Genomic DNA, 115,343 nt, shown 5'->3' with positions numbered 1-115,343 from the left:
GGAGCGTGTGCGTGACCTCGGCGAGCAAGGGCTGGAACCTCGCCGGTGTGAAGTGCTCGGTCATCGTCGCCGGCGATCCCCGGACCGCCGCGCTCCTCGACACCCTGTGGGAGGAGGTCGCCTGCCGCACGAGCATCCTCGGGCTGCACGCGAACCTGGCGGCGTTCACCCTGGCGACGGACTGGCTCGACGACGTCGTGGCGCGCATCGTGGCGAACGACCGACTGCTCGCCAAGCTGCTCGCCGAGCACCTGCCCGGGGTCGTCTACACGCGGCCGCGCGCCGGGTACCTGGCGTGGCTCGACTTTCGGGGCATCGGCCTCGGCGACGACCCGGCGGTGCCGCTGCGCGAGAACGCGTTCGTCGCGCTCAACTCCGGGCTGGGGTTCGGGTCTGAGGGGCGCGGGTTCGTCCGGCTCAACCTGGCGTGCTCACCGGAGACCCTGCGCGAGGCCGTGTTCCGGATCGCTTCGGCGTACCCGTCGAGCGCGCAGGAGGGGCTGGTCTGGCACGTCGCCTGACCTGCTCCTGACCGGCGCGTGCCGGGAGGCTCGTCCTCCACAACTCGCCGTTGCTGAAATCTGTCCACAGATCAGGTTGGGTGTCCTGGATCGTGCTCCGCGGAGCGCCACGGTCGGTGCATGCAGAGATCCGATCCGACAGTGTCCAATCGAGATAGGCAAGATTGCCTCGTCACGGTTGGCCAGCTACGGTGAAGCGCACGGAGTTGCTCCGCCGGCTCGCTCGGAAGGCTGACGAGAACGCCGTCGAGTTCGTGTTCCACCGCCACGGCGGGAGCCACGACCTGTTCCGCTTCGGTCGGAACACGGTCGTCGTTCCGAGACACCGAGAGGTGGAGGAGATGACGGCTCGCGGCATCCTCCGTGACTGCGACCGACGAGGAGATGGGCGACGATGAGCCGACACACGGTGCGCGCGGAGCGCGGCAAGAAGTACTGGGTGATCTGGATCGACGGCGTCATCCGGACGCAGGCGAAGCGCGAACGAGAGATCGAGCTGATGGCCCGCGACTGGCTCTCGCTGATGAACGACGACCGCGATCCGGAGTCCTTCGAATTCGTCGTCGAGGTGGCGATGCCCGAAGCGGCGCAGGCGCACCTGGACCGCGCGGTGGCGCTCCGCGAGGAGTCCGAGCGCGCACGCATCGAGGCAGCGAAGGAGACGGCCGCCGCGGCGTTGGTCCTGCACGAGTCCGGGCTCACGGTGCGTGAGATCGGACCACTGCTCCACGTCTCGCACCAGCGAGCACAACAGCTGGTCGCCGCGGCTCGCTGACCGACCTGGTCATCGCGCTCCGCTGCGGTCAGGCCACGTACTGGTTGCGGCCGACGACGCGGATGCGCAGGTCGTCGTCACGGTCCATCGCGAGGAGCTCGCGGGCCACGAACCCGACGGACGGCCACCGGGACACCTCGGTCACCATGAAGCCGTCGATGAAGACCTGCCACGCGCCGGCCTCGCGGACCGCCTGCACCTCGTACGTCGCCATGCCGCGAGCGTACCGGGACCGGGGCGCCGTCAGTGCAGGTCGAACGCGGTGCAGGTGGAACGTCAGTGCAGGTCGAGGGTCATGTGCACGTCGGCCCGGACGTACGGGCTCGGGGCGATCTCGTCCGCGCGCAGGTGCCGGAACCCGAACGCCTCGTACAGGTGCACGGCGCTGGCCAGTTGTGCGTTGCTCTCCAGGTCGATGCGGCGGGCGCCGAGTTCGCGCGCCCGGTCGAGCGCCGCGGTGATGAGCTTCCGCCCGGTGCCGTGCCCCTGGTGGTCGGGGGAGACGGCCATCTTCACGAGCTCGAACACGCCGGGGGTGGTGGGCACGACCCCGATGCACCCGATGACCTGGTCGTCGAGCCGGGCGACCAGGACGGCCCCGCCCCGCTCCACGACGCGGCCGACGGGATCGGAGAGGAACACACGGTCCTCGTCCTCGAGGGTGAAGTACCGGGTGATCCAGGCCTCGTTGAGCGTGCGGAACGCCTCGGCGTCCACGGGGGTGGCGAGGTCGGCGATGGTGACGGTGGAGGTTGCTTCGGGCATGCATCCATCCTCGATCGACGATGCAGTCACGTCCAATACTCGTTCGCGCTGATCGATAGCCTGTGTGCATGGATCGAGAACCGGACGTCGACCTCCGGCAGCTGCGGGCGTTCCTGGCCGTCGCCGACGAGCTGCACTTCGGCCGCGCGGCCGAGCAGCTGCGGATCGCGCAACCCGCACTGTCCCAGCAGATCCGGCGGACCGAACGCGCGCTCGGCGTCGACCTGTTCGTCCGGACCAGCCGCAGTGTGGCCCTGACCGCCGCCGGCCGGGTGCTGCAGGGCCGTGCGCGGTCGCTGCTCGGGCAGGTGCGACGGGACATCGACGAGACGGTGCGGGTCGGGCGCGGCGAAGTCGGTCGGCTCGACGTCGGGTTCGTCGTCTCCGCGCTGCCTCTCGGCCCGATCGAACGCGTGCAGGCGTTCCGGGAGCGCTACCCCCTGGTCCGGGTCGAACTGACCGAGGGGTACTCGTCGACCCTGCTCGCCCGGATCGTCCGCGGCGAGCTCGACCTCGCCGTCGTCCGCGATGCCGACCCGGACCCCGCCGTGCGGCTGCTGCCGTTCCGGTCCGAGGCCTTCGTCGCCGCCGTCCCGCGCGGGCACCGGTTGGCGGATCGGGATCGCATCCGCGGCACCGAACTGGTCGACGAGCCGTTCGTGTTCTTCCCGGCGGTCGCGGGGGCTCTGGCGACCGAGCGCAACCTCGCACCGGTCACCGCCGGTGGCCGCCGCCCGGTCATCGTGCAGGAGGCCACGACCTGGGCGACCGTGCTGCACCTGGTCGGGGTGGGCCTCGGTGTCACGGTGGTGCCGGAGAGCGCCGCGCTCGCCGCACCCGACACGGTGGCGCTCCTGCCGCTCGAGTCCAGCGACCACCGCAGCGAGCTCGCCTGGGCGATGCGCGCCGACGACGACCGCGAGATCCTGCGCAACTTCGTCGCCGCGGACTGACTGAGCGGACCGCGCGCGCCAAAGGAAGCCGTCCGGGCGTCCTCGTTCAGCCGAGCGACAGGACGGGCGCCCGGTGGTCACCGAGTTCGTCGATGCGCCACGGCCGAGCCCCGCGCAGCGTCAAGCCGAGCTGCACGAGCACGAACCCGACGTGCGGCTCGACGTCGGGGTCCCACGGCCCCTCGACGCCCAGACCGAACGCGCCGAGTTCGTCGTCGGCCTCGTCCCGCAGCGTCAGCCGCCACCGTCCGTCGCCGAGCTCCTCGACCACAGCCCAGCGGGCGGTGCCGAACCGGCTCACGCCGTCTTGGTGATGTCCGCGGTGAAGTTCTGCACGCGCTGCAGCAGGGAGGCTCCACGCATCGCGATGGTCGCCGGCGGATTCAGGTGCGGGGGTGCGGTGCGGATGAGCATCGGGCACCCGAGGTCTTCGCAGATGTACGTGCCGATCGTGTTGCCGTTGCGCCCGGACTCGCCGGCACGCGCTGCGGAGAACAGCCGGACCTGGGTCGCGGGCTGCGGCGAGTGGCAGAACGAGCACATCGCGGCGATGCCGGGGCGCAGCGAGCCACCGGCGGACCGGACGACGATGCCCACGGGGCGCTCGTCGATCCAGGACACGATGTACCCGCGGCGGGCGGCCTGCGGGTCGCGCCAGCCCAGGAACTCGCGTTCGTCCCAGAGTGTCTCGTGCAGGCCCGGGATGGGCAGCTGTGCGAGTTCGTCGGGGGTGGCGTTCACGAACGACGATCGGATGTCGGCTTCGGTCAGTGGCTTCACGGTGCTGACACCCTATGCCTCGCCTCCGACAGGGGCGCTACGACAGTCTGGAGGCGCGGATTGCCCCGAGCGCGCTGCTCCCGTCCGCCACCAGCACCGCACGGCGCAGGGCGTCGCGTCCGACGCGACGGGCCGCCGCGTCGTCCGCGGCGAACTCCACGAGCACACGCGTCGACCGCGCCATGGCGCGCGCACCGGGCACCCACGGGACCGCACGCTCGATCGATTCCGCGACCGCGACCGCAGCCGCGTGGTGCTGGGTCAGGTGGGCGCGTTCGTGGGCGACCACGGCCTCCAGTTCGTCGGTGCGCAACCGGTCTGCCAAGCCGGTGCTGACGAGGACACCACCGCTCCGACCCGGCACGGCGCACGCCAGTGCGTGGTCGGCCTCGACGACGGCGACGGGGGTGCCGTCGATCTCGCGGTGCGGGGCGACGCCGGAACGCATCGCCTGCCGGACGGCCTCGTGTTCCGGGCCGGGCCGCACCCGGACCGCGACGACGAACGCGACGACCGCGAGGAGCGCGACGCCGACGTTGAAGCCGTGCGTGGGGGAGCCGTCCCCGCCGAACAGCTCGGTGACCGGACGGTCGGCGAGCACCACGAGGGTGATGCCGGCCACGAAGCCGACGACGCCGAGCAGGACCGCGACCGACCAGCAGACCAGCGCGGTGCGGGGCAGGTCGATCGTCCAGGCGGAGCGGGTCAGGACCCGGGGCGCGAACACCACCACCGCGAGTGCGAGGACGATGAGCGCGATGCCGGCGACGACCACGGTGCGCAGCCGGTCAGGAGCGGGCGCGGGCGTCGAGGGCGCGGCGCAGGGCCTCGAGGTCGTCCGAGGCGAGCGAGCCGGTGAACTGCAGCAGTGCGGCCTCGCGGTCGGACGACGCGGCCAGTGCGCTCGACATCAGCGACGCGGTCTGCTCGTCACGACTGTGCACGGCGCGGAACGTCAGGGGAGCGTCGTCGTGCTGCTCCCGTTCCACCTGGCCCTTGCGGCCGAGGCGGTCGAGCACGGTGAGGACGGTCGTCAGCGCGGGGCGGGGCTCCGGGAACGCGTCGAGCACCTGGCGTGCGGTGCGCCCGGAGTCGGCGGAGCGGAGGGCATCGAGCACCGCCTGCTCCAGCTGCCCGCGGGGGCGCGATCGTTGTCCGGCCATCCCCGCATTCTACGAGATGTCGAAGGCCCGCTCGCGACACACGCTCGAAACGCGGCCTCGGTATGCTCGTCGCGGACAACTGAACACACCGGCCGTTCATCCGTCGCGGGAGACGCCGTGCAGTGCCTCTGGGTACATCGTGCCTCTGGGTACGTCGTGCCCTCGGGCGCACGCACGGCACCGAAGGAGCAATCCCCCCGTCAATCTCTCAGGTCCCACACCGCAGCGGACAGGCCACTCTGAAAAGCAGACGCTCGGTCGTCTCGCCCACGGTGAAAGCCGCCGGACCTCACGGGCCGCGGTGAAACTCTCAGGCCCATGACAGAGGGGGAGTTCCACCCGGCGATCGTCGCCGGGCCCTGCCGATGCCAGGAGAACTCCGCCATGAGTCCGTCCCCACTGCCCACGCCGGGTCAGCGTTCGTCGCCGCTCGAAGCCGTGCACGAGGCCGCCGGTGCGACCTTCACCGACTTCGCCGGGTACCGCATGCCCGTGCGCTACTCGTCGGACCTCGCCGAGCACCACGCCGTGCGCCAGGCCGCCGGCGTCTTCGACCTGTCGCACATGGCCGAGATCGGGGTGACCGGCAGCGATGCCGTCGCCTTCCTCGACCACGCGCTCGCCGGTTCCTTCGGCACGATGCCCATCGGCCGCGCCAAGTACTCGCTGCTGCTCGCCGAGGACGGCGGGATCCTCGACGACCTCGTCGTGTACCGGACCGACGACGACGTCTTCCTCGTCGTCGCGAACGCGTCCAACCGCGACGTGGCCGTCACCGCGCTCACCGCCCGGGCCGACGGCTTCGACGTCGAGGTCTCCGACGACTCCGACACGACGGCCCTCGTCGCGATCCAGGGCCCCACGGCTGCCGGCACGCTCGACGCGCTCGTCGTCGCCGACCGCCTGCAGCCCGAGACACCGCTCGACGAACTCGGCTACTACCGCGTGCTGCACGCGCTGTTCGACGGTGCCGACGTGCTCGTCGCCCGGACCGGGTACACCGGCGAGGACGGCTTCGAGGTCTACACCGACCCGGACACCGCCCCGGCGCTCTGGGACGCCCTGCTCGAGGCCGGTGCCGACCGCGGCGTCGTCCCCGCCGGGCTCGCCGCGCGCGACACCCTGCGACTCGAGGCCGGCATGCCCCTCTACGGGCACGAGCTCGGCACCGACGTCCGTCCGGCCCAGGCCGGCCTGGGCCGCGTCGTCGCGAAGGACGGCGACTTCGTCGGTGCGGCCGGCGTCACCCCGTCGGCGGACGCCCGCGTGCTCGTCGGTCTGGTGACGGAGGGCCGCCGTGCTCCCCGAGCCGGCTACGACGTCGTGCTCGACGGCACGGTCGTCGGCACCGTGACCTCGGGCGCGCTCTCGCCGACGCTCGGACACCCCGTCGCGATGGCCTTCGTCGACCCGGCTGCGCTCGCCGCCGTGTCGGACGGGGCACAGGTCCTCCACATCGACGTCCGCGGGACTGCCGTCCCCAGCACGGTCTCCGCGTTCCCCTTCTACCGCCGCGCTTCGAAAGGCTGACCCCATGACCGACCAGACCGCACTCCAGTACACGGCCGACCACGAGTGGCTGCTCGTCGAGGGCGACACCGTCACCGTCGGCATCACCGACCACGCCGCCGAGCAGCTCGGTGACGTCGTCTACGTCGAGCTCCCCGCCGTCGGCACCGCGACCACCGCCGGCGACCAGATCGGCGAGATCGAGTCGACCAAGAGCGTCGGCGAGCTCTTCGCCCCGATCGAGGGCGAAGTCGTCGAGGTCAACGACGCCGTCGTCGACACCCCCGACACCGTCAACCAGGACCCGTTCGGTGCCGGCTGGCTCGTGAAGATCAAGGTCGACGGCACCTCGTTCCCCGAGGACCTGATGGACCACGACGCGTACCGGGCCTGCATCGCATGACCGCGTTCGAGAACCTCCAGACGTCCTTCGCCGACCGCCACATCGGCACCACCCCGGCCGACCAGCAGGCCATGCTCGACGTCGTCGGGCAGCCGTCGCTCGACGCCCTGGTCCGTGCGGCGATCCCGGAGTCCATCCACGTCGGCCCAGCCGCCGACTCGGTGATCCCGGCCGCCGTCGGCGAGACCGAGGCGCTCGCCGAGCTCCGCGCGAAGGCCGGCCGCAACACCGTCCGCCGCGCCATGATCGGTCTCGGCTACCACGGCACCCACACGCCCGCGGTGATCCAGCGGAACGTGCTCGAGAACCCGAGCTGGTACACGGCGTACACGCCCTACCAGCCGGAGATCTCGCAGGGCCGCCTCGAAGCACTCATCAACTTCCAGACGATGGTGTCCGACCTGACCGGCATGGCCACCGCCGGCGCCTCGATGCTCGACGAGGGCACCGCCGTGGTCGAGGGCATGCTCCTCGCCCGCCGCGCGTCCAAGGTCAAGGGTGACGCGTTCCTCGTCGACGCCGACCTGCTGCCGCAGACCCGTGCACTGCTCGACCACCGTGCCGACGCCGTGGGCATCACGCTGCGCGCGTTCGACGCTGCCGACGGCCCGAGCGACGACCAGCTCGACGGCGCGTTCGGCGTCATCGTGCAGTACCCGGGCGCCTCGGGCCGCATCGTCGACCCGTCGTCCGTCATCGAGCGGGTCCACGCCGGTGGCGGCATCGCCGTCGTCGCAGCCGACCTGCTCGCGATGACCCTGCTCGCCAGCCCTGGCGACCTGGGTGCCGACGTGGCCGTCGGGACGAGCCAGCGCTTCGGCGTCCCGCTCGGCTTCGGCGGCCCGCACGCCGGCTACCTCGCGGTGCGCGCCGGCCTCGAGCGCCAGCTCCCCGGTCGCCTGGTCGGGGTGTCCTTCGATGCCGACGGTCAGATGGCCTACCGCCTCAGCCTGCAGACCCGCGAGCAGCACATCCGCCGCGAGAAGGCGACGAGCAACATCTGCACCGCGCAGGTCCTGCTCGCCGTGATGGCCTCGATGTACGCGGTCTACCACGGGCCCGAGGGCCTGCGGTTCATCGCCGCCCGGGTCGCGCGGACCACCGGTGCACTCGCCGCCGTGGCGCGTGACGCCGGGGTCGAGGTCGTGCACGACGCCTTCTTCGACACGCTCACCCTGCGGGCCGTCGGTCGCGCCGAGGCGATCGTCGCGGCAGCGCAGGACGCCGGCTACCTGCTGCACGTCGTGGACGCCGACACGTTCCAGCTGTCCGTCGACGAGACGACCACGCCCGACGACGTCGCGGCGCTGGCGGGCGTGCTCGGGGCGGTGGACGTGACCGTCCCCGCGACCGAGAGTGCCGTGCGCGACGCGGCCACGGGCCTCCCGGCCGCCCTGCAGCGCGAGAGCGACTACCTGACGCACCCCGTGTTCAGCGCACACCGCAGCGAGACCCGCATGATGCGGTACCTCAAGCACCTGTCCGACAAGGACTACGCGCTCGACCGCGGCATGATCCCGCTCGGCAGCTGCACGATGAAGCTCAACGCGGCGACCGAGATGGCCGCCGTGACCTGGCCGGAGTTCGCGAACATCCACCCGTTCGCACCGCGCGAGGACGTCGAGGGGTACCTCGACATGATCGGCGACCTCGAGTCGTGGCTCGCCGAGGTCACCGGCTACGACACCGTGTCCCTGCAGCCGAACGCCGGCAGCCAGGGTGAGCTCGCCGGCCTGCTGGCCATCCGTGGGTACCACCAGGCTCGTGGCGACGAGGACCGGACGGTCTGCCTCATCCCGTCGAGCGCGCACGGCACGAACGCGGCGTCCGCGGTGCTCGCCGGCATGAAGGTCGTCGTGGTGGCCTGCGACGAGAACGGCAACGTCGACCTCGAGGACCTCCGGGCCCGTGTCGCCGCCAACGCCGACACCCTCGCTGCCCTGATGATCACGTACCCGTCCACCCACGGCGTCTACGAGCACGACATCCGCGAGATCTGCGACGCCGTGCACGACGCCGGCGGCCAGGTCTACGTCGACGGCGCGAACCTCAACGCGCTGCTCGGCCACGCCCGCTTCGGCGACTTCGGGGGCGACGTGTCGCACCTCAACCTGCACAAGACCTTCTGCATCCCGCACGGCGGTGGCGGCCCCGGCGTGGGACCCGTCGCCGCGAAGGCGCATCTGGCACCGTTCCTGCCCGGTCACCCGTTCGCGCAGCAGGCCGACCGGCGCTCCGGTGCGACCGCTGCCGAGGCAGACGACCGTCTGGCCCACGCCGGCGGCCCGGTCAGTGCGGCGCCGTACGGCAGCCCGAGCATCCTGCCGATCACGTGGACCTACGTCCGGATGATGGGGCTCGAGGGCCTCACCCGTGCGACCGAGGCCGCGGTCCTCGGCGCGAACTACATCGCGGCCCGACTGCGCGACGCGTTCCCGGTGCTGTACACGGGCGACGACGGACTCGTCGCGCACGAGTGCATCCTCGACCTCCGCCCGCTGCGTGACACCACCGGCATCACGGTCGACGACGTCGCGAAGCGCCTGGTCGACTACGGGTTCCACGCGCCGACGATGTCGTTCCCGGTGGCGGGCACGCTCATGGTCGAACCGACCGAGAGCGAGGACCTCGCCGAGCTCGACCGCTTCGTCGACGCCATGCTCGCGATCCGGGCCGAGGCTGCAGCGGTGGAGCGCGGGGAGTGGCCGGCGGACGACAACCCGCTCGTGCACGCGCCGCACACCGCCTCGTCGGTGATCTCGGGGGAGTGGGCGCACGCCTACACCCGCGAGCAGGCCGTCTACCCGTTGCCCGGCATCAGCGGCCGGAAGTACTGGCCGCCGGTGCGTCGCATCGACCAGGCGTACGGGGACCGCAACCTGGTGTGCGCGTGCCCGCCGATCGAGGCGTTCGCCTGATCCCGACCGGCGCCGACACCCCGTCGTCGTCGTGCGCCCCGTGCCCCGTCCGGTCCTCCGGGCGGGGCACGGTCGTGTCCGGTCCTCCGGGCGGGGCACGGTCGTGTCCGGCCGGCGGCACGGTCCCGTCCCGGCTGGTCACGACACCCCGCTCAGTTCCCCGAGCGGTCACGAACCGTCGTCCGGACCCGCTCCCACCGACAGTTCGTGACCACTCGGCGCGCCACCCACGGCATGTCCTGACCGCTCGACGCAGCCCCCGAGCCGTACCCCTGAGCGATGCTCGGCCGTCCCCCGACTTGCACAGAAGTGTGACGGAGTGCAATGGATTTCATGCGGATGCAACAAAAACGCACCCTTCACCGGCACGCGCGCGAATGTTGCATCTTGTCGCAAGGATCGTGCAAGTTGGTTACCGGCGTGTAACCGTTCGCCCCTGGGTTTGGACGCCGCTGTTCACCTTGCCTACGCTGCAAAGGTCAAACGCGCCCGGGCGACACCGCTGTGCCCTGCGCGTCCCATGCACCAGGAGGAACCTTGATCAAGAAGCGCGCCGGGCTCTCAGCCCTCGCCGTGCTCGGGGCCACAGCACTCGCCCTGACCGCCTGCTCCAGCAACAGCTCCGACGGGGGTGGCTCGGGCTCGGCGAACGCGTCCGGGATCGTCACCACGAACGGGAGTGAGCCGCAGAAGCCCCTCATCCCGTCGAACACCACCGAGACCGGTGGCGGCAAGGTCATCGACTCGCTGTTCGAGGGCCTCGTCTCGTACGACGCCGACGGCAAGCCCGTCAACGAGGTCGCGAAGAGCATCGACACCGATGACTCGAAGACCTTCGACATCAAACTGAACACGGGTTACACCTTCACGAACGGCGAGAAGGTCACCGCCGAGTCCTTCACGAAGGCGTGGAACTGGGCGGCCCAGTTCTCGAACAAGCAGAGCGCCTCGTACTTCTTCGAGAACATCGAGGGGTACAACGCCGAGAAGGACTCCGAGCTCACCGGCCTCAAGGTCGTGAACGACGACGAGTTCACCGTGAAGCTGAAGTCGGCACAGTCCGACTTCCCGCTCTCGCTCGGCTACTCGGCCTTCGTGCCGCTGCCGTCGGCGTTCTACGACGACACCAAGGCGTTCGGTGAGAACCCGATCGGCAACGGTCCGTACAAGCTCGACGGCAAGAAGGCCTGGACCCACAACCAGTCCATCAAGCTCGTCGCCAACAAGGACTACGAGGGCAAGCGCAAGCCGAAGAACGGTGGTCTGACGATCACGTTCTACACCTCGCAGGACACCGCCTACGCGGATGCTCAGGGTGGCAACCTCGATGTCCTCGACGCCGTGCCGGACGCCAACTTCCAGACGTACAAGTCCGACTTCCCGGACTCGAACGTCAACCAGCCCGCCGCGATCTTCCAGGGCATCTACCTGCCCTACTACCTGGACCACTGGAAGGGTGAAGAGGGCAAGCTCCGTCGCGAGGCCGTCTCGATGGCGATCAACCGCAAGGAGATCACCGACAAGATCTTCGACGGCACCCGCACCCCGGCCAAGGACTTCACCTCGCCGGTGATCGCCGGTTGGAACGACGACCTCGAGGGCTCTGACGTCCTGGAGTACGACAAGTCCGAGGCCAAGAAGCTCTGGGCCGAGGCCGACAAGATCTCGAAGTACGACGACACCCTCACCATCACGTACAACGCCGATGGTGGCCACCAGGCATGGGTGACCGCGGTCACGAACTCGATCTCGAGCACGCTCGGCATCAAGGCCGAGGGCAACGCGATCCCGACGTTCCAGGAGGCCCTCGACCTCCAGACGAACGACAAGCTCACGGGCGGCAGCCGCACCGGTTGGCAGGCCGACTACCCCTCGCTGTACAACTTCCTCGGCCCGACCATGGGCAAGGGCTCGTCGAGCAACTACGCGCGCTACGACTCGGCCGAGTACAACGAGCTGCTCGCGAAGGGCCGTTCGGCAGCCACTGTCGAAGAGGGCAACAAGATCTTCGACCAGGCTCAGGAACTCCTGTTCGAGGACCTGCCCGAGATCCCGCTCTGGTACTCCAACGTGACCGGTGTCTGGAACGCGGACAAGGTGTCGAACGTCAAGTTCGGCTGGAACTCGGTGCCGCTGTACTACGACGTCGAGGTCAAGAACTGACCCTGGTCTCGTAGAGACCACCACGCGAGCAGGTATCCTGCCTCGCGACCACCGGACGGGGGTTCGGGGGCCACATGGCCCCCGAACCCCCGTACCGCGGCGGTAAGACCTTCCCCCACACCGCGGGCGCCCTCCCGCACCGGACTTCCGTGCCGACCCTCGGACCGTCCACCCCTCACCACAATGAACCTGATCGACATCGCTCCGGACCGGGCAGTGATCTGATGCTCTGGTACCTCGGCAAGCGCCTCCTGCAACTCATCCCCGTGTTCTTCGGGGCCACGTTCCTCATCTACTTCATGGTCTTCTCGCTGCCCGGCGACCCGATCGCCGCGCTGTTCGGTGACCGCCAGCCGACACCGCAGGTGATCGAGCAGCTGCGACAGCAGTACAACCTCGACAAGCCGTTCATCGTGCAGTACCTGCTCTGGATCGGCGGCGTGTTCCGCGGCGACCTCGGCGTGACGTACTCGGGTCTGCCGGTCAGCTCGCAGCTCGCCTCGGCGTTCCCGATCACCGCCCGTCTGGCGATCCTGGCGCTGCTGTTCGAATCGGTCGCCGGCATCGTCGTCGGTGTCATCGCTGGTCTGCGCAAGGGCAAGCTGTTCGACGCCACCGCACTCGTCGTGTCGCTGCTGCTCATCTCGGTCCCGACCTTCGTCGTCGGGTTCCTGCTGCAGTACGTCTTCGGCATCAACCTCGGACTGTTCCGGGTGACGGTGTCCGGCGAAGCGCCGTGGGACGAACTCGTGTTGCCCGCGATCGTGCTCGCCTCGGTGTCGTTTGCGTACATCGTGCGTCTGACGCGCGCGAGCGTCGCCGAGAACATGAGTGCTGACTTCGTCCGCACCGCGACGGCCAAGGGCCTGCCCCGTCGTCGTGTCGTCGGCGTGCACATCTTCCGCAACTCACTCATCCCCGTGGTGACGTACCTGGGTGTCGACATCGGCAACCTGATGGTCGGCGCCGTGGTGACCGAGGGCATCTTCAACATCCACGGTGTGGGAGGAACGGTGTTCCAGGCCGTCAAGCTCGGCGAAGGACCGACCGTCGTGTCGTTCGTCGCCGTGATGGTCATCATCTTCATGCTCGCCAACCTCCTGGTCGACCTGCTCTACGCCGTCCTGGACCCGAGGATCCGCTATGCCAAGTAACGCCGCATCCCGCTCGGCGACGCACTACGTCGCTCCGATCGAGGAGACCCCGCTCCAAGCGGTCGACCAGGTCGACGAGAACGAGAAGACCCGGTCCACCTGGACCGATGCCTGGGACTCCATGCGTGTCCGCCCGATGTTCTGGGTGTCCGCCGTGCTCATCCTGCTCATCATCGTCGTGGCGTTGTTCCCTGGCCTCTTCACGCACATCGACCCGAGGAAGGCGATCCTCGCCAAGAGCAACGAAGGCTCGGAAGCAGGCCACATCTTTGGGTACAACCGCCAGGGCTACGACGTGTACTCACGTGTCATCTGGGGTGCACGGAACTCGCTGATCGTCGGCATCGTCGCCACGGTGCTGGTCACGATCGTCGGTGTCATCATCGGCGCTCTCGCCGGCTTCTACGGCGGATGGCTCGACACGATCGTGTCCCGCATCGCGGACATCTTCTTCTCCATCCCCACCGTGCTCGGCGCAATCGTGATCATGTCGGTCATCCCGGCGCGGAACGCGATCACAGTGGCGTTGGTCCTCGCCGCGTTCGCCTGGCCGCAGATCGCTCGCATCATGCGTGGTGCCGTGCTCAGCGCGAAGCAGTCCGACTACGTGATGGCCTCGGCCGCGCTCGGCGTGAGCCGCTTCAAGACGCTGGTCCGTCACGTGATCCCGAACTCCGTGGCCCCGGTCATCGTCGTGTCGACGGTGTCGCTCGGCACGTTCATCGTGGCTGAGGCGACCCTGTCGTTCCTCGGCATCGGGCTCCCGGACTCAGCGCTCAGCTGGGGCCTCGACATCGGAACCGCACAGGTCTCGATCCGAACGGCACCGTCGACGATCTTCTGGCCGTCGGCAGCCCTGTCCATCACCGTGCTCGCGTTCCTGCTCCTCGGTGACGTGGTGCGCGACGCGCTCGACCCGAAGGCGAGGGCCCGCCGATGAGCGAGACACTGACCCAGACGAACAGCAGCCGCACCGGCGGTTCCGGCGCCCCGCTGCTCGAGATCACCGACCTGCAGGTCGGCTTCAAGACCCAGAGCGGCCTCGTGCAGGCCGTCCGCGGCGTCAACCTCACCCTCGAGCAGGGCGAGCGCCTGGCCATCGTCGGCGAGTCCGGTTCGGGCAAGTCGACGAGCGCCCAGGCGATCATCAAGCTGCTCCCCGGCACCGGTGAGGTCACCGGCGGCTCGATCAAGTTCAACGGGCGCGAGCTCGTCGGGCTGAGCGACAAGGAGATGTCGGAGATCCGCGGGAAGGAGATCGGCTACGTCCCCCAGGACCCGATGTCGAACCTCAACCCGCTGTGGTCGATCGGCTTCCAGGTCGAAGAAGCGATCCGTGCGAACGGCATGGCGACCGGCAAGAAGGCAGTCCGTGACCGTGCTGTCGAGGTCCTGCAGGAGGCCGGCCTCGGCGACGCCTCGACCCGCCTGAAGCAGTACCCGCACGAGTTCTCCGGCGGCATGCGCCAGCGCGTGCTCATCGGCATCGGTCTGTCGAGCCGCCCGCAGCTGCTCATCGCCGACGAGCCGACGAGCGCGCTCGACGTGACCGTCCAGCGCGTCATCCTCGACCACCTCGAGAGCCTGACCCGCGACTTCGGCACCTCAGTGCTGTTCATCACGCACGACCTCGGCCTCGCCGCCGAGCGCGCCGAGAAGCTCGTCGTGATGTACAAGGGCCAGGTCGTCGAGGCCGGTCCCTCGAAGGAGATCCTCGCCAACCCGCAGCACCCGTACACGCAGCGGCTCGTCGCGGCGGCCCCGTCGCTGGCCAGCCGTCGCATCCAGTCGAAGGTGCAGCACGCACGCGTCGACATCGCCGACGCCGGCAACGACGACGCCGAGCTGATCGCCCGGGCCCAGGAGCGCGAACACCGTCCGGCCGAGGACCTCATCGTGGTGAAGAACCTCGAGAAGGTCTACAAGCTGCGCGGCAAGAGCCTCGCCACCCGCGAGCTCAAGGCCGTCGACGACGTGTCGTTCTCGATCCAGAAGGGCACCACCACGGCGCTCGTCGGCGAGTCCGGTTCGGGCAAGTCGACCGTCGCGAAGCTCGTCCTGCAGCTCGAGAGCATCACGAGCGGCACCGTGCAGTTCGACGGCATCGACATCGGCGCGCTGAAGGGCAAGGACCTCTTCGACTTCCGCCGCCGCGTGCAGCCGGTGTTCCAGGACCCGTACGGCTCCCTGGACCCGATGTACAACGTCGGGAACACGATCGCCGAGCCGCTCGCCACGCACAAGGTGGGCGACAAGGCATCGCGTCGCGCCCGGGTGCTCGAGCTGCTCGACCAGGTCGCGCTGCCGAAGTCGATGGTGAACCGCTACCCGAACGAGCTGTCCGGTGGCCAGCGACAGCGCATCGCCGTCGCTCGCGCGCTGGCGCTCAAGCCGGAGGTCATCGTCCTCGACGAGGCCGTCTCCGCGCTCGACGTGCTCGTGCAGGGGCAGATCCTCGACCTGCTCACCGAGCTGCAGACCGAGCTCGGCCTGACGTACCTGTTCATCACGCACGACCTCGCGGTCGTCCGCCTCGTCGCGGACAACGTGTGCGTCATGCGCCGTGGGCAGATCGTCGAGAAGGCGACGACCGACGAGGTCTTCGCCGCCCCGAAGGAGCAGTACACGAAGGACCTCCTGGCCGCCATCCCCGGCGCCGGGTTCGAGTTCGGACGCTGATCCACCTGGACACGAACGAGGCCGGACGCCCCGTCGTCCTCCGCGCTGGTCGCGGGGGCGCGGTGGCGTCCGGCCTCGTCGCCGTCCTGGGCCTGTTCCTGCTCGGCGATGCGGCGTTCCGGGGGAGCTGGGACGTCGTCCTCCGCGCCGCCGGCCCGATCGCCGTGCTCGTCTGGGCGCTCTGGGTCCTGACCTACCGCCCGTGCATCGTCATCGACGAGCGCGCGGTCACCGTGGTCAACCCGCTCCGCCGCACCGTGGTGCCGTGGCAGGCCGTCGCGGACGTCCGGCTCCGCTGGCAGATCGTGATCGAGACCGTCGCCGGTCGGAAGGTCCAGTGCTGGGGCGGCCCGTCGCTGCCGCGGCCGAAACCGGCCCGGCGGGGTGAGCGGGCGGTCCTGCGACAGCCCGACGAGATGACCGTGCTGCTCGACCGCTGGTCCGAGCACCGCGAGCGCGCCGGTGCCGGCGACGCCGTGCGCGGCTGGGACGTGCCGGCCCTGACGGTCGGCGCAGCCGCGCTGGCGCTCCTCGCCGCTTCGCTGCTCAGCCTGTGGCTGGGAGCCTGACGCGGCTCGCGATCGCGACCACAGGACGGACGGGAGGCCCGGCGCACGACGTGCTCCGGGCCTCCCGTCCGTCTGCTGGTCACGTCCACGACGTGACCAGCGTCGTCAGACGGCCGCGCCGACCCGCTCGGTGAGCAGGTGCTCCTGGTCGGTCTGGATGCAGGCGACACCGCGGCCGTGCACGGGCTCGAGACCCGGGTCGATCGTGCGGCACTGCTCCTGCCGGCCCTCGTCGAGGAGCTGGTAGAGCGGGCAGCGCGTGCGGAACCGGCAGCCGTCGATGCGCTCCGTGGGGGAGGGCAGGTCGCCGTCGAGCAGGATGCGCCCGCGGGCGGCCTCGGCCATGGGGTCCGGCACCGGCACGGCCGACAGCAGGGCCCGGGTGTACGGGTGCTGCGGGTCCGAGAAGACCGCGTCGCCGTCGCCGTACTCGACGATGCGGCCGAGGTACATGACCGCGACGTCGTCGGCGATGTGCCGGACGACGGACAGGTCGTGCGCCACGAACAGGTAGGACAGCCCGAGGCGGTGCTTGAGGTCCTCGAGCAGGTTGATCACACCGGCCTGCACCGAGACGTCGAGCGCGGAGACCGGCTCGTCGAGCACCAGGATCTTCGGCTCCACGATGAGCGCACGGGCGATGCCGATGCGCTGCCGCTGGCCGCCGGAGAACTCGTGCGGGTACCGGTCGATGTAGCTCGGCTCGAGCCCGACCAGCTCGAGGACCTCGCGCACCCGCCGGCGGATCTCGTCCTTCGCGACGCCGTGCACGGTGAGGGGCTCGCCGATCACCGAGCCGATGTCGAGGCGCGGGTCGATCGACGCCATCGGGTCCTGGAACACGACCTGGATGTCGCGTCGCAGTGCCAGACGGTCCTTCTTGGACAGCGAGGCGGTGTCGACGCCGTTCACCCGGATGGTGCCGTGCTGGGCCCCGGCGAGCTCGAGGATCTCCATGATGGTGGTCGTCTTGCCGCAGCCGGACTCGCCGACCAGACCGAGCACCTGGCCGCGCTTGAGCGTCAGGGAGATGCCGTCCACCGCGTGCACCTCGCCGATCTGCCGGCGGAACAGCGCGCCCTTGGTGAGCGGGAACGTCTTGACGACGTCCTGCAGCTCGAGCACGACCTCGTCGCCGTGGTCGACCGCTGCCTCGGGGACGTCCTCGGGGCGGGGGAAGATCTCCGAGCGCTCGAGGGTGCCCGCGGCGATCTCGTCGCGACGGATGCACGCGGCGGTGTGGTCGTCGAGCAGGGTGCCGTTGCCGATCGTCTGGACGGCACCGGTCAGGACCGGGTTGTCGGCGCTCTGCGGCACCGACGGTGCGACGAGGGCGGGTTCGCCGTCGCGGCAGGCGTCGATGACGGCGGGGCAGCGGTCGGCGAACGGGCACCCGGTCGGCTTCTGCGTGAGCAGGGGCGGGCGGCCGTCGAGCGGGACGAGCCGCTCGGTGCGGGCGGACGTCATGTTCGGCATCGAGCGGAGCAGCCCGATCGTGTACGGCATCACCGGTTCACGGAACAGGGGGAGCACCGGCGCCGTCTCGACGATCCGGCCGGCGTACATCACGGCGACGCGGTCGGCGTTGCCGGCGACGACGCCGAGGTCGTGCGTGATGAGCACGACGGCCGCACCGGTCATGTCCTTGGCGGTCTGCAGCACGTCGAGGATCTGCGCCTGGATCGTCACGTCGAGTGCGGTGGTCGGCTCGTCCGCGATGATCAGCTTCGGGTCGTTCGCGATGGCGATGGCGATCATCGCGCGCTGGCGCATGCCGCCGGAGAACTCGTGCGGGAACGCGTCGAGTCGTCGCGCCGGGTTCGGGATGCCGACGATGCGCAGGAGTTCCTCGGCGCGGGTGCGTGCGGCGTGCTGGGTGAGGGAGCGGTCGTGCAGGCGCAGGCCCTCGATGATCTGCTGGCCGATCGTGTACACCGGCGTCAATGCGGACAGCGGGTCCTGGAACACCATCGCGATGTCCCGGCCGCGCAGAGCCGACATCTCGCGGTCGTTCCTGCCGACGAGCTCCTGCCCGTCGAACCGGATGCTGCCCTGCACCTGGGCGGACGACGGCAGCAGGCCCATCACGGCCATCGAGGACACCGACTTGCCGGAACCCGACTCGCCCACGATGCCGAGGAACTCACCGGGGGCCACCGAGTAGTCGACACCCCGGACCGCGTAGACGGGCTTGGTCTTCGGGTTGAACGTGACCGACAGGTCGGACACGGTGAGCAGCGGCTCAGTCACGGTTGGCTCCGGAGGTGGGGTCGATGGCGTCGCGCAGGGCGTCGCCGAGCAGGCTGGTCGAGAGCACGGTCGCGACGAGCGTCGCGGCGGGCAGGACGAAGAGCCACGGGCGGGTGACGGCGGACTGGCTGCCGGCGGCGAGCAGGGTGCCGAGCGAGACGTCGGGGATCTGGATACCGAAGCCGAAGAAGCTCAGCGAGCTCTCCGCCAGGATCGCGGCTCCGACGCCGAGCGTGGCGTCGATGATGAGCAGCGACGCGACGTTCGGCAGGATGTGCCGCCGGATGATCGTGAACGCCGGGACGCCCATGAACCGGGCGGCCTTGACGTAGTCGCGCTCGCGCAGGGACATCGTCTGCCCGCGGATCACCCGGGCCATCACCATCCAGCTGAACACCGCGAGGCCGACGATGAGGGCAACCCACGTCAGGTTCTTGAACACCGGGCTGAGCAGCACGAGCGCGTAGAACGACGGGATCACGAGCAGCAGGTCGATGACCCACACGAGCAGCCGGTCGGTGAGGCCGCCGAAGTACCCGGCGATCGCGCCGACGATGCCGGCGATCAGGGTCGCTGCCGGTCCGGCGATCAGGCCGATGAGCAGCGACTTCTGCAGGCCGACCAGGGTCTGCGCGTAGATGTCCTGGCCGATGTCGTTCGTGCCGAACCAGTGCGCAGCGCTCGGCGGCATGCCGAACGCCAGCCCGTCGGAGTCGACGGCGTTCCAGTGGTACAGGTACGGGCCGAGGAACGCCCAGAGGATGATGAGGAGCAGGGCGCTGCCACCGATGCGTGCGCGCCAGGTGCCGAACACCTTGCGCCAGAGCGGGGTGCGGCCGCCCTTCACCTCGATGACGTGCGCCGGCGTCCCGGCGTTGCCGTCGCCGGGGTCACCGGCGGTGGTCGTGGTCGTGGGGTCGAGAACAGACACGGGTCACACCCTCACTCGCGGGTCGAGCGCGGCGTACAGCAGGTCCGCGAGGGTCCCTGCGATGAGCACGAGGATCGCCGTGAAGAGGATCGTGCCCGACGCCGCGTTGATGTCGTTGTTGCTGATGCTCTGGACGAAGTACTCGCCCATGCCGTGCCAGCTGAAGACCAGCTCGGTGATGCTCGCGCCGGTCAGGATGAGTCCGAACGAGTACGCGAAGAAGGTCGACATCGGGATGAGGGCGACCCGCACACCGTGGCGCATGATCGCCGAGCCGCGGGTGCGGCCCTTCGACCGTGCGGTCCGGATGAAGTCGTTCGACAGCACGTCGAGCATCGCCGAGCGCTGGTAGCGCGAGTAGGTGGCGACCGCGCCGATGGTCAGCGAGATCGTCGGTAACAACAGGTGCACGAGCCGGTCGCCGAGCACCGGGAAGAACCCGGTCACCCCCGGCGTGTACTCGCCGGTGAACCGGATCACCTGCGTCCCCACGCCCTGGTTGAGCGTGGTCGCGAGGATCATCAGCACGACCGCGATGACGAAGGTCGGGGTGGCGAGCACCGCGAAGGACAGGTACGTCGACACCTGGTCGGAGGTGCGGTACTGCCGGACCGCGTTCCAGACGCCGAGGAGCACCCCGAGGATCGCGCCGAGCAGTGTGCCGATCACGAGCAGCCGGAGGCTCGTGCCGGAGCGGGCGATGATGTCGGCCGTCACCTCGGTGCCGCGGGTGCTCATGCCGAGCGAGCCGTGCGTCACCAGCCCGACCCACCAGTCCCAGGTGCGGACGAGGAGCGGGGTGTCCGGATCGGCGCCGAGCTTGCGGAGCGACGCCTGGATGGTGCCCGGCGGCACGGCCGGGTTGCGCCCCAGGAACCGGGCTGCCGGGTTGAGCGTCGTGCTGGCGAGGATGTACCCGAGCGTGGTCGCCACGATCGTCAGGACGATGTAGTTGACGATCCGCTTTGCGATGAAGGCGAGCATGTGGTTCGTGACCTCTGGGTGCGGCCGTCCGACCGGACGGCGTTGTCGGTGGCGACAGGCTAGCCGTTCGAGCGACTGGGTGGGACAACGGAAGTGACGCTATGCAACATTCGTTACGAGCGTGTTTCGATTCATCGCACAGACCCTTGTGCCGCCTTCGGATGTGGCTAGGGTTCTCAACCAACAGGCGCGACGGCGGGGGCCGCCGCGGTCCAGCGCGATCTGCGCGAACCACAACGAAAGGGAATCCTCGCCATGCGAAAGAGGATCAAGGGCATCGCCGTCCTGGCCACCGCTGCGGCAGCTGCCGTCGTGCTGGCAGGCTGCTCCGGCGGCGGAGAAGCGGGCGGCGACAACTCCGCGGTCGCCGAGTCGTCGCTGAAGTCGACCGGCTGGGCCGTCGCGGACCGCGCCGACGTCAAGGACGGCGGGTCGATCACCCTGCCGATCGACACCGCTCCAGCGAACTGGCAGCTGCTCAACCTGGACTCGGGGACCGTCGACGACACGACGATCTCGCAGACCTACCTGCCGAGCTTCATCCAGTTCAAGGAGAACGGCGAGTGGGAGGCGAACAAGGACTACGCGACGTCCGTCGAGCTGACCAAGGACTCGCCCCAGACCGTCGAGATCAAGATCAACCCGAAGGCCGTGTGGTCGGACGGCACCCCGATCAGCGCGAAGGACGTCATCGCGAACTGGAAGGCGCTGAACGGCACGAACAAGGCGTTCGCGCCGCTGTCCACCAACGTGTGGGAGGACGTGGACTCGGTCAAGCAGGGCTCCGACGAGCGTGACGTCATCATGACGTTCTCGAAGACCAACGCCGACTGGGCGAGCGTCTTGACCGCCATCTACCCGTACTGGGCCGTCGACACCCCGGACCACTTCAACAAGGCCTGGGCCAAGGCGCCGTACGCCGCCGACGGCAAGACCTACGTCTCCGGTGGTCCGTACATCCTGAAGTCCTTCGACACCAACGGTGGCGTCGTGACCTTCGAGAAGAACTCGAAGTGGTGGGGTGACGAGGGCAAGCTCGACACGATCGTCTTCAAGACGGTCTCGCGTGACGGCGTCGCCCAGGCGTACGGCAACAAGGAGCTCGACGCGTTCAACCTGAACGGCAGCGCCGACAACCTCAAGACGGCGAACTCGCGGTCCGACTCGAAGATCGAGCGCTCGCTCGGCACCACGCAGCGTCAGATCACGCTGAACGGCACCTCGGACGTCTTCAAGGACCAGGACGTGCGCCAGGCGTTCGCACAGGCCATCAACCGCAAGGTCGTGGCCCAGGCGATCCTGTCGCCGGTGAAGAGCCCGGGCGACGTGCTCAACAACCTCGTCTACCTGCCCGGACAGCAGGGCTACGAGGACGACGCGTCGAGCGTCTACGGCTACAGCACCGACAAGGCGAAGTCGAAGCTCGAGGACGCCGGTTGGAAGATCGGCTCGGACGGCTACGCGACCAAGGGCGGCAAGGAACTCGACGTCCGCTTCGTGATCCCGTCGGACAACCCGAACTCGGCGAACGTCGCGCAGCTCGTGCAGCAGCAGACCAAGCTCGCCGGCTTCAAGGTGACCATCGACACCGTGCCCACCGATGACTTCTTCACGAAGTACATCACCACGACGACCCGTGACTTCGACGCCACGTACTTCGCGTGGCAGGGCACCCCGTTCCCGATCTCGTCGCTGAAGTCGATCTACTACCCCGCCGACGCAGGCCAGAACTACACCGGCGTGACGGACGACTCGCTCGGTGCCGCGTGGGACAAGGCGAACGGCGAGCTCGACCCGGATGCCCGCATCAAGGACGCGCAGGCCATCGACAAGAAGATCGTCGCGGTCGCCGGCACCATCCCGCTGTTCGCCGAGCCGTACGCCTGGGGTGTGCGCAAGGACCTGGTGAACTACGGTCCGGCGCAGTTCCAGCAGTCCTCGGTCAAGTGGCAGGACGTCGGCTACAAGAAGTAGTCGCCGCCCCGTTCACGAACGACACCCCCGACGTCGCACGACGTCGGGGGTGTCGTTCTGCGTCGTGACCGTCAGAACCGTGCCGCCGCCAGCGACGCCGCGACCCCGAGGACGACCATCGCCAGGATCGTCCAGCCGTGGGTGCGGTGCGTGATCGGCGCAGCCGTCACGGTCGACGGAGGTGGGCCGTCCTGCTCGGCCGGGGCGGGCACGTGGGCCAGCATCCGCGCGGCCGCAGCGTCGACGTCCAGGCGATCCGGGCCTCCCGGCTGGTCACCGCTGTGCGCGGCGAGACGCGCCGTCGGGCGGGTCGCGATCCAGACGCGGCGGACGCCCTCGCTGGTGACCACCTCGATGCCGTACTTCGTGCGCACCTCGCTGATGCGGGACCAGGTGTAGGTGCTGGTCCGCCGGACGTCCACGATGCGCAGGTGCTCCGGCGTCAGCTCGATCCGCGGACGCCAGAGCGCTGCCCAGGCGACGAACGCGACGGCGATGCTCGGGATCGGCACGAGCCAGGGGGCGCCGCCGCCGAGCAGGGCCAGTGGGACGAGCACGACGGCCACGACCCAGAGGACGACGGCGAGGGCGCGCAGGCCGGGGGCGACGATGGTGGTGGGCACCGGACGAGGGTACGAGATGCCTCCCCGGAGACGCCCGGGGAGCGGGTGTGACACACCGGCGCGTATCTCCGGACGACCCGATTCCCCGGGGAGGCAGATCCTGGACGGACCCTCGTGCCGTCAATGGTCGTCGCCCCCAGTTGGGGTGTCAATACCCCATCGCGACGCATTCAGGGGAATCCCACGCCGAGGACTACGAAACGAGCAGTTCGATCTGTTCGCGGATGGTCTCGGCCTTCGGGAACCGCAGACCGACCAGGCCGACGTGTCGCCACCGGACCACGCCGTCGGGGCCGATCACGAAGACCGACCGACGCAGGCCGATGCCCGGTGCCTGCACCCCGTAGGCGCGGATCACCGAGCCGGCGGTGTCACTGAGCAGCGGGAACGCGAGCGAGGACCCGCGGGCGAACCCCTCGTGCGAGTCGAGTGCCTGCGGGCTGATGCCCCACACGGTCGCGCCGAGGTCGGTGAACTCGTCGAGTTCGGCCTGGTAGCTGCAGAGCTGGGCCGTGCAGACCGCCGTCGCGTCGCCCGGGTAGAAGGCCAGCACCACGGTGCGGCCGATCTCGGCGGACAGGTCGTACTCGTCGTCGGTGCGGACGCCGCCGCGCACGACCATCCCCGGCAGGGTGAACGACGGGGCGGACTCGCCGATCGCGGGGATGCTCATGCGTCTCACGGTAGGGCGGACCGGCGGTGGTTGCCCCTCGGCGCGCTGAGCGGGGGCTGTGGATGCGCCCGCGACGCGCTGAACGGCCAGCGGCGCGTGCGCGAGCTGCCAGCGGCGCGCAGCTGCCTACGAGAACAACTGCGGGAACGCGTGCGCCACCCAGGGGTACCCGACGAAGACCACCGCGTCGAGCAGGGCGTGCGTGATGACGAGCGGCAGGAGTCGGCCCCACCTCGTGTAGATCCAGCCGAACACGATGCCCATCACCGCGTTGCCGATGAACGCCCCGAACCCCTGGTACAGGTGGTAGCTGCCGCGCAGCAGGGCGGTCGACAAGATCATCTGCCAGCGGCCCCACCCGAGGTCGCCGAGACGGGCGTAGAGGTACCCGATCACGATCACCTCCTCCTGCAGGCCCGAGCGGATCGCGGACAGCAGCAGGACCGGGACCGTCCACCAGTACGAGTTCAGCGCGGCGGGGTCGACCGCGACCGTGATGCCGAGCGCCCGCCCCGCGAAGTACAGCGCGAGCCCCGGGATCCCGATGCACAGGGCGATGAGCGCCGGGCCGCCCAGGTCCGGCTTCGCCCGGAACCGGTCGATCCCGAGCCGGCCCAGGTGGGGTCGCGACGTGCTCCACAGCAGGTAGCAGACGAGCGCCACCGGGGCCAGGTCCACCGCGATGCCGAGGAGCTGCCGGGCGAGGTCGACGTACTGCACCGTCGTCGACGAGGTGTTCAGCGCCGTCGACTGCTCGCCGAGCGGGGTCGTCTGGGACAGGTCGTCGATGATCTGCAGGATCGAGTAGAGGGCGCTGGCACCGAGCGAGAGCAGCAGGACGATGGTGATCTCGACCCACGTTCGCCGACGGCTCATGCGCTGTACTCCTGTCGCTTGCGAACTACCGGTAGACTGGCGTGTCGGGCGTTCTGCCCACGGGTGCGGTGCTGTGAAAACACTGGCCCGACACTCTCCCAGAAATTGAAGGATGTCCTGTATGGCGCTCGCCACCCGGTCCGACCTGCGCAACGTCGCCATCGTGGCACACGTCGACCACGGCAAGACCACCCTCGTCGACGCGATGCTCACGCAGACCAACTCGTTCGACGCCCACTTCGAGGGCGAAGACCGCATGATGGACTCGAACGACCTCGAGCGCGAGAAGGGCATCACGATCCTCGCGAAGAACACGTCGGTGCTCTACAACGGCAAGCACGCGACCGAGTTCGGCGCGGACGGCCCCATCACCATCAACGTGATCGACACGCCCGGTCACGCCGACTTCGGTGGTGAGGTCGAGCGCGGCCTCTCCATGGTCGACGGTGTCGTGCTGCTCGTCGACGCCTCCGAAGGTCCCCTGCCCCAGACCCGCTTCGTGCTGCGCAAGGCGCTCGCCGCGAAGCTCCCGGTGATCCTGCTCGTCAACAAGACGGACCGGCCCGACTCCCGCATCGACGAGGTCGTCTCCGAGTCCCAGGACCTGCTCCTCGGCCTCGCCTCCGACCTGTCGGACGAGGTCGACGACCTCGACCTCGACGCGATCCTCGACGTCCCGGTGGTCTACGCCTCGGGTCGCAACGGCGCCGCGTCGCGCAACAAGCCGAACGACGGCGAGCTGCCCGACAACGACGACCTCGAGCCGCTGTTCGAAGCGATCCTCCAGCACGTCCCGGCCCCGAAGTACGACGACGAGCACCCGCTGCAGGCGCACGTCACGAACCTCGACGCCTCCCCGTTCCTCGGTCGCCTGGCGCTCCTGCGCATCTTCCACGGCACCATGAAGAAGGGCCAGACGGTCGCGTGGGTCAAGCACGACGGCACCGTCGTCAACGCCCGCATCACCGAGCTCCTCATCACGAAGGCGCTCGACCGCTACCCGGCCGAGTCGGCGGGCCCCGGTGACATCGTCGCCGTCGCCGGCTTCGACACGATCACCATCGGCGAGACCCTGACCGACCCCGAGGACGTCCGCCCGCTGCCGACCATCACGGTCGACGACCCGGCGATCTCGATGACGATCGGCACGAACACCAGCCCGCTCGTCGGCAAGGTCAAGGGCCACAAGCTGACCGCCCGCATGGTCAAGGAGCGCCTCGACCGCGAGCTCGTCGGCAACGTCTCGCTCAAGGTCCTCGACATCGGCCGCCCCGACGCGTGGGAGGTCCAGGGCCGTGGTGAACTCGCACTCGCCATCCTGGTCGAGCAGATGCGTCGCGAGGGCTTCGAGCTCACCGTCGGCAAGCCGCAGGTGGTCACGAAGCGTGACGAGAACGGCAAGCTGCAGGAGCCGTACGAGCACATGACGATCGACACGCCGGAGGAGTACCTCGGCGCGATCACGCAGCTCATGGCCGCTCGCAAGGGCCGCATGGAGAACATGACGAACCACGGCACCGGCTGGGTGCGCATGGAGTTCATCGTCCCGTCGCGCGGCCTGATCGGCTTCCGCACGTCGTTCCTGACCGAGACCCGCGGCACCGGCATCGCCAACGCGATCTTCCACGGCTACGACGAGTGGGCCGGCGCGATCCAGACCCGCATCAACGGCTCGATCGTCTCCGACCGCTCCGGTGTGGTGACGCCGTTCGCCATCACGAACCTGCAGGAGCGGATGTCGTTCTTCGTCAACCCGACCGAAGAGGTCTACGAGGGCATGGTCATCGGCGAGAACTCGCGCGCCGACGACATGGACGTGAACATCACCAAGGAGAAGAAGCTCACCAACATGCGGTCGGCCAACGCCGACACGTTCGAGTCGATGACGCCGTCGCGTCAGCTCTCGTTGGAGGAGTGCCTCGAGTTCGCCCGTGAGGACGAGTGCGTCGAGGTCACCCCCGCCGCCGTGCGCATCCGCAAGGTCGAGCTGGACGCGTCGGCTCGCCAGCGCTCCTACGCGCGTCTCAAGCGCCAGGACGCGTAAGCACCAGCACGAGCAACACGCGCGGAGGCCCGTCCTCCGTCCGACGGCCCGGTCACCTGCAACAGGTGGCCGGGCCGTTCGCGGTTGTACCGTGGTCAGCGTGACTCTCGACCTGCTCTCGATCTACCAGGACCTGCACGCCCACCCGGAGCTCGGCTTCCAGGAGCACCGCACCGCCGGTGTCATCACTGCGAAGCTCGCCGAGATCGGTGGGATCGAGGTGACGACGGGCGTCGGCGGCACCGGCATCGTCGGTGTCGTGTCGAACGGCGAGGGCCCCGTGGTCTGGCTCCGCGCCGACATGGACGGCCTGCCCGTGCAGGAACGCACCGGCCTGTCCTACGCCAGCGAGCACGTCGGCACCGACGACGAGGGCCGCGAGGTCCCGACCATGCACGCCTGCGGCCACGACATCCACGTCACGTGGCTGCTCGGCACGCTGGAGCGCCTGGTGGCGAGCACGGGGGACTGGCGCGGCACGGTCGTCGCCGTCTTCCAGCCTGCTGAAGAGGTCATCTCCGGCGCCCGCGCGATGGTCGAGGACGGCCTGGTCGAGCGGTTCCCGAAGCCGGACGTCGTGCTCGGGCAGCACTCCGCACCCGCACCGGTCGGCATCGTCGCGGTGGGCACCGGCCCCGTGATGGCGTCGAGCGACCGGCTGACGGTGACCTTCAACGGTCGTGGGGCGCACGGTTCGGCACCGCAGGCCTCGCTCGACCCGGTCGTCACCGCGGCCTCGGCCGTCGTGCGGCTGCAGACCGTCGTCGCCCGCGAGGTCTCGCCGAGCGACGCGGGGGTCGTCACCGTCGGCAGCTTCCACGCCGGCACGCGGGCGAACATCATCCCCGACGAGGCCGTCATCGAGATCTCGACCCGGGCCCGCAACGAGGAGACCCGCCAGCGCATCATCGCCTCGATCGAGCGCATCGTCCGGGCCGAGAGCACGGCCGGTGGCCTGTCCGAGCCGACGATCGTGCGCGCACCGGGCGCCGAGGTCACCGTGAACGACGCCGAGGCCGCCGCCACCGTGCTCGACGCGATCCGCGCCGAGGTGCCGGGAGCCCGCGACCTGGAGATCGGGCTCGCCATGGCGTCGGAGGACGTCGGCCAGCTCGCCACCGCCGCCGGAGCGCCGCTCGTGTACTGGTTCACGGGCATCACCGACCCGGAGCGCTTCCGCCGCGGCGAGGAGATCCCGAGCAACCACTCGCCGTTCTACGCGCCGCAGGCCGAGACCGCGATCCCGGTCGGCGTCGACGCCCTGGTCGCGGCGACGCGCGCCTACGTCGCCTGACACGTTCTCCGGGAAGGAGGCCCGGGGCGGCCCCGCCGCGCACGTGACCGCCCCGGGGACGGCACGTTCACAGCCAACTCGCGCCGGGCCTCCCGGCTCGTCCGTTACGGTCGCGCCATGCGTTCCCTCCGTACCCCGCTGATCGCCGCCGTCGCTGCCGGCATCGCCCTGGCCGGACTCACCGGCTGCTCGACCCAGGCCGTGCAGCAGGCCACCGACCTCGGGTCCTCCGTCGCGTCGAACGTGGCCGACGGGGTCGCCGGCGTCGACGGCAAGGCGATCCAGGACGGCATGTCCTCGGTCGCCGGTGGCATCGACGGCGCGCTCGACACGGCGCTCAAGGGTGCGGACGTGACCTCCGACGGCAAGGTGCCGGACGGGTTCCCGTCGGAGGACGTCCCGCTCGTCGACGGCACCGTGCTCGGCGGGGGAGCCGGCCCGAACGGCTCGGGGTGGGTCGCGCAGGTCCGGGCGGCCTCCGTCGACGACTTCCAGGCCGCCGTGCAACAGCTCACCGACGCCGGGTACACCGAGTCGGCGAAGCGTGCGGACTCGTCAAGCGCGTTCGGCATGTTCCGGAGCGACGCCTACCGCGTCGTCCTGACCTTCTCGGAGACCAAGGACAGCGGCGGCGTCACGGCGACCTACATCGTCACGCCCCGCTAGTCCCGTACCCTTGGGGACGATGTCGAAGGCCCCCGCCACGCGCCCCGAGCGCGTCCTGATCGTGCACGCCCACCCCGACGACGAGACGCTCTCGTCGGGCGGGACCATCGCGACCCTGCTCGAGCGCGGCGCCGAGGTGACCGTGCTCACCGCGACCCGGGGCGAGCGCGGCGAGATGCTCACGGAGCAGTTGGCCCCGCTGGCCGGCGACCCCGCGCGGGTGGCACGGCACCGGGAGACCGAGATCGCCGCTGCCCTCGCCGCCCTCGGCGGTCCGCAGCACCTGTGGCTCGGCGGGCGCGGTGCCCGGCCGACCGACCTGCCGGAGCGTCGCTACGTCGACTCCGGCATGCAGTGGGGCCCGGACGGGCGGGCCACCGCCGCGGACGACGCCCCGGCCGACTCGCTGACCGCGGCGGACCTGGGCGAGGTCGTCGACGACGTCCGCGCCGCGATCCGCTCCACCGGTGCCGACGCCGTGATCAGCTACGCCGACGACGGCGGCTACGGGCATCCCGACCACGTGCGGATGCACCACGCGGCGCAGTACGCGGCCCGTGCCGAAGAGGTCCCGTTCTCGATGATCGTCGACCCCGCCAACGGCCAGGCCGACGTCACGGTCGACGTCCTGCCGGTCCGGGCCAAGGTGCGTGCGGCGGTCGAGCAGTACCGCTCCCAGGTCGACGTCGACCCCGTGGACCCCGCCGACCCAGCGGCCCTGTCGTGGGTGATGCCGCACGGCGTCCGGCAGCACGCCCCGGCGGTCGAGGCGTTCCGGCACGACGCGGCCCCGCAGCCGGCGGCCCCGCAGACCTACGCCGAGATGTCCGGCCAGGGCAAGGCCGCGGCGGTCGTCGTCTCGCTGCTGCTCGGGCTGCTCGCCGGCGGGCTCGGGACGGTCACGCACCAGCAGACGCTCGGCGCGTTCCCGGTCGGACTCGTCGTCACCACCCTCATCGTGCTCGGCCTGACCGTGGGCGTGCGGCTCGTCTACCGCTCGCGGACGATGGTCGCCGCGATCGGCATCGGGATCCTCGTCGCGACGCAGGTGCTCGTGTCGGTCGGCGGGGAGAGCTCGCCGCTCGTCCTCGCCAACGCGGCCGGGTACGTCTGGACCTTCGCCCCCGCGGTCATCGCCGCCCTGGTCCTCGCGTGGCCGGACCTGTCGGGGCTGCGGTCCCGGACGGCCCCGGGCCGCGAGTAGACTCGAACCCGCTCGTCGAAGGGAGCACCCGAACCGTGACCTACGTGATCGCCCAGCCCTGTGTCGACGTCAAGGACCGTGCCTGCATCGACGAATGCCCGGTCGACTGCATCTACGAGGGTGACCGCTCGCTCTACATCCACCCCGACGAGTGCGTCGACTGCGGTGCGTGTGAGCCGGTCTGCCCCGTCGAGGCCATCTACTACGAGGACGACCTGCCCGACCAGTGGGCCGACTACTACAAGGCCAACGTCGAGTTCTTCGACGAGGTCGGGTCGCCCGGCGGCGCTGCGAAGGTCGGCGTGATCCACAAGGACCACCCCGTCGTCGCGGCCGAGCCCGTCCGCGGCTGACCGGACCCCCTCGTGGCGCTCGACCTCCCCGACTTCCCCTGGGACCAGCTCGTCCCGTTCAAGCAGCGCGCCGCGGCGTACGAGGGCGGCATCGTCGACCTCAGCGTCGGATCGCCCGTCGACCCCACGCCCGAAGTCGTCCGCACCGCCCTGGCCACCGCGACCGATGCGCACGCCTACCCGCAGGTCGCCGGCACCCCGGCGCTGCGACAGGCCATCGCCGACTGGTACGGCCGTCGGCACGGCGTCGCCCTGACCGAGGCGAACGCGCTGCCGACGATCGGCTCGAAGGAGTTCATCGCGGGCCTCGCGCTCTGGCTCGGCATCGGCCCCGGTGACACCGTGGTGTTCCCGGCCGCCGCGTACCCGACGTACGAGCTCGGCGCCGCACTGGTCCGCGCCGAGGCCCTCGCCTCGGACGACCCGGCGGCGTGGCCGTCCAGCACGAAGCTCGTGTGGCTGAACTCCCCGGGCAACCCGGACGGCCGCGTGCTGACCATCGACGAGCTCCGTGCCGCCGTGGTGCGCGCCCGCGAGCTCGGGGCCGTCATCGTCGGCGACGAGTGCTACGCCGAGCTCGGGTGGGACCCGGAGTACGCCACCACCCCGACGCCCACGATCCTGGACCCCCGGGTGGTCGGTGACTCGCTCGACGGCGTGCTGAGCGTGTACTCGCTGTCGAAGCAGTCGAACCTCGCCGGCTACCGTGCGGCCTTCGTCGCCGGTGACGCCGCGATCCTGGCCGACGTCCTGGCCGTCCGGAAGCACGCGGGGCTCATGCCGCCGCTGCCCGTGCAGCAGGCCATGGTCATCGCGCTCCAGGACGAGACCCACGTGCAGCAGCAGAAGGCCCGCTACCGAGCGCGCCGGAACATGCTCCGGAGAGCACTCGAGGACGCCGGGTTCCGGATCGACCACAGCGAGGCCGGGCTCTACCTCTGGGCCACCCGCGGCGAACCCGCACTCGACACCGTGGCCTGGCTCGCCGACCGCGGGATCCTCGTCGCACCGGGCACGTTCTACGGCGCAGCGGGGGGAGAGCACGTCCGCGTGGCCCTGACGGCGACCGACGAACGCATCGCCGCAGCGTCGCAGCGACTGGCGAGCAGCCGTCGCCTCGGCACCGCGTAGCACGGACACGAGTCGTTCCGGTGGTGCCCGCAATCCGTGGGAACCACCAAATCGTCACCTGGGATGTGTGCACGACCGACAGGTGCCGCGATTAGGCTGTCCTCGTGACTGACACTGCCAATGACGCTCAGAAGACGGCCACACCGCCCACCACGCCCGTCCCCGTGAGTCCCGCCGCCGAACAGCAGGGCGCGACCGCGACGCTGACGTTCCCGGGTGGCACGGCGGAGTTCCCGATCCTGCAGAGCGTCGACGGCGCGTCCGCGATCGACATCTCGACCTTCAAGAAGCAGACCGGGATGAACACGCTCGACTACGGGTTCGTGAACACCGGTGCGACGAAGAGCGCGATCACCTACATCGACGGCGACCAGGGGATCCTGCGCTACCGCGGGTACCCGATCGACCAGATCGCCGGCAACTGCACCTTCCTCGAGGTCGCGTGGCTCCTGATCTACGGCGAGCTGCCGACCCCCACCGAGCTCGAGCAGTTCGACGCCCGCATCCGTCGGCACACCCTGCTGCACGAAGACCTCCGCCGCCTGTTCGACGCCCTGCCGCACTCGGCGCACCCGATGTCCGTGCTCTCGAGCGCCGTGAGCGCCCTGTCCACGTACTACGAGGACGACATGGACGTCGACGACCCCGAGAAGGTCGAGCTGCAGACCGTCCGGCTCCTCGCCAAGCTCCCGGTCATCGCGGCGTACGCCCACAAGAAGGCCATCGGGCAGGCGTTCCTGTACCCGGACAACTCGCTGTCGTTCGTCGACAACTTCCTGCGGCTGAACTTCGGCACCATGGCCGAGACCTACAAGCCCAACCCGGTGCTCTCGAAAGCGCTCGAGCGGCTCCTGATCCTGCACGAGGACCACGAGCAGAACGCCTCGACCTCGACGGTGCGCATGGTCGGCTCGACGAAGGCGAACATGTTCGCCTCGATCTCGGCCGGCATCAACGCCCTGTACGGCCCGCTGCACGGCGGTGCGAACGAGGCCGTGCTCGAGATGCTCCAGCAGATCAAGGACTCGGGCGAGCCCGTGACGCGCTTCGTCGAGCGGGTGAAGAACAAGGAGCAGGGCGTCAAGCTCATGGGCTTCGGGCACCGCGTCTACAAGAACTACGACCCGCGCGCGAAGCTCGTCAAGGAGTCCGCGCACGAGGTCCTCGAGTCCCTCGGCGTGCAGGACGACCTGCTCGACATCGCGATGGAACTCGAGCAGATCGCACTCGAGGACGAGTACTTCGTCAGCCGCAAGCTCTACCCGAACGTCGACTTCTACACCGGCATCATCTACAAGGCGATGGGCTTCCCGCCGCGGATGTTCACCGTCCTGTTCGCCATCGGTCGTCTGCCGGGCTGGATCGCCCAGTGGCGCGAGCTGAACAACGACCCGCTCAACAAGATCGGTCGCCCCCAGCAGCTCTACGTGGGTGCACCCGAGCGCGACGTCCCCGCGCGCTGATCGACCCCGAGCGCCCCGCCCCACGGTTCCGTGGCGCGGGGCGCTCGTGCGTGTGCGCCGCGTGGCGCCGTCCGGCGGGACACGCCGCTCACCTCCGTCGAGTGGTCGCGAACGGTCGTCCGGCGGGTGTCGAAACGACGGTTCGTGCGCCCTCGGCGCCCGCGGACGGTGTGTTGTGACCACTCGCGGGGCGGGTTGCGGCACTGGACGCGACGGCCTGGAGGCCCGGTGCCGGTCTCGTGGACCGGCACCGGGCCTCCGTGCGGGCGTGTCGGGCGCGGGGCGAGGCTCTGGACGCGCCGCTCACCTCTGCCGAGTGGTCGCGAACTGTCGTCCGGAGGGTGTCGAAACGACGGTTCGTGCGCCCTCGGCGCCCGCGGACGGTGTGTTGTGACCACTCGCGGGGCGGGGTGGGGCACTGGACGCGACGGCCTGGAGGCCCGGTGCCGGTCTCGTGGGCCGGTACCGGGCCTCCCGTGGGTGCGTGTCGGGGCGGGGCGGCGGGGCGCGCCGCTCACCTCCCGTCGAGTGGTCGCGAACTGTCGTTCGGAGGGCGCCGTACCGACGGTTCGTGCGCCCTCGGCGCACGCGGACGGCGTGTTGTGACCACTCGCGGGGCGGGTTGCGGCTCTGGACGCGATGGCCTGGAGGCCCGGTGGCGGTCTCGTGGACCGGCACCGGGCCTCCGTGCGGGCGTGTCGGGCGCGGGGCGGCGGGGCGCGCCGCTCACCTCCGCCGAGTGGTCGCGAACTGTCGTCCGGCGGGTGCCGGAGCGACAGTTCGTGCGCCCTCGGCGCGCGCAGGCGGCGCGTCGTGACCGCTGGCCGAGCGCTACGCGTGCAGCGCGGTGTTCAGCTGGATGCCCTCGCCCTTGCGCTGCAGGGCCTCGACGGCGCCGCTGACGCTGTTGCGGCGGAACAGGATGTTCGGGGTGCCGGAGAGCTCCGCGGCCTTGACGGTCTTCGGGGTGCCGTCGGGGTTCGGTGCCGCGCCGACCAGCACCACCTTCGTGCCGGCCGTGACGTAGAGACCGGCCTCGATGACGGAGTCGTCACCGAGCGAGATGCCGAGGCCCGCGTTCGCGCCGAGCAGCGCGCGCTCGCCGAGCGAGACACGGTGCGTGCCGCCGCCGGACAGGGTGCCCATGATCGAGGCGCCGCCGCCGATGTCGGTGCCGTTGCCGACGACGACGCCCTGCGAGACGCGGCCCTCGATCATGGCGTCACCGAGGGTGCCGGCGTTGAAGTTCACGAAGCCCTCGTGCATGACGGTCGTGCCCGGCGCCAGGTGTGCGCCGAGGCGGACGCGGTTGGCGTCGCCGATGCGGACGCGGTCCGGCACGACGTAGTCGAGCAGGCGCGGGAACTTGTCGATGGCGTGCACGGCGATGCCGGCGCGCTGCAGGGACGGGCGCAGGCGCGTCAGGGACTCGGGGTGCACCGGGCCGGCGTTCGTCCACGCGACGATCGGCAGGTGGCCGAAGACACCGTCGAGGGAGACCTCGTTCGGGCGGACGTGCAGGTGGCTCAGCAGGTGCAGGCGGAGGTACGCGTCCGGGGTGCTCGTCGGGCCGGCGTCGATCGTGATCTCGGTGGTGACGGCCTCGATCCGGACCTCGCGGCGGGGGTCGTCACCGACGTGCGCCTGCAGCTCGGCGGGGAACACGGCGTCGGCGGGCAGCGGGCCGAGGTGCGTCTCCGGGTACCAGGTGTCGAGCGTCGTGCCGTCGGCGGCGATCGTCGCGAGGCCGTGGCCCCAGGCGTGGGTCGGGCGGTCGGAGGCAGTCGTGTCGGTCACGGCTCCAGGGTACCGAGCGGCCGTCGGCGGGCACCGTCCGGCCGGACGGCCGGGGCGGTGCGAGGGGCGGCCGGTAGGCTGCCCGCATGCCGGAGCACCTCGACCTCACCGCCTCGTCCATCGACATCACCCGTGCCATCTGCGACATCGAGTCGGTGTCCGGCAACGAGCAGGCCCTCGCCGACGCGATCGAGGCCGTGCTCGCACCGCTGCCGCACCTCGAGGTGATCCGCGACGGCGACGCGATCGTGGCGCGGACGAACCTGGGCCGCGACCGCCGCGTCGTCATCGCCGGTCACATCGACACCGTCCCGCTCAACGACAACCTGCCGACCGAGTTCCGGACCACCGAGGACGGCACCGAGATCCTCTGGGGCCGCGGCACCGTCGACATGAAGGCTGGCTGCGCGGTGCAGCTCAAGCTGGCGTACGACCTGGTCGACCCCTCGGTCGACGTCACGTGGGTCTGGTACGACCACGAGGAGGTCAGCGACGCCCTGAACGGCCTCGGCCGTCTGGCCCGGACGCGACCCGAACTCCTCACCGCCGACTTCGCGATCCTGGGCGAGCCGTCCGGGGCTCAGATCGAGGGTGGCTGCAACGGCAACCTCCGCGCCGAGATCCGCACGTTCGGCAAGCGTTCGCACAGCGCCCGGAGCTGGATCGGCGACAACGCGATCCACAAGACCGCCCCGATCCTGGCCACCCTGGCCGCCTACGAGCCCCGCACCGTCACGGTCGACGGGCTCGAGTACCGCGAAGGCCTGAACGCGGTCGGCATCAGCGGCGGCATCGCGGGCAACATCATCCCCGACGAGGCGATGGTGCACGTGAACTACCGGTTCGCACCCTCGCGCTCGGCCGACGAAGCCGTCGCCCACATCCGCGAGCTGTTCGACGGGTACGAGGTCACGATCGTCGACCTCGCCGCCGGTGCCCGCCCCGGACTCGATGCCCCACTCGCGCAGGACTTCGTCGCGGCCGTCGGCGGACCGGAGCCCCGTCCGAAGTACGGCTGGACCGACGTCGCACGCTTCTCGGCGCTCGGGGTCCCCGCGGTCAACTACGGCCCCGGCGAGCCGGTCTTCGCCCACCACGACGACGAGCAGGTCCCGGTCGCGCAGATCACCGCGGTCGAGGCCGGGCTGCGTCGGTGGCTGACGGCCTGACGACGGCGGGGGCCACCCGGAGGACCCCTGCTCGGAACCGCTGGCGGGCCCGGTACCGGGTCGTCCCGTGGTGGGTGCGCATCACGGTCGTGTACGTGCTGGCGCGGCTCGTCACGGGCGCCATGATGCTCGCGTTCGCCCGCTTGCAGGCGGCGAACTCGTTCACCGTGCAGAGCCCGGGCTACCTGTCGTTCGCGTCGATCTGGGACGGTGCCTGGTACCGCGTGATCGCCACGGGCGGGTACCCGTCGACGCTGCCCGTCGACGCCGCCGGGCACGTGACCGAGAACGCGTGGGCGTTCATGCCCGCGTACCCGTTCCTGGTGCGCGCGCTCACGCTGCTCACCGGAGCATCGTTCGAGTTCGTCGCGGTCTCGGTGTCGTTGCTCGCCGGACTCGGGGCCGCGCTGGTGTTCCGCCGCCTCATGGGACGGTTCCTCGACCCCGCACGGGCGACGTTCGCCACGGTGCTGTTCTGCGTCGCACCGGTGTCGGCGATGTTCCAGGTGGCCTACGCGGAGTCGATGGGCCTGTTCCTGCTGCTCGTCGCGCTGCTGCTCATGGTGGATCGACGGTGGTGGGCGATGCTGCCCGTCGTGCTCCTGCTCGGCATGACCCGACCGACGGGGCTCGCCTTCGCGTTCCTGGTGGTGCTCTTCGTGGCCGCGTGGGCGATCCGCCCGGCGTGGGTGCGCTCGTCGGAACCGCTGACCCTCCGCCGGCTCGTCCCACCCGCGGTGGTCGCCACGGTGTCGGGTCTGGTCGGTCTGGCGTGGCCGGCCATCGCGTGGGCGGTCACCGGCGTGCCGAAGGCCTACACGGACACCGAGCTCGCCTGGCGGTCGTCGTACATCGGGTGGAAGGAACTCGTGCCGTTCGCGCCGTGGGTGCAGGGGTTCGGGTGGTGGTTCGGGCAGCCGGCCGGCGCGGTGCTGCTCGTCGTCGTGCTCATCGGGTTCGCCGCGTTCGTGTGCATGCCCGCTGCGCGCCGGATCGGCATCGAGCTCCGACTCTGGGGCGTGGCGTACCTGGTGTACCTGCTGGCGGTGTTCTTCCCGCAGTCGAGCACCTGGCGCATCCTCGTGCCGATCGCGCCGTTGCTCGGGATCGTGGCGCTGCCGCGGTCGCGGGTGTACCGCGTGGCCGTCGTCGTCGCGTTCGTCGGGCTGCAGTGGGTTTGGCTGTACTACACGTGGTGGATCGACGGCTACGACTGGACCCCACCGTGATCGATGCGGGGCGCCGGAGGCCCGTGGATCCGCGTTCTGCGGAGCATCAGAACGACACATCCGACACCCCCAACCTGGGCGGTTTCGCAGTTGCCCCCTCCATACGGGATAATGGGGCTGCATTTACTGCACGAAAGGGGACATCTGATGGCAGCCATGAAGCCGAGGACCGGTGACGGGCCGATGGAGGCTGTTAAGGAGGGTCGACTCATCATCGTGCGGGTTCCGCTCGAAGGTGGAGGCCGCCTGGTCGTCTCGGTCAACGATGCCGAGGCCAAGGAACTCCACGACGCACTCGCTGAGGTCGTCTCGGCCTAGTACGTCGAAGCACCAGAACGGAAGGCCCGGAGCGTGTACGCTCCGGGCCTTCCGTCTGCCCGCCGGTAGCGGGCGTCCCCACGCGGTGTCGGTCGGCTCCGGCAGGATGGGGCCGTGCCGAGGACCCACCTGCCCATCCGACGCGTCGAGGAGTACCGCGACCCGGACCCGATGCCGCGCGACGAGTGGCCGGCCACGCTCCCGCCGATCCGGCAGCTGCTCGACGAGGGCCTCGACCTGGACCCGGTGACGGTGTTCGTCGGGGACAACGGTGTCGGCAAGTCGACCCTGATCGAGGCCATCGCGCTCGCGTTCGGGATGTCCCCGGAAGGCGGCTCGACCGGGGCACACCACTCGACCCGTCCGTCCGAGTCGGACCTGTGGCAGCACATCGCCCTGCGACGTGACTTCGGTGCGCCCCGCGGTGGTTTCTTCCTGCGTGCTGAGACGATGCACGGCTTCTTCACCTACCTCGAGGAGCACCCGAACCGCAGTCGCCCCGAGCCGGTGTTCCACGAGCGCAGCCACGGCGAGGCATTCCTGGACTTCGTCATCGACCGGGCGCGTTGGCCCGGCCTCTGGATCCTCGACGAGCCGGAGTCCGCCCTGTCGTTCTCGGGCTGCCTCACCCTGATCGCACTGTTGCGCTCGATCGTCGAGAGCGGCGTCGGCCAGGTCGTGCTCTCGACCCACTCACCCGTGCTCGCCGCGTTCCCGGGCGCGACGATCCACGAGGTCGGCGAGTGGGGCCTGCGGCGCACCGAGTGGCGCGACCTCGACCTGGTGCGGAACCAGCGGGCGTTCCTCGAGTCCCCGGAGCGGTACCTGCGGCACCTCGACTGACCTGCGCGAGCGCCGGCGGGTCGAGCGCTAGTTGGTGACCTTCGTCAACTGCAGCAGCCCGTCACCGGCGGGCGACAGCGCGCTGCGCACCGCACCCGAGGTCGACACCTCGGTCAGGAGCAGCCGGAAGTCCGTGGTGGCGCGGTCGCGCTTCACCGGGTCGGCCACGCGTCCGCGCCACAGGGCGTGCGGCACCAGGACGGTGCCACCCAGGCGGGCGAGCCGGAGACCGTGCTCGACGTACTCGATGACGTGCTCGGGGTCGGCGTCGACGAGGACGACGTCGTACGAGGCCTCGTTCATGCGGGGGAGGACCTGGTTCGCCCGACCGGGGATGAGCCGGATCCGTGCGGGAGCGGTGCCGGCGCTGATGTAGGCGTCGCGGGCGAACTGCTGGTGGTCGACCTCGACGTCGATCGTCGTCAGGGTCGCGTTCGGGGCGCCGGCGAGCAGGTACAGGCCGGAGACCCCGAGGCCGGTGCCGATCTCGATGATGCTCGTGGCTCGCGAGGCTGCCGCGATGACCCCGATCTGCGCACCGATCGCGGGCGAGATCGCTTCGACTCCGAGTTCCAGGGAGTGCTCACGAGCACGGGCGATCGCCTCGGTCTCCGAGACGATGTCCTCGGCGAACTTCCAGTTCGACTCTTTCTCTGACACGCACACTCCGTTCGGGAGACAACTCTAGAGGTGCAACGCAGCAGCACGCGTTAGGCTCGCTCGCGTGGACATCCCGCTCGACAAGATCCTGATCATCGGGGTCATCGGCGTCCTCTTGCTCGGGCCGCAGCGCCTGCCGATGTACGCCCAGAAGCTGGCCGAGTTCGTCAAGGCCGTCCGTCGCTTCGCCGACACCGCGAAGGAGCGGATGCGCGACGAGATGGGCCCCGAGTTCGACGACATCGAGTGGCAGAAGCTCGACCCGCGCCAGTACGACCCGCGCCGCATCATCCGAGACGCCCTGCTCGACTCCGGTTCCAGTGCGGCCGCCGTGCAGACCGCGCAGGTCACGGCCTCGAAGGTGCGCGCGACGGCTCCCGTCGTGCCCCTGGCCGCCGGTGAACCGGCACCCTTCGACGCCGAGGCGACCTGACGCCCGTCACGTCCCCACGTGACGGACTGGAGGCCCGGTGCCAGCTGGCACCGGGCCTCCAGTCCGTCTGGGGGTCGCGTCGTCAGTCGCGGGTGGCGACGATCGTGTAGGTCGTCGGCATCCGGTCGCGGTCGTGTTCCGGCCAGGCCCATGAGCCGGTGTCGGTCTTGACCATGCGGGAGCTGAACCGCCACGGCAGGGTCCGGCAGGCCTGCACCCGTCAGATAGCTTCGAAAGACCCCGCTTCTCCGCGAGCGATTTCGAGGCTGGCAGCAGCGGCGATGGCGGCAACGTTCTCGTCGAGACCGAACGTGATCATGGCAGCGTTGGCGATCGCTTCTTCCTGCGTCGTGAATTCACTGCGACGTAGGCCCTCCAGCCACAAGCGCAGTACCGATGGCTCGAAAACGCTTGCATGGGGGCCGTCGGCGACGAGTCGTCCAAGCAACGCTTCAAGTTCGCCTGACCCCGGCGAGGCTTGAATCAAACGCGCCGCATCCATTGCCGCAGACAGAGTTGCGGGGAGACCTTCTGTGCCTGTCCAGTCTTCCATTGCCGGTGAGAAAATGAGTCGAGGATCAAATAGGACGCAAAGTCGAAGAATACCTGCAGTGGAATTCTCGAGAGCGGCCCCGTAGAGTGCAAGCGCAAGACTCTCGTTTGGCTCTGGCCGAGAAATACGAGACGCGGCAAGTTTCGCAAGGTAATCAGACTCGATTAATTCAGGTGAAGCGATCGATCCTAGCCAGTCGATCCACAATGCGCCGCTGAGGGGAGTCGCTAGGGGAATTGGAGAGGCCAGGAGGTTCATGGTAAATCGGTCGAGGGCTCGCTGGCTTTCGTGAAGAACAACAGCGTCGAGATCGCCATCCGCGTTGTCGATGATCGCTCGCGAAGATAGTGATGCCATGAAATGCAACAGATCAAGGTAAGTGGCTCGCAGTGAGATATGAGACGTTGAGGCTGATACCTCGGAGAGTATCTCGCAGTCGCGGATTGCGGCAGCCAAGCTCTCTGCGTCGTATGGGGAACTTGCCTCAAAAGATCCACCGTGGAGTAGAATGGCGTCTAGGCGGTCCTCCAGCGAGTATTTGTCGTCGAGAGGATGTGTACCACTGTGCTCGAGTTGAACCCCGTTAGCTACAGCACGGTCCTCTGCGGCAGTCCACTCCTCGATGGAACCCAGTACTCCATTTCGGACCGCTGAAGTGATGCCGTCCAGGTAGTCCATGTTCGCACCGTCATCGCCTACGCACCACTTCAGCAACCCCTCGACGAGCCAGCTGTGCCGGATCTGCAGGCTCGCAAGCGACGGATTCTTCGCGAGCGAGGCGAGTACAACGGCGACTCCGTCCGCTGTGTCGGCACGCGCAGCAGCTCGAACGTAACTCCACTCCGAGCCGGGCAAATTTTCAAGCGCAGGGTGCTTAAGTGGCCTCGCGCAATCCAGAACGCGTCGCAGAACTATCGACAGTTGAAGAGAGTGTTCTCCGTGCAGCACCTCTATCCGGTCGGAATCGACTGCCGGGCTACAGGAAATCTTGAGTCGTGACAGGAGGTTACTCGGCAGATTTTCGGGATCAGCGTAACCGACGATCGAATTCTGTTCACCGAGGAAATTTGACGGCTGTAAATCCTCGAGCAAGCTACTCGCGGCTTCGTCCATTGTGAGAGAATGTTGTCCCCAGGCGAATTTGACGAGATGGGCTTGTGCAGAAGGCATCGCGTTCTCGAAGTGGGAATTCACCGCAGCTGCCGATTCCTCATCGCCAGCCGCTGCCTCGCGCGCGAAATAGCTCAAAGCGCCGAATGAGGCAGGCTCGCCGAGTCGCATGAGGCGGCTCGCTTCAGCTCGAACGACCTTCCTAGCGTGCCCTTCTGGAAGCCGCTCAAGACCAGCGAGAAGACGAAGGTCGACAGCGGATAGCAGCGAGCCGGCCCGAGCTGCAAGAGTGCGTGCGTACTTAGGCTGGTTCGCGCAGGACCCATCTAGGAGAATGTCCAGAGCGAGCCTCCCACCGCTTCTGTTAACGGAGTGAGCAGGGCTGGCCGAGTCTAGATCTGCGCAAAGGTGGTCGACGCCTGGCTTCAAGAGTTCCTTCTCGAAGAAGATCCGACCAACCGCAAAGAGAATGACATTCCGCCAATGCGGTACTAGTGAGCGCAACCGCAAGTGATCGAGAACCGAGCTCTCGGGACAGTCTAGGACAACGTGCTCGGCTGCCATGAACTCTTGGATAGAGCGAATCTCGAACCCTATTGACTCTGCGGAAAGGCGCGCGAGGAATACAAGGCGCTCGGTGGCTAGGGAGAGAATGCGGTCCGTGAGGTGTTTTGCCTCGCCTGGCGAGTGCTCCATCTCGAGGAGGCGCTCTTCGACAATCGACGCAAAGTCTCGTGTAGTGAGACTGGCGCTGGCGCGTCCGGATTGCGCGCTGCTTTCCTGAAGCAGGATTCCCACTTTTCGATGCAGATAATTGATGTCCGACGTGTATTGTCTGAGCAGTTGTGCAAGTTCACCGGGCTTCTCCTGCTCGCGTTGCATGATCACCTGGTAGTAGTTCCAGAAGAGCTGCCAGCGGTCACCGGGAGTGTGGCCTAGCCGCTCCAGCAAAATTGCGAGAATGGTTACCTGTAAGGGTGATTCAAAGAGTCGTCGGGTGGCATCGACTCTCACGGCCTTTCTGAGTTCGCGGTTCGTGCGGTCGTTGGCCGCTGTGTTCGCGCCATTGCGTGCGGTGAGGAACTCTTCGGCGTACCCCAGTGCTTCGGACGGAGAAAGCGGTGCGAGGTGAATATTGCGGGATCTGCTAAATTCGTTGGAGTACCCCTGAGGGCGCGTCGTTGCGACGAAATGTACGTCTGCTCCGACGGTATTCGCGTGCGATACCAAATCGGCGACGGACTGCAGTACAGCTTGTCGGTCGCTCGTTGCTGGAACTTCGTCGAATCCGTCGAGGATCACGAGCCAGGGGTGATCCTCCATCCACTTTGAAAGGTCCCCTGAGGTGACGGGCTGCCCGGCCTGACTTATCTCTGCGGCGAGAAAGTCCAGTACCGTTTTGGTTTCTCCCGCTGCTAGGCTGTCCGCGAACTCGCTCAGGACTATTCGGGCAGGCCAGCGTCGGCTAGCGATATGAAGGGAGTTGTGTTCCTGTCGACGCTCGATATCGGCTGCAATTTTTGAGGTCTCTGCGTCATTTATTACCGTGGAACCTCCAAGAAAAGCCGCACGGTATGACAGTGCAATGAATTGACTGACCGTGCTTTTGCCCTGGCCGGGGCCCCCGATCAGGACATGGAAGTTAGAGCCGGTGGGGCGTTGGTTCGAATGACTGTCAAACGTGTCAAAGAGGTGAGCGGTAACGCGCGGCTCTCTTTGTAGTGTATCAATCCCGATGTATGGAAGGTCCATGTAGACAGCCGAGATTGCTAGGGGGGTGTCCTTTGCTTCGCCGGCTTGCCCCAATTTGAGGCGGTGCTCTCGCCTCATTTGATTTGCGGCATGTAGCTGCAATGCGAGGTCGAAACGTTCGGAGAATCGCGAAGGTTCCAACAGGTTGAAGAGGACGTCGCCTGGCGTCACCAGCGCGCGATATGCCCGACGCACTTCGCCATGCTTGTCGAGCAAAAGGCGAAGGTCGTCGTAATCCCAAATCCTCCAGCCGGTCAACCTGAGACCCTGTCGGCTGAATTCTGCTCCAAGCCATTTGGCAATCTCGTCCTTGCCCCCGCCGTCGGCTGCACTTAAGCGAACATTGGTGGAGACGAGATAAAATTCTGGTAGCTTCCTCGATTTTGAAGCTCTATGAGCGCTCCACCGTGCTATTTCTTCTCGCAGCTGTCGCTTCAGCCAAGTCAGATTACTCGCTGGTGCTTCTGGAAATTCACGGTGTTTGGCTTGGAGTACGGAGTACCCCCGCCAGTCTCCGTGCGTGGACAGTGCAATATCCCCTCCGGTCCATGTCGCTTCGCGACCTCCGTCGGCGCCAGCCCCGAATGTACTGACTCGCGCACCCACTTCAGCAGCAGTCAGACTCTGCGAGAGATGTTCGAACTGCTTGTTCCCTAGACGGTCAAGGTCATAGTCCATCTCGATATATTGTCGGGTTCTCTGGAGAGCGCGCGTGTTGGTTGAGGTATCCGCGTTTTCGGGAGCCTAGGACAGCGACAACCCGAGCTTCCGGCCGGCGAGCCCGCGTCCCATCGTGGTGATCCGGTCGGCGATCGCCGTCAGGGCCACGGCGGACGGGTCCTCCGGGGCACCGAGCACCACCGGGACGCCTGCGTCACCGCCCTCGCGCAGCGGCACGGACAGCGGCACGCTGCCGAGCACCGGGACGGGGGCGTCCTGCCCGCGGGAGAGCCGTGCGGCGGTCTCGGCGCCACCACCCTCGCCGAACAGGTGCAGCACCGAGCCGTCGGGCTGCACGAGCCCCGCCATGTTCTCGACCACGCCGATGACCCGCTGCCCGGTCTGCCGGGCGACGATCCCGCTGCGCTCGGCGACGTCGGCCGCGGCGGCCTGCGGGGTCGTGACGACCAGGACCTCGGCGTGCGGCAGCAACTGCCCCACCGAGATCGCGACGTCGCCGGTGCCCGGGGGCAGGTCGAGCAGCAGGACGTCGAGGTCGCCGAAGAACACGTCGGTCAGGAACTGGTTCACGGTGCGGTGCAGCATCGGTCCGCGCCACGACACCGCGGTCGAGACGTCGTCGACGAACATGCCGATCGAGACGACCTTCACGTCGTGCGCCACCGGCGGCAGGATCATGCTGTCCACGCGGGTCGGGCGGGGTGCGACCCCGTGCTCGTCGGTCAGACCCATCAGGCCGGGGACGCTGAAGCCGTGCACATCGACGTCGACGACCCCGACCCGCAGGCCCCGGCGGGCGAGCGCGACGGCGAGGTTCACGGTGACGGTGGACTTGCCGACGCCACCCTTGCCGCTCGTGACGGCGATGACGCGCGTGAGCGAGTCCGGGGTGAACTGGACGCCCTTGGGACGGCCGGCTCGCAGCCGCTCGGTCAGCGCGGCACGAGTGGCCGGGTCCATCACGGACACGTCGACGTCGACTGCGACGACCCCCGGGACGGACCCGGCGGCGGCGCGGACGTCGCGCTCGATGGTGTCGGCGGCGGGGCATCCCACGATCGTGAGCTGCAGGTCGACGCGCACCGCGCCTCCTGGCTGCACGTCGACACCACGGATCATGTCGAGCTCCGTGACGGGGCGGCGGATCTCGGGGTCGATGACGCGGTCGAGCGCGGCGAGGACCGCCGTGCCGAGCTGTTCGTCGGTGGGGACGGCGTCAGCCACGGGTGGAGCTGTCGTGTTCGTCCGCGTACCCGGCCTCGTCGGCGTCGCGGCGGTCGAGCTCCTCGAGCAGGGAGCGGAGCTCAGCGCGGATGAAGTCCTTCGACGCCATGTCCCGCATCGCCAGGCGCAGGGCAACGACCTCGCGGGCCAGGTACTCGGTGTCGGCCAGGTTGCGTTCGGCACGCTGGCGGTCCTGCTCGAACTGCACGCGGTCGCGGTCGTCCTGCCGGTTCTGCGCGAGCAGGATCAGCGGGGCGGCGTACGAGGCCTGCAGCGAGAGCACGAGCGTCAGAGCCGTGAAGCCGATGGCCGCCGAGTCGAACTGCCACGGCTTCGGCGCCAGGGTGTTGTAGCCCATCCAGACCACGCAGAACAGCGTGAGACCGATGAGGAACCACGGCGTGCCCATCCCGCGAGCGATGCCCTCGGTCGCACGACCGAAGGTGTCCCCGCGACCACGGCGGCGGCTGGGGAGCACACGCGTGCGCATGCCCTTGGGGGAGTCGAGCCGGACCTCTTGGCGGTCACGGTCGCGACGGTTGTCATCCGTTCGGGCCACGGGTGGTCCTCCTTCCCGTCGTCACGGGTGTCCTGCGCGGGCGTTGGCGTGGAAGCGGTGAGGGTTCCCCCTCGCCCTGACTTCGCCAGTCGTCCGGCAGGACGTGGTCGAGGACATCGTCGATCGTCACCACCCCGACGAGACGGTGGGCGTCGTCGACCACGGGGACGGACAGCAGGTTGTAGGTCGCCATGATGCGGGTGACCTCGGCGGCGCTCGCGTCGACCCGGACCGGTTCGGTCTGCTGGTCGATGAGCGTGCCGAGCCGCTCGTTCGGCGGGTAGCGGAGCATCCGCTGGAAGTGCACGAGTCCGAGGAACCGACCGGTCGGTGGCTCGTACGGCGGCAGGGTGACGCAGACGGCGGCGCCGAGCACCGGTGCGAGCTCGTGGCGGCGGACCAGCGCGAGGCCCTCGGCCACGGTGGCGTCGGCCGAGACGATCACCGGTTCGGTGGTCATCAGACCACCGGCGGTGTCCGGCTCGTACTCCAGGAGCATGCGGACGTCCTGCGCCTCCTCCGGCTCCATGAGCTGCAGGAGGGCTTCACTCCGCTCGTCGGAGAACTGGGCGAGGACGTCGGCCGCGTCGTCCGGCTGCATCTGGTCGAGGACGTCGGCGGCACGGGCGTCGACCAGCCGGGTGAGGATCTCGATGCGCTCCTGGTCGGGCATCTCCTCGAGCACGTCGGCGAGGCGGTCGTCGGGGAGTTCCTCGGCGACCTCGAACCGGCGCTCGGCGGGCAGGTCGAGCAGCGTCGACGCGAGGTCGGCGGGCAGCAGGTCGGAGTAAGCGGCGATGACGTGCTCGGCGGACTGGGCCTCGCCGGGGAGCTCGTCCTCGGTGACCTCGTTCCAGGTCGCGAACGTCGTGGGGCCCTTGCCGAACGGCGACGGGGTGGTCTTCGGCTTGCGGAGGAAGAGCTGCGCGACCTCCCAGTCGCCCTGCCCGCGGTCCTCGATCGCGACGTCCTCGATGGTGGCGCGGATCCGCTGGTTCTTGATGAGCACCTTGCGGCCGAGCATCTCGGCGATGACGCGGACCTCGCCGCCACGCTGCTCGAAGCGGCGCATGTTCACGAGGCCGGTCGTGATGACCTGCCCGGCACCGATGGAGGTGATGCGGCCGATGCTCACGAAGATGCGGCGCTTGCCGGGCACCTCGACGATGAGCCCGACCACGTGCGGGGGATCGGCCCGGCGGTAGACGACCAGGACGTCCCGGACCCTGCCGACGCGGTCGCCCGCGGGGTCGAAGACGGAGCACCCGGCGAGGCGGGCGACGAAGACCTTCGTGGCGCTCACCCGACCCAGCGTAGTCGCTCGGGTGTGCGCGTTCGCTCGCGCCGCCGACGGCACCGGTCGGTGGCTTCCGATCGGCTGCTTCCCTGAGAGTGCACGTGCGATTGCAAGGTGTGCGGTGAATGATGGCTGTGTGAGCAATCAGAGCCCCTTCGCCGGCAGGACCGCCCAGGCGTTCCCGACGCTGCCCAAGGGCGACGTCCTGGGAACGTACGACAGCTACCCCGACGCACAGCGCGTGGTGGCGAAGCTGGCCGAGGCCGACTTCCCCGTCAACCAGCTCTCGATCGTCGGCAACGACCTGAAGACGGTCGAGCGGGTCACCGGCAAGATGACCTACGGCCGTGCCGCCATCGCCGGTGCGCTGTCCGGCCTGTGGCTCGGCATCTTCTTCGGCATCGTGCTCACGCTCTTCTCGCCGAGCGCCGGAGGTCTGATCCTGGCGGCCGCGATCATCGGTGCCGCGTTCGGCATGCTCTACGGCATCGTCTCGTTCGCGATCACGAAGCGGCAGCGCGACTTCACGAGCGTGCACCAGGTGCTCGCCACGAACTACCAGATCGTCGTCAACCCGCAGCTGACCGGGCAGGCGCAGCGCATCCTCGGTGAGCACGGGGCGACCCCGTCCACGCACTGGAACGACGCTCCCCAGCAGCAGCAGCAGCAGCAGCAGCAGCAGCAGTGGCGTCCGGGCCCCGGTGGGGTCCCGCCGCAGCAGCAGTCGCCGTACGGCGGGCACGCCACACCGCACCAGCAGCCGGGAGGCCCGCAACACCCCGGCACGTCGGCCCCCGGCGCGCAGACGGGTGCGCCTTCGGGCCCGCCGCGCTACGGCACGAACGACGGACCCCGGTACGGGGAGACCCCCGAGACGGCTGCCGCCCCCGCGGCCCCGCCGGTGCCGGAGCGTCGACCCGAGGAGCCGCCGCGCTACGGCGAGCGGGTCGCCGGTGCCACGCCGCCGGAGCCCTCGTCGTCGTCCTCGCCGGATGCGCCGCGCGAGGGCGACAGGGACAGCGACCGCCGCTAGCCGCGCTCCGGCTGGCGCGACCGGCCTTCGTCTTCGGGTTGTGCGCGATCGGATCGTGGTCGGGTCGCGCGAGATCGCTCGACACGCCGTTCATGTCCGCCGAGGTCGCAGGAACTGTCGCCGCCGAGCTCCGCGGGCGGCACTTCGCGCGACCTCGGCGGCGCCGGGTGGTCGTCCGGACGGTCGGGCGGTCGCAACACCCCGCGCGCACGGCCTCGAGCGGTCGGAGATCGTCGTTCGGCGCCGGCCCAGACGACGGTTCGTGACCGCTCGACCTCGGGCCGACGGCACGTCGTGACCGAGAGCCGAGCGGGCTCGGGCGCGGGCGGGCTTGCTCGCGGCGCGGCGCGCTCCGGGCAGGCTCGCGCCGGCTAGAGGACCTTCGAGAAGCAGACCGACAGGGGCGCCCCGACGTACGGCCCGAAGTTCGCGATCCGCCGGAACCCCTCGCGCTGGTAGAACCCGACGGCGCGCTGCTGCTCCGTGCCCGTCTCGAGGACGAGCGCCGGGGACCCGAGGTCGAGCGCCGCTTCTTCCAGCCGGCGCAGCAACGCAGCCGCGGCGCCGGACCCGCGGGACTCCGGCCGGACGTACATCCGCTTGATCTCGGCGATGCCGTCGTCGACGATGCGCAGGCCCCCGCACCCCAGGGGAGTCCCGGACTCGTCCCGTGCGACGAAGAACACCGCGATCGACTCGGCGGTCGGCTTCTCACCCGGTTCGGTGTCGCCGCCGTGCGCCCGGTCGATCTCCAGGCGCTGGGCGGCACGGAGTCGCTGGGCGTCGGGGGAGTCGAAGTGCTCGACCTCGATCGAGATGGTGTTCGGGGAGGCCTCGGGCATGGTCACCCGATCAGGCTAGCGGCCCGAGCGGGCGATCCACCCCTCCACTTCCGAGGGGGTCCGGGGGATGCCGACGGACAGGTTCTCGGCGCCGTCCTCGGTCACCAGGATGTCGTCCTCGATGCGGACACCGATGCCGCGGAACTCCTCCGGCACGGTCAGGTCGTCCTGCTGGAAGTACAGCCCGGGCTCGATCGTGAAGACCATGCCGGCCTGCACGGTGCCGTCGAGGTACATCTCGCGGCGGGCCTTCGCGCAGTCGTGCACGTCGAGCCCGAGGTGGTGGCTCGTGCCGTGCACCATGTAGCGACGGTGGAACTGGTTGTCCGGCTCGAGCGACTCGGCGGCAGAGACCGGCAGGAAGCCCCACTCGGCGGTCTTGCGCGCGATGACCTCCATCGCGGTGGCGTGCACCTGGCGGAACGTGATGCCCGGCTTGACGATCGCGAACGCGGCGTCGGCTGCCTCGAGCACGGCTTCGTAGACCATCCGCTGCACGGGGGAGAACGTGCCGCTCACCGGGAGCGTGCGGGTGATGTCGGCGGTGTAGAACGAGTCGACCTCGACCCCGGCGTCGATGAGGATGAGATCGCCCGGCTGTACGGCGCCGTCGTTGCGGGTCCAGTGCAGGATGCAGGCGTGGTGGCCCGAGGCGGCGATGGTGTCGTAGCCCACGGTGTTGCCGTCGGCGCGCGCCCGGCGGTTGAACGTGCCCTCGACGATGCGCTCACCGCGCGGGTGCGCGAGCACGGCGTCGAAGTCGCCGATGACGTCGTCGAACCCGTGCTTCGTGGCGTCGACGGCCTTGCGGAGCTCACGGACCTCGTACGCGTCCTTGACCAGTCGCAGCTCGGACAGGTCGCGGGCGAGCAGGTCGTCGGTGGCCGGCGACCCCTCGGTCTCGTCCGCGCCACCGATGGCCGCGCCGATGCGGGCGTCGAGGGAACGGGTCAGGTCGTCGTCGGCTTCACGCACGAGCAGCGCCGATGCGTCGAGTGCATCGGCGACGGCCGTGAACGCCCCGAGGTCGGCCGTGGCCAGCCCGAGGTCGGCGGCGACGGCGTCGAGCGAGGGGCGCGGCCCGACCCAGAACTCCCCGATCTCGGGGTTGGCGTAGAACTCTTCCGAGTCGCGGCCCGCGGTGGCACGGAAGTACAGCGTGGCGTCGTGGCCGGAGCCGTTCGGCGTCATCACGAGCACGGAGCCGACGACGGTGTCGGTGCCCCAGCCGGTCAGGTGCGCGAAGGTGGAGTGCGGGCGGAACGGGTAGTCGCAGTCGTTCGAGCGGACCTTGGCCTGCCCGGCCGGCACCACGATCGTGCGGCCCGGGTGCAGCTCGGAGATGCGCGCGCGACGCTCGGCGGCGAACACGGCCTGCTCGCGGGGCTCGGGCTGCGCTTCCGAGCGCTCGGCCCACTGCGACCCGATGAAATCCTTGAAGGTCGAGGACCCGGGGGTCGTGGATCGGTTGCTCGTCGCGCGGGGAGTCGTGTCGGCCATGCGTCCATCATCGCACCGCCGGGCGACACCCGGCCTGTGCGGCCGCTCACCTGTGGATAGCATTGGCCACGTGCCAGACCCGTTCATCGACCTGCACGCGCACTCCAGTGTCTCCGACGGCACCGAGCGTCCCGCGGAGCTCGTCCGAGCGGCCGCGGCCGCCGGACTCGACGCCGTCGCGCTGACCGACCACGACACGACCGCGGGGTGGGCGGACGCCACGGCCGCGGCGCACGAGCTGCCCCTGACCCTGCTGCCCGGCCTCGAGTTGAGCACCCGGATCGGCTACCGCAGCGTGCACGTGCTCGGCTACCTTGTGGACCCCGAACACCCCGGACTGGTCGAGGAGACGACCCGGATCCGCGACGGCCGGCTGTCCCGCGCGCACCGCATGGTCGACCGCATCGCCGAGGACCACCCGATCACCTGGGCGGACGTCCTGGCCCAGTCCAGCCCCGGTGCCACGATCGGCCGTCCGCACATCGCCGACGCCCTGGTCGCCCGCGGGCTCGAGTCCGACCGGTCCGCGGCGTTCCGCGGCATCCTGCACCCGGCGTCCGGCTACTACGAACCCCACGAGGCACCGTCGCCCCTGCGCGGCGTCGAACTCATCCGGCAGGCCGGCGGCGTGCCCGTCATCGCGCACCCGGCGGCGTCCTCGCGCGGGATCGTCATCGACGAGCCGATGCTCCGCGACCTGGTCGACGCCGGGCTCGGCGGGCTCGAGGTCGACCACCGCGAGAACCTGGCACACGGCAAGCGCACCCTGCTCGACTGGGCGACGCGCTACGGCCTGTTCGTCACCGGTTCGAGCGACTACCACGGCACCGGCAAGCCGAACCGGCTGGGGGAGCACCGCACCGCACGCGTCTCGTTCGACGCGATCGTGTCCGAGGCGACGGGCAGCGCTCCCGTGGTCGGACCCGGCTCGCGCCTGGCCTGACGCGTCGCGTCGTCCCACCGAAGCGACAGATCTCGGTCGGCGCGGCTTGACCCATCCGTGAGGGCGACAGATACCCGCTGACAGTTCGCGGCGATCTGTCGCCCTCGCGGGGCAGTCGGCGGGCGGGGACGACGAAGGGCCCGTCGCGTCAGCGACGGGCCCTTCGGTCTGGAGGCGCTACTCGCCGTCCGACGTGCCCTGCGGTGCCGAGGCGGTCGCCGAGGCATCGCCGGTGCCGGCTCCGCGACGGCGGCGACGGCGGCGACGCTTCGCGGCGCCGTCGGTGGAACCACCTTCGACGGCCGAGCCGTCCTCGGTGCCCGCCGCGGTGGTGGAGGCGACCGACTCGGTGGCCGGAGCCTGCGGGGCGGACTGCTCCGAGCCTCCTGACCGGGTGCGGCTGCGCGACCGCGAACGCGACGCGTCACGCGAACCCGAACCCGAACCCGATGCCGGGCGGTCGCTGCTGCGCTTCTCGACGGGGGCGCCAGCCGAGGCGGCGTGCGACGACGAGCCGGGCAGACGGCCCTTGGTGCCCTTGGGGATGTCGAGTTCCTCGAACAGGTGGGGCGACGACGAGTAGGTCTCGACGGGCTCGGGGATGCCGAACTCGAGCGCCTTGTCGATCAGCGTCCACTTGTGCAGGTCGTCCCAGTCGACGAACGTGACCGCGATGCCGGTCTTGCCGGCGCGGCCCGTGCGGCCGGCGCGGTGCAGGTACGTGTCCGGGTCGTCCGGGATCGTGTGGTTGATCACGTGCGTGACGTCGTCGACGTCGATGCCGCGGGCGGCGACGTCGGTGGCGATGAGCACGTCACGCTTGCCGGCCTTGAACGCCGCCATCGCGCGCTCGCGCTGCTCCTGGTTGAGGTCGCCGTGCACCGCTGCGGCGTTGAACCCGCGGTCCTTCAGCTCCTCGACGAGCTTCGCCGCGGCACGCTTGGTGCGGGTGAAGATCACGGTCTTGCCGCGGCCCTCGGCCTGGAGGATGCGGGCGATGACCTCGTCCTTGTCCAGGGAGTGCGCACGGTAGATGAGGTGCTTGATGTTGGCCTGCATGAGGCCCTCGTCCGGGTCGGTCGCCCGGATGTGCACCGGACGGCTCATGAACCGGCGGGCGAGGGCGACGATCGGCGCGGGCATCGTCGCCGAGAACAGCATCGTGTGCCGCACCTCGGGGACGGCCTGGAAGATGCGCTCGATGTCCGACAGGAACCCGAGGTCGAGCATCCGGTCGGCCTCGTCGAGCACCACCTCTTGCACGTGGGAGAGGTCGAGCAGACGCTGCCGCTGCAGGTCGATGAGCCGCCCGGGCGTGCCGACGACGATCTGGGCACCGGCCTTGAGCTGCTCCACCTGGCCCTCGTAGGCCTTGCCGCCGTAGATCGAGACGACCGTGGTCGGACGGTTCGAGGCCGCGAGTTCGAGGTCCTCGGTGACCTGGACCGCGAGTTCACGGGTCGGGACGACGACGAGCGCCTTCACGCCGTGCGCCGGGTCGGCACCGAGTCGCTGGATCAGCGGCAGGCCGAAGCCGAGCGTCTTGCCGGTACCCGTCTTGGCCTGGCCGATGATGTCCTGGCCGGTCAGGCCGAGCGGGATGGTCTGTTCCTGGATCGGGAAGGGCTCGATGATGCCCTTGCCGGCCAGTGCATCGACGATGTCCTGGTCGATGTTGAGGTCTGAGAAAGTCAAAGAATCACCTTAGTTCTGGTGGAAGTCCGGGCCAGTCTACCGACGGGGCCGTCCTCCGGGGCGCGGCGGGGTGCTTCGGGGAGTCGGGCGGTCCGGTCCGGGCGCCGAGCGGGGCGACCGGCGGGTCCCACGGGGCGCGCCCTCTATGCTGGTCGGGTGGTGTCGTGGTGGAACCGGAAGCGCGCGGCGCAGCTCGCTGCAGCATGGCTCGCGTCGCGGAACCCGCGCGGAGCTGCGCAGGTCAAGCGGCTCGCGCTCGACGACGTCACCCCCGAGCTCGACGTCTACCTGGGGCAGGCCGCGTACCTGCAGCTCTCGGTCTACGAGACGATGGGACGAGCCGGTGCTTCGGCACCGACGCTCTCCGGGCGTCTGGTCACCGGGGTCCTCGCGACCACGGCGCTCGAGCGGCACCGCACGATCGTGGCCGAGATCGAGCGCACCGGCGGGGACCCGGCGGCGCTGATGGCCCCGCACCGCGAAGCGATCGACCTGTTCCTCGAACGGACGAGCGGCGCCGACTGGTACGAGTCGATGCTGACCGGCTACGTGACCGCCGGCATCCTGAACGACCTGTTCGGCAACCTGCTCCGCTCGCTGCCGCTCGACGTGCGGCAGCGGCTGCGGTCGGTGTTCGACGCGCGCGAGGAAGCGGCGGTCGTCGAGGAGCTGACGGCTCACATCGAGGACGACCCGCAGATCGGTTCGCGTCTGGCGATGTGGGGACGCCGTCTGGTGGGCGACACCCTGCTCGTCGCCCGGTCGGCGCTGGCGTCGCACGCCCGCGAGGACCAGGAGCGGCTCGAGCCGGTCTGGACCGAACTCATCGCCGCGCACACCCGACGGATGGACGCGCTCGGGCTGACGGCCTGAGCGGTCGAGCGTCAGGCGCCGCGCGTCTGAGTTGCTCGAGCGTCAGGCGCCGCGCGTCTTGAGCTGCTCGTAGTACTCGGCGTCGCGCTTGTCGCGCTGCGTGCCGAGGAGCCACTCGACGACGAGGACGACCACGCCGGACCCCACGAGGGCCACGACCCAGATCCAGGTGCCGTCGTACCGCCACCCGGCCCAGGTCAGCGCTTCCCAGAGCACTGCTGCGGCAATGCCGCCGACCGCTGGGCCGACGAGCACGCCACGGTTCGACCGCCACGGCAGGATCACGTGCGCGACCGCACCGATGATGATGCCGCCGAGGACGGCGAAGAGCAGTTCCACGTCGTCAGGCGACGAAGCCGATGCGCCGTGCCTCTTCCGCGCCGACCTCGACGTACGCCAGGGCCGAGACAGGGACGATGAAGCGACGGCCCTTGTCGTCCTGCAGCGACAGGTGCGTCGACTTGGCGGTGAGCGCCTCGGACACGGCCTTCTCGACCTCGTCCGCGGTCTGGGCGGTCTCGAAGGCGATCTCGCGGGGGCTGTTGATGATGCCGATCTTGATGTCCACCAGCACAGCGTATCCGAGCGGTCCCGTGCGGCATCGGGCGTTCGCCGCGGGCGCACTCGACGGCGTGACGACCGGTGCCCCGCGCGTCCGCAGCGGTGCTGTCGGCGGTCCTGGGTACCGTACGAGCGTGCCGCAGACCACGCTGATGCCCGCTCCCGAGGAAACCGGGTTCGCGCGCGCACTGGTCGACGACCCCTCGCAGGCCGCGGTGCTCGCGTTGCCGGACGGGCGTCACGCCGCGGTGATCGGTGCGCCGGGCAGCGGCAAGACGACCACGCTCGCACGGCTCGTCGCAGACCGGCTGACCCGACCCGACGCGATCACCCCCGACGGCCACGCGACGGTGCTCGCCCTGACCTCGGCGCGGACGGCCGCGACGGCGCTGCGCGACCGGCTCGCTCGGGCGGTCGACCGGGTCGTGCCGGGTGCACTCGCCCGCACCGTGAACTCGCTGGCGTTCCAGATCGTCACCCACGCGGCGTCGGTGCAGGGGCAGGAACCCCCGACGCTGCTGACCGGCGGGGAGCAGGACCGGATCATCGCCGACCTGCTCGCCGGGCACGAACTCGACGGAGCTGGTCCGACCTGGCCCGACCCCATCACCGCCGTCGTCCGGGAGCGAGCGGGGTTCCGAACCGCCCTGCGCGACGTCATGATGCGTGCGGTGGCCGCCGGCGTCGAGCCCGACGACATGCGGGAACTCGGCGACGAGCTCGGACGGCCCGAGTGGCGGGCCGTCGGGGACTTCGTGGACGACTACCGGGCATCGGTCACCGCGTTCCGGCCGACCGGGCTCGACTCCGGCGAACTCGTGGCGTACGCCACCGCGGCGGTGCTGCGGCACGAGCTCCCCGCGAGCATCGCCGCCCTGCGCCTGGTCGTGGTCGACGACACGCAGGAACTGGTGGAGGGTGAGATCGCGCTGCTCGGGGCACTCGCGCGCTCCGGCGTGCAGGTCGTGGCCTTCGGCGACCCGGACATCGCCGCCTCGGCGTTCCGCGGCGCCGAACCGGACGTGCTCGGTCGGCTGGCCGTGCGCCTCGGGGTGGACCGCGTCGACGAGCTGTTCCTCGGCGCGGTGCACCGGCACCCCGCGCCGATCCGTGCCCTGGTCACCGGCGTCACGGGTCGCATCGGCACCGCGGCGGCCGGTCGGCAGCGCAGCGCGTCAGCGGGCGACCAGGATGCGCGGCCCGACGCCGTCGTGCACCTCGAGGCCGCCAGCCGTTCCGCGCTCGTCGTGGCGATCGCCCGTCGACTGCGCGAACACCGCCTGCTCGACGGCGTGCCGTGGCACCGGATGGCCGTGGTCACCCGCAGCGGTGCTGCCATCCCCGAACTCGTCCGGGCACTCTCCGTGGCCGAGGTCCCGGCGACCGCCGGTGCCGCGCCCGTCCGTCCGCGCGACGACTCCGCGGCGCGGGCGTTGCTCGACGCGGCCGCGGTGGCGCTCGACGTCCTGCCGCTGGACGCCGCCCTGGCCACCGCGTTCGCCACCGGGCCCCTCGGAGGCCTCGACACCCTGGCGATGCGTCGGCTCCGGCTCGCCCTGCGGCGTGAGGAGCTCGCGGGCGACGGCAGCCGCACCGCCGACGAACTGCTCGTCGATGCCCTGGGCGCACCGGAGCGCCTGGCGACGGTGGACGCCGGGTTCGCGCGCCGGGCGACCCGGCTGGCCCGGAGCCTGGTGCAGGCGCGTGCCGACGCCCAGGCGGGATCGAGCATCGAGGAGATCCTCTGGGGCCTCTGGGAACGCAGCGGTCTCGCGAAGTCATGGGGCGCCCAGTCCGCCGCCGGTGGGGTCGGCGCCGGGGAAGCCGACCGGCACCTGGACGCCGTCGTCGGCCTGTTCACCGCCGCCAAGCGCTTCGTCGAGCGCACGCCGGACGCCCCCGCGCGGGTCTTCGTCGACGACCTGCTCGGCGCCGACCTGCCAGAGGACTCGATCGGCCCCGACCGGACCGCCGGCCGGGTGCGGGTCCTGACGCCGTCGGCGACGATCGGGCTCGAGTGCGACGTGGTCGTGGTGCTCGGTCTGCAGGACGGCGTCTGGCCGAACACCCGGGTGCGCGGCAGTCTGCTCGACCCGGACGGCCTGGTCCGCGCCGCTGCCGGGGTCGAGCGATCACCCATCGACGACCGAGCCGCCGTGGTCGCCGACGAACTGCGGCTGTTCGCCCGGGCCGTTTCTCGGGCCACCACCCAGGTCGTCATCGGCACGGTCGCGAACGACGACGAGTCGCCGTCACCCTTCGTCCGACTTGTCCCGGTGCCGCCGGACCGTCAACCGACCGTCCACCCGCTGTCCCTGCGTGGGCTCGCCGGGTCGCTGCGCCGCCGCGTGGTGGGCTCCGGCGACCACGAGGCCGCGTCCGCGCTGGCCCGCCTGGCCGAGGCCGAGGTCCCCGGGGCGGACCCGGACGAGTGGTACGGGCTCGCCGAGCCGACCACGGACGGCCCCCTGGTCGACCTCGACGCCGAGCCCGCGCCCGAGATCGAGGGCGGCGAACCCGTCGCCCCGGCCGTGTCGGTGTCGCCGTCGCGGATCGGCACCTTCGAGGAGTGCCCGGTGCACTGGTTCGCGCAGACCTTCGGCGGCGGTGCCCCGAGCCCGGCGATGGGCATCGGCACGATCGTGCACGAAGCGATGGAGCACGCCACCGAGATCGACGTCGAGTCGCTGTGGGAGCGGGTCGAGGCGCGGTGGGACGAGCTCACGTTCGAGTCGCCCTGGGTCGCCGACCGCGAACGTGCCCGGACCCGGCGGATGATCGAGGGGCTGAGCGACTACCTCCGCACCTTCGCCAGCGCCGGCCGTCGACTGCTCGGCGCCGAGACCTCGTTCGCGCTCGTGACCGGGCCCGCCCGGATCCGGGGGAGCATCGACCGCATCGAGGTCGACCTCGAGGGGCGGGTGAGCGTCGTCGACCTGAAGACCGGCCGTTCGATGCCCAGCGAGAAGAACGACATGCCGGAACACCCGCAGCTCGGGGCCTACCAACTCGCGGTCGAGGACGGCGCGGTCGAGGGCGTGCCGGCGGGGTCGCCGATGACCGACGCCCGGCTGGTCTTCGTCCAGAACCCCCGCGGCGGACAGGCGTACTCCGAGCGGACCCAGCACGCGTTCGACGCCGAGGCGCGCGAGGCCTACCGCGAGCGGTTGCACGGGGTGGCGCGGGGCATGGCCGGACGCACGTTCGTGGCGAACGTGGACGACCACTGCGAGAAGGCCCGGACCGGGGTCGAGTGCCGGATCCACGTGGTGGCGGAGGTGACCTGGTGAGCGACACGGCGGACACGACCGACACGGCGGGCACGACCGACACAGCGGGCACGACCGACACGGCTGCCGCTGCACCGCCCGTCATCCGGCACGGCGCCGACGCCATCGCCGACGCTCTCGGCCGCCCCCGTCCCACCGCCCAGCAGCGCGCCGTCATCGAGTCACCGCTCGTGCCGGCGCTGGTCGTCGCCGGTGCCGGCAGCGGGAAGACCGAGACGATGGCCTCGCGCGTCGTCTGGCTGCTGGCCAACGGACTCGTCCGCCCCGACGAGGTCCTCGGCCTGACCTTCACCCGCAAGGCCGCCGGCGAGCTCTCCGTCCGCATCAACGACCGCATCCGTGCGCTCGAGGACGTGGGCTTGATCACCCCCGGGGACGCCTTCGAGGCACCCACGGTCTCGACGTACAACGCCTTCGCCAACGCGGTCTTCCGCGAGAACGCCCTGCTCGTCGGGCGTGACGGCGAGTCCCAGGTGCTGACCGAACCGTCGGCCTGGCAGCTCGCCCGTCGGGTGGTGGTGGCCGCCCGCGACGACCGGCTCGCCGGCCTCGACCGCGACGTCGACACCCTGACCGCAGCCGTGGTCGCGCTCGCCGGTGCCACCTCGGAGCACCTCGTCGAACCGGAGGACCTGCGCCGGTTCGCGATCGAGTTCTCGGAGCTGCTCGAACTCCCCGGCAACCGCGGCAAGCCGTACAAGGCGATCACCGACGCGGTCGCCGCGATCAGCGCCCTCGAACCCCTGGCCGACCTGGTCGCCGAGTTCCGACGACAGAAGGTCGACCGCGGGTTCGTGGAGTTCTCCGACCAGATCGCCCTCGCGCTCGCCGCGGCCGAGTCGGCCCCACGCGTCGTCACGGACCTGCGGAGCCGGTACGGGGTGGTGCTCCTCGACGAGTACCAGGACACCTCGGTCGTGCAGACCCGGTTCCTCGCCCGGCTGTTCCGCGGGCACTCGGTGATGGCGGTCGGCGACCCGCACCAGTCGATCTACGGGTTCCGTGGTGCGAGTGCCGCGAACCTCGCCCGGTTCCCGCACGACTTCGGCGGCGACGAACCCGGCGTGGCCGAACCCGTCACCTTCGCGCTGTCGACCAGCTGGCGGAACCCGGTGGACGTGCTCGCGGGGGCGAACGCGATCGTGTCACCGCTGTCCGAGGCGTCCGAGGTCGACGTCGAACGGCTCTCGCCCCGGCCGGGTGCGGACGCCGGCACCGTGCGGGTGGTGTTCCCCGAGACTCTGCCGGAAGAGGCCGACGAGGTCGCGGCGTGGTTCCAGGACCACCGCAGGCAGAACCCGGCGGGCTCGATGGCGCTGCTGCTGCGGGCTCGGAAGGACCTCGCGGCGTTCACGGCGGCGCTCGGTGCCCGTGGGGTGCCGTACCACGTGCTCGGCACCGGCGGACTGCTCCAGCGTCCGGAGATCGTCGACCTGGTGGCGTGCCTGCGCGTCCTGCACGACCCGGCGGCCGGCAACGACCTGATCCGGCTGCTCGCGGGTGCACGGTGGCGGGTCGGGGCGGCGGACATCGTCGCCCTGCACCAGCTCGCCCGGTGGCTGTTCCAGCGCGACCACACCCAGCAGCGCCTCGACGACGACCTGACCGCGGCCTTCCGTGCATCGGTTGCTGCCGGGGAGCACGGGTCGATCGTCGACGCGCTCGACTTCGTCGCGACCGCACCCGACGAGCACGGCGCGCTCGAGGGCATCACCCCCGCGGGTCGCAGCCGGATGCGTGCGCTCGGCGGGCAGCTCGCGATGCTCCGCTCACGCGCGGGGAGCGACCTGGTCGACTTCGTGACGCTCGTCGTGCAGGAGATGCGACTCGACATCGAGGTCGCCGCGCACGAACAGGGCAGCGGCGCGTACCTCGACGCCTTCATCGACGAGCTCGCCGGTTTCGTGTCGACCGACGACCGCGCCGACCTCGGTTCGTTCCTCGGGTGGATCGACGCCGCAGCCCGACGGGACGACATGGGCCCGCGGTCCGAGGAGCCCGAGGCCGGCACCGTGCAGATCCTGACGATCCACGGGTCCAAGGGGCTCGAGTGGGACGCCGTCGCGGTGCCCCGGATGGTCGAGGGCGGCCTGCCGGCGCGTCCGCAGGAGGGCTCGTCCGGTTGGCTCGGGTTCGGCCGACTGCCGTACGAGTTCCGTGGGGACGCCGCTGAGCTGCCGCGACTCGCATGGCGCGGGCAGGAGACCCAGAAGGACGTCACCGCGGCGATCGACGCCTTCAAGGAACAGGTGAAGGCCCGCAACGAGGACGAGGAGCGCCGGCTGACCTACGTCGCCCTGACCCGTGCCAAGCACGACCTGCTGGTGTCCGGCTCGTTCTGGGCCGGCGGGGTCCGACCCACCGAGCCGAGCCGCTACCTGCGCGACCTGGTGGACGCCGGCGTCATCGACGGTGCGGCGATCCCGGAGACGACGGTGCACGACGAGAACCCGATGGGGGAGAGCGGCGCGACCCAGACCTGGCCGCACGTGCCGTTCGGGCAGCGCGCGCCGCGGGTCCTGGCTGCCGCCGAGCGGGTGCGGAACGCGAACCCCGGTGCTGCGGGGCGCTTCGCAGCCGACATCGACCTGCTGCTCGCCGAACGGCACGCCACCCGGAACGCGAAGCACGCGGTCGCCGTCCCGCACCGGGTCCCGGCGTCGGGCTTCAAGGACTACCTGACCGAACCCGACTCCGTGGCCGAGCGGCTCCGCCGGCCGATGCCGGAGCGCCCGTACCGCGCCACCCGGCTCGGCACGCTGTTCCACCAGTGGGTGGAACAGCGGGCACGGAGCGGCGGCGCGCTCGAGACGCTCGACGTGTGGGACGGCGAGCTCGACCTCGATGCCGACGACCTCGTCGACGCATCGCCGGACGCCGTGGTCACCGACGACGACGCCCGTCGACTCGCGGACTTCCAGGCGACGTTCGACGGCTCACGGTGGGCCGGGCTGACGCCGATCGAGGTCGAGCGCGAGATCCACATCCCGTTCCTCGGCCACAGCGTGGTCTGCAAGCTCGACGCCGTGTACGAGATCGACGGGCGCGCCGAGGTGGTCGACTGGAAGACGGGCAAGGCGCCGTCGGGGGCGGACGACCTGGCCCGCCGAACCCTGCAGCTCGCGTTGTACCGCGTCGCCTACGCCGAGTTCACCGGGCGACCGCTCGACCAGGTCGACGCGGTGTTCTACTTCGTCGCCGACGACTTGGAGGTCCGTCCGACCGAGCTGCTCGACCGCGCCGGACTCGAGCGTGCGTGGTCCGAGGCCATCGGCTGACGTCCTACGGGCGCGCTGCGCCCGTCGCGCGCGCTGCGCCCGTGTCGCGCTGCGCCCGTGTCGCGCTCCGCCCGTGTCGCGCTCCGCCCTGGAGGCCCGGTGCCGGTCCGCCGGACCCGCGCCGGGCCTCCAGGCGGTCGCGTCCACGACTCCTGCCGCACTTCGTGAGCAGGAATGGTCGGGTGCGCCGCAGCGACCCGACCATTCCTGCTCACGAAGCGTCAGCCGTGGCGGCGTTCGGTGGAGGACAACAGCTGCTCCACCTCGCCGATCTCCATCGTCTCGGGTGACACGGACTGCAGTGGTTCCGCACTCGGGGCGTGCACCGCGTCGACCAGGCGGTGCATCATCGCGACGGCGTCGTCGACGACCTCGGTGCTCTTCGCCTGGACGCCGTGCAGCAGCCAGTGCGCCGTCTCGAGTTCGTGGTGCACGCGTGCACGCTGTGCGAGCTGGCGGTCGCGTCCGCCGCCGTTCGCCTCGTAGGCGCTGAGGACGGTGTCGAAGGCGTCGCGGCGGCCGGCGAGCACCCAGGCGAGGTCCTTCGCCGGGTCGCCGAGCCGCAGCTCGCCCCAGTCGAGGACCCCGGTCACCGCGTCGCCGTCGACGAGCAGGGCGCCGGTGCCGAGCGAACCGTGCACGACGGTCGGCGTGAACTGCCAGAGCTGCTGGTCGCGGGCGGCACCCTCCCAGCGTTCGACGAGCGCGGCGGGGACGAGCTTGGTCGCCACGGCGCGGTCCATCACCGAGACGGCGGACCGGAGCACCTCGAACGGCGTGAGCGACGGCAGGCCGGCGTCGGAGACGAAGCTCGTCGGCAGCTGGTGGATCGCGGCGAGGGCACGGCCGACGCTGGTGGCGAGGTCGGGGCGCTCGACGAGCGACGCGAGGGTCGGGTGAGCCCCGGCCAGCCGCGTCGTGACGATGGCGCGCGTCGACCCGATCGGCGCCTGGCCGCGGTACTCGGCGACGCCGAACGGCAGGCGTGTGCGGATGCCGGCGCTCAGCGCGCGGATGGCGACGAGGTCGGCCGACTGCCGCGCCTCGGCACGCTGGTTCCGGGGGCGGCGGATGACGATCTCGGTGCCGTCGGCGTCGCGGAGGAGCGCCGACTCGTAGTCGCCGGCCGCGGCCGAGCCGAGCGTGCGCGTTCCCGTGACGAGGAGACCTGGAACGGCCGTCGTCGCCAACGCGGCTAGAGTGAACTGGGATCCCGCCATGCCCCTCAGGGTAGGCGCGTGACGCGTGCACGGCTGCACGCCACGCTGTTCGGCGGCCCGCACGCCCACCGCACGTCTCCTGCACGTCCGCACCCGATCCGAGGAGCTCTCCCGCCGTGACCGTCGAGTTCGCCGCCCGGCTCCCGCTCTCCCGCAACGAACTCGACCGCGACGCCGAGTTCCGCACGACCGACGACGTCGAGCGTGTCCTGCGCGAGGACGAGCACACCCGGTACCTGCCGGTGCGCGGTGCCGAGATGCTCCGGAACGCCGACGGCACCCTGCGCTTCGTGACCGCGACGGAGATCCCGGTCGACACCGTGACCCTGTACCTCGGCCGTGCGGTGTCGGACGCCGCCGATGCCCCGGCGGGTACCCGCTTCGTCGCCGCCCTGATCGACAGCGCGACGGCCACCGCCATCGAACCCGACGACGACGCCTGGCAGAGCCTCCGGATGTTCGGCACCGAGCTCTCGCCGCGCGACCAGGGCCTGGCGGTCGAAGCCGTCGCGATGGCCAACTGGCACGCCGTGCACGGCTTCTCGCCGCGCACCGGCTCACCCACTGCCGTCGTGAGCGGCGGATGGGTCCGGCGCGACCCCGAGGGGCACGACCTCTTCCCGCGCACGGACGCGGCGATCATCGTCGGGGTCGTCGACGCCGACGACCGGATCCTGCTCGGTTCCAACGCCGCGTGGGACGCCGACCGGTACTCGCTGCTGGCCGGGTTCGTCGAGCCGGGGGAGTCGCTCGAGGACGCCGTCCGCCGCGAGGTCTGGGAGGAGTCCGGCGTCCGTGTCGAGGAGCCCGAGTACCTCGGCTCGCAGCCGTGGCCGTTCCCGGCGTCGCTGATGGTGGGCTTCCGTGCCCGCGCAGCCGGCGGTGACCCGACGACCGCCCGCCCCGACGGCGTGGAGATCCTGGACGTCCGGTGGTTCTCGCGCGACGAGATCCGCGAGCGCGCCGGCGACACCCTGCTGCTGCCGGGACGCACCTCGATCGCCCGCGCCATCATCGAGGAGTGGTACGGCGGGCCGCTGGACCTGCCGTGAGCGTCACGGGTCCGCGCGGTGCAACGGGTGCCGGGGCAGTCGAGCCCCGGCCGCCGTCGCCCGACGAACTGCTCGCCGCGCTCGACGCCGAGCAGCGGACTGTCGCCCGCACCCTGCTCGGTCCGGTCGCCGTGCTCGCCGGCGCCGGGACGGGCAAGACCCGTGCGATCACGCACCGGATCGCCTACGGCGTCGCCACCGGGACCTACGCGCCGAACCACGTCCTCGCGCTGACCTTCACGACCCGTGCCGCAGGCGAACTGCGGTCGCGCCTGCGCGCGCTCGGGGCCGGGACGGTCCAGGCGCGCACCTTCCACGCCGCGGCGATGGCGCAGCTCAGCTACTTCTGGCCGGACACCGTCGGCGGGCACGCCCCCAAGATCGTCGAGTCCAAGGGGCGGATGATCGCCCACGCCGCGGACACGGTCGGCATGAACGTCGACACCCCGGTGCTCCGCGACCTGGCCGCCGAGGTCGAGTGGCGCAAGGTGCAGATGCTCTCGCTCGACGAGTACGAGGCCGCCGCCGCCGACCGGGTGATGCCGCGGGACACCACACCGCGCCGGGTCATCGACCTGATGAAGGCGTACGAGCGACTGAAGGACGACCGGCGGCAGCTGGACTTCGAGGACGTCCTGCTGGCGACCCTCGGCATGGTCGAGTCCGAGCCCCGCGTGGCGTCGTACGTGCGGCAGCAGTACCGGTTCTTCGTCGTCGACGAGTACCAGGACGTCTCGCCCGTGCAGCACGACCTGCTGCGGGCCTGGCTGGGCGGCCGTGACGACCTGTGCGTCGTCGGTGACGCCAGTCAGACCATCTACTCGTTCGCCGGCGCATCGAGCGACTACCTGCTCGGGTTCGGGTCGGAGTTCCCGCGCGGGTCGGTCCTGCGCCTCGAGCGGAACTACCGCTCCACCCGCGAGGTCGTGTCCGCTGCCAACACGCTGATGCGCGGCCAGCCCGGCGCGCTCGACCTGGTGGCCCAGAGCCAGGAACCGGGCCCGGAACCGGTCGTGCTGGCCTGCGTCCACGACGGCGACGAGGCACAGACCATCGCCCGGCGCATCGCCGAGCTCGTCGGGGCCGGAGCGTCCTACGGGGACTGCGCCGTGCTCTTCCGAGTCGGAGCGCAGTCCGCTGCGCTCGAGTCCGCGCTCGGACGGAACGGCATCCCCTACCGCGTGCAGGGCGGGACCCGGTTCTTCAACCGCCCGGAGGTCAAGCTCGCCGTCCACCACATGCGCGGCGAGGCGATCCGGCAGACCGACGACGAGCTGACCCGACGGGTCCGGCTGGTGCTGCAGGTCAGCGGCTGGACGGAGACGCCGCCGGAGGGCACCGGCGCAGTCCGCGAGCAGTGGGAAGCGCTGCAGGCGATCATGGGCCTGGCCGAGGACGCCCCCGCGGGTACGACGATGCAGCAGTTCACCCAGGACCTGGTGGACCGTGCGGCGACGCACCACGAGCCCGAGGTCGACGCCGTCACGCTCGCGACGCTGCACTCGTCGAAGGGTCTGGAGTGGCCGCACGTGGTCATCGCCGGCGCCGCCGAGGGGCTCCTGCCGATCTCGCACGCGTCGACCGACACCGAGGTGGACGAGGAACGACGCCTGTTCTACGTCGGGCTGACACGCGCCCGCCGTTCCGTCACGATCACGTGGTCGCAACAGGGCTCCACGCGTGGGGGAGCCCGGGCTCCGAGTCGGTTCCTGGCAGCGCTCGGCACGCGCACCGCGGATGGGGCCGGACCGGCGAACGGCTGACCGACAGGTCGTCGCGCTCGAAGACGAGCTGGTCGGGGTCGGCTCGTTGCGTCCGGAGCGGGAGTCGTTCCAGCAGCATCCGCGTCGTGGCAGCGGCCACCGCCGCCGCCCGCCACGGGGACAGCGGTGTCGGGTGCCGCCCCCACACCTGGGCGGCGATGGCCGGCCAGGCCGGGTCGTCGTCGACGCGTGCGTACTCAGCACACTGGAGGCACGGCCCGGCTCCCGGCACGACGAACGGACCGAGACGGACGCGTCCGTCGCCGACGACGACCGCCAGGTGCGGCACACCCCGGCGGGTCCACGCGGCGCGGAGCGCCGGGTCGACGACGTGGTCGGCCACCACCACGGCCAGGCGTGGTTCGGGCTCGGGCAGCACGATCGGCCCTCCGGCGGGCGCGGTGGTGCGGCTGACCGTCACGCCCTCGCCGGACAGGAACGTCGCCACGGCGTCGGCGAGGACACCGGTGCCGTGCACCTCGATGCGTTCGAGCGGCTCGGGCAGGACCTCGACCACCGCGGGCGACGCGGCACCGAGCACACCCGCAGCACGTTCCGGCGAGCACCCCGACGCGGCCGCCAGGCCTGCCAGCACGTCGTGGCCGGTCTCGCGTCGCAGACCGTTGAGGAACCGTTCTTCCCCCGTGCTGGGCACCGCGACGACGGCGCGTGGAGGATCGACCCCGAGCTGGACCGTGGCGGGGTCACGCCAGACGAACTCGAGCGTCGGATCGATGCGGATGCCCATGACCCCACGGTGCCGGAGTGCGCGGCACGCGTGGGGTCACCAGGGGGATCTGTGGAGAACTCAGCGGGGCTGGTCGCCCGTGTCGTTCCCGGGCTCGTCGCCCGCTCCACCCTCGGGGTCGTCGGCCACGCGGCCGGACTCGTCCTCGTGCGGACGCGCACCGGTCGAGTCGTTCAGCAGGTCCTCGAGGGCCTTGTCGAACGCGTCGTCCTCGTCGGTCTGGGACGGGTTCCGCAGCCGTGCGACGAGGGCGTCGGGTGCGTCGACGTCGTCCGAGGTCGGCACCAGGTCGAAGTGCGACCAGAGGGCGTCACGCTCTTCGGCGCCGAGCTCGTCGGTCACCCGCTGCCACATCGCGGCGGCTTCACGCAGACGACGCGGACGCAGCTCGAGGCCGACGAGTGTCGCGAACGCCGACTCGGCCGGGCCGCCGGCCGCACGGCGACGGCGCACCATCTCGGCGATCGCTCCGGCCTTGGGGAGACGGACCGTGGCCGCGGCGGTGACCGTGTCCACCCAGCCCTCGACCAGGGCGAGCATCGTCTCGAGTCGGGCGAGCGCGGCGTCCTGCTCGGCGGTCCGCGGCGGGATGAGGGCACCCGAGGCGAGTGCGTCGCGCAGCTGCTCCTGGTTGGTCGGGTCGATGTCGGCCGCGAGTTCCTCGACGCGGTCGAAGGGGATGTGGATGCCCCGCGCGTAGTCCGTGATGGACGAGATGATGTGCAGGCGGAGCCACCGTGCCGACCGGAAGAGCCGGGCGTGGGCGAGTTCGCGGACCGCGAGGTAGATGCGGACCTCGTCCTCGGAGACGTCGAGGCCCTCGGCGAACTCGGCGACGTTCTGGGGCAGGAGTGCCGCGACCTGCTCGTCGAGGAGCGGTACGCCGACGTCACCGCCGGACACGACCTCCTTCGACAGCTGCCCGACGACCTGGCCGAGCTGGATCGCGAACAGTGCCCCGCCGATGCCGCGCATCGCCTTCGAGACGTCGCCGAGCATCGCCTTGAGCTGCTCGGGAGCACGCTGGTCGATCGCCTCGGTCAGGGCATCGGCGATGCTGAAGGCCACCGGCTCGGCGATCTGCGTCCACACCGGGACGGTCGCCTTGGCCCACTGCTCACGCGTGTAGAGACTCGGGGTCGCGGTCAGCTCGGCGACGGTCGTGACCTCGTCGAGCCACAGCGCGGCGACCTGGAACGCCTGGTCGGCCGCCTGCGAGGTGGCCGGGTCGACGGGGTGGCCGCCGTCCCGAGCGATCGCGCTGGCGCGTTCCGCGGTGGCCGAGAAGTCGATGCCGTCACCGCCGGACTGCGCGGCACGCTGGAGCTGGCTCATCAGGTTCGCCACGGATGCCGGGTCGTTCGGCAGACCGGCGGCACCGGCGAGCTGCGACGGGTCGATCTGCCCCTCGCCCGAGAGCAGCTTGCGCAGCATCTCCTGGAAGTCGTCGTCCGGCCCCGGCTGTGGTTCATCAGGCATGCCGACTACGCTAATCGCTGCTCACGGGGCCGTACCTGGGATGCCCCCGTGGGAACGCCCGAAGCGCTGCGCCCAGGGCGAACAGCCCCGTCGCGAGACGCGGGCGACCACCCTGCCTCCAGGCGCGGGTGCCCACCTCGGAAGGACCCCGCGTGACCCTCTTCGCCCCCGCGCCCCGTCGTCGCTCGCGTGCCCGGACCGTCGGGTGGGCGTTCCTGATCGGCGCGGTCGTGCTGGGACTGCTGGCGAGCCTGCTGCCCAGCCCGTACCTCATCGAGGTCCCCGGGCCGGTCTACAACACGATCGGCACCCAGGAGCAGGGGACGGGCAAGGACGCGAAGGACGTCAAGCTCATCCAGGTGTCCGGCCACGAGACGTACCCGACGGCCGGCGCCCTCGACATGCTCACCGTTGGCATCCAGGGCGACGCCACGAACCGCCCGTCGTGGACCAGCGTGATCCGCGCGATCTTCACCAGGTCGCAGGCGGTGATCCCGGTCGAGGCGATCTACCCGAGCGGCACCACGACCGAGCAGGTGAACGAGCAGGACTCCGCCGACATGCAGGCGTCGCAGCAGTCAGCCGTCGCCGCCGCGCTCATCCAGCAGGGGAACGACCTGCCCACGGAACTCGAGGTCAGCGCCGTGCAGGAGGGCTCAGCGGCCGACGGCACGATCGAGAAGGGCGACGTCATCACGGCGTTCGACGGCAAGTCGCTCACGACCAACGCCGACGCGGTGAGCCTGCGCGAAGCCGTCGCGCAGCACGGCACCTCGAGCCCCGCGACCGTCACCGTCGAACGGGACGGCGCGACGAAGGACGTCCGGGTGACGCCGCGCAGCGAGCAGGGCACGGCGCTGCTCGGGGTCGGCGTCACCGAGCGCTACGAGTTCCCCTTCAAGGTGTCGATCCGCCTGCAGGACGTCGGCGGTCCGTCCGCCGGCATGATGTTCGCGCTCGGGATCATCGACGAGATCACGCCGGGCAAGCTGAACGGCGGCAAGCACGTCGCGGGCACCGGCACGATCACGGCGGCCGGCGAGGTCGGCCCCATCGGCGGGATCCGGCAGAAGCTCTACGGTGCCGCGGACGCGGGCGCCACGGTGTTCCTCGCCCCCGCGGACAACTGCGACGAGGTCGTCGGGCACGTGCCGGACGGGCTCGACGTCTACAGCGTCTCCACGCTCGACCAGGCCGTCACCGACCTGCAGACGATCGCCGACGGCGGGAGCACCGCGAAGCTCGCCCGCTGCGGGTCCTGACCCGGTCCTGAGCCCCCGTACAGGTTCACGCTCGGTCCGGTCCCATAGGATCAGTGTCACTGACGGCCCGCCGCGAGCCGGGCCCGCCGGTCCGACACGTCTGGAGCACATCAAGTGACGACAACCTCGTCCACCTCGGGGCGGCGTTCGCCGCGGGTCCCCATCGTGGTCACGATCATCGTGCTGGCCGCACTGGTGATCGCCTTCTTCATCTTCGCCAGCCTGTACACCGACTACGCGTGGTTCGCGCAGCTCGGGTTCCAGCAGGTCCTCACCACCCGGTGGATCGCCGGGACCCTGATGTTCCTGGCGGGATTCCTCGGCATGGCGGTCCCGGTCTTCGTGAGCATCGCGCTCGCGTTCCGGTTCCGGCCGGTCTACGCGAAGCTCAACTCGCAGCTCGACCGCTACCAGCAGGTCATCGAGCCGCTGCGGCGCGCCGTGATGATCGGCATCCCCGTGGTCCTCGGCATCTTCGCCGGGCTCTCGACCGCGGGCCGCTGGAGCATGGTCCTCGAGTACTTCAACCGCACGCCGTTCGGCAAGACCGACCCGCAGTTCGGACTGGACATCGGGTTCTACGTGTTCGAGCTGCCGTTCTGGCGCTCGATCGTGGCCTACTCGTCGGCCGTCGTCCTCATCGCCGGCCTCGCCGCGCTCGCTGCGAGCTACCTCTACGGTGCGCTCCGCTTCGGTGGTCGCGAGGTCCGGATCTCCCGTGCCGCGCGCATCCAGCTGGCGGTCACGGCGGCGCTCTACATCGCGCTGCAGGCCGTCAGCCTCTGGCTCGACCAGTACGCGGCGCTGACGAAGTCGAACTCACTCATCACCGGTGCCCAGTACACCGACGTCAACGCGGTCATCCCGGGCCGCGAGATCATGGCGGGCATCGCGGCGATCGTCGCGCTGCTCTTCATCGTCACGGCGGTCATCGGCCGCTGGCGCATCTCGATCGTCGGGACGGGCCTGCTGCTCGTCGCCGCGATCGTCGTCGGCGGCATCTACCCGTGGGTCGTCCAGCGTCTGCAGGTGAAGCCCTCGGAGCGCACCTTCGAGTCCGCCTACATCGAGCGGAACATCAAGGCCACGCGTGACGCCTACGGTGTCGCCGGCGTCGAGGAACAGAACTACGACGCCACGACCGAGACGAGCTCGGGTGCGCTCGCGAAGGACGCGCAGACCACGGCCAACATCCGTCTCATCGACCCGAAGATCGTCTCCGACACGTTCAGCCAGCTGCAGCAGTACCGGCAGTACTACCAGTTCCCGAAGGAGCTGGACGTCGACCGCTACGACGTCAAGGGCGAGACCGAGGACACCGTCATCGCGGTCCGCGACATCGACCTCGCCGGGCTCAGCTCGGCCGCGAACACGCAGTACAACCGGGCGTTCGTCTACACCCACGGCTACGGCGTCACCGCGGCCTACGGCAACCAGCGCGCGAGCGACGGCAAGCCGGTGTTCCTCGAGTCCGGGATCCCGTCGAACGGTGCGCTGGGTGACTTCCAGCAGCGCGTGTACTTCGGTGAGACGTCGCCGCCCTACTCGATCGTGGGTGCGCCGAAGGGCACGAAGGACGTGGAGCTCGACTACCCGTCCGGTTCGGACGACGACAACGGCGGGAACGCGACCACCACCTACGCCGGCGACGGCGGTCCGAGCCTCGGCAACTTCTTCAACCGGCTCGTCTACGCCGCGAAGTTCCAGTCGGAGCAGATCCTGCTCTCGAACGCGGTGAACAAGGACTCGCAGATCCTCTACGACCGCGACCCGATCACCCGCGTGCAGAAGGCGGCGCCGTACCTGACCGTCGACAGCGACGCCTACCCGGCGATCGTCGACCACCGCATCCAGTGGGTGGTGGACGGATACACCACGAGCGACGCGTACCCGTACTCGCAGAGCCAGAGCCTGTCGGACAGCATCGCCGGCGCCGAGTCCTCGACGTACCGCACCGACCAGGTGAACTACATCCGGAACTCGGTGAAGGCGACCGTCGACGCCTACACGGGCAAGGTGACGCTGTACACGTGGGACACGAAGGACCCGGTCCTGAAGACGTGGCAGAAGATCTTCCCGACGTCGATGAAGCCGGTGTCGAGCATGAGCGCCGAGCTCCTCGACCACGTGCGGTACCCGACGGACCTGTTCAAGGTGCAGCGCTCGATCCTCGGTACGTACCACGTGACCAACGCCAACTCGTTCTACTCGGGCGACGACGCGTGGAACACCCCGCAGGAACCGACCAGCACGGCGACGTCGGACAGTGACGCCGACACCGCGGCGACGTCGACGAACGCACTCGGCGCGCAGACGACGACGACCGCCAACAGGGCGAACCTGCAGGACCCGTACTACCTGACGATGAAGGTGCCGGGGCAGGGGACGGCGTACTCGCTGTACACGACCTACATCCCGCAGCAGTCGGCCGGGGCGAACAACCGCAACGTGCTGACCGGCTACCTGGCAGTGAACTCCGACGCGGGTGGTGCCGGCAAGGGCGAGAAGGCGTCGGGCTACGGCAAACTCACGCTGTTGACGATGCCGAAGACCGACAACATCCCGGGCCCCGGGCAGGTGCAGAGCCTCTTCAACGGTGACTCGACCGTGTCGCAGGAGCTGAACATCCTGAAGCGGGGCAACTCGACCGTGAAGCAGGGCAACCTGCTCACGCTCCCGGTCGGCGGTGGGTTCCTCTACGTGCAGCCCGTCTACGTCCAGTCGACCTCGAGTGGTTCGTACCCGCTGCTGCAGAAGGTCCTCGTGGCCTTCGGCGACAAGATCGCGTTCGAGGACACCCTCGACGAAGCGCTGAACTCGCTGTTCGGCGGCGACTCCGGTGCGGCGGCCGGCGACTCCGGCGCAAGCGGCAGCGACAGCGGTTCCGGTTCCGGTTCCGACAGCGGGTCCGGCTCCGACACGGGGTCCGGTTCCGACACGGGTTCCTCGGGCTCCGGATCGACCGGCTCGACCGGCTCGACGGGTTCCGGCTCGACCGACAACGACGCCCTGCAGGAGGCCCTGGCCGACGCCAAGGCAGCCCTGCAGGACCGCCAGGAGGCCTACGCCGACAACGACCTGGTCGCTGCGGCGGAAGCCGACCAGCGCCTCCAGGACGCGATCGAGGCCGCCACGGCAGCCGAGAACGGCAACTGACACACCGTGGCGGGGCACTCGATTTGTGTCCCGCCACGGCCCCGTGTAGGCTTCTAAACGTGCCGCGGGGTGGAGCAGTTCGGTAGCTCGCTGGGCTCATAACCCAGAGGTCGTAGGTTCAAATCCTGCCCCCGCAACCAAGCGTCACATGAAGGCCCCGGTCCAACAGGACCGGGGCCTTCTTCGTGTCTCCGCCGCGAGACGCCCAGCCACGAGACGCGAGACGCGAGACGCGAGACGCCCCGCCACGAGACGCCCGGCGCAGGACGCCCAGCCGCAGGCCCGCCCGCCGCAGACCCCCGGGTACGCTCGCCCCATGGCCACCCTCACGATCGCGGCGGCGCAGTTCGCCCCCGTGGACGACCCCGTCGCCAACCTCGACACCGTGCGCACCGCCGCCGTCGACGCGGCGGCCCGTGGCGCCGATCTCCTCATCACGCCGGAGTACACCTCGTACTTCGCCGCCGACATCGACGATCGGTTCGTGGCGGCCGCGCAGCCCCTGGACGGTCCGTTCGTCTCCGGCCTCCGCGACATCGCCCGCGAGACCGGCATCGCCCTGGTCGTCGGGGTCGCCGAGTCGGCAGACACGCCGGAGCGCTTCCGGAACACCCTGGTCGCGGTGCTCCCGTCGGGCGACCTGGCGGCGACGTACCGGAAGGTCCACCTCTACGACGCCTTCGGCTCGCGGGAGTCGGACCGCATCGAGTCCGGCGACCCGGAGCAGCTGCCGGTCTTCGACCTCGGCGGGGTCCGTGTCGGGCTCGAGACCTGTTACGACCTGCGATTCCCCGAGGTCACGCGACGGCTCGCCGCTCCCGAGACCGGCGCGGCCGACGTCGTCGTCCTCCCGGCGGAGTGGGTGCGCGGCCCCGGCAAGGAGCACCACTGGCGCACGCTCCTCACCGCCCGCGCGATCGAGAACACCGTCTGGGTCGTCGGGGTCGGGCAGACGCCGCCGATCGGGATCGGCGGCTCGGTCGTCCTCGACCCGTCGGGCGTCGCGGTCGCCTCGGCCGGCGCTTCGCCGACCACGCTCACCGCCACGATCGACACCACCGTCACCGACGCCGTCCGACGGGTGAACCCGTCGCTGTCGCTGCGGCGCTACGACGTCGCACTGCGCACCCTGCCTGGAGGCCCGGGGCAGCCCTGACGCGTCGGTCGCGTCCCCGACGCGGTCGCGTCTCAGGCGCCGGGGCGCGCTCCGAGGGTCGCCAGGCGTGCGGTGGCGTCCTCCAGGACACTCCGGCGCTTGCAGAACGCGAAGCGCACCAGGGACCGGTAGCCGGAGACCCGGTCCGGGCGGACGAACGCCGAGACCGGCACGCCCGCGACACCGGCCAACGCGGGCAGTTCGAGGCAGAATGCACGGGCGTCGTCGTACCCGAGCGGCGCGGCGTCGGCGAGCACGAAGTACCCGCCGTCGGGCCGCATCACGTCGAAGCCCGCCGCCGTCAGTCCGTCGGCGAGCAGTTCGTGCTTCGCGCGCAGGTCGGCGGCGATGCCGGTGAAGACCGCGTCGGGCAGGCGGAGTCCCACGGCGACGGCCGGTTGGAAGGGCGCGCCGTTCACGAACGTCAGGTACTGCTTCACCGTCGTGATCGCGTCGACGAGTGCCGGGGGAGCGGTGAGCCAGCCGACCTTCCACCCGGTCGTGTTGAAGGTCTTGCCCGCGCTCGACACCGACACCGTCCGCTCGGCGGCGCCGGGCAGGGTCGCGATGGGCGTGTGCGGGACGTCGAACGTCAGGTGTTCGTAGACCTCGTCCGTGATGATCACCGCGTCGCGCTCGGTGGCCAGGTCGACGATCGTCTGCAGCACCTCGGTGGGCAGGACCCGGCCGGTCGGGTTGTGCGGGGTGTTCACGAGCACGGCGCGGGTGCGGTCGGTGAAGGCCGCGCGGAGCGTGCGCTCGTCGGGCAGGAAGTCGGGCGCGGTGAGCGGGACTGTGACGTGCACCCCGCCGGCCAGCCGGATGAGCGCGCCGTAGGCGTCGTAGAACGGCTCGAAGGTGATCACCTCGTCACCGGGTTCGACCAGCGCGAGGATCGTGGCGGCCAGCCCCTCGGTGGCACCGGCGGTGACGAGGACCTCGCGGTCGGGGTCCACCTCGAGCCCGTACCACCGCTGCTGGTGCTCGGCGATCGCCGCCCGCAGGTCAGGGGTGCCCCGGCCCGGCGGGTACTGGTTCACGCCGTCGCGGATCGCCTGCACCGCGGCCTCGAGCACCTCGGCCGGCCCGTCCTCGTCGGGGAAGCCCTGCCCCAGGTTGACCGCGCCGGTGCTGGCGGCGAGGGCGCTCATCTCGGCGAACACCGTCGGTGCGGGGACCCCGTCCGGTCCCAGCAGCATCGCTCCGTCGGCGGCTCGCAGCCACGGTCCTGCCTGGCGCATGTGGTTCCCTCCCGTGCGGGCGACGACGTGTCGCGCTGAACGGACCCCAACCTAGCTGTCCGTCCCGCGGCGGACCGGGCCACCGTGTACAGCGCACGCATAAGATCGCCAGGGGTGGCTCGCAGCCTCGCCAGAAGGACCGCTCAGGTGCTTGCGACAGACTGCACGAGCTTGAAAGGAGCACGTCCAGCATGACCGACACCACGCCCAGCGGGCAGGGCGACGACCGCCGTCCGGACGATGCGGCTCCGCCTGCCGCCAGTGAGGACGCCGCAGCAGCGGCCACGAGAGGGAACACGTCGATGCCGAACGACTCCGACCAGCCGGACGAGACCCCTCGCCCGAACCAGAACCAGAACCAGAACGACGAGACGACCCCGGACCACACGGACGTGATCCCGTCGTCGACGGACCACCCGACCGACCGCTACACCGCGCCGTACCCCGCCGTCTCGGGCGACTCCTCGGGTGCGCAGCAGGGCGGCTACGGCCAGCAGACGTCGCCGTACGGCCAGCAGTCGCCGCAGAGCCAGAACCCGTACGGCCAGCAGTCGCAGCAGAGCCAGAACCCGTACGGCCAGCAGCCGCAGTACGGCCAGCAGACGCCGCAGGCCCAGAACCCGTACGGCCAGCAGAGCCAGTACGGCCAGCAGCCCCAGAACCCCTACGGCCAGCAGAGCCAGTACGGCCAGCAGCCCCAGAACCCCTACGGCCAGCAGTCCCAGTACGGCCAGTCGGGCGGCGAACGCCCCCGCTACGGCGAGTACGCCCAGCCGACGTCCTCGACCGCTCCGAGCTCGTCCTCCGAGTACGCGAACGCGTCCGCGCAGGCTCCGCAGTCGGCCACGAGCGGCTTCGGTGACGTCGACGGCGCGAACCAGCGCAACGGTCACTACTTCAGCGACGACGCCTCGGGCGCCGCGGCGACCACGACGACCAAGGACCGCTCGGGCCGCAGCAAGCTGCTCCTGCCGGTCATCGCCGCGGTCATCGCCGGCGGTCTGGTGGGCGGCGGTGCCGGTTGGGCCGTCTCCTCGGGCAACGACGGTGGCAGCGTGGTGTCCTCCGGTTCGTCGCAGGGCGGCAACCTGACCGTCAACGACTACGACTCCGCCACCGTGGTCACCGCCGTCGCGGCACAGGCGACCCCGTCCGTCGTCACGATCAACGTGTCCGCGAGCAACGAGGCCGGCACCGGGTCCGGCGTGGTGATGAGCAAGGACGGCTACATCGTCACGAACACCCACGTGGTCACCCTCGACGGTGACAGCTCGAACGGCCGGATCACCGTCACGACCTCGAACGGCAAGATCTACGCGGGCAAACTCATCGGCACCGACCCGACGGTCGACCTCGCGGTCATCAAGATCGACGCGACCGACCTCAAGCCGATGGAGTTCGCGGACTCGTCCAAGCTCAACGTGGGCGACACCGCGGTCGCGATCGGCGCGCCCCTGGGCCTGTCGAACACCGTCACCGACGGCATCGTCTCGACGCTGAACCGCAGCATCCAGGTCACCTCGAGCGCCCCCAGTGAGGGCGGCGACTCGAACGAGGGCGGCAACGGCGGCTCGGGTCCCTTCGACTTCTGGGGCAACGGTGACAACGGCAGCAGCTCGTCCGCGAACACCACCGTCTCGCTCCCGGTCATCCAGACCGACGCATCGATCAACCCGGGCAACTCCGGCGGTGCGCTGCTCGACTCGAAGGGCCGACTGATCGGCATCAACGTGGCCATCGCCTCGGCCGGCAGCTCGTCGTCGGAGTCGGCCGCCGGCAGCATCGGCGTCGGCTTCTCGATCCCGGCCAACCTGGTCAAGCGGGTCGCGAACGAGATCAAGGACAACGGGTCGGCGACCCACGGGCTCCTCGGCGCAACGGTCGGCGACGCCACCGAGGACGCCAGCGCCACCCAGGTCGGCGCCCTCATCAAGTCGGTGTCCAACGGCGGTGCCGCGGCGAAGGCCGGTCTGCAGAAGGGCGACGTCGTCACGAAGATCGGTTCGGCGTCGGTCTCCGACGCCACCGACCTGACCGCGCAGGTGCGCTTCTTCGCGGGCGGCGCCTCGACGACGATCAGCTACGTCCGCGACGGCCAGACCCGCCAGGCCGACGTGAAGCTGGGGACGTTCGACAGCAAGGGCTGACGCCACCACACGACGGACAGGAGGCCCGGGGCACGACGTGCGCCGGGCCTCCAGTCCGTCACGGGGCGCGTCCCGCGTCGACGCAGGTGGGCGGTTCGGCCTCTTGATAGGCTCATGGTCGCTCTGCGGGGCGGCACCGCCCCGGTGCGTCCCGTGCCGCCAGCCAGCACCCCGAGGTACGCATGCAGTCAGACGGACAGCCCCTGCCGGGCGTCTCGTACGTGATGCCCGTGCTCAACGAGGTCACCGAGGTCCGGGCCGCCGTCGGCAGCCTGCTCGACCAGGACTACACGGGCCCGTTCGAGGTCATCCTCGCGCTCGGGCCGTCGATCGACGGCACGAACGAGCTCGTCGCCGAGATGAGCGCTGCCGACCCCCGGATCCGCGCGATCGACAACCCCGTCGGGTCGACGCCCGCCGGGCTGAACGTCGCGATCCGTGCTTCCGTGCACCCCGTCGTCATCCGGGTCGACGCGCACTCGGTCCTGCCCACCGACTACACGCGCATCGCGGTGCACACGCTCCTCGAGTCCGGTGCGGACAACGTCGGCGGCATCATGCGCGCCGAGGGCCGGACCCCCTTCGAGCGGGCCGTCGCCCTGGCCTACGGCAGCCGTGTCGGGCTCGGTGGCACCCCGCACCACGTCGGCGGCACCGCGGGCCCGGCCGAGACCGCCTACCTCGGCGTGTTCCGACGCGAGCGGCTGTTCGACGTCGGACTCTTCGACGAGGGCATCAAGCGCGGACAGGACTGGGAACTCAACCGGCGGCTGCGCCAGACCGGTGGGACCGTCTGGTTCACGCCCGAACTCGTCGTCACGTACCGCCCGCGGCCGAGCCTGAAGCGCCTGGTGCGGCAGTTCGTCGCCACCGGGCTGTGGCGCGGCGAGCTCGCCCGTCGGTTCCCGGCGAACAACGGCCTGCGCTACTTCGTGCCGCCGGCCATGGTGGCGGCGATGGCACTGGGCATCGTCGCCGGGCTCGTCGGCGTCGTCGGCGCCGTGCTCGGTACGCCGCTCGCCTGGGCGCTGCTCGGGTTCGTGGTGCCCGTCGTCTACCTGCTCTTCGTCGTCCTGGGGTCGATCGCCGTGGCGCGCCGCTCCGGGCTGCCGACGCTCCTCTGGCTGCTCGTCGTGCTGCCCTGCATCCACGTGGGCTGGGGGCTCGGGTTCATCATCGGGTTCCTGACCCGCACGTCCGAGCTGACCACCCACACGGGACGGTGACCGAATGACCGACCAGCCCACGACCGGCCGCGGATCTGCACGGCCGACCTCGATCGCCGAGCTCCGGGCCGTCGCCCAGCCGGACGAGGTCCGTGCCCGCGCCAACGCCGAGCACTGGACGGCCTCGCTGTACCTGCGCGACGTCTCGCCGTACCTGACCTGGGTGCTCCTGAAGACCCGTGTCAGCGCGAACCAGGTCACCGGCCTGATGATCCTGGTGGGCTGGAGCGTCGCTGCCGCCCTCCTCATCCCTGGCATCTGGGGCGCCGCGCTGGCGCTCGTGCTCGGCCAGCTGCAGATGCTCGTCGACTGCTCCGACGGCGAGGTCGCCCGGTGGCGCGGCACCAAGTCGCCCGCCGGGGTGTTCCTCGACAAGGTGGGGCACTACACGACCGAGGGCCTGATCCCGGTCGCGCTCGGCATCCGGGCAGCCACCTGGCCGATCCACGACGCCGACTGGATGTGGACCACGATCGGCTGCGCACTCGGACTGGTCATCGTGCTGAACAAGGCCCTCAACGACATGGTGCACGTGGCCCGCGCGAACGCCGGGCTCGACAAGCTCGTCGACCGACGGGACGCCTCCACCGCGCCGTCGGGTCGGAAGCTCGCCTCGCTCCGCCGTCTGGCGAAGTTCCTGCCGTTCCACCGCCTGTACCACTCGGTCGAGCTGAGCATGCTCGCGTTCGTCTTCGCCCTGCTCGCCCTGGTGATCGGCGACCCGCTCGCCAGCCGGATCCTGGTCGGTGCGCTGTTGCCGCTCGCCGTGCTCGCGACGGTCGGGCACTTCCTGGCGATCATCGCCTCGAAGCGGGTCAAGGCGTGACCGAGGACACGACCGTGCCCGGAACGCTGCGCCGCCACGCGGTGGTGCACCGCGGACGACCGCGCGTCGCCGTCGTGAGCCTGTCGCAGGGCACCCGGCCGGACGACCTGCGCCGCGGGCTGGACAGCGTGCTCGCGCAGCAGGACGTCGAGCTCGACGTCGTCTGCGTCGGCAACGGCTGGGCGCCGACCGGGCTGCCGGACGGCGTTCGGGCGCTGGCCCTGCCCGAGAACGTCGGGATCCCGGCCGGGCGCAACGCCGGGGCCGAGGTCGTCGACGGCGACTACGTGTTCTTCCTCGACGACGATGCGTCGGTGCCGTCGCCGACGTTCCTGCGCGACGCGATCGCGGTGCTCGAGCACGATCCGTCGCTCGGCCTCGTGCAGCCGCGGGTCGTCGACCCCACGGGCGCCGCGAACCCCCGCCGGTGGGTGCCGCGGATCCGGAAGGGCGAGCCGGACCACTCGTCGCCGGTCTTCTCGGTCTGGGAAGGCGCCGTCGTGCTGCCGATGGACGTGTACCGGGCCGTCGGCGGCTGGGGTGCCGAGTACTTCTACGCCCACGAGGGCATCGAGCTCGCCTGGCGCGTCTGGGACGCCGGCCGTCGGACCTGGTACGCCGGGGACCTCGTCGCGCACCACCCCGCGATCGACCCGGCGCGGCACACCGAGTACTACCGGTTGAACGCCCGGAACCGGGTGTGGCTCGCTCGGCGCAACCTGCCGACGGTGCTGCGACCGCTGTACGTGGGGTCGTGGGCCGCGATCCAGATCGCGCGCTGGTGGCGTCACCCCCGCCGACTGGCCACCTGGTTCGGTGGGATCCGTGAAGGATGGACGACCGACTGCGGTCCGGTCCGCCCGATGGGCTGGCTCACAGTCGCACGGATGACCATCGCAGGGCGGCCGCCGGTCGTCTGACCCGCCCGCCCCGTACCGCCCGAGCAGACCCGGAGAAGGACCATGTCGATCATCAGCGACCTGCGGACCGCACTGCGGCTCGTCGAGCGACTCCTGACGTCGCGCCGGAGCCGGCGGCAGCTCGCGCAGCGACTGCCATCCGCGCCGAAGCCGACGCCCGGTTCGGTCGAGATCGCCGTGTACTTCGCCGACGGTCCGGTCAACATGTACCAGGTGCGCCAGTGGTACGCGCCGCTGGCCGAACTCGCGAAGACGCACCCGGTGGCGATCGTCTCGCGGAGTCCGGGCACCATGCTGACCCTGCTCGACGAGTCGCCCGTGCCCGCGGTCTACGCCCGGCAGGTGGTCGACCTCGAGCACTTCGTCGACACCCAGGCGCCGAAGGTGGTGCTGTACGTCAACCAGAACGCCCGCAACTTCCAGATGATGCGGTACGGGCGGATGTGGCACGTCTTCGTCAACCACGGCGAGAGCGACAAGATGTACATGACCACGAACCAGTTCAAGGCGTACGACTACGCCCTGATCGCGGGGGACGCAGCGCGCGATCGTCTGGCCGAGGCGCTGTGGGACTACGACCTGGACGCCCGGACCATCGCGATCGGACGCCCGCAGGCCGACCACTTCGCCGGAGCGGCCCCGTACCCGGACGACGACCGGACCGTCGTGCTCTACGCCCCGACGTGGGAGGGCGACCGCGGTGCCGCAGCGTACGGGTCGATCGCGTCGCACGGCACGGTCATCGCCGAGCAGGTGCTGGCGTCGCCCCGCCACCGGCTGGTCTACCGCCCGCACCCGCGCAGTGGTGTGCTCGACCCGGCGTACCGCGCGGCGCACGAGCGCATCGTGGCGGCGATCAGCGCGGCCAACGCCGCCGATCCCGCCGCGCACCACCTGTACGACGACGGCGGTGACCTCGGCTGGCAGCTGGCGGACGCTGACGTCGCGATCACGGACATCAGCGCGATGATCTACGACCGGCTGGCGGTCGGCAAGCCGCTCATCGTCACGCGGCCGGTCTCGCCCGAGGCCGACGTCGACGAGCGGGGCTACCTGAGCGACGCGAACTGGCTGACCGCGGCGGACGCCCCGTCGGTGCTCGCCCGGGTCGACGCGGCCGCGAGCGACGCCGAGGAGCTTGCACGCCTGCAGCACTGGGTCGCACGGTACTTCGGCGACACGACCCCGGGTGCCGCCACCGAGCGGTTCCACGAGGCAGTGGAGTGGTTGCTCGAGCGGTGGCGGACCGTCGCGGCCGAACGCGACGGGCGCTGACGGCCGGTCGTCACCCCGGTTGCTCCGTGGCGCAGGTCGGCGCAGGGTCACGGCTGGAGCCCCGGCCCGACGAGTGACATCCGCCAGAGGTACTCGGACCGGTCGGGCCGACGCCACCGCACGATGACGACCCCCGTGTCCTCGGGGTCGGCGCCGAACACCGCCAGCGACAACGACCTGCCCGGGTCGAGGCGGCGCACCGCGAGCGGCGGGCAGTAGCCGTTGCCCAGATGGGTGAGGGAGAGCCCGTCGACCGGCTCGGGGCCGGTGTTGACGAGGTCGTACCGACGCGGTGCGTGCGATCGGTCGACGGCGAACGGGACGGCGTACGCGGTTGGTGGGTGGTGCATGGGTGGAACGTTAGGGGGAGGGTCCGACGGCGGGACCCCGGGGGCGCTCACGAGGGCCGGGGCTGTGGAGGGAGCCAGCGATACCGGTGTTGGTGCAGGGGGAGTACCCCGGCCGGTCAGGAGCCGTAGTCGGCCGCGTACCGGGCCAGCGCGGCCTCGATGGTGCCGTCGAGCTGCAGACGACCCTTGTCGAGGTAGAGCCCCCGGTCGCAGAAACGACGGAGGTCCTTGTCGCTGTGGGAGACGAAGAACAGCGTCCGGCCGCCGGCCAGGAGCTGCTCGATCCGCTTGTAGCACTTCTCGCGGAAAGCCTTGTCGCCCACCGCCAACACTTCGTCGACCAGGATGACCGGTTCGTCGAGCCGCGAGATCACCGCGAACGCGATGCGGACCTTCATGCCGCTCGACAGGTGCTTGTAGGGGGTGTCCACGAAGTCGGCGATCTCGGCGAAGTCGATGATCTCGTCGAAGGCGTCGCGGATCTCGGCCCGCGACATGCCGTGCAGACCCGCCGTCAGGTACACGTTGTCGCGCACCGTGAGGTCCCCGACGAAGCCACCGGTGATCTCGATGAGCGGGGCGACGCCGGCACCCACGTCGACGCGGCCCTCGTCGGGCAGCATGACCTGCGCCACGAGCTTCAGCAGGGTCGACTTGCCCTGGCCGTTCCGCCCCACGACGCCGATCGCCTCGCCCGGGCGGACGTCGAACGACACGTTGCGGAGCGCCCAGAACTCATCGGCACGCTTGCGGCGCCCGCGTCCGGCGAACAGGTCCTTGAAGTTCCGGCTCGCGCGACGGTTGCGCTTGAAGCAGATGCCGGCGTCGCGCACCGAGATGACCGGTGCGACGGTCTCGGTGCGACTGGTCTGGTCGGTCGCGGTCATCACAGCTCCTTCAGCACGCGGTGCTCGCTGCGGCGGAACACCGCGAACCCGATCACCAGGACGATGCCGGTCACGACCACCGAGGCGCCGACCTCGAGCCAGTCGAGCTGGCCGGGGAAGAACGCCGCGCGGTACATGCCGAAGATGCCGGTGAGCGGGTTGATCGCGGCGATGTCGCGCAGGGCTGAGGGCAGCGCGTGCGTGCCGTAGATGATCGGGGACGCGTAGAACAGGAACCGCAGCACGAGCTTGGTGGCGCGCTCGAGGTCACGGAAGAAGACCACCAGCGGGGCGACGATGAGGCCCAGGCCGTAGACCAGCGCGCACTGCAGCACGATCGCCAGCGGGAAGAACACGACCTGCCAGTGCAGGTGGGCACCCGTCGCGATCGCGAAGGCCGCCAGGACCGGCAGGCTCAGCAGGAACTCGATGCCCTTCGACGCGATGATCCGTGCCACCCAGATGGTGCGGGGGATGGTGGTCGAGCGGATGAGCTTCGATTCCTTGATGAACGCCCGGGTGGAGTCCGAGACGCCGCCGGTGAACCACATCCACGGCAGCAGCGCGGACAGCAGGAACACGATGTACGGATCTTCACCGACCGAGCCGCGGTGGAAGACCTGCGTGAAGACGAACCAGTAGATCCCCGACATCACGAGCGGGTCGAGGATCGACCACACGTAGCCGAGCGCCGACGTCGAGTAGCGGACCCGAAGGTCGCGGACGGTCAGCAACCACAGGGCCTGACGATAGCGCCGACCGGCGCTCCGGGCCTTCGCGGGTGCGGGAGCCACGGGCGCGGTCGGCGCACTCGCTGTGGTCACGGTTTCCCTCCGGGCGGAACCGCCGAGGGGGTCCTGACGGTGGTTCAGGCGAACAGGTTGTTCGCGCGCTCGAGGTCCTCGGCGAAGTCGATCTCGACCGCGTACAGGTCGGAGATGTCGATCGGCGTCCAGCGTAGCCCGTCCTCGGCGATGGCAGCCTCGATGCCGCCCTCGAAGTACTCCTGGTCGTCGACGCGCCCGAGCTGGCGGATGAGGGCCTGCTTGTCGGCGGCGGAGACGTAGTTGATGCCGACGGCTTCGCCGAGACCCCCGACAACCTGCTTGGAGAGCTTGTGGATGAAGCCCTCGGCGTCGACGGTGTACTTGACCTCTTCGTCGGAGACCTTGTCGGTGTTGACGCTGACGAAGGAACGGCCCTCGTCGATCATGTCGGCCGCACGGACGAGCGCCATCGGGTCGAAGACCACGTCGCCGTTCATCCAGAGGACACCGCTCTTGCCGGTCGCCTTGAGGGCACGCAGCAGGCTCTTCGAGGTGTTGGTGGAGTCGTAGGACTCGTTGTAGACGAAGTTCGCTTCGGGGAACGCCTCGACGATGTGCTCCGACTTGTAGCCGACGACGATCGTCACGCGGGCGCTCGAACCGAACGCGGCGCGGATGTTGTCGAACTGCTGCTGCATGATGGTGCGGCCGTCACTGAGCTCCGTGAGCGGCTTCGGCAGGCTGCGGCCGAGACGGCTGCCCATCCCCGCTGCGAGGATCACGATCTGCGTGGTCATGCTGGTCCCTTCTGGTGTCCGCCCGCGCACCCTGGGGTACGGGCGGGCCTCGTCGAGTCTGCGCTTCCAACGTCCGAGTTGCCCGAGAACCGGTCGCGTCGACGTGGTCGTCGCAGCGAGGAGGCTGCCGGGATCGCCTGCTGGAGCAGGTTTCCAAGTGGTGAACACTCCTTCGTGCCCTGGTGAATGATACGGAAACACCCCCTCGCGGGGTACGGGTCTGCGTGCTTCGTACTCAATTCGTGACCCTGGCCGCGACGGTTCCCGACGGTCGGAGAGCGTTGGTACGGTGGGTCGATGCCAGCGCGAGCAGAGAACGAGGACGTGTACGCCACGGCCGACGCTGCCTGGATGACCGAGGCGGGGGACGCCGACGACGCGGACACCGCCGCGGCTGCTGAGGACGACGCAGCCGACGACGACACGGGGGACACTGATGCGGACGACGCCGCCACTGATGACGCGATGACCGACGGGACGGCCGTCCGCACCGACGCGACGACGGCGACCCACCCGGACGACGCGACGACCGGCACCGACGCGACGACCGAGACCCGCACCGACGACACGACGACGGACAACCGCACCGACGACGCGACGGCCGCAGCGCCCCGCCCCGCGAAGGCGCGCAACGGCAAGGGACGCACCAAGCGCCCGACGAAGGCCGCCCCGCGGACCGACGCCGCGCCTCCCGTCCCGACCGACGCGGACGACGCGACGGACGTCGCGGACCGGGCGAGCACCGCCGCGCCCGCGGCGAAGAAGCGTGCGCCCCGCACCGCCGCCCCGAAGCAGCCGCAGACGCTCCAGCCCGTCGTGCTCGCAGCGAGCGGCCTGGTCAAGCGGTACGGGCAGACCCTGGCCGTCGACGAGGTCGACCTCGAGATCCGGCAGGGCTCCATCTTCGGCGTGGTCGGCCCGAACGGCGCCGGCAAGACGACGACCCTCTCCATGATCACCGGACTGCTGCGCCCCGACGCCGGCTCGGTGACGGTGCTCGACCACGACGTCTGGGCCGACCCGACGGCGGCGAAGCGCAGTCTCGGTGTGCTGCCGGACCGGCTCCGCCTGTTCGACCGGCTGACCGGTGCGCAGCTCCTCTACTACTCGGCCACGCTCCGTGGGCTCGACGGTGCCACCGCCCGGAAGCGCAGTGCCGACCTCGCCGAGGCCTTCGGGCTGGGCGAGGCGCTCGGCCGCCAGGTCGCCGACTACTCCGTCGGCATGGCGAAGAAGATCGCCCTGGCCGCGACCCTGATCCACTCGCCGCGGGTGCTCGTGCTCGACGAACCGTTCGAGTCGGTCGACCCGGTGAGTGCGGCGACGATCACGGAAATCCTGCGCCGGTACACCCGGGGTGGCGGCACGGTCGTGCTGTCCAGCCACTCGATGGAGCTCGTGCAGCGCACCTGCGACTCGGTCGCCATCATCGTCGGCGGCAAGGTCCTGGCGTCCGGCACCATGGCCCAGGTCCGCGGGCGCAAGAGCCTCGAGGACAAGTTCGTCGAACTCGCCGGCGGTCGTGTCGTCGCGGAGAGCATGGAATGGTTGCACAGCTTCTCCGGCTGAGGGCGGACCTGCTCGCGGGCGAGGTCCGCGGCACCGCCCGCCGGTCCGTCGCCGTCGTGCTCGGGAGCCTCGCCGGGCTCCTCGCCGCCGTGTTCGTCGCGTCGCAGACCATCGCCCTCGGTGACGCCGACCCGGACGTCGCACGTGCCGTCATCGTGCCCGTCGGCACCCTGATCACCTTCGGGTTCACGGTCGTGCCGCTCGTCGTCGGCCGGAGCGACCAGCTCCACCCGCGGCGCTTCGCGGTGTTCGGCATCGAGCGCCGTCGCCTGGCGATCGGACTCGTCGTCGCCGGCCTCGTCGGCATCCCGGTGATCGGTGTGGTCGTCGTCGCGGTCGGCCAGGTCGTCGCCTGGGCTCGCGACCCCGGTCTCGGGCTGCTCGCGGTGCTCGGCGGGCTGCTCGGCGTCGCCACGTGCGCGCTCCTCATTCGGGTCTGCTGCACCGTCGGCTCCCGGCTGATCGGGCCGGACCGCTCCCGCGACGCCGGGTGGCTGGTGGCCCTGGTCATCATCGCGCTCTCGATCCCGACGGTGGCGCTGCTGCTGCGCGTCGACTGGCTCGACCCGCAGGGCGCCGAGATGCAGCGCGTCGCGGACGTCGCCGGGTGGACCCCGTGGGGTGCCGCGTGGGCCGTGCCCGCCGAGGTCGCGAGCGGCCACGTCGGGCACGGTGTCCTGAAGCTCCTCGTCGCGGTCGTCGTCGTCGCGCTCCTCGCCTGGGCGTGGTGGGCACTCGTCGGCCGTGCGCTCGAGACCGTCGACGACCGCGCCCGCACCCGCCGCTACCAGGGCCTGGGCTGGTTCGACCGGTTCGGTTCGGCCCCGGTGTCGGCCGTCGCCGCCCGGGCGCTCACCTACTGGGTTCGCGACCCGCGGTACCGCACGTCGTACCTGATCATCCTGCTCGTGCCGATCGTCGTCATCCCGCTCGGTGTCGCCGGGGTGCCGTGGCAGTGGACCGCCCTCGTGCCGCTGCCGCTGATGGCCCTGATCGCCGGGTTCCTGCCGCACAACGACGTCTCGTACGACAACACCGCCGTGTGGCTGCACGTCGCCTCGGGTGCGCCCGGGTGGAGCGACCGGCTCGGCCGTGTCGTGCCCGTGCTGGTCGTGGGGGCGCCCGCGATCGTCGCCGGGGCCGCACTGTCCGCCCGGCTGTTCGGAGACTGGGCGGCGTTCCCGCTGCTCATCGGCGTGAGTGCGAGCGCGCTGCTGTCCGGGCTCGGGTTGTCGAGCGTCCTGTCCGTGCTCATGCCCTACCCGACGGTGCGCCCGGGCGACCACCCGTTCCAGCAGCCCCAGGCCGCCGGCGTCACCGCCACGGTCGCGCAGGCGTCCATGGTGATCGGCATCGTGCTCTGCACGGTCCCCGCAGCCTGCCTCGCGGTGCTGGCCGTCGTGCAGGGTCCGGAGCCCTGGTCGGTGCTGACGCTCCTGGTGGGCATCGGGGTCGGTGCCGTCGTGCTCGTGATCGGTGTCTCCGCCGGCGGACGCCTGTTCGACCGCCGCGGACCCGACCTGCTCGCCGCGGCACAGCGCAACTAGCGGCGCAGCGCAACGAGCGGCGCAGCGCAACGAGCGGCGCAGCGCATCGAGCACCGAGCGACTCCGCGCGACGATCGCCCAGCGCGGACGAGCGGCGCGCCCGAGGGCGGACCGTCGTACCCTGGACCCATGAGCATGACGGAACCAGGCGGCGGCCTCGACGTGATGGACCGGGAGCTCGAGAAGCTCCTCGAAGACGAAGCGATCGAACCCGGTGACCACGAGCGGTTCTCGCACTACGTCAAGAAGGACAAGATCCTGCAGTCGGCCCTGTCCGGCAAGCCGGTCAAGGCCCTGTGCGGCAAGAAGTGGATCCCGGGTCGCGACCCGGAGAAGTTCCCGGTCTGCCCGGACTGCAAGGCCATCTACGAGAAGATGAAGGCCGAGTAGCCGCGACCAGCAGACGGACGGGAGGCCCGTGGCGACGCCGCCACGGGCCTCCCGTCCGTCCGTCGGTCGCTTCGTGAGCAGCAATGGTCGCGTCCCTCACGCAGACCCGACCATTGCTGCTCACGAAGCGGCGTCGCGTGACGCGCGCGCCACGCGCGCGTGCGTGCGCCCTAGATCACCAGGGTGGGGATGGCGGGGTCGCCGCGCCCGATGCGCGACGCGTCTGCGGGCAGCTCCGCCTTCGCGCGCTTGTGGTGCGCGCGTGCGGCCTCGACGCCCTGCGTGCCGAGGAACGCCGGGTCGACCTCGCCGCCGGTGACCACGGGGACCAGCAGTGGCCGCTCGTCCGGGCCGACCTGCGCACCGGTGAGCACGATCTCGGCGGTGGCGACGCCGTTGCGGAGTCGTCGGCCCGCTTCCTTCCGGCCGCCGATCGACGCCTTGTCGGCCGACTTCTTGGCGACGGGGACCCAGTCGCCGCCGTCCGTGTCCCGGTGCGCGACGAGCTTGAACACCATGCCGGCGGCCGGGTGCCCGGAGCCGGAGACGACCGAGGTGCCGACGCCGTACGAGTCGACCGGGGCGGCTCGGAGCGCCGCGATCGTGTACTCGTCGAGGTCGTTCGTCACCGTGATCTTCGTGCCCGTCGCGCCGAGGCGGTCGAGCTGCGCCCGCACGGCGGCGACGACGGACGGCAGGTCGCCGCTGTCGATCCGGACGCCGCCGAGCTTGCCGTCGGTGAGCCGGACGGCCGTCTCGACCGCGGCCTCGATGTCGTAGGTGTCGACGAGCAGGGTCGTGCCGTTGCCGAGCGCGCCGAGCTGCGACCGGAACGCCTGCTCCTCGGAATCGTGCAGCAGCGTGAAGGCGTGCGCGGCGGTGCCCATCGTGGGGATGCCCCAGGTGCGCCCGGCCTCGAGGTTGCTCGTCGCGCCGAAGCCGGCGATGTACGCGGCACGGGCGGCAGCGACGGCGTTCCACTCGCCGGTGCGGCGGGAGCCCATCTCGGCGAGTGGTCGGCCGTCGGCGGCGGACACCATCCGGGCGGCGGCCGAAGCGATCGCGGAGTCCGCGTTGAAGATGCTCAGGGCGAGGGTCTCGAGCACGACGGCCTCGGCGAAGGTGCCCTCGATCTGCAGGATGGGGGAGTTCGGGAAGTAGACCTCGCCCTCCCGGTACGCGCGGACGTCGCCGCTGAACCGGTAGTCGGCGAGCCACGTGGCGGTGCCGGCGTCGATGACGCCGCGGTCGCGCAGGAACCCGATCTCCTCGTCGCCGAAGCGGAAGTCCCCGAGGGCGGTGAGGAAGCGTCCGAGCCCGGCCGCGACGCCGTAGCGGCGGCCGTCCGGCAGCCGCCGGGCGAACACCTCGAAGACGCATCGGCGGTCGGCGGTGCCGTCCTTCAGGGCGGCGTCCACCATGGTGAGCTCGTACTGGTCGGTGAGGAGCGCGCTGGTCACGTCTCCGACACTAGTGACGTGACCCTCGGGAGGCCCGGATCACCTCGGCCGCCCGGCGCGCGTGGCGCGCGTGGCCGCGTCGGTGCTGGTCGGCCTGCGTCGGTACGCTGGTGCCGTGACGGATGCACCGATCGGAGTCTTCGACAGCGGGGTCGGCGGCCTCACCGTGGCCCGCGCCATCATCGACCAGCTCCCGCGCGAGAGCATCCGGTACGTCGGTGACACCGTGCACTCGCCCTACGGCCCGAAGCCCATCGCCGACGTCCGCCGCTACGCGCTCGAGGTCATGGACGACCTGGTCGAGCAGGGTGTGAAGGCCCTGGTGATCGCGTGCAACACCGCCTCGTCCGCCGTGCTCCGCGACGCCCGCGAACGGTACGAGCAGGCGTACGGCATCCCCGTGGTCGAGGTCATCCAGCCCGCGGCCCGCGCAGCCGTCAAGCAGACCCGCACCGGTCGCGTCGGGGTGATCGGCACCGTCGGCACCATCGCGTCGCGTGCCTACGAGGACGCCTTCGCGGTCGCCGCCGACGTCACGCTGACCACCGCCGCCTGCCCCCGGTTCGTCGAGTTCGTCGAGGCCGGGGACACCTCCTCGCCGTCGCTGCGCGAGATCGCGGCCGGCTACCTCGACCCGATCCGTGCCGCCGACGTCGACACCCTCGTGCTCGGCTGCACCCACTACCCGCTCATGTCCGCCGCGATCCAGTTCGTCATGGGTCCGGAGGTCACGCTCGTCTCCAGCGCCGAGGAGACCGCGAACGACGTCTACCGCCGGCTCGTGGAGCACGGGCTCGAGCGCACCGCGACCACCGCCCCGACCTACTCGTTCGAGGCGACCGGCGACGACAAGAACGGCTTCATCCGGCTCGCCCGGCGCTTCCTCGGTCCCGAGGTCTCGAGCGTCGGCCACCTCCAGACGGGGGCCATCACGCTGCCCCGCACCGAAAGGACCCCATGACCGACAACCTCCGCGTCGACGGCCGTACCGCCACCGACCACCGTCCCGTCACCATCGAGCGGGGGTGGAGCACGCAAGCCGAGGGCAGCGCGCTCATCTCCTTCGGCAACACCAAGGTGCTCTGCACCGCGTCCTTCACCAACGGCGTGCCCCGCTGGCTCGCCGGCAAGGGCACCGGCTGGGTCACCGCCGAGTACTCGATGCTGCCGCGGTCGACGAACGAGCGCATGCAGCGCGAGTCCATCAAGGGCAAGGTCGGCGGCCGCACCCACGAGATCTCCCGCCTGATCGGTCGTTCGCTCCGCGCGGTCGTCGACACGAAGGCCCTGGGTGAGAACACCCTGGTCATCGACTGCGACGTGCTGCAGGCCGACGGCGGCACCCGCACGGCGTCGATCACGGGCGCGTACGTGGCGATGGCCGACGCCATCGAGTGGGGCCGCGCCAAGGGCTTCATCGCGAAGAAGGCCACCCCGCTCACCGACAGCGTGCAGGCGATCTCGGTCGGCATCGTCAAGGGGGAGCCGATGCTCGACCTGGCCTACACCGAGGACTCCGCCGCCGACACCGACATGAACATCGTCACGACGGGGTCGGGCAAGTTCATCGAGGTGCAGGGCACCGCCGAGCACGCGCCGTTCGACCGTGACGAGCTGAACGTCCTGCTCGACCTCGGCCTGGCCGGCAACCAGTCGCTCGCGGCGATCCAGCGTTCGGTCCTGGGTCTGGCGTGACGTCCCGCGAGGTGGTGCTGGCCACCCACAACCAGGGCAAGGTCGTCGAACTGCGCGAGATCCTCGGGTCGGCGCTGGGCGAGGGTGTCGAACTCGTCGGCTACGACGGCCCCGAGCCGGTCGAGGACGGCGACAGCTACGCCGCGAACGCCCTGATCAAGGCGCGTGCCGCCGTCGCGCACACCGGGTTGCCGGCGCTCGCCGACGACTCCGGGATCGCCGTCGACGCCCTCGGTGGTGCACCGGGCATCCACTCGGCCCGCTACGCCGGTACCCGCTCGGACGCCGACAACATCGCGCTGCTGCTCACGAACCTGCAGGGCGTCGTCGAGCGGACCGCCGCGTTCGTGTGCGCTGCCGCCTTTGTGACGCCCGACGGTCAGGAGCACGTCGTCGAGGCGGTCTGGAACGGGGAGGTGCTGACCGAGCCCGTCGGTGACGGCGGGCACGGCTACGACCCGGTGTTCCGGCCGGACGACGCCGACCGCTCGTCGGCGGAGCTCACCCGCGACGAGAAGAACGCCCTGTCGCACCGCAGCAAGGCGTTCCGCGGGATCGCACCGATCGTGCGGGAGCACTTCGGCGTCTGAGCGCCGGCGCTCTCTTCGTCCCGCACAACCGAAGTCGCCCCGAACCACGTGATCACGTGGTCCGGGGCGACTTTGGTTGTGCGCCGGTGCTGCGGCTAGAGCGTCGGGTCGACGGTCGGGGCCGTGGTGGCCTCGGCCTCGTTCGTGTGCTTCGCCTTGCGGGCGTTGCGCAGGTACGTCAGCGCCATCGGCACGACGGTCACGACGACCGCGGCGAGCAGGATGATGTCGATGTACTCGCGGACGATGTGCGCCACGAACGGGATGTGCCCGATGAAGTACCCGAGGAACGTCACGCCGACGCCCCAGACCACGGCGCCGATCGCGTTGTAGAGCGAGTACTTCTTGTAGTCCATCCGGCCGACGCCCGCGGCGATCGGGGCGAAGGTGCGGACGACCGGCACGAAGCGCGCCAGGATCACGGCCAGGGGGCCGAAGCGGTGGAAGAACGCGTTGGTGCGCTCGACGTTCGCCTTCGAGAAGAGCCCGCTGTCCTTCCGCTCGAAGATGGGTGGCCCGGCCTTCTTGCCGATGTAGTACCCGAGCTCGCCGCCGAGGAACGCGGCGGCGCCGATCATCAGCGCCGCGACCCAGATCGGGATGCCGCCGATCTCGCCACCGCGGTCGAAGGCGAACAGGCCGGTGATGACCAGCAGGCTGTCGCCCGGGAAGATGAAGCCGATGAGCAGACCGGTCTCGGCGAACACGATCGCGCAGACCACGAGCACGGCGATGGCCCCGAAGTGGTCGAGGATGTACTGCGGATCGAGCCACGGGATCAGGGCGAGTGCGACGGAGTGCATGGTTCTTCCGGTCGTGGAGCGGGAGTCACGGGGAGGACTCCCGCGGGATGAGGGTACCGCCCGGAAGTGACCGGGCCATCCCTCGCAGGGTTGACCTGCACGAGGCGTGCGGATGACCGCAACGGTGCGCCAGGACGGACTCGGTGCGGAAGGAGGGACTCGAACCCTCACGCCTGGGGCACAGGAACCTAAATCCTGCGTGTCTACCGATTCCACCACTCCCGCGAGCAGCGGCAGTCTACCGAGCGCGGGGTGCAGGGCGGACGTGCGCCGGGCCTCCAGGCCGTGGGACGCACCGTGCGCACTCCGTGACCCGGTGCGAGGAACCGTACGTGGTGCGGGGTGGGCCGAGTGCCACCGAGTACGGAACGGCAGCGCGTCAGCGCAGCGGACGCGGCAGGTACCGGGGCACGTACCGGAGCAGGATGCCCGCACCGACCAGGCCGAGCACGCCCATCACCCCGCTCGCGACGGCGATGGACGCGACGGCGGTCACGCCGGAGATGAGGAGCGGTGCGGCCGCCGACCCGAAGTCGCCGGTGAACCGCCACGCCCCCAGGAACGGTGCCGGGGCGTCGCGCGGTGCGAGGTCCGCGCCGAGCGTCATGAGGATGCCGGAGCCGACCCCGTTGGCCAGGGACATGCCCATCGCGATCGCGACGAACCAGCCGACCCGTGCGTCCAGGTGGCCGCTCCAGGCGAGCAGGAAGTAGCTGATGCTCAGGCCGAGCATGCAGGGCAGGGCGCTCGCGAGGCGTCCCCACCGGTCCATGATCTGCCCGCTCGTGTAGAACAGCGCGAAGTCGACGGCTCCGGCGATGCCGATCACGAGTGCCGCGGTCGAGTCGTCGAGGCCGACGCTCACCGCCCAGAGCGGCAGGATCACCTGCCGCCCGGCGCGCATCGCACCGATCAGGCCGGCGCCGCTGCCGAGCCGCAGCAGGACCGCCCCGTTCGCGCGGATGGTGCGGAAGAGCCCCTGCGCCTCCTGCTGGACGAACTGCGCCCCGGTGTCGGCGGGTGGTTCGGTCGCGTGGTCGCTCGCGTCCGTCGCGTGGTCGGCCGACAGCCGGGAGGCCCGTGGCGGCAACCGCAGACCGCGTGTGCCCGTCGCGGGGTCGCGCAGCACCAGGAGCACGGTCGCCGCCGCCAGACAGCAGACGACGTGGATCCAGAAGGCGCTGCTGGTGGTGCCGGTCAGGTGGATGACGCCGGCGGCGATGAACGGGCCGACGAAGTAGCCGAAGCGGAAGACGCCGCCCAGGCTCGACAGTGCCCGGGCCCGGATCCGCAGGGGGATCGCGGTGGTCATGTAGGCGTGCCGGGCGAGGGCGAACACCGCGGTGGAGACGCCGACCAGGAACACCCCGAGTGCCAGGACCCAGGCGTTCGCGGCCGTCGTGGCGACGATGAGCCCGACCACGGACACGAGCGCGGCGCCGACCATGGCGTTCCGCTCGCCGATGCGGGCGACGACGATGCCGGACGGCACGTCGCCGATGAGCTCCCCGACCAGGATGAGCGAGGCGACGAAGCCCGCGAACGCCAGGCTGGCACCGAGCGAGTCGGCCGCGATCGGGATGATCGGGATGATCGCGCCCTCACCGATCGCGAAGAGCGCAGCGGGCAGGAACCCGGACAGCAGGACGGACCGGAAGTCGAATGAGTCGTTCCCCGTCGTGGCCATCGCCCGACCAACGGTACGCCAGCGGTACCGCTTCGTCGGCGGGTTACCCTGGACGCATGCGTGTTCTTGCGGCGATGAGCGGTGGTGTCGACTCGGCGGTGGCCGCAGCCCGGGCGGTCGACGCCGGCCACGACGTGGTGGGTGTGCACCTGGCCCTGAGCCGGATGCCCGGCACCCTGCGCACCGGCAGCCGCGGGTGCTGCACCATCGAGGACTCGATGGACGCCCAGCGCGCCGCGTCGGCGCTCGGGATCCCGTACTACGTGTGGGACTTCTCGGCCCGGTTCAAGGAGGACGTCGTCGACGACTTCGTGGCCGAGTACCAGGCCGGCCGCACCCCGAACCCCTGCATGCGCTGCAACGAGCGGATCAAGTTCGCGGCGCTGCTCGAGAAGGCACTGGCCCTGGGCTTCGACGCCGTCGCGACCGGGCACTACGCCTCGATCGTCACCGGTCCGGACGGCTCCCGCGAGCTGCACCGGTCGGCCGCGTGGGCGAAGGACCAGTCGTACGTGCTCGGGGTCCTGACCGCCGAGCAGCTGCAGCACGCGATGTTCCCGCTCGGCGCGACGCCGTCGAAGGACGAGGTCCGGGCCGAGGCCGCCGAGCGCGGGCTGACGGTCGCCCAGAAGCCGGACTCCTACGACATCTGCTTCATCCCGGACGGCGACACCCGCGGCTGGCTGGCGGACCGCGTCGGCACCGCCCCCGGCGAGGTCGTCGAGCGTGACGGCACGGTCGTCGGCTCGCACGAGGGCGCCACCGGCTACACCGTCGGACAGCGCCGCGGCCTGGCCCTCGGTCGCCCGGCACCGGACGGCAAGCCCCGGTTCGTGCTCGAGATCCGCCCGAAGGACAACACCGTCGTCGTCGGCCCGAAGGAAGCCCTCGCCGTCACCTCGATGTCCGGCTCTCGGTTCACCTGGGCGGGCACTGCCCCGGCCGACCCCGCGACGCCGTTCGCCTGCGACGTGCAGATCCGCGCGCACGCCGACCCGGTGCCCGCGACGGCCCGCGTGCAGGACGACGTGCTCGTGATCGACGTCGACGAGCCGCTGCACGGGGTCGCTCCCGGCCAGACGGCTGTGGTCTACGTCGGCACGCGGGTGCTCGGCCAGTGCACGATCGACACCACGGTCAGCGCCGTCCCCGTCGACGCCTGACCCCGCCGCCCCCGGGGCACACGCTCGCTGCACGCCGCGTCGGTGGTGCACGGTAGAACTGATGCCATGAGCGAGACCGACGCGACGTTCGAGACCATCGACCCCGACGGGCTCGATGCCGCCCAGGCCGCGCGCGAGGTCGACCGGTTGCGCGCCCGCGTCACCGAGCTGCGCCACGACTACTACGAGGGCAACGCCTCGCCCCTGTCGGACGCCGACTACGACGCCCTGGTGCACCGCCTCGACGCGATCGAACGGCGGTTCCCGGAACTCCTGACGCCCGACAGCCCGACGCAGACCGTGGGTGGGCAGGCGCAGACGACGCAGTTCGCGCCGGTCGAGCACGCCGAGCGCATGCTCTCGCTCGACAACGTCTTCAGCCCCGACGAGCTGACCGAGTGGGCCCTCAAGGTGCAGCGGGACGCCGGTGCCGAGCGGGTGCGGTTCCTGACCGAGCTGAAGATCGACGGCCTGGCCATCAACCTGCGGTACGAGCACGGTCGGCTCGTCTCGGCCGCCACCCGCGGTGACGGCGTGGTCGGCGAGGACGTCACCGGCAACGTCCGCACGATGGGCACGATCCCGGACCGCCTGTCCGGCACCGGTCACCCGCCCCTGGTCGAGGTCCGGGGCGAGATCTTCTTCCCGGTCGCCGAGTTCGACGAGCTCAACGCCAACCAGCGCGAGGCGGGGGAGCGCGTGTTCGCCAACCCGCGCAACGCTGCCGCCGGGTCCCTCCGCCAGAAGGAAGAGGGCAAGTCCGAGGCGAAGCGGGCACTGATGGTCGACCGGCTGCGGCGTCTGCGGATGCTCGTGCACGGCATCGGCGCGTGGCCCGTCCGTGAACTCGAGCAGGGGACCGACGTCCGCAGCCAGTCCGAGGTGTACGAGCTGCTGCAGACCTGGGGGCTCCCGACGAGCAGCCACTACCGGGTGTTCGACACCATCGACGAGGTCAACGGCTTCGTCCGGACCACGGGGGAGCGCCGTTCGTCGGTCGAGCACCAGATCGACGGCGTCGTCGTGAAGGTCGACGACCTCGCCCTGCACGAGGAACTCGGGTCGACCTCGCGGGCGCCGCGGTGGGCGATCGCGTACAAGTACCCGCCGGAAGAAGTGCACACGACGCTCACCGACATCGTGGTCAGCGTCGGCCGCACCGGCCGTGCCACCCCGTTCGCGGTGATGGCCCCGGCCGAGGTCGCCGGGTCCGTCGTCCGCCAGGCCACGCTGCACAACCAGCAGGTCGTCAAGGCGAAGGGCGTGCTGATCGGGGACACGGTGGTGCTGCGGAAGGCCGGCGACGTCATCCCCGAGGTGCTCGGCCCGGTGGTCGAGCTCCGTGACGGCTCCGAGCGCGAGTTCGTGATGCCGACGAACTGCCCCGAGTGCGGCACCGAGCTCGCCCCCGCGAAGGAAGGCGACATCGACCTGCGCTGCCCGAACGCGAAGAGCTGCCCGGCGCAGGTGCGCGGTCGGGTCGAGCACATCGCCTCGCGCGGGTCGCTCGACATCGAGGGCCTCGGCGAGGTCGCTGCCGCGGCGCTCACGCAGCCCCTCCGCCCGGAGACCCCGCCGCTCGTCACCGAGGCCGGACTGTTCGACCTGACGATGCAGGACATCGTCCCGATCGAGGTCATCGTCCGCGACGCCGAGACCGGCATGGAGAAGGTCGACGACGACGGCACCCCGAAGCGCGTCACACCGTTCAGCCGGGCGCGCAAGAAGACCGACCCGCCGTTCGACCCCGAGGCACGCGGCGCCGACTACACCGGTGAGCCGAGCCGCTACCCGTCGAAGAACGCGTTCGAGATGCTCGCGAACATCGACGCCGCGAAGACGAAGCCGCTGTGGCGGATCCTGGTCGGCCTGAGCATCCGCCACGTCGGACCCGTCGCCGCCCGGGCCCTGGCGAACCACTTCGGGTCCCTCGACGCGATCCGGTCGGCATCGCGCGAGGACCTCGCCGCCGTCGACGGGGTCGGCGGGATCATCGCCGACGCCCTGCTCGCCTGGTTCGACGTCGACTGGCACCGCGAGATCATCGACCGCTGGACCACGGCCGGCGTGCAGTTCACCACCCCGGGCCACCCCGGCCCGGGCAGCGCCGACGTCGAGGGCGGCGTGCTGAGCGGCGTCACCGTCGTCGCCACCGGGTCGCTCGAGGGCTACACGCGCGAAGGTGCACAGGAGGCGATCATCACCGCCGGTGGCAAGGCGGCCTCGAGCGTGAGCAAGAAGACCGACTTCGTGGCGGCCGGTCCGGGTGCCGGTTCGAAGCTGACGAAGGCCGAGCAGCTGGGCGTCCGGATCATCGACGCCGAGCAGTTCCACCTGCTCGTGACCGAGGGGCCCGCGGCGCTCGCCGAACCGGAAGCGCCCACGACCGAGGACTGAGGACTGAGGACCGACCGGGCGCACAGCACGCCCGGTCGCATCCGCTGAGCGCGGCGCGCCGCCGAACGCGCCCAGTTCGGGGGACAAGTTGCATCGCGCATGGATGATCCGCGGACATCTCCATAGACTCGACCGAGCATCACCCGTCGTCTGCAGGGGGACGTCGGGACGGCCTTCCCGGGGGAGACCCGAATGCTGCTCATCGCTGCGGCTCTGCTCACCGCCTCGGTGCACTCGCTCGGAGTGATCGAGGCCCCAGGCATGCCCCCGGCGCACCAAGTCACGGTCGCCAGCACCACCACGACCCGCATCGTCCCGGTCGACGACGTGCTCTCGTCGGCGTCGGCGTCGGCATCCGTGTCGGCTCCCGTGGCGACGCCGGTGGCGGCAGGGGCGTCGTCCACGACAGCGGTGCGGGTGGACGACCTCGCCGCCGCACACGGACGCGCCTTCGTCGAGGACCTCGGTGCGCTCGGTGCCGCCGACCTGCGGAGCGCGGCCACCGACCGTGGCGTCGTGGCGACGGTGCAGGACGACCCGCCGCCCGCGCAGACCGTCGCGCAGTGGTGGTCGCACCTGCCCGCCGACGAGCAGGACCGACTCCTCGTGCATGCGCCCGCCCTGGTCGGGAACCTCGAGGGCGTGCCGTACGCGGTCCGTGACCAGGCCAACCGCGCGACGCTGACGTCCGGCCTCGCCGACGCCGACCTCGGAGCAGCCCGGGCCGCGATGCTCGGGCAGGTCCGGGACTCCCTGGTGCAGCAACCCGGCGACCCGCGGCGCTTCCTGGTGGCGCTCGACACCCGGGGGTCGGGCCGTGCGGCGATCAGCATCGGCGACCTCGACACCGCGGCCGACGTCACCGTCGTGGTGCCGGGCATGTTCTTCACGGTCACCGGGCAGATGACCGACTTCACGAACACCGCCAACGACCTGTCCCGTGAGCAGGCCACCCTGGCGCCGCTCGCCGCCACGGGCAACGGGTCGGGAGCCGCCGTCGTCGCGTGGATGGGGTACCGCACGCCGGACCTGTCCAACATCCTGTCGCTCGGGCTCGCACGGACCGGGGCCGAGCGGCTCGAACGGACCGTCGCAGGGCTTCGCGTGATCCGGGCGGGCGACCAACCGCGCGTGAACATCGTCGCGCACTCGTACGGGTCGACCACGGCGATGACGGCCCTGGCGTCCGGCCGGATGACCGCCGACACCCTGACCGTGCTCGGATCGCCGGGCAGCGACGTCCGGACGGCGGACGACCTCGCCGTCGCCACCGGGCAGGTGTTCGTCGGCGGTGCGCACAGCGACCCCATCGCGGGCTCCGGGTACTTCGGCACCGACCCGGGCGGGGCGTCGTTCGGGTCGACCGTGCTCGACCTGGCCGGTGGCGCCGACGCGCTGTCGGCAGGTGACGTGTTCCGCCGCCCCGTGGGCCACAACGACTACCTCAAACCGGGCACGGCATCGCTGCACGACGTCGCCCTGATCGGCATCGGACGCGGCGACCTGGTGCGCGAGCAGGTCCGACGCGGCAAGTCGGGTGGTGACGGCATCGTCGGCGCCTCGCCGGACATGTACCTCGTGCGCCCGCAGGACCTGCAGCCCCGTGACTGACCGGCCGTGACCGACGGGCGGTGGGCGGCCGGCCCTGACCGACCGGGCGGACCCGCCGGTCGTGGCGACGCGGTGGACGTGACCCGATCGTGACCGGTGGCCGACGTGGCGGAGCCGTTGCGGGCCTCCCGGGCGGATCGGTGCGCCCGCGCGGATCGCGACGCGTCCTCGGAACCGCCTGGGTGGCAACCTGAACGCGACCGCAGCCTGCACTCGTTCCAGGGCAGAACCAGTACAGCCCTGCTGCCTACGGTGCCGTCATGCGTGTGGTGCGATGGCCTGGTGCTCTCCTGATGTTCGTGGTGATGTCCGTGCTCGCCGGCATGCTCGTCGCCGTCGCGGTGACCCCGGCGGTCGCCGTCGCGGGTGAGGGGACCTCCGGGGCGGTCTCGTTCTTCGAGGACCTGCCGACGTACCTCGACGTGCAGACCCCGCAGCAGGTGTCGTCCGTGTACGCGGAGCAGGGCGGGAAGCAGGTCAAGATCGCCTCGTTCTACGCCGAGAACCGCACGAACGTGACGGCCGACCAGATGGCGGACTCGCTCAAGCAGGCGGCGATCGACACCGAGGACCCGCGCTACTACGACGAGGGCGGCATCGACGTGCTCGGGACGCTCCGCGGGGTCGCCGCGACCGTCGTCGACGGGGACGTGCAGGGCGGCTCGAGCATCACGCAGCAGTACGTCAAGAACGTCCTGGTGCAGCAGTGCGAGGAGCTCACGGGCAAGGACCAGGCCGCCACCGAGAAGAAGGTCGAAGCCTGCTACCAGGACGCTGCCGGCGTCACGCCGCAGCGCAAGCTGCAGGAGATGCGGTACGCGATCGCGGTGAACAAGAAGTACTCGAAGGACGAGATCCTGACCGGGTACCTCAACATCGTCGGGCTCGGCGGTCGGGTCTACGGGGCCGAGGCCGGGGCCGAGTACTACTTCGGCGTGCACGCGAAGGACCTGTCGCTCGTGCAGTCGGCCACGCTCGTCGCGATCCTCAACAACCCGTCGAACCTGCGCATCGACGTGCCGAGCGACAAGGACAACGGCAAGACCAACGGGTACGAGCTGACGAAGGAGCGCCGCGACTACGTGCTCCGCCGGATGCAGGCGCACGGGTCGATCACGAAGGCCGAGATGACGAAGGCCATCGCGACCCCGGTCGCACCGAAGATCACCGAGACCGCGAACGGCTGCTCGACCGCGGCGACGCACTACGACGCCGGCTACTTCTGCGACTACGTCCGCGACCAGGTGCTGCAGGACCCGGCGTTCGGCAAGACCGCCGCGGCACGCATCGCGACGCTCGACACCAAGGGCCTGCAGATCCACACCTCGCTCGACCTCGACCTGCAGGGCCAGGCACAGTCCGCCCTGTCCACCTACGTGCCGGCCACGATGGCCGGCGTCGACGTCGGCGGCTCGAACGTCACCGTGGAGCCCGGCACCGGCCGGATCATGTCGATGGTCCAGAACACCACGTACACGCAGGGGGACAACGCCGCCGCCGGGGCCACGGCGGTGAACTACAGCGCCGACTCCGGGTACGGCAACTCGGGCGGGTTCCAGACCGGCTCGACCTACAAGGTGTTCACCCTGGCCGAGTGGCTCGCCAGCGGGCACACCCTGTCCGACTCGGTCACCACCTCGGAGCACCAGTTCGCGAACGCCGAGTTCACCAACAGCTGCCAGAACGTCGCGGGTGGCACCTGGAACGTCGCCAACGCCGAGAGCGTGCCGTCGTCGATGTCGGTCGAGGCGGCGACGGTCGAGTCGATCAACACGGCGTACGCCCAGATGGGCAAGCAGCTCGACCTGTGCAAGATCGCCCAGCTCGCGCAGTCGATGGGCATCCACCGCGCCGACGGCGGGGACCTGACGCAGACGCCGTCGTCGATCCTCGGCGTGAACGAGCTGTCGCCGATCGACCTGGCCGAGGCCTACGCGGGCTTCGCCAACGGCGGCATCGTGTGCACGCCCACCGCGATCGACTCGGTGACCGAGGCGGACGGCACGAAGATCACCCCGACGCCGTCGTCCTGCACGCAGGGCGTCTCCGCGGACGTCGCGGGCACGGTCGACTACGCGCTGCAGGGCGTCCTGTCCGGTTCGGGCACCGCGGCGAGTGCGAACCCCGGGGACAGCGTGGCGAAGTTCGCGAAGACCGGCACCACCGACGGTGACGTGCAGAACTGGCTGGTCGCGTCGTCGACGAAGTACACGAACGCCACCTGGGTCGGCAACGTGCAGGGGAGCGTGAGCCTGGCGAACTGGCCGTTCCTGCAGGGCACCACCGGGTACAGCGCGAAGTTCGGGGTCGGGAAGTCGATGATGACGTACCTCGACCAGACCGTCGGCGGGGGAGCGCTGCCCGCGCCGAGCCAGGCGATGATCGGGCAGGCGAGCAAGTCGTCGTCATCGTCGTCGTCGTCGTCTTCGTCTTCGTCCTCGTCGGGGTCCTCGTCCGGGCAGGGAACGGCGCAGGACGACCAGACGACGCCGACGGCTGCTCCGGCTGCGCCTGCCGCTCCGGCCGCACCCGCTGCCCCGGCTGCGCCGGCGCCCGCCGCGACGGTGGCCCCGGCGGCACCGGCTGCGAGGGGCCAGAACGGGAAGTGACCCGCTGACCCCCTGGAGGCCCGGTGCCGGTCCGGCGGACCGGCACCGGGCCTCCAGGGCGTTGTCCACAGCCGCGCCTGCGCGCCCGACGCAGCCAATAGACTGTGGGGCATTCCACGAACCGATCGACGGAGCACCATGCCTGACATCACGAGCGAGCAGGTCGCACACCTGGCGAACCTCGCACGTATCGCACTCACGCCCGACGAGATCGAGAAGCTGACCGGGGAGCTGTCGCACATCGTCGAGAGCGTCGCCAAGGTCGCCGAGGTCGCGACCGACGACGTCCCGGCGACGAGCCACCCCGTGCCGCTCGGCAACGTCACCCGACCCGACGTGGTCGGCACGACGCTGACGCAGGAGCAGGCGCTCTCCGGGGCGCCCGACTCCGACGGCGAACGGTTCCGCGTGACCGCCATCCTCGGCGAAGAACAGTAGGGCGAAGAACAGTGACTGACGACATCACGAAGCTGAGCGCCGCGGCGCTCGCCGACGCCCTCGTGGCGCGCGACGTCTCGAGCGTCGAGGCCACCCAGGCCCACCTCGACCGGATCGCCGCCGTCGACGGCGACGTGCACGCGTTCCTGCACGTCAACCAGAACGCCCTGGCGGTGGCGAAGTCGATCGACTCCCGCCGCGCCGCGGGCGACGACCTCGGGCCGCTCGCCGGTGTGCCGATCGCCGTCAAGGACGTCCTGTGCACGCAGGACATGCCCACCACCGCCGGGTCCAAGATCCTCGAGGGCTGGGTGCCGCCGTACGACGCCACCCCCGTCGCGAAGCTCCGCGCCGCCGGCCTCGTGCCGCTCGGCAAGACCAACATGGACGAGTTCGCGATGGGCTCGACCACCGAGTTCTCGGCCTACGGGCCGACCCGCAACCCGTGGGACCTCGACCGGATCCCCGGCGGGTCCGGCGGTGGCTCGGCCGCTGCGGTCGCCGCGCACGAAGCCCCGTTCGCCCTCGGTTCGGACACGGGTGGCTCCATCCGCCAGCCGGGTGCCGTGACGGGCACGGTCGGTGTGAAGCCGACCTACGGCGGGGTGAGCCGCTACGGCGCCATCGCCCTGGCATCCAGCCTCGACCAGATCGGCCCGGTGTCCCGCACCGTCCTCGACGCCGCGCTCCTGCACGACGTCATCGGCGGGCACGACCCGAAGGACTCCACGTCCATCCCGGACGCCTGGCCCTCGATGGCCGCGGCCGCACGCGAAGGGCTGCAGGCGGACACGCTCCGCGGCCTGCGCGTCGGCGTGGTGAAGGAACTCGCCGGGGGTGACGGGTTCCAGGCCGGGGTCACCCAGCGCTTCCAGGAGACGGTCGCGCTGCTCGAGTCGGCCGGTGCGGTCGTCGTCGAGATCGACGCCCCGTCGTTCGCGTACGCGATCAGCGCGTACTACCTGATCCTCCCGGCCGAGGCGTCGTCGAACCTCGCCAAGTTCGACTCGGTGCGCTTCGGCCTCCGGGTCACGCCCGAGAACGGTGCCACCGTCGAGGACGTCATGGCCGCCACGCGTGAAGCCGGCTTCGGCCCCGAGGTCAAGCGGCGCATCATCCTCGGCACCTACGCCCTGAGCGCCGGCTACTACGACGCCTACTACGGCTCGGCGCAGAAGGTCCGCACGCTCGTGCAGCGGGACTTCCAGGCCGCCTTCGAGCAGGTCGACCTGCTCGTCAGCCCGTCGGCGCCGACGACCGCGTTCCCGATCGGTGAGCGCATCGACGACCCGCTGGCGATGTACCTCAACGACCTCACGACGATCCCGGCGAACCTCGCCGGCGTGCCCGGCATGAGCATCCCGAACGGCCTCGCGCCCGAGGACGGCCTGCCCGTCGGTGTGCAGCTGATGGCGCCCCAGCGTGAGGACGCCCGGCTGTACCGCTACGGTGCCGCCCTCGAGCGTCTGCTCGAACAGCAGTGGGGCGCGCCGCTCATCGCGTCCGTCCCGGACCTCGACCAGAGTCAGCAGTCCGCTGCGCAGGAAGGTGTGATCTGATGGCGCAGAAGGACGCGCTGATGGACTTCGACGAGGCGCTCGAGCGCTACGAGCCGGTGCTCGGCTTCGAGGTCCACGTCGAACTTGCGACGAAGACCAAGATGTTCTCGGACGCCCCGAACTTCTTCGGCGGCGAACCCAACACGAACGTCACCCCGGTCGACCTCGGGCTGCCCGGGTCGCTGCCGGTCGTGAACGCACAGGCCGTGCGGTACTCGATCCAGCTCGGGCTCGCGCTCGGTTGCTCGATCGCCGAGTCCTCGCGGTTCGCCCGGAAGAACTACTTCTACCCGGACAACCCGAAGAACTACCAGGTCTCGCAGTACGACGAGCCCATCGCCTACGAGGGCGAGGTCGAGGTCGAGCTCGCCGACGGGACGATCTACAACATCCCGATCGAGCGCGCCCACATGGAAGAGGACGCCGGCAAGCTGACGCACGTCGGTGGTGCCACCGGCCGCATCCAGGGCGCCGAGTACTCGCTCGTCGACTACAACCGTGCCGGTGTGCCCCTGGTCGAGATCGTCACGAAGCCGATCTTCGGCGCCGAGCACCGTGCCCCCGAGCTCGGTGCCGCCTACGTGCAGGTCATCCGCGACCTCGTCCGGGCGCTCGGCGTCTCCGAGGCGCGCATGGAGCGCGGCAACCTGCGGTGCGACGCGAACATCTCGCTGCGCCCCCGCGGGCAGGAGAAGCTCGGCACCCGCACCGAGACCAAGAACGTCAACTCGTTCCGCGCCGTTGAGCGTGCGATCCGCTACGAGATCCAGCGTCAGGCCGCGATCCTCGCCGCCGGTGGCACGATCACGCAGGAGACCCGCCACTGGCACGAGGACACCGGTCGCACGTCGGCCGGTCGTCCGAAGTCGGACGCCGACGACTACCGGTACTTCCCGGAGCCCGACCTGCTGCCCGTCGTGCCGGACCCGGCCGTCATCGCGGAGCTCCGCGCCTCGCTGCCCGAGGCACCGGTCGCACGTCGCCGTCGTCTGAAGGGTGACTGGGGCTTCGCCGACCTGGAGTTCCAGGACGTCGTGAACGGCGGGCTGCTCGACGAGGTCGAGGGCACCGTCGCCGCCGGCGCCGCACCACAGGCCGCCCGCAAATGGTGGACCGGTGAGATCAGCCGCGTCGCCAACGCGCAGGACGCCGCCCCCGGTGACCTGGTGTCGCCGAAGCACGTCGCCGAGGTCATCGCGCTCGTCGAGTCCGGCGACCTGACCGACCGCCTGGCACGCCAGGTGCTCGAGGGCGTCATCGCGGGCGAGGGCTCGCCGGCGCAGGTCGTCGAGGCCCGCGGGCTCAAGGTCGTCTCGGACGACTCCGCCCTGACGGCCGCGGTCGACGAAGCACTCGCGGCGCAGCCCGACGTGCTGGCGAAGATCCAGGACGGCAAGGTCCAGGCGGCCGGCGCGATCATCGGCGCGGTCATGAAGGCCATGAAGGGCCAGGCCGACGCCGCACGCGTGCGGGAACTCGTGCTGGAGCGCGCGCAGCAGTCGTAGGCAGTCCCACCTCGGAGGGCACGGCACCGGTCGGTGCCGTGCCCTCCGTGCGTCCCGGTCGCCGTGTGCATCCTGGGGACGCGTCAGCGATCCGGTGACAGGATGAGTCGTGTCCGCAACGATCCGCGCCATCGGAACCGCCGTCCCCGAGACGACCCTCGACCAGCCCCGGGTGCGTGACCTGTTCTCCGCCCAACCCGACCTCGGGCGGCTCGGCAGACGGCTCGTCCCCGCCGCGTTCGACGGGTCGGCGGTCGACCAGCGGCACACCGTCCTCGAGGAACTCGACTCCGCGCGTGCCGGTGGGGCCTTCCGTGACGACGACGGCACCCTGCGCTCGCCGTCCACCGGCTCACGCAACGACCGGTACCGCGAACTCGCCCCGCCGCTGTTCGTCGCCGCCGCCCGCGACGCCGTCGCACGCGCCGGCATCGCGCCGGAGTCCGTCACGCACCTGGTGACCGTGTCGTGCACCGGGTTCACCCAGCCTGGGCCAGACATCGACGTCGTCGAGCAGCTCGGGCTCCCCGGGGGCGTCTTCCGGCACCACATCGGCTTCATGGGGTGCTGCGCCGCGTTCCCCGCGCTCCGGATCGCCGCGGCGTTCGTCGACCAGGACCCGGACGCCGTCGTGCTCGTCGTCTGCGGTGAACTCTGCACCCTGCACGTCCGCGCATCGAACGACCCCGACCAGATCGTCGCGAACAGCGTCTTCGGCGACGGTGCGGCCGCCGCGGTCGTCGCCCGGGACGGAGCCGGTCTGCGCTTCGACGACTTCACGACGGCCGTGGTGCCCGAAGGAGCGTCCGAGATGGCGTGGAACATCGGGGACGAGGGCTTCGAGATGGTCCTGTCCACCGCCGTGCCGAAGCTCGTCGGCCTGCACGTGCCGAGCGCCGTGCAACCGCTGCTCGACGGCGGGCCAGCGTCGGACGTGCCGGTGTGGGCGGTGCACCCGGGCGGCCGGGCCATCCTCGACCGCACGCAGGAGTCGCTCGGCCTCCCCGACGGCGCCATGGAGTCGAGCCGGCGGGTGCTGCGCGAACACGGGAACATGTCGAGCGCCACCGTGCTCTTCGTGCTGCGGGACGCCGTCGACGCCGGCCTCGAGGACGGCAGTGCCGTCGTCGCGCTCGCCTTCGGCCCCGGACTCACCGTCGAGAGCGCACGGCTCACCGCGGTGCGGACCGAGGCGTCGCCTGCCGTGGAGCCGCTGCGCGTGCCCGTCGCGACCACGGGCGTGGCGTGAGCCGTCAGGACGGCGGCACCACGGGCCTCCCGGCCGTCGACCTGCGCACCCGCGCGCTCGACCTGACCGAACTGATGGACGACCCGGACTGCGACCCGCGTGCGCTCGCGCGCACCTTCCGGCGCTTCGCCGTCGTGAACGCGCTCGTGAGCGGCTGGCGCGCGGCCTGGCGGTCCCACGTCGTGCCGGCCCTGCCTGCCAGCGGCCGCGGCCGGGTGCTCGACCTGGGGTGCGGCGGCGGCGACCTGGCCCGCTCGCTGGTGCGCTGGGCGGCGAGCGACGGATTCGACCTCGAGGTCGTCGGGGTCGACCCGGACGAACGTGCCATCGCCGCGGCACGGCGGTCGTCCCCGACCGGTGTGACGTTCCGGCAGCAGTCGAGCGGTGACCTGGTCGCGGCGGGTGAGCGGTTCGACGTCGTCGTGTCGAACCACGTGCTGCACCACCTGGGCGACGAGGAGCGGCGCGGGTTCCTGGCCGACTCCGAGCTGCTCGCGAGCGGGCGCAGCCTGCACTCGGACATCCGGCGGTCGCCGGCGGCCTACCGTGCCTACGCGCTGGCGTCACCGCTCGTGGCGGCGGGGACGTTCATCCGGGTCGACGGCCTGCGGTCGATCCGCCGGAGCTTCACGGTGCCCGAACTCCGCGACGTGCTGCCCGGCGGGTGGCGGGCCGAGGCGGCGGCGCCGCACCGGGTGCTGGCGATCCGCGACGCGTGAGCGGGCGGGGAGCTATTGTTCGACTCGTCGCTTGCGGTTGTGAGTACGTCTAGTTGAGCAATGAGCTTATCGCTAAGACAATGAGCGGACAGTGGCGGCCCCCATTTTGGGGTAGAAGAGCCTGCATTACCGTCGTTGACGGTGCGCTACAGTCGAAGGGCTCCGGCCACTGCTTCACCCTCGCGGGAAGTGATGTGACAAATGCGCGAAAGCGCGTGCCCCTTGTCGGGCTGAGCCTACGGGCGTTGAGCACTGGAGAGCATCGCGAGATGCGGCGCTAGTCGAAAGTGGCCGGAGTGCAATGACTGATCAGCTGAATGACCTCGCGATCTGGACAGAGCGGACCTATCTGTCCCGTTTGCAGCTAGCAAAGCGCCTTCAGACGCGCGGCGCACTTTGGAGTGCAGCGCTTGTGAGCGCCTCCGTGGTATCCGCGGTTGCCAGCGTTTCGCTTCTTGTCAACGAATCTATCTATGGCGGGAAAGGTCCCTTTGTTTGGTCTGCGGCGGGTATCCTGATTCTCGCCGCCTCCCTCATGGTTTCAAGTACCGATTACACACAGCGCTCTCGTCTGGCCTTTGAGGCATACCGGCGTTTTCAGCGAGTCAGCGTGTCGGCGAGAGATGCCGCTCAGGGCACGCGGAGGAAGACGCGCCGCCAGCGGGAATTCCAGCGCCTGAATAGCGAGTATCAGGAACTGCTCGATAACACCGTGAATCACAGCGGAGCAGATTTTGCAGCCGCAATGAGTTGGAGATTGGTTCCGCGTGGAGAACCAGTGTATGACACTGCCTCGGTAAGATATGTCACTGTGCGCGTTCTGACTGCGCATTGGCTTCGCCGCGCTATCAGTGGCGTCGTCACATCAATACCGGTCGTGCTGATTCTTGTCTCGATCTCGGCGCTTATTCCGCTGCTCGCTTGGATCGTCGATGCCTACTGAAGCGAGCGCGGGGCGGCGATGGATGCGGGCAGTGCGAAAAGCCGATATTGAGGCTGCTCATGCACACCTAGAGAGTCTCGGAGCGCAACCTGCTCGAGACGGCGTGGACGCATCAATCTGGGCACGTGATTTCGGGCGCCGGGTTCGTTGGTTGAATGCACGATTGCGACGGATGGACTACCAGTTCATTCCCTATGAACTCGTCTTGAAGAGTAAGGGTGCGAAAAAGTCGCCAAGAGAGATTAGTCGACCAAGGTTCCAGGACCGTATGGTGCTTAGGTTGATGGCTCGCCATCTGTCCGGTATCGACAGTTCAGCTCGCGGTCGGTTGGCGCAAGACGTGGTCGGCTGTGTTATCAGTGAATTGAACTCTCAGAGATTTGACTATTACCTCAAGATAGACATTCGAGACTTCTATCCGAGCCTCAGTCATGACTGGGTACGCGCTGTGCTTAGTCGCGTTCTGGTTAATCCAGATCTCGTGAATCTCTACATGTCGGCCATTCGGACACCCAGCGTCTCAAGAGGGGCGTCCGGTCTGGACTGCGATGATGAGCGAAAAGGGGTCCCCCAAGGGCTGGCAATATCGAACGCGGTCGCCGAGTTGTCTTTAGTCCACCTCGACGATGAGATTCGCGGTATCGACGGCCTAGCCTATTTTCGATTTGTCGATGATATCCTCGTATTACTGACCGAGGATAGCTCGAAAACTCTGATTCCTCGGGTGTCGGGCGCGTTAGGGCGTGCTGGTCTAACAATTCATCCGGTGGAGGCAGGTTCGGGTAAATCAGCGGTCGGTGCGTTGTCCACGCATTTTGAATTTCTCGGGTATCGCTTCGAGGGTGCTCGCGTCACGGTCAAGAAATCCGGTGTTGGCAGAATGGAGGAGCGGCTATCTCGCGCTTTCACTGCTTACAAATATGCGCTGGTTCGTGCGAATGGCAGTCCACGACTTGAAGCGGTAGCGAGAGCCCGGCTGCAATGGCATGTGAACCTTGCAATTACTGGTTGCAGATTTGACGGCCATACGGTTGGATGGCTCGCGTTCTACTCCCAGATACGCCATCATCAACTACTTGAGCATTTGGACTGGATGATCGGTACAAAAGCAAAGCGCTTCGGTGCGGGAGATCTTGAGTTTAAGAGCTTTGTGCGCGCTTACCGTTTTGTGGCAAGTAAGAAGATCGACGGCACTGGTTACATTCCGGATTTCGACAACTGGACGGTGGATCAAAAGCGAACCGCCCTCGTCGAAGTATTCGGCGTTGACCCGCGTCGGATCAGGGACGACGTGGAAGTTGAGGGTCGCTTTCGTGCTCGCGTCCGCAAAGAGGTATTAGAGTTGGAGCGCGACGCAGGAGATGGATATCGTCGATAGTGCCCCGCCGTACACCGGCGGCCAGGGTTCTCGATGTGGTTTTGTTCGCCGAGTACAACCGACACGGGGATGAGTTTGTTGATCGCCGCGACATCGAAACGGCCGAGAAGCGTGGCTCGACCTCGCTCGCGGACGGTGTCATATCGGGCGGACGCGCGCATCCGGCCAGGACCGTCATCTGATTTCATCCGGAGGGAAGCCGTGCCACGCGCGAGGGCATAGGTGGCTGCGTCTTGCGGACGGGAGGCCCGTGGCGACGCCGCCACGGGCCTCCCGTCCGTCTGCCGGTGCGTCCACGACGCGCGCCGCTACGGGCGCAGCAGCACCTTGATGGCCCGGCGCTCGTCCATCGCGCGGTAGGCCTCGGCGGCCTCGTCGAGCGGCAGCTCCAGGTCGAAGACGCGACCGGGGTCGATCGCGCCGGACAGCACGTCGGGCAGCAGCTCCGGGATGTACTTCCGTGCCGGGGCCATGCCGCCCGCGATCGCGATGTTCGTGTCGAACAGGTAGCGCGTGCCGATGGTCGGCACCCCGTGCGGGACCCCGACGAAGCCGACGTTGCCACCGGGGCGCACCGAGTGCAGCGCCTGGTCCATGCTCTCCTCGGTGCCGACGGCCTCGACCCCGCAGTCGGCCAGGTCGCCGCCGAGCAGCGCGCGGACCGCCGCGACGCCCTCGTCGCCGCGCTCCGCCACGATGTCGGTGGCACCGAACTCGCGGGCGAGTGCCTGCCGGTCGGCGTGGCGGCTCATCGCGATGATGCGCTCCGCCCCGAGCCGCTTCGAGGCGAGCACGGCGGACAGGCCGACCGCGCCGTCGCCGACCACGACGACGGTCTTGCCGGGGCCGACCGCTGCCGACACGGCGGCGTGGTGACCGGTCGAGAAGACGTCGGACAGGGTGAGCAGCGACGGCACCAGGGCCGGGTCGACCGGGCCGGGGACCGCGACGAGCGTGGCGTCGGCGTCCGGGATCCGCACGTACTCGGCCTGTGCGCCACCGACGGGGTCGCCGTACGCGTCCGTGCTGCCGAACCCGGACAGGTGGTCGCAGCCGGTGGTCATGCCGTTGCGGCAGGCCTGGCAGGTGCCGTCGTTCATGGTGAAGGGGGAGATGACGAAGTCGCCCTCGTGCAGGCCGGTGACGTCGTCACCGACGGCGACGACCTCGCCGACGAGCTCGTGGCCGATCGGCCGCGGCTGCTTCGTCTCGGTGACGCCGCGGTAGGGCCAGAGGTCCGATCCGCAGACACAGGCCGCGAGGACCTTGACGACGACGTCCTTGCCGGACAGGAGCCCGGGTCGGTCGCGCTCCTCGACGCGGATGTCGTTCGGGGCGTGGATGATCGCTGCGCGCACGGGCGGGCCTTCCGTCGAGATGATGGGGAACCGGCGCGGTCGACGTCGTCCGGGCCGTCGTCGACAGTACCCTCGTGCGGGTGGACGACGACCGGTACGGCGGCGATGTGCTCTCGGGGGACTGGCGCTCGCGCGGGGTGAAGAAGGTGCGGCAGGTGCCGCTCGAACGGGACATGGTGCTCGAGGACCCGGACTCCGGGTGGGCCGGTGCCGTGGTGGGGCTCGAGGCGGGCAACATCGCGCTCGAGGACTGGAAGGGCCGCACGCGGTCCTTCCCCTTCACCGGGCAGTTCCTGCTCGAGGGTGAGCTGGTGACGCTGGGGCGGCCGTCGGCGCCGGTCGGGCGGTCGGCCGGGGGCGCTGTTGGGGCTGGTGCTGCTGGTTCCGCTGGCGGTGCGGGTTCCGCTGGTTCCGTCGGTTCCGTCCATGCGGACTGGAGGCCCGGGGGCGCGCCCGCCGTGCGGCAGGCGTCCGACGGTGGTCGCCTGCGCACCGCGTCCGGATCGTTCGCCGTGGAGTCGCAGCGTGCTCGGGTGGCGCTGCCGAGCCGCATCATGGTCGAGGGCAAGCACGACGCGGAACTCGTCGAGAAGGTCTGGGGTGCCGACCTGCGCGTCGAGGGCGTCGTGGTCGAGGAGCTCTCCGGCGTCGACAACCTGGCCGCGGTGCTCGACGAGTTCCAGCCGACGCGGGAGCGCCGGGTCGGGGTCCTGGTCGACCACCTGGTGCCCGGGTCGAAGGAGTCCCGCTTCGCCGACGCCGTGATGCGTGGCAGGTGGGGCGCGCACGTGCTCGTCGTCGGGCACCCGTTCGTCGACGTCTGGCAGTCGGTCAAGCCGGCGCGGGTCGGGCTGCGGGCGTGGCCGACGATCCCGCGCTCGATCGAGTGGAAGGCGGGCATCTGCCAGGCACTCGGCTGGCCGCACGCCGAGCAGGCCGACATCGCCAGGGCATGGCAGCGGATCCTCGGGCAGGTGCGCACCTTCGCCGACCTCGAGCCGGAGCTGCTCGGCCGTGTCGAGGAGCTGATCGACTTCGTGACGGAACCACAGGCCTGAGAACCGGCGGATTGCCCGACCGGCGCGGTGTGCCGGGGGTGATCCGCGCCTCCAGGCCTACTGTTGAGGGATGGACGGCATCGACGGTCGCGTGCGGGGCGCGGTCGACCTGTGGCTGCGCTGGCTGCCGCGCTGGCAGATCGGGACCGCCCGCCCGCGCACGCGCATCTGCCGGAAGTGCACCGGGTCCCCGATCGCCGCGGCCGCGGGGTTCGGACCCGACGTGCCGCACGCCGTCCAGCACGCGCTGATCGGTCGGATCTCGACGATCGTCGAGGACGCCGTCGACGACTACACGGCGAAGAACCTGCCGCTGCTGCAGCGTGAACTCGAGCGGGCGGCGGCCCGGAAGCGGCATGCCGGGTACCAGCCGGCCGAGGGGTTGTCGCCGGAGTTCCAGGGCCTGGACGTGGACCCCGAGCCGTCGCCGGGGTCGCCGTTCCTGTTCACCCTCGGCGAGCTGGCCGGGACCGGTGCGGGGGAGCAGACGCCGCGCGAGCCGCTGTCCGACGAGGCGAAGGCCGCGCTCCGGCACGAGATCGCGCTGTCCGACGAGTGTGCGCGGTCGACCGGCACCGCGGTGTGCCTGGCGCTCATCGACCACCGGCCGCGGATCGCCGAGGCCGTCGAACGCCTGGTGGAGCCGCAGATCGAGGCGCTGGTGTCGGACATGTTCCGCGGGTTCGACGGGCCGGAGGACGGGCCGCGCAGCGGGCTGTTCTAGGCGCGGGTGCGGGTGCGCGGGTGCGTTCGGTGCGAGGTTCCGTACTCGGTGCGAGGGTCGTCCGGCCGCACCGAGTACGGAACCTCGCACCGATCGCGTGGCGCCTCGCACGGTGCGAGGTCGCCGGGTCGGACTCAGCGGGGGAGCAGGGTGCGGCCGGGGATCACGGTGCCGCGCAGTGAGCGGTGCTCGACCGGGCGCGTGGGGTCGTCGATGCGGCCGATGACCAGGTCGATGGCCTCGCGGCCGATGCGCTCGATCGGTTGCTCGAGTGTCGTGAAGCCGATCCAGTCGCTCGCCAGTGGGTAGACGCCGTCGAACCCGGTGACGGAGAGGTCACGCGGGACCTCGACACCGCGGCGGGCGAGCGCCTCGCACACGTCGAGCATGAGCCGGTCGGTCGGGCACATCACCGCGGTCACGCCCGACTCCTGCACGGCGTCCACCAGGTCGGCGGCGAGGTCGTCGGGTGGCCGCACGAAGCTCGCGTCGATGTCGATCACCCGGATGCCACGTGCTCGGAGTCGCTCGAGCATCGCCGACGACCGCGCGTGCTGCGTGATCGCGTTGTCGAGCGGGACGGTGAACACCACGGCGGTGGTGTGGCCGGCATCGGCGACGGCGTCCGCGATGGAGGCCCCACCGTCGACCTCGTCGCAGTAGACGCTCGAGAGCGCCGGGTGCAGCTCGGGCCGACCCGCGACGACGGTGGCGATGCGGGGCGCGAACTCGGCGATGTCGGCGGACGGCATCAGGCCGCTGCACACGACGAGCCCGTCGACGCGCATGGACACGAGTGCGGCGAGGGCGGACTTCTCGTCCTCGACCCGACCGACGCCCGTCGTGGTGACGACGCGGTAGCCGAGCTCCGATGCGCGGCGCTCCATCACGGCGTGCAGTGCGGTGTAGACCATCGACGATGCATCCCGGACGAGCATCCCGATCGTGTTCGTGCGACCGCTGACCAGCCCGCGAGCCATCGCGTTCGCGACGTACCCGAGCTCGGCTGCCGCTCGTTCGACGCGTTCGCGGGTCTCGTCCGAGAACCGTCCGGTCCCGGAGAGCACGCGGCTCACCGCCGACTTCGAGACCCCCGCACGTGCGGCGACGTCGAGGATGGTCGGCTGGGAACCGCGGCTGCCGTTCACGCGTCGGACGCTGCGGCGTCCCGTCGCGACCGCGACGCGGTGAACCGGAGCACACCGCGGGCGATCGCGCGCCAGCCGAGCAGGAACACCCCGAGCACGATCGTCGCGACGATGACGAACGAGATCGGCAGCGGGTTGCCGTCGACGTCGCCCTGGCCGGTGGCGACGCGGATGGCCAGACCGACGAAGACCGTGAGGACCCAGACCACGACACCGGTCGGCCAGAAGCGCAGCGGTCGAGCCCAGGCACCGCTCGTCACGTACCCGATCGCCCAACCCGCCAGGAACGGGTAGGCGGTGGTCCAGAGCGCCAGTGCCGTGTTGGCCTCACCGTGCGACGAGCGCCCGATGAGCGCGAAGACGACGATGAGGACGACGTCGATGACGGCTGCGAGCCAACCCCAGGTGCGTGCGTTCACCCGCTCATTCTCGCAGCTGCTGATTCATCCGCTTGCGACTGTGGACGGATGCGCCTGTCCACAGTCTGATCCGGCTGCACTCGCACCGTGCGAGGTATCCGCCAGCATCCGATGCATGGCTGCTCATCCCCGTTTCCCCGCCGTCCCCGACTGCACGGTCCTCGTCGCGCACGAGTCACGGCCCGACGAGGCCGCGGCGATCCGGGTCCGGGCCCGCGCTGGGGAACTGGTCCGCATCTCGCACGGTCGGTACGCCGACACCGAGCGGTGGAAGGGGCTCCGCCCCGAGCAGCGGCACCACGTGCTCGTGCGATCACTCGTCGACCGGATCAGACCCCGCTTCGTCGTGTCGCACCTGTCGGCGGCGGCGGTCATCGGTGTGCCGTACGTAGGCCGGTGGCCGGAACGAGTCCACCTGGCCAGCCCCGGGCGCGATGCGCGGACGACCAACGCGACGTTCGTCGTGCACGCCGACTTCGACCCGTCGATGGCGGGCACGTGGCGGTTCCGCGCGGACGACCTGACCTTGACGGGGTTCGACAGGACGGCCGTGGACCTCGCCATGACCTTGCCGATGACGGAAGCGGTGGTGTCCATCGACCGGCTCCTCGCCCTCGGCGCGGACCGCGACGCCGTCCTGGACGGGGTCGCGCGGCGGGGACGGAAGGGCCGGCGCCGTGCCCTGCGGTCCGTCGGTTTCGCGGACCCAGCCGCTGACTCGGTGGGGGAGTCGCTGGTCCGAGTCCGCCTGGACGAGTACGGCGCTCCCACCCCGGTGCTGCAACGACGCTTCACCACCCCGGGCGAGTCGGACATCGTCGTGGACTTCTGGCTCCCGGACCAGGGCGTGGTGATCGAGTTCGACGGTGAGGTGAAGTACCGCGATGCAGCGCTGCGAGGAGGGCGGTCGGCGGAGGACGTCGTCATCGCGGAGAAGTACCGCGAGGACCGCTTGCGCTCCTTCCCCGAGGTGCGCGGGGTGATCCGGTACGGCTGGAAGGACGTGTGGGACGAGTCCGCGTTCCGCGCGAAGCTCCGGAATGCCCGGGTACCGATGTCACGGTGACCTCGCACGGTGCGAGGGGCGGCGCGAACGGTGCGAGGTTCCGTACTCGGTGCAGGGCTCCAGGGCGGGCACGGAGTACGGAACCTCGCACCAGAGCCCGCACCGCACCCGGAGTTCACCCGGCGGCGACGCCGGAGGCACCCGGAGTTCACCCGGCAGCGCCACACTCGACCCCGGCGCGGGAACGTTCCCACACGTCCCGCCCGCACGAACCCCGCACGCCCGCACGCCCCCACCCCGCACATCCCACGCACCACGGAACAGGGAGAACCCACGTGAAGACCCGAGTCCTCGCCGGCCTCGCCATCGCGGCAGCCGCGACCGTCGCACTCTCCGGCTGCGTCCAGAGCGCCAACGCCTCGAACGCCTCCGACACCGACGGCACCACCGACCTCACCGTGTTCATCAGCGGCGACACCAACGTCCAGGACCTCTGGGACAAGTCGCTCATCCCCGCCTTCGAGAAGGCCAACCCGAAGATCCACGTCAGCACGAGCATCGACCTGCACGGCGAGCACGACGCCCAGACCCAGGCGAACCTCGCCACCGCGGTCAAGGCCGGCAAGTCCGTCGCGTACGACCTCGTCGACGCCGGCTTCGTCACCACCGCCGGCAAGGCCGGGCTGATGGCACCGGTCAGCGACAGCACGATCCCGAACCTGAAGGACGTCCCGGACGCCACGAAGCAGCAGGGCGGCGACAGCGCCATCCCGTACCGCGCCTCGAGCGTGCTGCTGGCGTACGACGCGAAGAAGGTCACGGACCCGCCGAAGACCCTCGACGACCTGCTCGCCTGGATCAAGGCCAACCCGGGCGAGTTCGCCTACAACTCCCCGTCGTCCGGCGGTTCGGGTGGCTCGTTCGTGGCCACGGTGCTCGCGAAGTACCTGACGCCCGCCGAGCAGGAGACGATGCAGACGAAGTACGACAAGTCCCTCGAGTCGAAGTGGGACAAGGGCTTCGCGGCCCTGAAGGACCTCGGTCCGTCGACGTACCAGAAGGGCGTCTACCCGAACGGCAACGACCAGGTCGTGCAGCTGCTCGGCAGTGGCCAGATCGCGATGGCCCCGGTCTGGAGCGACCAGTTCATCACCTCGCAGAAGACCGGCATCATCCCGAAGACCACCAAGGCCGTGCAGATCGACGACCCGTCGTTCACCGGCAGCGCGAGCTTCCTCGGCATCCCCAAGACCGAGCCGAAGGCCAAGAAGGCGGCAGCCGAGAAGCTCGCCGACTTCGTGCTCAGCGCGAAGGGGCAGCAGCTCGTCGCGAGCGCCGTCTCCGGCTACCCGGTGATCCCGCTCGACAGCCTGCCCAAGTCGGTCGCCGAGCAGTTCGCCGACGCGAACCCCTCGCAGCTCCGCCTCGGGTTCCAGAGCGACTTCGCCGCCGACATGAACGCGGCGTGGGACGCGAAGGTCCCGCAGTGACCCAGACCGTCCAGGACGGCCCGGCAACCGGCCGGGAGGCCCGTGGCGACTCCGCCATGGGCCTCCCGCCCGTCCCGCCCCACGCCCAGGGCCCGGCG

Annotated in this window: 99 protein-coding genes, 2 tRNA genes and 1 riboswitch (1 of these 102 running past the window's edge); of the genes, 63 read left to right on the top strand and 38 right to left on the bottom strand. The window is 70.4% G+C overall.

Annotated elements, in window-relative coordinates; all coding sequences use genetic code 11:
- The 3 genes from DEJ05_RS06495 to DEJ05_RS06485 form a co-directional block, all read left to right on the top strand.
- Positions 1 to 521, top strand: the 3' end of a protein-coding gene (locus tag DEJ05_RS06495; protein WP_258376100.1) for a MalY/PatB family protein. 667 nt of this gene lie to the left of the window's left edge; only the last 521 of its 1,188 coding nucleotides appear in the window; its start codon lies off the left edge, out of view; it ends in the stop codon at positions 519 to 521.
- Positions 522 to 712: 191 nt separating this feature from the next.
- Positions 713 to 919 (top strand): type II toxin-antitoxin system HicA family toxin, encoded by a 207-nt coding sequence (locus DEJ05_RS06490; protein WP_220034786.1) that lies wholly within the window; start codon positions 713 to 715, stop codon positions 917 to 919.
- Entirely contained in the window at positions 916 to 1,296 is a 381-nt protein-coding gene (locus DEJ05_RS06485) for a hypothetical protein (protein WP_111029567.1), read from the top strand. Before DEJ05_RS06490 ends, DEJ05_RS06485 begins: the two co-directional genes overlap by 4 nt.
- A 28-nt stretch (positions 1,297 to 1,324) precedes the next feature.
- Here the strand turns inward: DEJ05_RS06485 and DEJ05_RS06480 are convergent, their stop codons facing one another.
- Together DEJ05_RS06480 and DEJ05_RS06475 are read right to left on the bottom strand one after the other, a co-directional pair.
- A complete protein-coding gene (locus DEJ05_RS06480) occupies positions 1,325 to 1,510 on the bottom strand; it encodes a hypothetical protein (protein ID WP_017887087.1) in 186 nt (61 codons plus the stop codon).
- A 62-nt stretch (positions 1,511 to 1,572) separates the two neighbouring features.
- A complete protein-coding gene (locus DEJ05_RS06475) occupies positions 1,573 to 2,061 on the bottom strand; it encodes a GNAT family N-acetyltransferase (protein ID WP_111029566.1) in 489 nt (162 codons plus the stop codon).
- A gap of 68 nt (positions 2,062 to 2,129) precedes the next feature.
- Here DEJ05_RS06475 and DEJ05_RS06470 point away from each other — a divergent pair, with 68 nt between their 5' ends.
- A complete protein-coding gene (locus DEJ05_RS06470; protein WP_111029565.1) occupies positions 2,130 to 3,014 on the top strand; it encodes a LysR substrate-binding domain-containing protein in 885 nt (294 codons plus the stop codon).
- 46 nt (positions 3,015 to 3,060) lie between these two features.
- On the opposite strand, the gene DEJ05_RS06465 is transcribed toward DEJ05_RS06470, so the two are convergent.
- Genes DEJ05_RS06465 through DEJ05_RS06450 form a run of 4 tightly spaced genes read right to left on the bottom strand, consistent with a single transcriptional unit; the run spans position 3,061 to position 4,957 of the window.
- A complete protein-coding gene (locus tag DEJ05_RS06465) occupies positions 3,061 to 3,315 on the bottom strand; it encodes a hypothetical protein (RefSeq protein ID WP_017887084.1) in 255 nt (84 codons plus the stop codon).
- Positions 3,312 to 3,794 carry an FBP domain-containing protein gene (locus tag DEJ05_RS06460; RefSeq protein ID WP_027464546.1) on the bottom strand — a complete coding sequence of 161 codons (483 nt, stop codon included), beginning with the start codon at positions 3,792 to 3,794 and terminating at the stop codon, positions 3,312 to 3,314. Before DEJ05_RS06460 ends, DEJ05_RS06465 begins: the two co-directional genes overlap by 4 nt.
- A gap of 37 nt (positions 3,795 to 3,831) precedes the next feature.
- On the bottom strand, positions 3,832 to 4,569 hold the full coding sequence (locus tag DEJ05_RS06455; protein ID WP_071404179.1) for a M56 family metallopeptidase: 738 nt from the start codon (positions 4,567 to 4,569) through the stop codon (positions 3,832 to 3,834).
- Positions 4,570 to 4,582: 13 nt separating this feature from the next.
- On the bottom strand, positions 4,583 to 4,957 hold the full coding sequence (locus DEJ05_RS06450; protein ID WP_110864431.1) for a BlaI/MecI/CopY family transcriptional regulator: 375 nt from the start codon (positions 4,955 to 4,957) through the stop codon (positions 4,583 to 4,585).
- A 229-nt stretch (positions 4,958 to 5,186) separates the two neighbouring features.
- A riboswitch (glycine riboswitch) is annotated at positions 5,187 to 5,292 on the top strand.
- Positions 5,293 to 5,341: 49 nt separating this feature from the next.
- Here DEJ05_RS06450 and gcvT point away from each other — a divergent pair.
- From gcvT to DEJ05_RS06410, 8 genes are all read left to right on the top strand, one after another.
- A complete protein-coding gene (gene gcvT, locus DEJ05_RS06445; RefSeq protein ID WP_111029564.1) occupies positions 5,342 to 6,487 on the top strand; it encodes a glycine cleavage system aminomethyltransferase GcvT in 1,146 nt (381 codons plus the stop codon).
- A gap of 4 nt (positions 6,488 to 6,491) precedes the next feature.
- Positions 6,492 to 6,869 carry a glycine cleavage system protein GcvH gene (gene gcvH / locus DEJ05_RS06440; RefSeq protein ID WP_111029563.1) on the top strand — a complete coding sequence of 126 codons (378 nt, stop codon included), beginning with the start codon at positions 6,492 to 6,494 and terminating at the stop codon, positions 6,867 to 6,869.
- The gene (gene gcvP / locus DEJ05_RS06435) at positions 6,866 to 9,787 is read left to right on the top strand and encodes an aminomethyl-transferring glycine dehydrogenase (RefSeq protein WP_111110031.1); all 2,922 of its coding nucleotides are present in this window, start codon (positions 6,866 to 6,868) and stop codon (positions 9,785 to 9,787) included. Before gcvH ends, gcvP begins: the two co-directional genes overlap by 4 nt.
- Positions 9,788 to 10,324: 537 nt before the next feature.
- Positions 10,325 to 11,950 carry an ABC transporter substrate-binding protein gene (locus DEJ05_RS06430; protein WP_111022606.1) on the top strand — a complete coding sequence of 542 codons (1,626 nt, stop codon included), beginning with the start codon at positions 10,325 to 10,327 and terminating at the stop codon, positions 11,948 to 11,950.
- Positions 11,951 to 12,174: 224 nt separating this feature from the next.
- Positions 12,175 to 13,104 carry an ABC transporter permease gene (locus DEJ05_RS06425; protein WP_111022607.1) on the top strand — a complete coding sequence of 310 codons (930 nt, stop codon included), beginning with the start codon at positions 12,175 to 12,177 and terminating at the stop codon, positions 13,102 to 13,104.
- The gene (locus DEJ05_RS06420) at positions 13,094 to 14,044 is read left to right on the top strand and encodes an ABC transporter permease (RefSeq protein ID WP_111022608.1); all 951 of its coding nucleotides are present in this window, start codon (positions 13,094 to 13,096) and stop codon (positions 14,042 to 14,044) included. Before DEJ05_RS06425 ends, DEJ05_RS06420 begins: the two co-directional genes overlap by 11 nt.
- A complete protein-coding gene (locus DEJ05_RS06415; RefSeq protein WP_071404173.1) occupies positions 14,041 to 15,783 on the top strand; it encodes an ABC transporter ATP-binding protein in 1,743 nt (580 codons plus the stop codon). The genes DEJ05_RS06420 and DEJ05_RS06415 overlap by 4 nt, the downstream gene beginning before the upstream one ends.
- A gap of 62 nt (positions 15,784 to 15,845) precedes the next feature.
- Positions 15,846 to 16,352: a PH domain-containing protein gene (locus DEJ05_RS06410; protein WP_111110030.1), complete on the top strand. Its 507-nt coding sequence runs from the start codon at positions 15,846 to 15,848 to the stop codon at positions 16,350 to 16,352.
- A 105-nt stretch (positions 16,353 to 16,457) separates the two neighbouring features.
- Here the strand turns inward: DEJ05_RS06410 and DEJ05_RS06405 are convergent, their stop codons facing one another.
- The 3 genes from DEJ05_RS06405 to DEJ05_RS06395 are packed head-to-tail and all read right to left on the bottom strand — an operon-like array spanning position 16,458 to position 20,517.
- Complete coding sequence (locus DEJ05_RS06405) at positions 16,458 to 18,602, bottom strand: dipeptide ABC transporter ATP-binding protein (RefSeq protein WP_111110029.1); 2,145 nt, start codon at positions 18,600 to 18,602, stop codon at positions 16,458 to 16,460.
- Positions 18,595 to 19,533: an ABC transporter permease gene (locus tag DEJ05_RS06400; protein WP_071404170.1), complete on the bottom strand. Its 939-nt coding sequence runs from the start codon at positions 19,531 to 19,533 to the stop codon at positions 18,595 to 18,597. Before DEJ05_RS06400 ends, DEJ05_RS06405 begins: the two co-directional genes overlap by 8 nt.
- A 3-nt stretch (positions 19,534 to 19,536) precedes the next feature.
- On the bottom strand, positions 19,537 to 20,517 hold the full coding sequence (locus DEJ05_RS06395) for an ABC transporter permease (protein WP_110864437.1): 981 nt from the start codon (positions 20,515 to 20,517) through the stop codon (positions 19,537 to 19,539).
- Between the two features lie 255 nt (positions 20,518 to 20,772).
- Between DEJ05_RS06395 and DEJ05_RS06390 the strand changes: the two genes are divergently transcribed.
- Entirely contained in the window at positions 20,773 to 22,491 is a 1,719-nt protein-coding gene (locus DEJ05_RS06390; RefSeq protein WP_111110028.1) for an ABC transporter family substrate-binding protein, read from the top strand.
- A 71-nt stretch (positions 22,492 to 22,562) separates the two neighbouring features.
- Here DEJ05_RS06390 and DEJ05_RS06385 read toward each other — a convergent pair whose 3' ends face one another.
- The 3 genes from DEJ05_RS06385 to DEJ05_RS06375 all read right to left on the bottom strand — a co-directional run bounded on the left by DEJ05_RS06385 (position 22,563) and on the right by DEJ05_RS06375 (position 24,663).
- Positions 22,563 to 23,114: a PH domain-containing protein gene (locus DEJ05_RS06385; protein ID WP_128781207.1), complete on the bottom strand. Its 552-nt coding sequence runs from the start codon at positions 23,112 to 23,114 to the stop codon at positions 22,563 to 22,565.
- 193 nt (positions 23,115 to 23,307) lie between these two features.
- Positions 23,308 to 23,787: a peroxiredoxin gene (locus DEJ05_RS06380; RefSeq protein WP_111110026.1), complete on the bottom strand. Its 480-nt coding sequence runs from the start codon at positions 23,785 to 23,787 to the stop codon at positions 23,308 to 23,310.
- Between the two features lie 126 nt (positions 23,788 to 23,913).
- A complete protein-coding gene (locus tag DEJ05_RS06375) occupies positions 23,914 to 24,663 on the bottom strand; it encodes a CPBP family intramembrane glutamic endopeptidase (RefSeq protein WP_071404166.1) in 750 nt (249 codons plus the stop codon).
- Positions 24,664 to 24,784: 121 nt separating this feature from the next.
- On the opposite strand from DEJ05_RS06375, the gene typA reads away from it, so the two are divergent.
- The 7 genes from typA (at position 24,785) to DEJ05_RS06340 (ending at position 32,818) form a co-directional block, all read left to right on the top strand.
- Entirely contained in the window at positions 24,785 to 26,707 is a 1,923-nt protein-coding gene (typA, locus tag DEJ05_RS06370) for a translational GTPase TypA (RefSeq protein WP_027464562.1), read from the top strand.
- Between the two features lie 100 nt (positions 26,708 to 26,807).
- A complete protein-coding gene (locus tag DEJ05_RS06365) occupies positions 26,808 to 28,001 on the top strand; it encodes an amidohydrolase (RefSeq protein WP_220037007.1) in 1,194 nt (397 codons plus the stop codon).
- Positions 28,002 to 28,118: 117 nt separating this feature from the next.
- Positions 28,119 to 28,667 carry a hypothetical protein gene (locus DEJ05_RS06360; protein WP_111110024.1) on the top strand — a complete coding sequence of 183 codons (549 nt, stop codon included), beginning with the start codon at positions 28,119 to 28,121 and terminating at the stop codon, positions 28,665 to 28,667.
- 19 nt (positions 28,668 to 28,686) lie between these two features.
- Complete coding sequence (locus tag DEJ05_RS06355; protein WP_111110023.1) at positions 28,687 to 29,871, top strand: PIG-L family deacetylase; 1,185 nt, start codon at positions 28,687 to 28,689, stop codon at positions 29,869 to 29,871.
- A gap of 35 nt (positions 29,872 to 29,906) precedes the next feature.
- Positions 29,907 to 30,224: a ferredoxin gene (gene fdxA, locus DEJ05_RS06350; RefSeq protein ID WP_017887060.1), complete on the top strand. Its 318-nt coding sequence runs from the start codon at positions 29,907 to 29,909 to the stop codon at positions 30,222 to 30,224.
- Positions 30,225 to 30,236: 12 nt separating this feature from the next.
- Complete coding sequence (dapC, locus tag DEJ05_RS06345) at positions 30,237 to 31,355, top strand: succinyldiaminopimelate transaminase (RefSeq protein ID WP_111110022.1); 1,119 nt, start codon at positions 30,237 to 30,239, stop codon at positions 31,353 to 31,355.
- A gap of 164 nt (positions 31,356 to 31,519) precedes the next feature.
- The gene (locus DEJ05_RS06340) at positions 31,520 to 32,818 is read left to right on the top strand and encodes a citrate synthase (RefSeq protein ID WP_111029554.1); all 1,299 of its coding nucleotides are present in this window, start codon (positions 31,520 to 31,522) and stop codon (positions 32,816 to 32,818) included.
- An 831-nt stretch (positions 32,819 to 33,649) separates the two neighbouring features.
- Here DEJ05_RS06340 and dapD read toward each other — a convergent pair.
- The gene (gene dapD / locus DEJ05_RS06335; protein ID WP_111110021.1) at positions 33,650 to 34,615 is read right to left on the bottom strand and encodes a 2,3,4,5-tetrahydropyridine-2,6-dicarboxylate N-succinyltransferase; all 966 of its coding nucleotides are present in this window, start codon (positions 34,613 to 34,615) and stop codon (positions 33,650 to 33,652) included.
- Positions 34,616 to 34,701: 86 nt separating this feature from the next.
- Here dapD and dapE point away from each other — a divergent pair, with 86 nt between their 5' ends.
- From dapE to DEJ05_RS06315, 4 genes are all read left to right on the top strand, one after another.
- Complete coding sequence (dapE, locus tag DEJ05_RS06330) at positions 34,702 to 35,784, top strand: succinyl-diaminopimelate desuccinylase (RefSeq protein ID WP_071404160.1); 1,083 nt, start codon at positions 34,702 to 34,704, stop codon at positions 35,782 to 35,784.
- Positions 35,769 to 37,013: a hypothetical protein gene (locus DEJ05_RS06325; RefSeq protein WP_111110020.1), complete on the top strand. Its 1,245-nt coding sequence runs from the start codon at positions 35,769 to 35,771 to the stop codon at positions 37,011 to 37,013. Before dapE ends, DEJ05_RS06325 begins: the two co-directional genes overlap by 16 nt.
- Before the next feature lie 147 nt (positions 37,014 to 37,160).
- The gene (locus tag DEJ05_RS06320; protein WP_017887054.1) at positions 37,161 to 37,331 is read left to right on the top strand and encodes a DUF3117 domain-containing protein; all 171 of its coding nucleotides are present in this window, start codon (positions 37,161 to 37,163) and stop codon (positions 37,329 to 37,331) included.
- A gap of 114 nt (positions 37,332 to 37,445) precedes the next feature.
- On the top strand, positions 37,446 to 38,174 hold the full coding sequence (locus DEJ05_RS06315; protein WP_111029550.1) for an AAA family ATPase: 729 nt from the start codon (positions 37,446 to 37,448) through the stop codon (positions 38,172 to 38,174).
- Between the two features lie 27 nt (positions 38,175 to 38,201).
- Here the strand turns inward: DEJ05_RS06315 and DEJ05_RS06310 are convergent, their stop codons facing one another.
- Positions 38,202 to 38,834, bottom strand: a complete 633-nt coding sequence (locus DEJ05_RS06310; RefSeq protein ID WP_017887052.1) for an O-methyltransferase — start codon at positions 38,832 to 38,834, stop codon at positions 38,202 to 38,204.
- A 64-nt stretch (positions 38,835 to 38,898) separates the two neighbouring features.
- Here DEJ05_RS06310 and DEJ05_RS06305 point away from each other — a divergent pair, with 64 nt between their 5' ends.
- The gene (locus tag DEJ05_RS06305; protein WP_110894138.1) at positions 38,899 to 39,267 is read left to right on the top strand and encodes a twin-arginine translocase TatA/TatE family subunit; all 369 of its coding nucleotides are present in this window, start codon (positions 38,899 to 38,901) and stop codon (positions 39,265 to 39,267) included.
- Between the two features lie 220 nt (positions 39,268 to 39,487).
- Here the strand turns inward: DEJ05_RS06305 and DEJ05_RS17810 are convergent, their stop codons facing one another.
- The 4 genes from DEJ05_RS17810 to DEJ05_RS06285 all read right to left on the bottom strand — a co-directional run bounded on the left by DEJ05_RS17810 (position 39,488) and on the right by DEJ05_RS06285 (position 46,449).
- The gene (locus DEJ05_RS17810; RefSeq protein WP_146245029.1) at positions 39,488 to 43,360 is read right to left on the bottom strand and encodes an NACHT domain-containing NTPase; all 3,873 of its coding nucleotides are present in this window, start codon (positions 43,358 to 43,360) and stop codon (positions 39,488 to 39,490) included.
- A 66-nt stretch (positions 43,361 to 43,426) separates the two neighbouring features.
- On the bottom strand, positions 43,427 to 44,587 hold the full coding sequence (locus DEJ05_RS06295) for a P-loop NTPase (protein ID WP_111029549.1): 1,161 nt from the start codon (positions 44,585 to 44,587) through the stop codon (positions 43,427 to 43,429).
- The gene (locus DEJ05_RS06290; protein WP_042539423.1) at positions 44,580 to 45,077 is read right to left on the bottom strand and encodes a DUF1003 domain-containing protein; all 498 of its coding nucleotides are present in this window, start codon (positions 45,075 to 45,077) and stop codon (positions 44,580 to 44,582) included. The genes DEJ05_RS06295 and DEJ05_RS06290 overlap by 8 nt, the downstream gene beginning before the upstream one ends.
- Before the next feature lie 52 nt (positions 45,078 to 45,129).
- Entirely contained in the window at positions 45,130 to 46,449 is a 1,320-nt protein-coding gene (locus tag DEJ05_RS06285) for a magnesium transporter MgtE N-terminal domain-containing protein (RefSeq protein WP_027464574.1), read from the bottom strand.
- A gap of 130 nt (positions 46,450 to 46,579) precedes the next feature.
- Here DEJ05_RS06285 and DEJ05_RS06280 point away from each other — a divergent pair, with 130 nt between their 5' ends.
- Entirely contained in the window at positions 46,580 to 47,476 is an 897-nt protein-coding gene (locus DEJ05_RS06280) for a general stress protein (RefSeq protein WP_111110019.1), read from the top strand.
- Positions 47,477 to 47,847: 371 nt separating this feature from the next.
- On the opposite strand, the gene DEJ05_RS06275 is transcribed toward DEJ05_RS06280, so the two are convergent.
- Together DEJ05_RS06275 and DEJ05_RS06270 are read right to left on the bottom strand one after the other, a co-directional pair.
- Positions 47,848 to 48,318, bottom strand: coding sequence for a GNAT family N-acetyltransferase (locus DEJ05_RS06275; protein WP_071405472.1), 471 nt, complete (start codon positions 48,316 to 48,318; stop codon positions 47,848 to 47,850).
- Positions 48,319 to 48,333: 15 nt separating this feature from the next.
- The gene (locus DEJ05_RS06270) at positions 48,334 to 49,818 is read right to left on the bottom strand and encodes an aminopeptidase P family protein (RefSeq protein WP_110864453.1); all 1,485 of its coding nucleotides are present in this window, start codon (positions 49,816 to 49,818) and stop codon (positions 48,334 to 48,336) included.
- A 70-nt stretch (positions 49,819 to 49,888) separates the two neighbouring features.
- Here DEJ05_RS06270 and DEJ05_RS06265 point away from each other — a divergent pair, with 70 nt between their 5' ends.
- Positions 49,889 to 50,761 (top strand): PHP domain-containing protein, encoded by an 873-nt coding sequence (locus tag DEJ05_RS06265; protein WP_027464577.1) that lies wholly within the window; start codon positions 49,889 to 49,891, stop codon positions 50,759 to 50,761.
- 177 nt (positions 50,762 to 50,938) lie between these two features.
- On the opposite strand, the gene DEJ05_RS06260 is transcribed toward DEJ05_RS06265, so the two are convergent.
- Complete coding sequence (locus DEJ05_RS06260) at positions 50,939 to 52,456, bottom strand: DEAD/DEAH box helicase (protein ID WP_111110018.1); 1,518 nt, start codon at positions 52,454 to 52,456, stop codon at positions 50,939 to 50,941.
- A gap of 159 nt (positions 52,457 to 52,615) precedes the next feature.
- Here DEJ05_RS06260 and DEJ05_RS06255 point away from each other — a divergent pair, with 159 nt between their 5' ends.
- Complete coding sequence (locus DEJ05_RS06255) at positions 52,616 to 53,329, top strand: ferritin-like domain-containing protein (protein ID WP_258372448.1); 714 nt, start codon at positions 52,616 to 52,618, stop codon at positions 53,327 to 53,329.
- Between the two features lie 42 nt (positions 53,330 to 53,371).
- On the opposite strand, the gene DEJ05_RS06250 is transcribed toward DEJ05_RS06255, so the two are convergent.
- Together DEJ05_RS06250 and DEJ05_RS06245 are read right to left on the bottom strand one after the other, a co-directional pair.
- The gene (locus tag DEJ05_RS06250; RefSeq protein ID WP_111033226.1) at positions 53,372 to 53,668 is read right to left on the bottom strand and encodes a hypothetical protein; all 297 of its coding nucleotides are present in this window, start codon (positions 53,666 to 53,668) and stop codon (positions 53,372 to 53,374) included.
- A gap of 4 nt (positions 53,669 to 53,672) precedes the next feature.
- Positions 53,673 to 53,897 carry a DUF3107 domain-containing protein gene (locus DEJ05_RS06245; RefSeq protein WP_031259670.1) on the bottom strand — a complete coding sequence of 75 codons (225 nt, stop codon included), beginning with the start codon at positions 53,895 to 53,897 and terminating at the stop codon, positions 53,673 to 53,675.
- A gap of 127 nt (positions 53,898 to 54,024) precedes the next feature.
- Here DEJ05_RS06245 and DEJ05_RS06240 point away from each other — a divergent pair, with 127 nt between their 5' ends.
- Positions 54,025 to 57,180 (top strand): UrvD/REP family ATP-dependent DNA helicase, encoded by a 3,156-nt coding sequence (locus tag DEJ05_RS06240; RefSeq protein WP_181440673.1) that lies wholly within the window; start codon positions 54,025 to 54,027, stop codon positions 57,178 to 57,180.
- Complete coding sequence (locus DEJ05_RS06235; RefSeq protein WP_258370503.1) at positions 57,177 to 60,458, top strand: ATP-dependent DNA helicase; 3,282 nt, start codon at positions 57,177 to 57,179, stop codon at positions 60,456 to 60,458. The genes DEJ05_RS06240 and DEJ05_RS06235 overlap by 4 nt, the downstream gene beginning before the upstream one ends.
- A gap of 221 nt (positions 60,459 to 60,679) precedes the next feature.
- Here the strand turns inward: DEJ05_RS06235 and DEJ05_RS06230 are convergent, their stop codons facing one another.
- The gene (locus tag DEJ05_RS06230) at positions 60,680 to 61,678 is read right to left on the bottom strand and encodes a phosphotransferase (RefSeq protein WP_111029543.1); all 999 of its coding nucleotides are present in this window, start codon (positions 61,676 to 61,678) and stop codon (positions 60,680 to 60,682) included.
- A 116-nt stretch (positions 61,679 to 61,794) separates the two neighbouring features.
- On the opposite strand from DEJ05_RS06230, the gene nudC reads away from it, so the two are divergent.
- Both nudC and DEJ05_RS06220 read left to right on the top strand, forming a co-directional pair.
- Complete coding sequence (gene nudC / locus DEJ05_RS06225) at positions 61,795 to 62,730, top strand: NAD(+) diphosphatase (protein ID WP_071405456.1); 936 nt, start codon at positions 61,795 to 61,797, stop codon at positions 62,728 to 62,730.
- Positions 62,727 to 64,493 carry an ATP-dependent helicase gene (locus DEJ05_RS06220; protein WP_181433046.1) on the top strand — a complete coding sequence of 589 codons (1,767 nt, stop codon included), beginning with the start codon at positions 62,727 to 62,729 and terminating at the stop codon, positions 64,491 to 64,493. Before nudC ends, DEJ05_RS06220 begins: the two co-directional genes overlap by 4 nt.
- Here DEJ05_RS06220 and DEJ05_RS06215 read toward each other — a convergent pair.
- Complete coding sequence (locus DEJ05_RS06215) at positions 64,384 to 65,241, bottom strand: TOMM precursor leader peptide-binding protein (RefSeq protein WP_111029542.1); 858 nt, start codon at positions 65,239 to 65,241, stop codon at positions 64,384 to 64,386. The two genes, DEJ05_RS06220 and DEJ05_RS06215, sit on opposite strands and share 110 nt — an antisense overlap.
- A 60-nt stretch (positions 65,242 to 65,301) precedes the next feature.
- Positions 65,302 to 66,720 carry a zinc-dependent metalloprotease gene (locus DEJ05_RS06210; RefSeq protein ID WP_111029541.1) on the bottom strand — a complete coding sequence of 473 codons (1,419 nt, stop codon included), beginning with the start codon at positions 66,718 to 66,720 and terminating at the stop codon, positions 65,302 to 65,304.
- A 152-nt stretch (positions 66,721 to 66,872) separates the two neighbouring features.
- Between DEJ05_RS06210 and DEJ05_RS06205 the strand changes: the two genes are divergently transcribed.
- The 4 genes from DEJ05_RS06205 (at position 66,873) to DEJ05_RS06190 (ending at position 72,294) form a co-directional block, all read left to right on the top strand.
- Positions 66,873 to 67,982, top strand: coding sequence for a PDZ domain-containing protein (locus DEJ05_RS06205; protein ID WP_111029540.1), 1,110 nt, complete (start codon positions 66,873 to 66,875; stop codon positions 67,980 to 67,982).
- Between the two features lie 165 nt (positions 67,983 to 68,147).
- Positions 68,148 to 71,138: a UPF0182 family protein gene (locus DEJ05_RS06200; RefSeq protein WP_181433047.1), complete on the top strand. Its 2,991-nt coding sequence runs from the start codon at positions 68,148 to 68,150 to the stop codon at positions 71,136 to 71,138.
- A 63-nt stretch (positions 71,139 to 71,201) separates the two neighbouring features.
- Positions 71,202 to 71,278 (top strand) — tRNA-Met (locus tag DEJ05_RS06195).
- Positions 71,279 to 71,454: 176 nt separating this feature from the next.
- On the top strand, positions 71,455 to 72,294 hold the full coding sequence (locus tag DEJ05_RS06190; RefSeq protein ID WP_181433048.1) for a carbon-nitrogen hydrolase family protein: 840 nt from the start codon (positions 71,455 to 71,457) through the stop codon (positions 72,292 to 72,294).
- 32 nt (positions 72,295 to 72,326) lie between these two features.
- On the opposite strand, the gene DEJ05_RS06185 is transcribed toward DEJ05_RS06190, so the two are convergent.
- Positions 72,327 to 73,535, bottom strand: coding sequence for an aminotransferase class I/II-fold pyridoxal phosphate-dependent enzyme (locus tag DEJ05_RS06185; protein ID WP_111029538.1), 1,209 nt, complete (start codon positions 73,533 to 73,535; stop codon positions 72,327 to 72,329).
- 191 nt (positions 73,536 to 73,726) lie between these two features.
- Between DEJ05_RS06185 and DEJ05_RS06180 the strand changes: the two genes are divergently transcribed.
- From DEJ05_RS06180 to DEJ05_RS06160, 5 genes are all read left to right on the top strand, one after another.
- Positions 73,727 to 75,682: a S1C family serine protease gene (locus DEJ05_RS06180; protein WP_258370504.1), complete on the top strand. Its 1,956-nt coding sequence runs from the start codon at positions 73,727 to 73,729 to the stop codon at positions 75,680 to 75,682.
- A 182-nt stretch (positions 75,683 to 75,864) separates the two neighbouring features.
- On the top strand, positions 75,865 to 76,908 hold the full coding sequence (locus tag DEJ05_RS06175) for a glycosyltransferase family 2 protein (RefSeq protein WP_111029537.1): 1,044 nt from the start codon (positions 75,865 to 75,867) through the stop codon (positions 76,906 to 76,908).
- A 4-nt stretch (positions 76,909 to 76,912) separates the two neighbouring features.
- The gene (locus DEJ05_RS06170; RefSeq protein WP_110864465.1) at positions 76,913 to 77,734 is read left to right on the top strand and encodes a CDP-alcohol phosphatidyltransferase family protein; all 822 of its coding nucleotides are present in this window, start codon (positions 76,913 to 76,915) and stop codon (positions 77,732 to 77,734) included.
- Positions 77,735 to 77,778: 44 nt separating this feature from the next.
- On the top strand, positions 77,779 to 78,654 hold the full coding sequence (locus tag DEJ05_RS06165) for a glycosyltransferase family 2 protein (protein WP_111110054.1): 876 nt from the start codon (positions 77,779 to 77,781) through the stop codon (positions 78,652 to 78,654).
- 42 nt (positions 78,655 to 78,696) lie between these two features.
- The gene (locus DEJ05_RS06160; RefSeq protein WP_111029536.1) at positions 78,697 to 79,929 is read left to right on the top strand and encodes a CDP-glycerol glycerophosphotransferase family protein; all 1,233 of its coding nucleotides are present in this window, start codon (positions 78,697 to 78,699) and stop codon (positions 79,927 to 79,929) included.
- Positions 79,930 to 79,976: 47 nt separating this feature from the next.
- Here the strand turns inward: DEJ05_RS06160 and DEJ05_RS06155 are convergent, their stop codons facing one another.
- From DEJ05_RS06155 to DEJ05_RS06140, 4 genes are all read right to left on the bottom strand, one after another.
- Positions 79,977 to 80,279, bottom strand: coding sequence for a hypothetical protein (locus tag DEJ05_RS06155; protein WP_071405447.1), 303 nt, complete (start codon positions 80,277 to 80,279; stop codon positions 79,977 to 79,979).
- Positions 80,280 to 80,395: 116 nt separating this feature from the next.
- On the bottom strand, positions 80,396 to 81,166 hold the full coding sequence (locus tag DEJ05_RS06150) for an ABC transporter ATP-binding protein (RefSeq protein WP_111029535.1): 771 nt from the start codon (positions 81,164 to 81,166) through the stop codon (positions 80,396 to 80,398).
- A complete protein-coding gene (locus DEJ05_RS06145; protein ID WP_084741093.1) occupies positions 81,166 to 81,990 on the bottom strand; it encodes an ABC transporter permease in 825 nt (274 codons plus the stop codon). The genes DEJ05_RS06150 and DEJ05_RS06145 overlap by 1 nt, the downstream gene beginning before the upstream one ends.
- A gap of 44 nt (positions 81,991 to 82,034) precedes the next feature.
- On the bottom strand, positions 82,035 to 82,730 hold the full coding sequence (locus DEJ05_RS06140; protein WP_017887019.1) for an NTP transferase domain-containing protein: 696 nt from the start codon (positions 82,728 to 82,730) through the stop codon (positions 82,035 to 82,037).
- 297 nt (positions 82,731 to 83,027) lie between these two features.
- Here DEJ05_RS06140 and DEJ05_RS06135 point away from each other — a divergent pair, with 297 nt between their 5' ends.
- The 3 genes from DEJ05_RS06135 to DEJ05_RS06125 all read left to right on the top strand — a co-directional run bounded on the left by DEJ05_RS06135 (position 83,028) and on the right by DEJ05_RS06125 (position 86,236).
- The gene (locus DEJ05_RS06135; RefSeq protein ID WP_258376099.1) at positions 83,028 to 84,299 is read left to right on the top strand and encodes an ABC transporter ATP-binding protein; all 1,272 of its coding nucleotides are present in this window, start codon (positions 83,028 to 83,030) and stop codon (positions 84,297 to 84,299) included.
- Positions 84,275 to 85,846: an ABC transporter permease gene (locus DEJ05_RS06130; RefSeq protein ID WP_111110016.1), complete on the top strand. Its 1,572-nt coding sequence runs from the start codon at positions 84,275 to 84,277 to the stop codon at positions 85,844 to 85,846. Before DEJ05_RS06135 ends, DEJ05_RS06130 begins: the two co-directional genes overlap by 25 nt.
- 129 nt (positions 85,847 to 85,975) lie before the next feature.
- On the top strand, positions 85,976 to 86,236 hold the full coding sequence (locus DEJ05_RS06125) for a DUF3039 domain-containing protein (RefSeq protein WP_099051947.1): 261 nt from the start codon (positions 85,976 to 85,978) through the stop codon (positions 86,234 to 86,236).
- A gap of 170 nt (positions 86,237 to 86,406) precedes the next feature.
- Here the strand turns inward: DEJ05_RS06125 and DEJ05_RS06120 are convergent, their stop codons facing one another.
- Entirely contained in the window at positions 86,407 to 87,696 is a 1,290-nt protein-coding gene (locus DEJ05_RS06120) for a nicotinate phosphoribosyltransferase (RefSeq protein ID WP_111029532.1), read from the bottom strand.
- A gap of 115 nt (positions 87,697 to 87,811) precedes the next feature.
- Here DEJ05_RS06120 and murI point away from each other — a divergent pair, with 115 nt between their 5' ends.
- The 3 genes from murI to rdgB are packed head-to-tail and all read left to right on the top strand — an operon-like array spanning position 87,812 to position 89,981.
- On the top strand, positions 87,812 to 88,657 hold the full coding sequence (gene murI, locus DEJ05_RS06115; RefSeq protein ID WP_111022679.1) for a glutamate racemase: 846 nt from the start codon (positions 87,812 to 87,814) through the stop codon (positions 88,655 to 88,657).
- Positions 88,654 to 89,391, top strand: a complete 738-nt coding sequence (rph, locus tag DEJ05_RS06110; RefSeq protein ID WP_027464601.1) for a ribonuclease PH — start codon at positions 88,654 to 88,656, stop codon at positions 89,389 to 89,391. The genes murI and rph overlap by 4 nt, the downstream gene beginning before the upstream one ends.
- On the top strand, positions 89,388 to 89,981 hold the full coding sequence (rdgB, locus tag DEJ05_RS06105; protein ID WP_027464602.1) for an RdgB/HAM1 family non-canonical purine NTP pyrophosphatase: 594 nt from the start codon (positions 89,388 to 89,390) through the stop codon (positions 89,979 to 89,981). Before rph ends, rdgB begins: the two co-directional genes overlap by 4 nt.
- 95 nt (positions 89,982 to 90,076) lie before the next feature.
- Here the strand turns inward: rdgB and DEJ05_RS06100 are convergent, their stop codons facing one another.
- The 3 genes from DEJ05_RS06100 to DEJ05_RS06090 form a co-directional block, all read right to left on the bottom strand.
- The gene (locus DEJ05_RS06100) at positions 90,077 to 90,784 is read right to left on the bottom strand and encodes a DedA family protein (protein WP_027464603.1); all 708 of its coding nucleotides are present in this window, start codon (positions 90,782 to 90,784) and stop codon (positions 90,077 to 90,079) included.
- A gap of 144 nt (positions 90,785 to 90,928) precedes the next feature.
- Positions 90,929 to 91,009, bottom strand: a tRNA-Leu gene (locus tag DEJ05_RS06095).
- A gap of 154 nt (positions 91,010 to 91,163) precedes the next feature.
- Entirely contained in the window at positions 91,164 to 92,471 is a 1,308-nt protein-coding gene (locus tag DEJ05_RS06090; RefSeq protein WP_111110015.1) for an MFS transporter, read from the bottom strand.
- 56 nt (positions 92,472 to 92,527) lie between these two features.
- On the opposite strand from DEJ05_RS06090, the gene mnmA reads away from it, so the two are divergent.
- The 12 genes from mnmA (at position 92,528) to DEJ05_RS18005 (ending at position 108,224) form a co-directional block, all read left to right on the top strand.
- On the top strand, positions 92,528 to 93,634 hold the full coding sequence (gene mnmA, locus DEJ05_RS06085; RefSeq protein ID WP_031259645.1) for a tRNA 2-thiouridine(34) synthase MnmA: 1,107 nt from the start codon (positions 92,528 to 92,530) through the stop codon (positions 93,632 to 93,634).
- A 66-nt stretch (positions 93,635 to 93,700) separates the two neighbouring features.
- Positions 93,701 to 96,031, top strand: a complete 2,331-nt coding sequence (gene ligA, locus DEJ05_RS06080) for an NAD-dependent DNA ligase LigA (protein WP_111029530.1) — start codon at positions 93,701 to 93,703, stop codon at positions 96,029 to 96,031.
- Between the two features lie 192 nt (positions 96,032 to 96,223).
- A complete protein-coding gene (locus DEJ05_RS06075) occupies positions 96,224 to 97,642 on the top strand; it encodes an alpha/beta hydrolase (protein ID WP_111029529.1) in 1,419 nt (472 codons plus the stop codon).
- A 260-nt stretch (positions 97,643 to 97,902) separates the two neighbouring features.
- Positions 97,903 to 100,251 (top strand): transglycosylase domain-containing protein, encoded by a 2,349-nt coding sequence (locus DEJ05_RS06070; protein WP_111029528.1) that lies wholly within the window; start codon positions 97,903 to 97,905, stop codon positions 100,249 to 100,251.
- Between the two features lie 138 nt (positions 100,252 to 100,389).
- Positions 100,390 to 100,689, top strand: a complete 300-nt coding sequence (gene gatC / locus DEJ05_RS06065) for an Asp-tRNA(Asn)/Glu-tRNA(Gln) amidotransferase subunit GatC (RefSeq protein WP_017887005.1) — start codon at positions 100,390 to 100,392, stop codon at positions 100,687 to 100,689.
- A gap of 11 nt (positions 100,690 to 100,700) precedes the next feature.
- Positions 100,701 to 102,248 carry an Asp-tRNA(Asn)/Glu-tRNA(Gln) amidotransferase subunit GatA gene (gene gatA, locus DEJ05_RS06060; RefSeq protein WP_111022649.1) on the top strand — a complete coding sequence of 516 codons (1,548 nt, stop codon included), beginning with the start codon at positions 100,701 to 100,703 and terminating at the stop codon, positions 102,246 to 102,248.
- Entirely contained in the window at positions 102,248 to 103,753 is a 1,506-nt protein-coding gene (gatB, locus tag DEJ05_RS06055) for an Asp-tRNA(Asn)/Glu-tRNA(Gln) amidotransferase subunit GatB (RefSeq protein WP_035807593.1), read from the top strand. The genes gatA and gatB overlap by 1 nt, the downstream gene beginning before the upstream one ends.
- A gap of 109 nt (positions 103,754 to 103,862) precedes the next feature.
- Positions 103,863 to 105,002, top strand: a complete 1,140-nt coding sequence (locus DEJ05_RS06050; protein ID WP_111110014.1) for a type III polyketide synthase — start codon at positions 103,863 to 103,865, stop codon at positions 105,000 to 105,002.
- On the top strand, positions 104,999 to 105,721 hold the full coding sequence (locus DEJ05_RS06045; protein WP_111038782.1) for a methyltransferase domain-containing protein: 723 nt from the start codon (positions 104,999 to 105,001) through the stop codon (positions 105,719 to 105,721). The genes DEJ05_RS06050 and DEJ05_RS06045 overlap by 4 nt, the downstream gene beginning before the upstream one ends.
- Positions 105,722 to 106,022: 301 nt before the next feature.
- Positions 106,023 to 106,664, top strand: a complete 642-nt coding sequence (locus DEJ05_RS17805; protein ID WP_146245028.1) for an SLATT domain-containing protein — start codon at positions 106,023 to 106,025, stop codon at positions 106,662 to 106,664.
- Positions 106,665 to 106,836: 172 nt separating this feature from the next.
- Entirely contained in the window at positions 106,837 to 108,042 is a 1,206-nt protein-coding gene (locus DEJ05_RS06040; protein ID WP_181440672.1) for an RNA-directed DNA polymerase, read from the top strand.
- 35 nt (positions 108,043 to 108,077) lie between these two features.
- Positions 108,078 to 108,224 carry a hypothetical protein gene (locus DEJ05_RS18005; protein ID WP_181440671.1) on the top strand — a complete coding sequence of 49 codons (147 nt, stop codon included), beginning with the start codon at positions 108,078 to 108,080 and terminating at the stop codon, positions 108,222 to 108,224.
- Positions 108,225 to 108,350: 126 nt separating this feature from the next.
- Here DEJ05_RS18005 and DEJ05_RS06035 read toward each other — a convergent pair whose 3' ends face one another.
- Positions 108,351 to 109,400 carry a zinc-dependent alcohol dehydrogenase family protein gene (locus DEJ05_RS06035; RefSeq protein ID WP_111029525.1) on the bottom strand — a complete coding sequence of 350 codons (1,050 nt, stop codon included), beginning with the start codon at positions 109,398 to 109,400 and terminating at the stop codon, positions 108,351 to 108,353.
- 80 nt (positions 109,401 to 109,480) lie between these two features.
- Here DEJ05_RS06035 and DEJ05_RS06030 point away from each other — a divergent pair, with 80 nt between their 5' ends.
- Both DEJ05_RS06030 and DEJ05_RS06025 read left to right on the top strand, forming a co-directional pair.
- Positions 109,481 to 110,458, top strand: coding sequence for a DUF3097 domain-containing protein (locus tag DEJ05_RS06030; protein ID WP_111110012.1), 978 nt, complete (start codon positions 109,481 to 109,483; stop codon positions 110,456 to 110,458).
- 70 nt (positions 110,459 to 110,528) lie between these two features.
- Positions 110,529 to 111,182: a hypothetical protein gene (locus DEJ05_RS06025; protein ID WP_017886998.1), complete on the top strand. Its 654-nt coding sequence runs from the start codon at positions 110,529 to 110,531 to the stop codon at positions 111,180 to 111,182.
- A gap of 134 nt (positions 111,183 to 111,316) precedes the next feature.
- Here DEJ05_RS06025 and DEJ05_RS06020 read toward each other — a convergent pair whose 3' ends face one another.
- Together DEJ05_RS06020 and DEJ05_RS06015 are read right to left on the bottom strand one after the other, a co-directional pair.
- Positions 111,317 to 112,330 (bottom strand): LacI family DNA-binding transcriptional regulator, encoded by a 1,014-nt coding sequence (locus DEJ05_RS06020; RefSeq protein ID WP_111022654.1) that lies wholly within the window; start codon positions 112,328 to 112,330, stop codon positions 111,317 to 111,319.
- Positions 112,327 to 112,749, bottom strand: a complete 423-nt coding sequence (locus DEJ05_RS06015) for a DUF3054 domain-containing protein (RefSeq protein WP_258367055.1) — start codon at positions 112,747 to 112,749, stop codon at positions 112,327 to 112,329. Before DEJ05_RS06015 ends, DEJ05_RS06020 begins: the two co-directional genes overlap by 4 nt.
- A gap of 115 nt (positions 112,750 to 112,864) precedes the next feature.
- Between DEJ05_RS06015 and DEJ05_RS06010 the strand changes: the two genes are divergently transcribed.
- Positions 112,865 to 113,815, top strand: coding sequence for a hypothetical protein (locus DEJ05_RS06010; RefSeq protein WP_111110011.1), 951 nt, complete (start codon positions 112,865 to 112,867; stop codon positions 113,813 to 113,815).
- A 275-nt stretch (positions 113,816 to 114,090) separates the two neighbouring features.
- A complete protein-coding gene (locus DEJ05_RS06005; protein ID WP_111103123.1) occupies positions 114,091 to 115,245 on the top strand; it encodes an extracellular solute-binding protein in 1,155 nt (384 codons plus the stop codon).
- The last annotated feature ends 98 nt before the right edge of the window (positions 115,246 to 115,343 follow it).

The organism is Curtobacterium sp. MCLR17_045 (assembly GCF_003234405.1).
Lineage (GTDB): Bacteria > Actinomycetota > Actinomycetes > Actinomycetales > Microbacteriaceae > Curtobacterium > Curtobacterium flaccumfaciens.
The sequence above is the reverse complement of the archived record's forward strand: the minus strand, read 5'-3'. Positions and strand labels throughout refer to the sequence as shown.

Bases quoted from the DNA above. Each gene is read 5' to 3' on its own strand.
- DEJ05_RS06215 (WP_111029542.1), bottom strand. From the start codon at position 65,241: ATGGGCATCCGCATCGATCCGACGCTCGAGTTCGTCTGGCGTGACCCC.
- DEJ05_RS06150 (WP_111029535.1), bottom strand. From the start codon at position 81,166: ATGACCGCGACCGACCAGACCAGTCGCACCGAGACCGTCGCACCGGTC.
- DEJ05_RS06135 (WP_258376099.1), top strand. From the start codon at position 83,028: ATGCCAGCGCGAGCAGAGAACGAGGACGTGTACGCCACGGCCGACGCT.
- DEJ05_RS06025 (WP_017886998.1), top strand. From the start codon at position 110,529: ATGGACGGCATCGACGGTCGCGTGCGGGGCGCGGTCGACCTGTGGCTG.
- DEJ05_RS06475 (WP_111029566.1), bottom strand. From the start codon at position 2,061: ATGCCCGAAGCAACCTCCACCGTCACCATCGCCGACCTCGCCACCCCC.
- DEJ05_RS06130 (WP_111110016.1), top strand. From the start codon at position 84,275: ATGGTTGCACAGCTTCTCCGGCTGAGGGCGGACCTGCTCGCGGGCGAG.
- DEJ05_RS06290 (WP_042539423.1), bottom strand. From the start codon at position 45,077: ATGCGCACGCGTGTGCTCCCCAGCCGCCGCCGTGGTCGCGGGGACACC.
- ligA (WP_111029530.1), top strand. From the start codon at position 93,701: ATGAGCGAGACCGACGCGACGTTCGAGACCATCGACCCCGACGGGCTC.
- DEJ05_RS06070 (WP_111029528.1), top strand. From the start codon at position 97,903: ATGCGTGTGGTGCGATGGCCTGGTGCTCTCCTGATGTTCGTGGTGATG.
- DEJ05_RS06125 (WP_099051947.1), top strand. From the start codon at position 85,976: ATGAGCATGACGGAACCAGGCGGCGGCCTCGACGTGATGGACCGGGAG.
- DEJ05_RS06485 (WP_111029567.1), top strand. From the start codon at position 916: ATGAGCCGACACACGGTGCGCGCGGAGCGCGGCAAGAAGTACTGGGTG.
- DEJ05_RS17810 (WP_146245029.1), bottom strand. From the start codon at position 43,360: ATGGACTATGACCTTGACCGTCTAGGGAACAAGCAGTTCGAACATCTC.
- rph (WP_027464601.1), top strand. From the start codon at position 88,654: ATGACCGACAACCTCCGCGTCGACGGCCGTACCGCCACCGACCACCGT.
- mnmA (WP_031259645.1), top strand. From the start codon at position 92,528: ATGCGTGTTCTTGCGGCGATGAGCGGTGGTGTCGACTCGGCGGTGGCC.
- DEJ05_RS06425 (WP_111022607.1), top strand. From the start codon at position 12,175: ATGCTCTGGTACCTCGGCAAGCGCCTCCTGCAACTCATCCCCGTGTTC.
- DEJ05_RS06230 (WP_111029543.1), bottom strand. From the start codon at position 61,678: ATGGCGGGATCCCAGTTCACTCTAGCCGCGTTGGCGACGACGGCCGTT.
- DEJ05_RS06380 (WP_111110026.1), bottom strand. From the start codon at position 23,787: ATGAGCATCCCCGCGATCGGCGAGTCCGCCCCGTCGTTCACCCTGCCG.
- DEJ05_RS06390 (WP_111110028.1), top strand. From the start codon at position 20,773: ATGCGAAAGAGGATCAAGGGCATCGCCGTCCTGGCCACCGCTGCGGCA.
- DEJ05_RS06415 (WP_071404173.1), top strand. From the start codon at position 14,041: ATGAGCGAGACACTGACCCAGACGAACAGCAGCCGCACCGGCGGTTCC.
- DEJ05_RS06075 (WP_111029529.1), top strand. From the start codon at position 96,224: ATGCTGCTCATCGCTGCGGCTCTGCTCACCGCCTCGGTGCACTCGCTC.
- DEJ05_RS06170 (WP_110864465.1), top strand. From the start codon at position 76,913: ATGACCGACCAGCCCACGACCGGCCGCGGATCTGCACGGCCGACCTCG.
- DEJ05_RS06175 (WP_111029537.1), top strand. From the start codon at position 75,865: ATGCAGTCAGACGGACAGCCCCTGCCGGGCGTCTCGTACGTGATGCCC.
- gatC (WP_017887005.1), top strand. From the start codon at position 100,390: ATGCCTGACATCACGAGCGAGCAGGTCGCACACCTGGCGAACCTCGCA.
- DEJ05_RS17805 (WP_146245028.1), top strand. From the start codon at position 106,023: ATGACTGATCAGCTGAATGACCTCGCGATCTGGACAGAGCGGACCTAT.
- DEJ05_RS06155 (WP_071405447.1), bottom strand. From the start codon at position 80,279: ATGCACCACCCACCAACCGCGTACGCCGTCCCGTTCGCCGTCGACCGA.
- DEJ05_RS06160 (WP_111029536.1), top strand. From the start codon at position 78,697: ATGTCGATCATCAGCGACCTGCGGACCGCACTGCGGCTCGTCGAGCGA.
- DEJ05_RS06270 (WP_110864453.1), bottom strand. From the start codon at position 49,818: ATGGCCGACACGACTCCCCGCGCGACGAGCAACCGATCCACGACCCCC.
- gcvH (WP_111029563.1), top strand. From the start codon at position 6,492: ATGACCGACCAGACCGCACTCCAGTACACGGCCGACCACGAGTGGCTG.
- DEJ05_RS06420 (WP_111022608.1), top strand. From the start codon at position 13,094: ATGCCAAGTAACGCCGCATCCCGCTCGGCGACGCACTACGTCGCTCCG.
- DEJ05_RS06180 (WP_258370504.1), top strand. From the start codon at position 73,727: ATGACCGACACCACGCCCAGCGGGCAGGGCGACGACCGCCGTCCGGAC.
- DEJ05_RS06275 (WP_071405472.1), bottom strand. From the start codon at position 48,318: ATGCCCGAGGCCTCCCCGAACACCATCTCGATCGAGGTCGAGCACTTC.
- DEJ05_RS06040 (WP_181440672.1), top strand. From the start codon at position 106,837: ATGGACTACCAGTTCATTCCCTATGAACTCGTCTTGAAGAGTAAGGGT.
- gcvP (WP_111110031.1), top strand. From the start codon at position 6,866: ATGACCGCGTTCGAGAACCTCCAGACGTCCTTCGCCGACCGCCACATC.
- gcvT (WP_111029564.1), top strand. From the start codon at position 5,342: ATGAGTCCGTCCCCACTGCCCACGCCGGGTCAGCGTTCGTCGCCGCTC.
- DEJ05_RS06450 (WP_110864431.1), bottom strand. From the start codon at position 4,957: ATGGCCGGACAACGATCGCGCCCCCGCGGGCAGCTGGAGCAGGCGGTG.
- DEJ05_RS06375 (WP_071404166.1), bottom strand. From the start codon at position 24,663: ATGAGCCGTCGGCGAACGTGGGTCGAGATCACCATCGTCCTGCTGCTC.
- DEJ05_RS06140 (WP_017887019.1), bottom strand. From the start codon at position 82,730: ATGACCACGCAGATCGTGATCCTCGCAGCGGGGATGGGCAGCCGTCTC.
- DEJ05_RS06320 (WP_017887054.1), top strand. From the start codon at position 37,161: ATGGCAGCCATGAAGCCGAGGACCGGTGACGGGCCGATGGAGGCTGTT.
- DEJ05_RS06480 (WP_017887087.1), bottom strand. From the start codon at position 1,510: ATGGCGACGTACGAGGTGCAGGCGGTCCGCGAGGCCGGCGCGTGGCAG.
- typA (WP_027464562.1), top strand. From the start codon at position 24,785: ATGGCGCTCGCCACCCGGTCCGACCTGCGCAACGTCGCCATCGTGGCA.
- DEJ05_RS06185 (WP_111029538.1), bottom strand. From the start codon at position 73,535: ATGCGCCAGGCAGGACCGTGGCTGCGAGCCGCCGACGGAGCGATGCTG.
- DEJ05_RS06210 (WP_111029541.1), bottom strand. From the start codon at position 66,720: ATGCCTGATGAACCACAGCCGGGGCCGGACGACGACTTCCAGGAGATG.
- gatB (WP_035807593.1), top strand. From the start codon at position 102,248: ATGGCGCAGAAGGACGCGCTGATGGACTTCGACGAGGCGCTCGAGCGC.
- DEJ05_RS06100 (WP_027464603.1), bottom strand. From the start codon at position 90,784: ATGCACTCCGTCGCACTCGCCCTGATCCCGTGGCTCGATCCGCAGTAC.
- DEJ05_RS06470 (WP_111029565.1), top strand. From the start codon at position 2,130: ATGGATCGAGAACCGGACGTCGACCTCCGGCAGCTGCGGGCGTTCCTG.
- DEJ05_RS06355 (WP_111110023.1), top strand. From the start codon at position 28,687: ATGTCGAAGGCCCCCGCCACGCGCCCCGAGCGCGTCCTGATCGTGCAC.
- DEJ05_RS06395 (WP_110864437.1), bottom strand. From the start codon at position 20,517: ATGCTCGCCTTCATCGCAAAGCGGATCGTCAACTACATCGTCCTGACG.
- DEJ05_RS06190 (WP_181433048.1), top strand. From the start codon at position 71,455: ATGGCCACCCTCACGATCGCGGCGGCGCAGTTCGCCCCCGTGGACGAC.
- DEJ05_RS06360 (WP_111110024.1), top strand. From the start codon at position 28,119: ATGCGTTCCCTCCGTACCCCGCTGATCGCCGCCGTCGCTGCCGGCATC.
- DEJ05_RS06010 (WP_111110011.1), top strand. From the start codon at position 112,865: ATGGCTGCTCATCCCCGTTTCCCCGCCGTCCCCGACTGCACGGTCCTC.
- DEJ05_RS06090 (WP_111110015.1), bottom strand. From the start codon at position 92,471: ATGGCCACGACGGGGAACGACTCATTCGACTTCCGGTCCGTCCTGCTG.
- dapE (WP_071404160.1), top strand. From the start codon at position 34,702: ATGCCGGAGCACCTCGACCTCACCGCCTCGTCCATCGACATCACCCGT.